The following is a 112,313-nucleotide window of genomic DNA, read 5'->3' as shown; positions in this document are numbered from 1 at the left end:
TCTGCACTGCTTCACTGGAAGCGCCTGGGCGCAGCAGGTGCTGGAACAGAGCGCAGAGCTGCGCCGGCAGGGGTTCTCCCACGTCGTCGCCATCGGCATGGTAAACACCCGCCTGAGCTATGACGAGGTTCGGACCCTGATCCCCGGCTGGGTCGAGAACCGGGGCAACCCCCAGTACCACGAGTTGGACGAGCTCTTGGAGCACGCCCGCCGCTCCGAGGGCTTCATCATCCCGCTGGTCGACACCCGTTACCTTTGGGGTGACGTCGCCAGCACCCTGAGCGGCTACCTGGAGCAGGGGGTGCGCGGCATCAAAGGGATCTGGCTCACCGACAACAACGATATCGGGGTGAAAGGGGTCCCGGAGACCTTCGGCATCACTTCCGAGGAATACCGGCGGCGGGAGTGGGAGATTTTCTCCTACGCGCAGGAAAACGACCTGCCTCTTCTCTACCACATGGACGCCCGGGAGCATGCCGACACCATGGCCGCCATGATGCAGGACTTCCCCCGGGTGCGGGTGAACTTCCCGCACTTCGGCATCGGGCGCAAGCCGTTCAGCAAGATCCTCGACGACCACCCCGGGGTCTACACCGACATGGCGAACCTCATCTCCCACCTGAGAAAGAACCCGGAGAGCTACCGGGATTTCATCATCCACTACCAGGATCAAGTCTGCCTGGGAAGCGACGCCTTCCTGTACGACATGGGCTCCATCGTCCAGTACCTGGAGGCCCTGCGCGGGCTCGGGCTCCCCGAAGAGGTGCTGCACAAGGTCTGCAGCGTCAACCCCAGGGCCTTTCTCGGCAAAGCGCTGCCATAAAACCATCGCACCCCACGGATTTAACGGAAAAAGCGGATAAGGCAGATTAATCAGAAAAGCGGGTGTAGAGATGTGAGGTTCTACACCCTTTTTTGTTATCCGCGTCCATCGTTTTCAATCCGCGTCATCCGCGTGCAACGCCTCTTGGTGATGCTTTTCGGGTTAATAGAAAACCGTTTTTTTTCTGTTGACAGCAAAATGGTATTGTAGTACTTATTTACCAAAAGGTGGAGGGCGCGCCTGATCAGACCCGGCCCAAGCGGCTGGATGAAGAGGAGAACGAAATGTCAGATGTCTATGTCATCGAATCACTGCGTACCCCGTTGGGCTCCTTCGGCGGAGCGTTCAGCGATGTAGAGGCGCCGCGTCTTGCCGCCACCGTCATCACCGGCATCCTGGAGCGCACCGGGCTTTCCGCTGACGCCATAGACGAGGTGATCGTCGGCCAGGTCCTCTCCGGCGGCTCCGGCCAGGCTCCCGCGCGTCAGGCCATGCGCTACGCAGGGCTCCCCGACTCGGTCCCCGCCCTCACCATCAACAAGGTCTGCGGCTCCGGGCTCAAAGCGATCATGCTCGGCGCCGGTTCCATCAAGCTTGGCGACGCCCACGTGGTGCTGGCCGGCGGCATGGAGAACATGTCGCTTGCCCCCTACGCGCTCAGCAAGGGTCGCTACGGCTACCGCATGGGCAACGGGGAGATGCTCGACCTGCTGGTCCACGACGGCCTGACCGACCCCTACAGCGGCAAGCACATGGGGTCGATCGCCGAGCAGAGCGTCGAATCCAACAAGCTGGACCGCACCCTCCAGGACAACTTCGCGCTCTCCTCCTACCAGAAGGCGCAGGCGGCGCTCAGGGACGGCGTCTTCAACGACGAGATCGTCCCGGTGGTGAAGAAGACGCGCCAGGGTGAGGTGGTCGTCCGCGAGGACGAGGAGCCCAACAAGGTCGACTTCAAGAAACTCCCTGAGCTGCGTCCGGCCTTCCAGAAAGACGGCACCATCACCGCGGCGAACGCCTCGACCATCAACGACGGCGCAGCCATAGCGCTGTTGGCCAGCGGCGAGGCCGTTGCGAAATACGGGCTGAAGCCGAAAGTGCGCCTCGTGGCCTACGCCACCAACAGCGTCCATCCCGACCAGTTCGCCGAAGCCCCGGTGGGCGCCATCTCCAAGGTCTGCGCCAAGGCGGGGATCAGCATCGAAGACATCGATCTCTTCGAGATCAACGAGGCCTTCGCCGCCGTTCCTCTCATCGCCTGCCAGCGGCTGCGCATCGATCCTGAGCGCGTCAACGTCAACGGCGGCGCGGTGGCGCTCGGCCACCCGCTGGGCGCAAGCGGCGCGCGCATCACCGCCACCTTGGTGCGGGAACTTCATCAACGCAAACTGCGCTACGGACTCGCCACGCTCTGCATCGGCGGCGGCGAGGCGGTGGCGGTAATCCTGGAACGGGTTTAGGAGGGGTCATGATCAAGAAGGTCGGAGTACTCGGCGCGGGGCAGATGGGAAGCGGTATCGCACAGGTGCTGGCCCAGCGCGAAACTGAGGTTTTCCTTTACGACATAGCCGACGCCCAGCTCGCCAAGGCCCAGGCCGGGATCGCCAAGAACCTGGAGCGCCAGGTGCAGAAGGGGCAGTTGGACGCCGCCGCAGTAAGCCAGGTGATGGGGCTGATCCGCACCACCCGCTCGCTGAACGACCTCGCCGGTTGCGACCTGGCCATCGAGGCGGTCACCGAAAAGGAGGCGCTCAAGCTGGAGATCTTCAAAAAGCTCGACGAGACCCTGAAGCCCGAAGCGATCCTCGCTTCCAACACCTCGTCCATCCCCATCACCCGCATAGCGGCCGTGACCGGTAGACCGGACCGCGTCATCGGCATGCACTTCATGAACCCGGTGCCGGTCATGAAGCTGGTCGAGGTGATCCGCGGCCTCGCCACCAGCGAGGAAACCTTCCAGGCGATCTCGCAGTTGGTGACGCGGCTCGACAAGGAGATGGCGGTCTCCGCCGACTACCCCGGCTTCATCGTGAACCGTATCCTGATCCCGATGATCAACGAGGCGGCCTTTGCCCTCTTCGAGGGGATCGCCACGGTGGAAGACATCGACAAGGCGATGAAGCTCGGTACCAACCAGCCCATGGGGCCGCTCACCCTGGCCGACTTCATCGGCCTCGATACCTGCCTTGCCATAATGGAGGTGCTTTACCAGGGGTTCAAGGATCCCAAGTACCGTCCCTGCCCGCTTCTGGCCAAGATGGTCGAGGCCGGCTACCTGGGGAAAAAGAGCGGCAGAGGTTTCTACAACTACGCATAAAAGAGGTGCGCCATGTATCAAGATCTGCTGCTGGAGAAAAACGACGGGGTCGCGCTGCTGAAGATCAACCGTCCCAAGGCGATGAACAGTCTGAACGACGCCGTGCTGGACCAGTTGCTGCACGCCTTCGAGGTGCTCGCCCTGGACCGCGAGGTGCGGGTGGTCGTCATTACCGGTGCTGGCGAGAAGGCCTTCGTCGCCGGGGCCGACATCGCCGAGATGAAGAACTACGACGTGCAGCAGGCGCTTGCCTTTTCCCGCAAGGGGCAGCAACTGATGACGCTGATCGGGAAGATAGCCAAGCCGGTGATCGCCGCCGTCAACGGCTTCGCGCTCGGAGGGGGGCTTGAGCTGATGATGGCCTGCGATTTCGCATACGCCTCCGAGAACACCAAGGTCGGCCTCCCCGAGGTCACCCTGGGGGTCATGCCCGGTTTCGGCGGCACCCAGAACCTGGCGCGACTGATCGGCCGCAGCCGTGCCAACGAGCTGATCTTCTCCGGCAGGCTGATCACCGCCGCCGAAGCGAAGAGCTGGGGGCTTTTGTGCGGCGTGTTCCCGGCCGAGAATCTCATGACCGAGGTCCTGGCGACCGCCGGCAAGATCGCCGGCAACTCCCGCCTGGGAGTCGCCCACGCCAAGGACGCCGTGAAAGCCGGCCTCGACATGAGCGTCGCCGAGGGGCTGGGGTACGAGGCGATACACTTCGCCTCGCTCTTCGCCACAAAGGACCAGAAGGAAGGGATGACGGCCTTCATCGAAAAGAGGAAACCGGCCTTCGTGGGTGCATAAAAAGTCCCCCTCCACCTGCGGGGGGGTAGGGGATATCAAGGAGTAGATCATGGAAGCTACGCGCGAACTTTATTGGAACATAGGCCACGGGGCGGCGGTGCTGGTCCCGATGTACCTGGTCACCTTCGCGGCCCTGGGGCTGCTCGCCTACTACGGCAGCCGGCGCCTCGCCATCTACCGCCAGGGCAAGCCGGTGGACAGGACCGACAACCGCGCCGAGCGCGTAAAGATGCTCTTGCAAAACGTCCTGCTGCAGTCAAAGGTGCTTAGGGTCAAGGCCCCCGGCTTCGCCCACGGCTTCTTCTTCTGGTCCTTTGCGCTCCTCTTCATCGGGACCGCCCTGGTGGCGCTGCAGGCCGACGGCACCGATCTCCTCTTCCATATCCGCTTCCTCACCGGCAGCTTCTACAAGCTCTTCTCGCTGGTCCTGGACCTGGCGGGCCTTGCCGCCACCTTGATGCTGGCCGGGTTCGCGGTGCGCCGCTATCTGGTGCGCCCCGCAGGCCTTGAGAGCAGCCGCGACGACGCCATCATGCACGGCCTTCTTTTCGCCATCCTTATCACCGGCTTTCTCATCGAGGGTGCGCGCATGGCGGCCACCGAGCTCGTCTACCAGCCCGAGCTCGCCTACTGGTCCCCGGTGGGACTCCTGGTGGCGAACCTGCTTCCGGGGCTTTCCGAGCAGGGGCTCCGTTCGCTGCATGTGGCGCTTTGGTGGCTGCACTTCGCCCTGGTCGCCGGCTTCATCTGCTCCATCCCCTTCACCAAGTTCCGCCACATCTTCACCACCTCGGCCAACTACTTCCTTGCGCCGCTGGGTCCCAAGGGGGCGCTGGTGACGCTGGACATGGAAGGGGACGCGGAGAGCTTCGGCGCCGCCAAGCTCGGCGATCTCACCTGGAAGGACATCTTCGACACCGACGCCTGCACCAAGTGCAAGCGCTGCCAGGACCGCTGCCCGGCCCACGGCACCGACAAGCCGCTTTCGCCGATGAAGGTCATCGACCAGGTAGGGGAGATCGCACGAGGGGAAGCCGAAGACAACCTGGTCGAGACGCTCGGAAAAGACGCCGTCTGGTCCTGCACAACCTGCCGCGCCTGCCAGGAGATCTGTCCCGCCGCGGTGGAGCATGTGAACAAGGTGGTCGACGTCCGGCGCAACCTGGTCCTCATGGAGGGGGAATTCCCCGGTGAGGAGGTAACCACCGCCATGGGCAACGTCGAGGTCAACGGCAATCCCTTGGGGCTCGCCTTCGCTTCCCGCGGCGATTGGGCGCAGGACCTGCCGGTCTCGCTTATGTCCGACTGTGCCGATGTCGACATACTCTACTTCGTCGGCTGCTACGCCTCCTTCGACAAAAGGAACATCAAGGTCGCCACCGCCTTCGTGAAGCTCTGCGCCGCCGCCGGCATCAAGGTCGGCATCCTGGGCAAGGAAGAGAAGTGCTGCGGCGAGCCGATGCGGAAGATGGGTAACGAGTACCTGTACCAGACCCTCGCCGCCGAGAACATCGCCATGATCAAGGAGTACGGGGTGAAGAAGGTGGTCACCGCCTGCCCGCACTGCTTCAACACGCTCAGTAAGGATTACCGGGACCTGGGCTTCGACGTCGAGACTGAGCACTACACCACCTTCCTGAACCGTCTCATCAAGGAGGGGCTGCTGAAGCTGACCCCGGGCACCTTCGAGTGCACCTACCATGATTCCTGCTACCTCGGGCGCTACAACGACACCTATGAGGCTCCCCGCGAGCTGGTTCAGGCGGCCGGAGGCACCATCCGCGAGATGGATCGGAGCCAGGCGGAAAGCTTCTGCTGCGGAGCTGGCGGCGGCCGCATCATGGCCGAAGAAAAGCTTGGGAGCCGCATCAGCGTCAAGCGTTCCCAGATGGCCTCCGCGACCGGCGCCGGCATGCTGGTCTCCAACTGTCCCTTCTGCCTCACCATGTTCGAGGACGGCATCAAGGGAGCCGAGCTGGACGGACTGCTGGTCCCAAGAGACATCGCGGAGATCCTGGTGGAAAAGGTGGTCTCGTCGGTTGGGCATCCAACGACTAAGAGCATTGCACACGGATGTAACGGATAACGCGGATAAAATCAGATTAAATCTAGGAAGGTGGGTTTGTTTGATCTGAAGTTATCGTTTTTAGATCCGCGTCATCCGCGTGCGATGCCTCTGCGCCGTTAAAGCGAATAAGTGGGAGGTTGGGCGGGGAAAGGAGGGATGGTACCGATGACACTGCGTATCAGGAGAAACAACCATCTGCTTAATCCTCCATGAAAAACGGAGCGCCTTTTTTGTCGGCTCATAATGGTAAAAAAGTACTTTAATGCACATCAAGAGGAGGCCGGTCCATCCCGCCGGTTGACAGCTCCCGAAGGAAGGGAGCACACCGCAGGATCACCTGGCCTTGGAGGATACCGATGAACATTCACGAGTATCAGGCAAAAGCGATATTGAGAAAATTCGGCGTGCCGGTCCCGGACGGGCATGTCTGCTATAACGGCGCCAGCGCCCGTGAGTGGGCCAAGCGGCTCGGCGAGGGGCCCTGGGTGGTGAAGGCCCAGATCCACGCCGGCGGCCGCGGCAAGGGGGGCGGCGTGAAGCTCGCCAAGAGCGCCAGCGAAGTGCAGCTGATCGCCCGCGACATGCTGGGCATGACCCTGCGGACCCACCAGACCGGCCCGGAAGGGAAGGTGGTGCACCGGGTCCTGGTCGAGAACGGCTGCAACATCGCCCGCGAGCTCTACATAAGCCTCGTCGTCGACCGCAACAGCTCCAAGGTAGCGGTCATGGCATCCACCGAAGGGGGGATGGACATCGAGGAAGTGGCGGCCAAGACCCCGGATAAGATCTTCACCGAGACCATTGACCCGCTGGTGGGGCTGACCCAGTTCCAATGCCGCAAGATCGCCTTCAATCTCGGACTTGAAGGGAAACAGGTGACAAAAGCGGTCAAGATGTTCGAGAACCTCTACACCACCTTCGTCGCCTGCGACTGCGCCATGCTGGAAGTGAACCCGCTGGTGGTAACAGGCGAAGGGGAGCTCCTGGCGCTCGACGCCAAGTTCGGCTTCGACGACAACGCGCTCTTCCGCCACCTGCAGATCGGCGACATGCGCGACTTCGACGAGGAAGACCCCAACGAGATCGAGGCTTCGCAGCACGACCTCTCCTACATCTCGCTCACTGGCAACATCGGCTGCCTGGTGAACGGCGCCGGTCTCGCCATGGCCACCATGGACATCATCAAGCATTACGGCGGCGATCCGGCCAACTTCCTGGACGTCGGGGGCGGGGCGACCATCGAGCGCGTCACCGAGGCGTTCAAGATCATCCTCTCCGACAAGAACGTGGAAGGGATCCTGGTCAACATCTTCGGCGGCATCATGAAGTGCGACGTCATCGCCACCGGCGTCATCCAGGCCGCGCGCCAGGTTGCCCTCAAGGTTCCCCTGGTGGTCCGGCTGGAAGGGACCAACGTGGAGAAGGGGAAGGAGCTTCTGGCACAAAGCGGGCTGAACATAGTCGCCGCGGACGGGATGGCCGACGCCGCCCAGAAAATAGTGATGGCCGTTTCCGCCAAAGGGGGGAGAGCATGAGCATCTTAGTCGACAAGAACACCAAGGTCATCACCCAGGGCATCACCGGGGCCACCGGCCTCTTCCACGCGCAGGGCGCCCGTGAGTACGGCACCCAGATGGTAGGGGGCGTTACCCCCGGCAAGGGAGGGACCAGCGTCGACGGCTTCCCCGTCTTCAACACGGTCGCCGAAGCGGTAGAGAAGACCGGCGCCACCGCGAGCGTCATCTACGTGCCGCCGCCGTTTGCCGCCGACTCCATCATGGAAGCAATCGACGCCGGCCTCGATCTTGTCTGCTGCATCACCGAGGGGATCCCGGTCCTCGACATGGTCAAGGTGAAGCAATACATGCAGGGTAAGAAGACCCGCCTGATCGGTCCCAACTGCCCCGGCGTCATCACCCCGGGCCAGTGCAAGATCGGCATCATGCCGGGGTACATCCACCGGCCGGGCAAGGTCGGCGTCGTCTCCCGCAGCGGCACCCTCACCTACGAGGCGGTCTGGCAGCTGACCGGCTACGGCCTGGGGCAGTCCACCTGCGTCGGCATAGGCGGCGACCCGGTCAACGGCACGAGCCATCTCGACTGTCTCAGGATGTTCGAGGAAGATCCCAACACCGAGGCCGTGATCATGATCGGCGAGATTGGCGGCAGCGCCGAGGAAGAAGCCGCCTACTTCGTCAAAGAGCACATGACCAAGCCGGTGGCAGGGTACATCGCGGGTCGCACCGCCCCCCCGGGAAAAAGGATGGGGCACGCCGGCGCCATCATCTCCGGCGGCAAGGGGACCGCAGCCGAGAAGGTGGCCATCCTTGAGTCCTGCGGCATCAGCGTGGCGGCCACCCCCGCCGAGATGGCGCAGGCGTTGATGAAGGTTTACCGCCCGGATTCCAAGGCGACACATCACTACGTAAATGCACCTGCTGCAGCCGCGGCATCGTAGGAGATAGCGGGAAGGGGGACTGGCTCCGCCTGGTGCCTGTCCCCCTAGCCCCAACTGAAGCAACTGCATCAACTGCAAATCCCCCTAAATCCCCCTTCGCAAAGGGGGGAACAGGGGGGATTTTCTCCTCTAAGATAAAGATCGAAGTCCAACCGAAGGAGAAGGTCATGCTTGTGATCTCCTGCATCAAACAGGTGCCAGATACCACCCAGGTGAAGATCGACCCGGTCACCAACACCCTAGTCAGGGAGGGGATCCCCTTCATCGTCAACCCCTACGACACCCATGCCCTCGAAGAGGGGCTGGCGCTCAAGGACCGCTACGGCCTCAAGGCCATCGCCATCTCCATGGGCCCCCCCAACACCGAGGCGACCCTCAAGAAGGCGTGCGCGCTGGGCGTGGATCAGGCGATTCTTCTCTCCGACCGGGCCTTTGGCGGCGCCGACACGCTGGCCACGAGCCAGGTGCTGGCCTCGGCCATAGAGCGCCTGGGGCAGGAGGAAGAGGTCGGCATCGTTTTTTGCGGCAAGCAGACCATCGACGGCGACACCGCGCAGGTAGGCCCCGGCATCGCCACACGGCTTGGCTTCACCCAACTCACCCTGGTGGACCGCATCGAGTGGCTCGACGTCCCCAACAAGAGGATCCGGGTCAGGAGGAGGCTGGAAGGAAGGCACGAGATCGTGGAAGCGCCCTTGCCGGTGGTGATAACCGCGGTGCGCGAGCTGAACCGGCCCCGCTACCCGACAGTCCCGATGCGCCTTGCCGCCCAGGAAACGCCGGTCGCGCTCTGGGACAACCAGGTGCTGCAGCTCGACGTGGAAACGGTGGGGCTCAAGGGTTCGGCCACCTGGGTCAGCAAGATCTTCTCTCCCGAGCGGGACCAGGGGGAGATCATCGGGGACGGCGTGAACGATCCGGAAGGAACCGCGCATCTGCTGCTTGACAAGATGCTGGCCAAGGACCTGTTAGCTTTCTAGTTCGCCAAGGAGTTCGTGATGCAAAACGACAAGAAGATCAAGAAACCACGCGGCATCGCACGGCTGGTGGCCGGCAAGTGCATCGCCTGCGGAGCCCGGTGCGAGAGTTCCTGCCCGGTAAGCGGCATCCTGATGAGCGAGGCAGGCGAGCCCTCCATCCACGTCGAGAAGTGCATCGGCTGCGCCAAGTGCGTGAAAGTCTGTGCCGCGGGCGCGCTGGAGATGTTCTACACCCCCGAGGAGTTGGAGCTGCTGAAACAGTGGGAGGCCCAGCACGGCGCCGTCGAGGAGGAGCTCGACCCGGCGGAGAAGGAGCTTCGCGCCAAGCTGGCGCAGTACCGTGGCGTTTGGGTCTTCATCGAACAGTACCAGGGCGAGGCCGCCAAGGTCTCCTGGGAGCTCCTCGGCGCCGGGAAGGAACTGGCAGCCAAGCTCAGAGTGAAGCTTTCCGCCCTCATCATCGGGCACGATGTCGCCCACCTCTGCGACGAGTCCTTCGCCTACGGCGCTGACCAGGCCATCGTCCTCGACGAGAGCGTCTTCAAGGACTACCGGACCAAGCCCTTCACCGATGCCGTCTGCCACCTGGTCGAAAAGCACAAGCCCGAGGTGATCCTCATGGGGGCCACCGGCCAGGGGCGCGACCTGGCGGGTGCCGTGGCCACCGTGGTAAAGACCGGTCTCACCGCCGACTGCACCGGCCTCGGCATCGACGACAAGCGTAACCTGATGCAGACCCGCCCCGCCTTTGGCGGCAACATCATGGCCACCATCATGTGCGACCGCTTCCGTCCCCAGATGGCGACGGTCAGGCCCCACGTCATGGCCATGCCGGAGCGTAAGGACGGCAGCAAGGGCGTCGTGATCCTGGAGCAGTTCTACCTGCGGGAGCAGGACGTGCTTGCCAAGGTAATCGAGACCATAAGCGACAAGGGGGGCAAGGACATCGACATCGCCGGCGCCGAGATCATCGTCTCCGGCGGCCGCGGGCTGATGAACAAGGACAACTTCGCCCTCCTGCACGAGCTGGCAGTGGAGCTGGGCGGCGTCGTCGGCGCCTCAAGAAGCGCGGTCGACGCGGGGTGGATGCCGCACAGCCGCCAGGTTGGGCAGACCGGCAAGACCGTGCGTCCCAAGATCTACATAGCCTGCGGCATCTCCGGGGCTATCCAGCACCTTGTGGGGATGCAGGATTCCGACGTCGTCATAGCCATCAACAGGGACCCCGAAGCCCCCATATTCCAGGTGGCTACCTACGGGATAGTGGGAGACCTGTTCCAGGTGATCCCGGCGTTGACGCGCAGGGTCCGCCAAATGAAAGGGGAGCGCGGCGGGTCAGTCCCCGACCGGATCGCGGTGTGATCTTTTCCTCTCCCCTTTGCGAAGGGAGACACAGCACTCTCCCCCCTTTGTAAAAGGGGGGCTGGGGGGATTTAAACCCAGTTGAACCATGAGATTTTCGAGGTAGTCATGCCAAACAATCAACTGTATTTTCTGCCGCTTTTCGTCATCGCCGTCGTGGCCTTTTGCTTCAGCTGCTACCAGCGCCTGCAACTGGTCGCCGTCGGCGCCTCAGAGGATCGCTTCGACAGGCCCGGCGAGCGGCTGGCCGGCATGTTCCGGTACGCCTTCGGCCAGGAGAGGGTCTTGGCAAGACCCTACGGCCTGAACCACTTCGCTCTCTTCTGGGCCTTCATGCTGCTCCTGGTCGCAAACGCATCATTCCTTGCGGAGGGACTTTTTCCCAGCTTCACGCTCTCGGCGCTACCGGCCCCTTTGTACCACGCCCTTGCGCTTGCCTTCGACGTGGTTTCCCTCATCGCGCTGGTCTCTGTCGCGGTGGCGCTCGTGCGCCGGCTCTTCTTCGCGCCGTCGTACCTTGGTAACGATTACACCAAGGCCTGCAGCGGCGAGGCGCTCCTGATCCTAGCCCTTATCGCCACCTTGATGGTCGCCTTCTTCCTGCTGAACGCCGCCCAGATCGCCCTGGGCGCGGACCAGGCGTTGAGGCCGGTCTCGGGTGCTGTAGCCTCCCTGTTGCAGGGGATGCCGCAAGACTCGCTCGAAGGTATTGCCTCCGGCTCCTGGTGGGTGCACGCCGTGGTGCTCCTTCTTTTCATGAACCTTTTGCCCCGCAGCAAGCACATGCACATACTCACCGCCATTCCCAACTGCTACTTCCGCAGCCTGGAGAAGCCCAACGTGCAGCCGCGCGAGAGCTTCGAGGCCGGCAAGCGCTTCGGGGTGAGCGAGGTGACGCAGTTCTCCTGGAAGGATCTCCTCGATTCCCTCTCCTGCACCGAGTGCGGGCGCTGCCAGGACCTCTGTCCGGCCCACAACACCGGGAAGCCTTTGAACCCGCGCCGGATCATCCACGACATCAAGGTGAACCTCTTGGAGAACGGCGTCGCCAACTCCGGAGAGAAGCAGCTCCCGCTCATCGGGGAGAAGGCCGAGGGTACCAGCTGCGAGGACGCACTTTGGTCCTGCACCACCTGCGGCGCCTGCCTTTCGGTCTGTCCGGTTCTCATCGAGCACATGCCCAAGATCGTCAAGATGCGCCGCCACCTGGTCCAGGAAAAGGCACGGTTCCCGGAAGAACTTTTGAACCTCTTCGAGAACATGGAGCAGCGCTCCAACCCCTGGGGGATCGCCCCCACCGAGCGGGGCAAGTGGGCGAACCTCCTGGGGGATAGGGAGTTTGTAGCCGGCAGGACCGAATACCTCTTCTTCGTAGGGTGCGCCGGTTCCTTCGACAGCCGCGCCAAGCAGACCACCGTGGCCCTCGCCACCGTCCTCGACAAGGCAGGCGTCACCTGGGGCATCCTCGGCAGGGAGGAACTCTGCTGCGGGGACAGCGTGAGGCGCCTGGGGAACGAGTTCGTCTTCGACCGGATGGCCCGCGAGAACGTGGCAAAGTTCAAGGAGAAAGGGGTGATGAAGATCGTCACCCAGTGCCCGCACTGCTTCAGCACGCTCAAGAACGACTACCGGCAGTACGGCCTGGAACTGGAGGTGCTGCACCACAGCGAGCTGATCACGAGGCTGGTGCAGGAGGGGAAACTGAACTCGGCCAAAAGGGTGAATCTGGGCAAGACCCTCTTCCACGACTCCTGTTACCTGGGGCGCCACAACGACACCTATACAGCACCCCGCCTGGTGATCGAGGCCGCGACCGGCGCCGCTCCAGCGGAGTTCGAACGCCGTGAGGAGAACGGTTTCTGCTGCGGGGCCGGCGGCGGGCGCATGTGGATGGAGGAGCAGACCGGCACGAGGATCAACCACGACCGCGTCAACGAGGCGCTGAAGCAGCAGCCCGACACCATCTGCGTCAGCTGTCCCTACTGCATGACCATGATCGAGGACGGCCTGAAGGACCAGGGCGCGGAAAAGGTGCGGGTGAAAGACATAGCAGAGGTAATGGCCGAGGCAATCAACTAGATAGGAGGCAAAAATGAAAGTTCTAGTCTGCATCAAACAGGTACCGGATATGGAATCCCGTTTCAAGGTCAACGGGAGCGGCGATTGGTACGACGAAGCCGATCTCGCCTACCGGATGAACGAGTACGACGAATATGCGGTGGAACAGGCGGTACAGCTCAAGGAGCAACTGGGCGACGCCCCCGACGTCACCGTCCTCTCCATCGGGCCGGACCGGGTGGGGGACGCGCTCAAGAAGGCGCTGGCCATGGGGTGCGACCGCGCCGTCCACGTCCAGGACCCGGACAGCTGCCGCAAGGATCCCTGGCAGATCGCCGACATCATCGCCTCCTTCGCCAAAGGGAAAGATTTCGACGTCATCTTCACCGGGATGCAGTCCCAGGACCGGGGCTCGGCCCAGGTAGGGGTGACCGTCGCTGAAAGGCTCGGGCACAACTGCACCACCACCCTGGTCGGCTTCGGCTATGCCGACGGCGTGGTCACCGCCAAGAGGGAGCTCGAAGGCGGGGTGAAGAGCGTGGTCAAGCTCCCGCTTCCGGCCCTGGTCACCTGCCAGCTCGGCCTGAACGTGCCGCGCTACCCGACCCTTCCCAACATCATGAAGGCGAAGAAGAAGGAATTCCTGACTGTCCCGGCTGCGGATCTCTTGAGCGAACAGCCGGCGGTTGCCACCGAAAAGCTGTACCCGCCGGTCAAGACCGGCTCCGCCGTCGTGCTGGAAGGGGATCTGGCGCAGATCGCCGATCGCCTGCTGGGGATTCTCAAGGAAAAGACTACGGTCGTGAAATAGGAGGTGAGCCATGAAAGCACTGCTTGTCTGTGAACAAAGGGAAGGGAAGATCCTCGACACCAGTTATGAGCTGGTGGCCTTTGCCGATCGGCTTGGCGCCGAGAAGGTCCTGGTCCTCGTCGGTAAAGATGCGCCCAAGGTCGACGCCAAGGTGTACCTTGCGGACGTCGACAAGTTCGGCGAGTACAACCCGGACCTGCACAAGCAGGTCGTACTGGAGGCGATCCAGAAGGAGAATCCCGACTACGTCGTGTTCGTGCATTCCTCCTACGGCTGGGATTTGGCTCCCAGGGTAGCGGCCTCGCTCAAGGTGGGGCAGGTCTCCGAGATCGTCAACATCGTCGACGGCAAGTTCGAGCTGGCGCTTTGCAACGCCAAGCTGCGCCGCACCGTATCCCCCAAGGGGGCGCGCGCCGTACTCACCATCCAGGCAGGCGCCTTCAACGCGGTCGAGGCGTCGGGAAGCGCGCAGGTCGAGGCAATTGACGCCGCCGGTAGCACAAAGCTGCAGTTCGTAGGCTACGAGCCCGCGGAGAAAAAGGACGTCGATCTGGGCCGGGCCGAGATCATCGTCAGCGCCGGTCGCGGTGTCGGCAAGAAGGAGAACGTCTCCATCATCGCCGAGCTGGCCAAGGCGTTCGGCGGCGAACTGGGGGCGAGCCGTCCGGTGGTCGACGCCGGGTGGGTCGCGCACAGCCACCAGGTCGGCACCACCGGTCAGACCGTGTCGCCCAAGCTGTACGTCGCCTGCGGCATTTCCGGCGCCATCCAGCACCTGGCCGGCATGAAGAAATCCGACTTCATCGTCGCCATCAACAAGGACAAGGACGCCCCCATCAGCGAGGCCGCAGACGTAATGGTAGTAGCCGACGTACTGCAACTCGCCCCGGTGCTGATGGAGAAGCTGCGCGCCGCGTAGCCGGAAGAAGGAATCCGAAGTGGGGCGAAAGCCCCAGCGAAATTGGCTCGGGACACTGCCTGGGACCAGCGCCGTGCGGCGGAGCAAGCTCTCCGCCGCACGGCCGAACTTCTAAGGGCGTCGCACACGGATTTAGCGGATAACACGGATACAAATCTGATTGATCATGAAGAACACGGGGATTTTAACAAAGGGGGTAAGAGCCATGTCAGTCGCCAGCATAGCCGAGGCAATCGAGGACATCCGGGCCGGGAAGATGGTCATCCTGGTCGATGACGAGGATCGCGAGAACGAGGGCGATCTCACCATCGCCGCCCAGTGCGTGACCCCCGAGGTGATCAACTTCATGGCCATGCACGGGCGGGGGCTGATCTGTCTCACCATGACCGGAGAGCGCTGCGACAGGCTGGCGCTCCCCTCCATGGTGCGGGACAACACCTCCTCCTTCGGCACCGCCTTCACCGTCTCCATCGAGGCGAGCCGCGGCGTCACCACCGGCATCTCCGCCGCCGACCGCGCCCACACCATTCTCACCGCCGTGGCCCCCGACGCCTGCGCCGCCGACCTGGCGCGGCCGGGACACGTATTCCCGCTGCGCGCAAGGGAAGGGGGCGTCCTGGTCCGCTCCGGGCAGACCGAGGGTTCCGTCGACCTGGCGCGTCTGGCCGGGCTCGAGCCCGCCGGCGTAATCTGCGAGATCATGAACGAAGACGGCACCATGTCCCGGATGCCCGACCTGAAGAAGTTCGCCCTGCGCCACAGAATCAAGATCTGCACCATCGCCGACCTCGTCGCCTACCGGATGCAGCACGAGTCTTTGGTCCGCCGCTGCGTCGAGGTCAGTCTCCCCACACAGTTCGGCGAATTCCGCGCCGTCGGCTTTGAAAACGACGTGGACGGCCTGGAGCACATTGCCCTGGTCAAGGGTGACATAGGGGGGGACGAACCGGTCCTGGTGCGGGTCCACTCCGAGTGCCTGACCGGCGACGTCTTCGGCAGTGTCAGGTGCGACTGTGCCGACCAACTGCACCTGGCCATGCAGCACGTGCAGGCCGAGGGGAGGGGGGTGATCCTCTACATGCGGCAGGAGGGGCGCGGCATCGGACTGACCAACAAGTTGAAGGCCTATGCGCTGCAGGACCAGGGCAAGGACACGGTCGAGGCAAACGTTGCCCTGGGGTTCAAGGCCGACATGCGGGATTACGGCATAGGCGCCCAGATCCTCTCAAACCTAGGCATAAAGAAGATCCGGCTCATGACCAACAACCCGAAGAAGCTGGTAGGGCTTGCAGGATACGGGATCGGCATCGAAGAACGGGTGCCGCTGGAGCTGCCCCCCGGAAGTGAAAACGCGAGGTATCTCAAGACCAAGCGGGAGAAGATGGGGCATTTGTTGCATTTCATCTGACGGGACGGAAGAACGTGCCAGTAGGAGAGCAGATGGACTACATGGAAAGCAATGATGGCCGCCAGCGGCGGCACATAATTTCGGTCCGGGTAAGCGACGAGGAGCTGGAGTATCTTACCCGTCTGCTAGAGCTTCACAACACCACCATGTCCGAGCTGATGAGGGATGCCCTCGGCTCGCCTGCCCTGCTGCGCCGCCGCAGGGGCACGAGAAGCCGCTCCTCTCTACGTTCGCCCTGATTCCGCTGCAATTCCGCATAGCTCACGCAACACCCCCAGCGTTACTACACCCATACACACCAACTCCGTCCACACTCCCTCTCCCTCTGGGAGAGGGTTGGGATGAGGGCGCACAGGTTGACCATCTCCCTTTTTGTCTCCACTTACTTGCATAGCTACCGCTGCGTTGTATGCTCAACGGGAATTGCAGATTGAAATTTTCTAATCATCCAGGATCCTGCGCTTAACTCAGGCGGAGGAAGGGAGGTACGAGATGGGGCAGCAACTACTGCGGAATTATCGGCAAATCGGGCCAACGGCGTTTCATGCCTTCAACCAGAGGGTAGCAACTTCTCTGGCTGACAAAACCAGGATTCCAGAGTCTATTTGGGCGGGGAGTCCTGGGGTGCTCCAATCGTACCTTGCGGCATCTGCGAAGCACGATGCGGTGTATCACGAGTCGATGTTGGGGAGCAAACTGGTGATTGCCGAACGCGAGGTACTCCAGGCACAACTCGTCATTCAACTGGACGAGATCGCGCTCCTCCTGGAAATGGCCGCTGTTCGCAATTCCGAGATCCTTGTCGCCTCCGGGTTCGATTGCGCCAAAGAGAGAAGGGGACACGCGAGGTCCAAGACAGTTCCCGCAGCCCCTGGCGCACCTACGGCCGAACAGGAACAAGGTGGGAGCGGTACCTGAGCTCGAAAAAAGGTTGAACTGGGGGGGGCGTCAGGCACCCCCCTCAACGTATCTTCCCTCTCACTTACTTCCCTTTGCAGCCAGATATCTCTGAAGCCGTCGCCCGCGCGTAAACTCCTATTTCCCCTGCCTTCTAGTTCACCCCGCTGCTGTATGCGTGTTACCCCTTGCGATATAAGTGTTACCCATCGTGATGCATGACTTACATACCGCGATGCATGACTTACCTATCGCGGTATACGAGTTACACATCTCGATACATGAGATACACATCGAGATGTGTGAGTTACATATCGTGGTGCATGAGATACATAACACGATGTGCAAGTTACATGCTCTGAGGCATGAGATACCTGCTAGCAATGTGCTGGTTACCCACAGCTATGTGTAGCTTACATAACGCGATGTTCAAGTTTCTTGCTGTGATATGTGAATTACAGGCCACCGTGTATGAGTTTCAGACCGCACTGTACGAGTTGCATAAAGTGGTGTGCAAATCACATATCGTGGTGCATGAGTTACAGCTAGCAATGCACGAGTTACATATCGCGGTATATGAGATGTAGATCGCAATGCACAACTTAACACCCGCGACAGGGGCCAACTACTTGAGCGGCAGGTAGATGTCGGTGACCAGCTCGTGTTCGGCCACGTCGGGCATCAGGTTCAGGTAGTGGAAGAAGAGCGGGAAGTCCCGCAGCTCCTCTCCGCTTTTGGGGAACCAGTCGCGATAGAGCGGATAAATGCTGTCGCCGATTCGGTCGTGAGAGCCGAGGTGCCGCGCCACCGCGCACCTGCCGCCGGGGATTACGCTGTTGAACACCCCCTGCGGGTTCTCCGGCACCTCCTGCGACACTTCGCCGCAGATGTCGAAGCGGAACTCTTCCGGTTCGACAACCGCGGGATCGTCGTAGACAAGGCCGAAGGTCCGGCACTGCTTCACCGGCGAAAACCCGCTTTGCTTGCGCCATTCGATGAACTTAAGCGCCGAGTCGTCCACCTTTTCCGGCGCACCCCGGTGCGCCAGCACTGCGATCCGCGTCTCGGGGAACTCCACAATATTTACGTCCATGTCTCCTCTCCTTTCGATGGTCGGCAGCCGGAAGCGCTCCCGCCAGGGCTGCCATTTGGGTGATTTTCTGAACTGAGAGGGGGAGTGTCCGAACATCTGCTTGAAGGCGCGGGCAAACGCTTCCGGGCTGTCGAATCCGGCGTCGAGCGCGATGTCGATGATGCGCTCCTCCCTGCGGTAGGCAAGCCGGTAGGAAGCGTGCTTAAGCCGCAGCAGCCGTGTATAGGCGAAGACTCCGATGCCGGTGTAGAGCGAGAATTGCCTGTGGAAGTGGAACTTCGAGAAATGCGCCACCCGGCTCAACCGTTCAACCGTCAACGGCTCGTCCAGGTGCCGCTCGATGTAGCGCAACACCCTGTCGAACCTTTCTGCGTATGCCTTTGCCTTGTCCATCTCATCTCCCCTCTCGATTCGTTGCTCATCCTACACCAACTTCAAGAGAGAATCCTGACCGTAATTGCTCAAATGCTTCCGCGCCGCAAACCTGACCGACAACGTCCCCCTGGACTCCCCAATCCGACCTCCCTAAACGTCTTTACTCTTCTTTTCTGCTGGCGCGAGTATTACAATATTCTTAGCACCGTAACGTGACGAGAAGAGATGACGCGGGGACAGCAGGATATGGAGAGAGAGGTGCCCCAGGAAGCGCGAAAGGCGCGGGAGGTAAACAATGGGAATTTTAACTTGGATCATATTAGGTCTGGTGGTTGGAGCACTAGCGAAGTTGTTGATGCCCGGCGATGATCCCGGCGGGATCTTCATGACGATCCTGCTTGGTATCGCAGGGGCATTCCTGGGCGGTATGATAGGTTCCATGCTCGGGATAGGATCGATTACCGGGTTCAACATGTTGAGCATTGTGTTGGCCATCGTGGGCGCGATTATTCTCCTGGTCCTCTATCGAGTCATCAGGAACCCGCACCGCGGCTAAACTCTGGCTTCATATGCAGGCTACTTTTCCAGCTGTTTTCCCGGCTGGCAAAGTAGCCTGTAATTGCGCAACTTAATCACGTCCCGTCCCACCATTTCCTCACCGTCATAAGTTAAATAAGTTACCTACGTCCCCTCCTGCTCCCAGGGGGAAGCGACACAATGTGTCGCTAAGGATGGGAGACGCCGTAACTCAACCAACAGACCAGTCTCCCTCTCGTCTGGAGCGGTCTGGGGGGTAGAGGAAAGGTGGGACATAGTCGATTTGCTACTCGAAGTGGGCATGGTTGTAGTGCAGCGTTGCAATAATAACTCAACTGAGGCGCGACTGTCCTGATGTCTAGCCTACCACCGTTAGTCCAAATGTCCTCTCATATCTCATCTAGCATTTCATACTTGTTTGACTCATGCTTGATGTACTCAATATGCGCATGCATTTCGGATCTAAGGGATGAAATTACATCAGAAATGACTGAATAAATTTGATCTTTTGCAACTTTATTGGCATACAAAGTATCAAAATGCAAATAAAAATTATTCTTATCTCCAGATGCATGCTCGTTTTCTACTTCGTAAGTATGGTCATCATACTCAATAATGAACTTATTGTCTCGTGAATGATATACCTTAAACTTCCTAATTAATTTGAAGAGTGAGGCAACATGTTTATTGTAATTTGGTATAGTACAGTCTGAAAAATTCTTATCCATACCTAATCCGTTTGAAACCGAATTTCTGAAAGATGTTATTAGTAAGCCAAGCGATTTCAAGATATTAACAGCAACTGCCTCGTGGGTAAAAAGACCGGACTCGAAATCATGAAAAGAGCTCCCAAAGATATTTTCTATCTGCGGGATTCTAAAATGTTTTATGTATCTGTACTTGTCGATTTCGCTTAAAAAACGCAATTCTTGGGACCATTTATGAAAAGACGAGAGGCGGTTAGTATAAAATTTTAGAGCAAAAGGTTCTTCATTTGATTGGACAAACGCAGCAGTAAAATATTCTCTAATGCTTTTGTGGACAAATTGATATTCATCGCCTTCTTTGAGGACCAAGCAGGTAATTTCTACTATATCCTCTATGAAACACTCTGGGTTTATGGATACTTTTTGCAATTCGCTTGCCTTCGTCACCCATTTGTATAAATCTTTGTAGGGAAAGATAACATCATCCTTAGCCTTGGAAACAAAACACAAGGCTTCGAAAATCTGTCTTATTTCAAAATCGTTGATATTGCATTTCTTTTTACGTGATACGCCCGGTTTGACGCCGTCATGACGCTGAAGCAAGGTGCCAAATAGTGACTCGTAAAACTCGGAAAGGTTGTCGGGTAGAATGCTGTTGGACTTGTATGTTATCACGAGGAGAGTTATTAGAAGAGGTGTGCAAAGTAATTTTTTGATTTCTCCTTTGTGAGCTTCAATTTTATCTATAAGCTGTGTGCCCATTTCTGTATTATCACTCAGCTTCATTATATATGCTTTGTATTCATCGTTGATTAGCTGGTCTAATTTTATTACCTCGAATAAAGTTGAGTTTTCAAGCCCACTATTTGGACGAGATGTAATTACCACTTTCATTGTTTTTATTGTGCGTAATATTTCTTCTATTTCTAGAATAGTTCCAGCCTTTTTGTCGTGTGCGATCTCATCGAAACCATCTAATACGAAATACCATCTGTCGTTATTACAAAGTTCAGACAAAATATCTAAGTCAACCTTTCCTATGCCAAGCGCATTTGTCACAGAGGATATCACTGACAACAAATTATTATTTTCCCTAATGTTTTTTAACTCAATGAAAATTGGTATGTATCTACCTTTATTGATTTCGTTCACGGACAAGTATTTCAAGAGAGTAGATTTGCCTTGTCCAGCAATTCCTTCGATAAGAATGCAGCGATTGCTCGGTAGGTCGCTAATTCTACGTACTATATTTCTGCAAGTACCATGTTTTATGAATTGGTCGCAGTAAAAATCGGTAATATTAACTGTTTTGTTGGTTTGCCAAATGGTTTTTACCTCTTTTATTTCAGAGATATTTTTGTATATATTGTCTGATATTTCTTCAATTTTGGCTTGGTTGTACTTTTTTGACCCTGCAGAGATGATGCTCTTAAAGCCATCCTTTACCACTTGCGTCAGCGCAGTTTTTGCTAGTGCAGTTGCAGTTTCAGCAATCATTACTCTCCTCCAGTTCTGATTCGATAAGTTGGCCCTTGTTAACATGAGCCTGGGGGCAAATCTTTATTCTTGCTCATGTCCATTTCGACGGGGCTAGGGGGACGGAGGGGCAGAGCGTGAATAGCAGTTTTACCATTTGAAGCCCAGCACCCATGCACTCTCCACCTGCTTGTCGGCCGGGTCTACCTGTTGTTGATGTAAGCAATTAGTCCAAAGACAAGGAGTATAAAAACTGTGGCCAATCCTTCGTTTCTTCCCTGATTTCGTTCAGACAATAACTCCACTGCAAATGACTTCCTACGTCCGGTCAGCAGCCAGAAGGAAAAGGTAACTATAACGGTAAGAAGAGAAAAAATAACTACTATCACAAACCTAGATGTCATGTGGTTCGTTAACGTGGTCAAGAGAAGCAACCCAATTATTGCCGCTATTAGAATCGCTTTCTTCAACTTGCTTCCTTATTCTTCTGCGTCACCTCAGGCTTCTTCCCAACCCGGTTCTCAAAGCCTCTCTGCAAAGATTTCATGACAGTTCACGCGGTTTGGGCTGACGACGATCTCTTTGCTGCCGGAGTACTGTCCTGACTCAATTTCCACCACGTACGAGTCGTTGTACAAGATCCCTGTGAGGGAGAACCTGCCGACATTATCCGTCTGAGTCCTTGATACAACACCCGGTTCGCTCTTCCTTCTAAGGCGTACCGGTACGTTTCTCAGGGGAGTAAGGTGATCTTCCTGCATCACCATGCCGCTCACGGCGGTCAGGCCACCATCTGCGACACCGACAAGGCCCTGGAAATGCAGCTGCGCCTTGTAATCGGAATCTCCAATTTTCTTGAAGATGCCCTCGCCTCTGTAAAGACATCCGTAGAGAAGAAAAATTTGTACTATAAGCAGCAGCCTAAAGCTGAATCTTACGATCATGTTCCGTTCCTTTAGGCTCACGTAGTCAGCCGGAATTTGAGACTAAAGAAGTTGTTGCTAGGCAGCGGTCGGATAGCCTGCCGGTTCAGCAGCAATCGCCAGTATCCTGATGCTGTGTCAATTTATGCGGGCGGAGGGTCAGAGCTTGAATTTGCCCTGTTGGCGTACAGCTCTGTCCCCAGGATTGTCCTTGGTGTATGGGCGGCGAGGAGAAACTTCGAGAACTTTACGGCTCCTACTCAAAAGCCAGACCGGAACTCCTTCTATTTCTAGCCGCTGTTCGAAAAGGCTCTGGGAAATTATAGGAGATACATGTGCAGTAAATGCTTTTTGCCAATCAGCATCGTCTGCGAAGGGGCGACCCGCGTCAGCGATGCCTTCATCGCCAGTGAAGCCTAGATAAACTAGGACAACAGGCAATCCAAGGGTGGCAAGCTTCCACGTGAAAGCAAGCCTATTAGCCAACTGGTAGTGCGAGTCTAGGGTCATCGAAAGGCGGGGATCGAGCGACCGCCAACCTTTGCAGGCCTCATCGATGGCTAATCCGATTCGATCATGATTCTCTTGGCTCTTGACGGACGCATCCCGCCGCCGAGGCTTTCCAACTGTTTTCAGCTCTGGCCAATTTGCCTTTGCCTCAACAAGAACAAGTCCAGCACGTCCTTCAATCTCACACGTTGCAGCAATATCCCAGTTGGGAGTATTGGCACCCGCCTTATGGACGAGCCACCAATTCTGAATCTTATGCCACACATCTGATTCCGGTAGCCACGACGGCCCGAAGGACTCCAGTCGTGCCTCGTCAGCAAGGGCTTTGCCACGCGGCATATATTGACGATGTCGTGTAAATTTGACAGGGGCAGGTGACACTAGATCTGCCAGTTCATCAAGAAAAGAGGCTTTCTCGGTCCAGTCCAGCACATGTTTTCTACTTCCTCTATACATAAGGCCCTCCTCGCATGAATTAGTCTCAGCTGCTGGGAAGCAGCTGTCATTGCCGCCTCATGCCTTCGGTGAAGAAGCTGAAGGGACGTTGGTTACTTATGTAACTTATCCTCAATTTCATGATCGCCATTTCTGCGGCCTCATCTTCACATGGTGACTTCACCTAAACGCAGGCTATCAATAGCCATAATCGAGACTGAGAACTTTGCTCACGCGATCTCCACTAAAACACACGCCCTGCATGAACTCGTTAGCGCCAAAGTTGTATAGCCAGATCTCATCACAGTCCCGTCTATTGGAATACTGATGCGACGCAGGCTGGGCACACTTCTCTAACACCTCTTCCCTTGAGTCGCCTTTCGTGGCTATACCGTTACTGCACCGGCACGATTCAAATACGTTCATCCTGGTATTGCCATTTGCTGCATTCATAGCAACTAAGGCGAGATTTATCGGTGGGGCGGCCTTTGTGGGGGTAACGGTTGCCGGAATGACCTGCTGAGAGGGCAACGGTGATCGTTGAGGCAAAACTTGCTGAGGTGCTGCTTGAATAGGTGCCGGTTCAGCACGTGGGGCTTCATATCGGGCCGGAACAACTACTACCTCATTCCCATTATTATCGGTGTAGCGTTGGTAACCCGATGGATCTGTTTGCGTCTCGGCCTGCGAAGCGGGTGTTGATGCTTTCTGTGAAGGCATAGATGCGATCTGTTGAGAGGACGGGGCCGATTCTTTCCCGGCGCCAAAAATAAAGGTCGTCAGATCTACTTCCATTATCTGTGCAGCGGCAACCACTATAACCACTGACATCAAGATTCCGATGGCGTGATCGATTGCCTCGGATCTTCTTTTCTGTCTCATAGACGATTCTCCGGTTCAACAAGACTGACGGGAGCCTGGGAGGTTGGCGGACAAGGTGCCGCCATTTCTGGCCTGGTTGGCATCCTGCAGTTCAAGGATCCCCTCAACCTCGCTCTCATCCGTCCGCACGATCTTCACTTCTACATCTGTCATAGATATTCCCTTTGTGTCTCAACTCAGCAGCGGCGTATCTGTTTCTGCGTGCGTTGCCTGTGGCAATCTAAATTAAAGGGATCTTTGGATCAAGCTAATTCTGTTGGAATTGTGGCTATCGTTAGGCTGGGGATGTGCTGGTTTGTTGCAGCAGTTGGGGGAATTGAAGATGGCGGTGGGTGTCAGGTTGACACGAAAACTAAAATGGGTAGGCTCTAACTTTCCTAAAGGTGTCCGGCGGGGGGTGCCGCCAGCGGCCATCGACTATGGAGCGCTCGCGGCATCGGCTGCTCAACCTACTGAAATACTTCCTTCCTTTTTTCTCCAATCCATATTAAAACACTACAGAACCGAGGTTCGATGCCGATAACACTTGGTGAGGTGTTGCACGAGTCACCGCCGCATTTCCCGACCATCCCCGCTAAGGAGTTCCGACCCGATGGGCGTATCAATCAGAGCCAAGTTCAAGATTGGTGTATTCGCAGTATGTCTGCTGGTCCTCTCACTGGGAGCGGTGTCCCTGACGACCCAGAGCCGCCTGAACTACCAGCTCCAGTTCCTCACCCAGGAAGCCACCAAACTCCACCTTGTCTCCACTCTCGAGCTCGCGGCGTATAAGGCCGTAATGCCGGGCAATGACTATATCATCACCGGCAGCCCCACCTACAAGAACGCCTTCGCGGAGCAGGACAGGACCGTCGAGGCGCTTTTCACCCAGATCCAGGCGTCGCCCCTTTTTACACCGGCGGAACGCACCGTCATCGCACAGGTCCATCAGCTGTACGGTAAGACGCGCCAGACGACGCTGAATATCATGGCGCTGCAGCACGGCGACCCGCGACTGCCGAAGATGATGGAGGAGATGGACTACCAGTACGCCGAGCCGCTTCTCTCCCAGTTGAAGACGATGGGGGACCGGATAACGGGGTCCTACAAAAAGAACGAAGCGGAGGCGGCTTCCCTGAAACGGCTCTCGCAGGACGTGCTGCTCGCGGTCGTCGTGGTTGTCTGCCTGCTGCTCGCCCTGGGGGGAAGGTTCCTTTTCCGAAGCATCATGCGGCCGCTGCGCTCGGTGGGCGAGATGCTGGGTGACATCGCCTCGGGGCGGGGCGACCTGACCAAGCGCCTCCCGGTTCAGACCGACGACGAGGTGGGGACCTTCTGTCTTGCCTTCAACCGTTTCGCCGAGAACCTCCAGGGGACCATCACCGAGATTTCTGTCGTGTCGGGCCATCTCGACACCACCGCGGGGTCGCTCGAGGGATCGTCGCAGCAGATCCGCAGCACCGCCGAGCATCAGGTCGTCGCCGTTGAAGAGACAGTGACCGCCAACGAGAAGCTCGACGCCGCCATCCGCAGCATCACCAGGGATACCGAGGAGGTGGTGGCCTCCATGGTCAACATCTCTTCCTCGGCAGGGGAGATCTCGGCGACCATGCAGGACATCGCCGGCAAGACCCACCACCTGGACGCCAAGGCCGATCAGACCACGGAGGCGATGCTGAAAAACCTCACCTCCTTCCAGGCGGTGGCGGACAACGTGGCGTCGGTCACCCGCAGGGCCGAAGAGGTTGCCGCCTCGGCGCTCCAGGTAAGCGCCGTCGCCAAGGAGATCAACGGCCGGTCCGAGGACCAGGCGGAGCTGGCTCGTGCGGTCAAGGAGGAGGCGGTGGTGGTTGGGCTTGCCGCCATCAGCAAGACCAAGGACGGGATGGGGCGGATCCGCACCGAGGTGAGCGCGACCATCAAGGCGATGGACGAACTGGTGCCGGTCTCCGATGAAGTGGGGCGCGTGGTGAAGATCATCAACGACATCAGCGACCGCACCAAGCTTCTGGCGCTCAACGCCAGCATCCTTGCGGCCCAGGCTGGCGAGCACGGCCGCGGCTTCGCCGTGGTGGCCGAAGAGGTCCGGCTTTTGGCCCAGCAGGTCACCGGTTCCACCAACGAGATCGCCGACATGGTGCAGGCCATCCAGCGGCTCACAACTTCGGCGGTCAGCGCTACCCGGCGCAGCGCGGCCGAGGTCGACGCGGGGGTCACGGACGCCCAAGAGGCGGAGGCGGCGCTCAAAGGGATCATCCTGCGCACGGAGCAGTCGCTCGACAACGCGCTGGTCATCGCCCGCTCCGCGAATGAGCAGACCACCGGCATCGGCATGGTCTCCGACGCGATGCAGCACGTAAGTGCCATGGCCAACGAGATCAACCAGAACACCGAGCAGCAGCGCGAGATCTCGGAAGGGATCATCACCGCCACCGGCGAGATGCGCGAGCTGATCACGTCGATGAAGGAGATGGTCTCGGTGCAGGCCCAGGAGTCGGACAAGATCTCCCAGTCGATCATGGAGACGCTGGTGAGCCTGAAAACGGTGGCCGGTGCCACCTCCGAGCAGGAGAGCGCCTCCGACCGGATCATCGAGATCATCGAGGAGGTAAGACGCCAGGCGATAGCCAACATGACCGTGGCGAAAAGCCTCGACGAAAGGGTCTCCGAACTGAACGACCACTCCCACAGCCTGAGCGAGAAGGTGAGCGTCTTCACCGTCTGATTCGCCCCACATCCCCCACCCTGTCCCTCCCCCGCTGGGGGAGGGGCCCCAGATGTTTCCCGGAATTCCCTGAAGAAACTTCATGCCGGCCGAACTTCGGGACCTATTCCGGTCCGACTTGGAGCCGTGGCGTAAACTTCCTTGAAATGTCTTCCTTTTCTGCAAGACTCTTTGGATTGTAAAAAACTAATCCAAGGAGGATTTGTCATGGCACAGGCGATGTTCTGCCGCCAATGCGAACAGGCGGCCCGGGGTGTGGGATGCGACGTGATGGGTAACTGCGGCAAGGACCCGCAGGTATCGGCCCTGCTCGACCTGATGGTCCACGGGCTCAAGGGGACGGCGGTCTACGCGCACCTGGCGCGCGAGTTGGGGGAGAAGGACCAGGAAGTGGACCGCTTCATGCTGGACGGGCTTTTCACCAGGGTCACCAACGTCAACTTCGACCCCGACGACATCGCCCGGCGGCTGCAGAAATGCTTCCAGATGAAGGAGCGGGCGAAGTCGCTGTACCAGGACGCCCACCAGAGGCAAAAGGGCTCCCCCGCCCCCGAGATCACCGAGGGGCCCGCCACCTGGACCCCCGCGGGCGACACAAAGGCGCTCATCGACCAGGGGCGTCAGTACGGCATCTTCACCTGGCACCAGGACCCGAACATCCTATCCACCATCGAGATCCTGATCTACGGCCTGCTGGGGATGGGGGCGTTCGCCTGGCACGCGACCGAGATGGGGAAGGAGGACGAGGAGATCTACGCCTTCATCCACCGCTCGCTTGCGGCCACCACCGACCCCCAGGCGACGCTTCAGGATTTCGTCGCCCTCTCGCTTGAGTGCGGCAAGATGAACCTGCGCACCATGGAGCTTTTGTACCAGGGGCACGAGGAGCGCCTGCAGGCACCGGAACCGATGTCGGTGAATCTCGGCACCCGCGGCGGCAAGGGGATCGTGGTCTCAGGCCACGACCTCCCGATGCTGGAGGAGCTCCTGAAGCAAAGCGAGGGGAAGGGGATCTTCGTCTACACCCACGGCGAGATGCTTCCCGCCAACGGCTACCCGGGCTTGAGGAAGTACTCCCATTTCGCCGGCCACTTCGGCACCGCCTGGCAGAACCAGACCCGCGAGCTCCCCGGCTTCAACGGGGCCATCATCTTCAACACCAACTGCATCCAAAAGCCCGATGCAAACTACACCGACCGGCTCTTCACCTGGGGAGAGGTCGCCTGGCCGGGCATCCCGCACCTCGAGGGGTGGGACTTCACGCCGGTGATCGACAAGGCGCTCTCGCTTCCCGACCTCCCGGAGAACCCGGGGCAGGAGATCCTGGTCGGCTTCGGGCACGAGGCGGTGTTCAAGGTGGCCGGGGCCGTGGTTGACGCGGTGAAAAACGGCGCCATCCGCCGCTTCTTCCTGATCGGCGGCTGCGACGGCGCCAAAAGCGGGCGCAATTACTTCACCGAGCTCGCCGAAAAGGTCCCGAAGGACTGCGTCATTCTGACGCTTGCCTGCGGCAAGAACCGCTTCAACCGCCTCGAGTTCGGCGACATAGGGGGGATCCCCCGGCTCCTTGACGTGGGGCAGTGCAACGACGCCTATTCCGCCATCAGGATCGCGCTGGCGCTCGCCGACGCCTTCCAGTGCCAGGTGAACGACCTGCCGCTCTCCATGATCCTCTCCTGGTACGAGCAGAAGGCGCACGTCATCCTGCTCACCCTGCTGCACCTGGGAATCAAGGGGATCCGCCTCGGCCCCTCGCTTCCCGCCTACGTCTCGCCGGCGGTGCTCGACTTCCTGGTGCAGAACTACGACCTGGGGCCGATCACGACCGCTGAACAGGACCTGCAGCACGCGCTCGGGGCCTAGCAGCGATTGCGGCCGTTGCCAAAAGAAAAGGGTCAGCCGCGCGGCTGGCCCTTTTCGTCTCTCCAATGCAGTCCCCCGCATGGCCCAAACCTCTCCTCATTTCTTTACGAAATCTTTATCCCGGCGGCCCGCTTTTTGATGCATAATTTACGCTTCATGCTCTACCCTGATACTAGACGAGGCCCGTGCGACAGCGGAGATGTTCTAGAGCGAGGTGAGCGCAATGAGAGTCTTTTATTTCAGCCCCGAAAGCGGTGTCTATCAAGGCGAAGGTTTTCTGGATGAGCGGGACCTGGAAACGGTTGACGCACTGACTCCGATAGCCCCTCCACGTTACCGCAAGGGTGAGGTTCCTGTCTTCAGCGTGACGTCACAGCGCTGGATGATTTTGAAAGTGGCGCAAAATACAAACCTGTCACAGTAAGGGCGCTCACCGATTCACAGGCGGCAATTCTTAGTCAGCTCAGTCCACTGGAAAACCAGCGGCAAACTGGTACGCTCTTCAGGATTTTCCTGAACACTTCAGAAGGAACCGGGGAAAAATTCGTGAGCGTTCTGGTTGCGATACGGGGTTACCTGATCAGCCTGCTCCTCGTCGCAGGCGCCACGGTCATCTGCGAGCAGGTCCGGCCGCACCTGGTCCCGACCAACATGGTGATGGTCTACCTTCTGGCCGTCGTGGCGGCCGCAGCCAAGCTCGGCCGTCGCCCCGCCATAGCGACCGCCTTTTTCAGCGTCCTCGCCTTCGACTTCTTCTTCGTCCCCCCCAGGCTTACCTTCAGCGTCGCCGAAAAGGAGTACCTGGTCACCTTCCTCGGCTTCTTCGTGGTCGGGGTGATGATAAGCTCGCTGGTGGCCAAGGTCCGGGAGCAGTCCCTGGAGCGGGAGCGGCTCTCGCAGGAGGCGGAAAAGGCGAGGATCCTTCAAGCCCGCGAGAACCTGGAGCGGGCGCTTTTGAACTCCATATCGCACGATTTGAGGACACCGCTGGTCTCCATCAAGGGGGCGCTCTCGGCGTTGAAGGAGCAGGGGGAGCGCCTGACCCCCGAGGCGAGACGGGATCTCCTGGAGACGGCAAACGACGAGGCGGAGCGGCTGAACCGTTTCGTGGGGAACCTCCTGGACCTGAGCCGCCTGGAGGCGGGAGCGTTGCGCCCGAGGATCGAGCCGTGCGACCTGCAGGAGCTGGTAGGCTGCGCGATGTCGGCCATGGAGGTCCGGCTCGGCGACCGCAAGGTGACGCTCCAGCTGCCGCAGGGGCTCACCCTGGTTTCGCTGGATCTGGTGCTGATGACCCAGGTCCTGGTGAACCTGCTGGACAACGCCAACAAGTACGCCCCCGCGCAAGGGAGCATCGAGGTGACGGCGCGCATCTGCGGCGCCTGGCTCTCCTTGACCGTAGCCGACCGGGGGGCGGGGGTCCCGGAGGCGGAGCTCTTCCACATCTTCGAGAAGTTCCACCGGGTGCAGGTCCCCGAGAAGACCGGGGGGACCGGCCTTGGGCTTTCCATCTGCAAGGGGATCGTCGAGGCGCACGGCGGCAGCATCGCCGCCCGCAACCGCCCGGAGGGGGGGCTCGCCGTCGAGATCCTGCTGCCGCTTGACCAAGGAGTAGAGGAACCATGAAAGAGACCCGAGAGGCGACCGGGCAGCGGATACTGGTCATAGACGACGAGGCGGCCATCCGCCGCTTCCTGCACTCCGCGCTTTCCTCGGAGGAGTTCACCCTGCACGAGGCCGACTCGGGGCACAGCGGGCTTTCCGCCGCCGCGGCCTTCAGGCCCGACCTGATCCTCCTGGACCTGGGGCTTCCCGACCTGGAGGGGATCGAGGTGATCCGCCGCATCCGCGAGTGGTCCCAGGTCCCCATCATCGTCCTCTCGGTGCGCGAGCGCGAGGACGACAAGGTGGCGGCTTTGGACGCCGGCGCCGACGACTACCTGACCAAGCCATTCGGGGTGGGGGAACTGCTCGCCCGCATGAGGGCTTCCCTGCGCCGCTCGGCAGTGCAGCCCCCCGAGCCGGTCTTTTCCAGCGGCGACCTGAAGGTGGACCTCAACCTGCGCCGGGTGACGGTCGGTGGCGCCGAGGTCCAGCTGACCCCTAACGAGTACGACCTCCTGCGCCTGCTCATAGCCCACGCCGACAAGGTGATGACCCACGGCCAGATCCTGAAGCAGATCTGGGGGGTGGCGTACCAGGAGCAGCCCCAGGTGCTCAGGGTCACCATCAGCAACCTGAGGAAGAAGGTCGAGCGCGACCCCTCGCGCCCCAGGCACATCACCACGGAGCCGGGGGTGGGGTACCGGTTGAAGCAGGTCCAATCATGAAAAACGGAGCGCCCGATTCCTACTGGAGCGGCATCGTCAAGGCGATGGGGCTCGTCTTCGGGGACATCGGCACCAGCCCGATCTACACCCTCACCGTCATCTTCGCCCTCACCCCCGCGACGCTCCAAAACGTTTTCGGGATACTCTCGCTCGTCTTTTGGACCCTGACCCTGCTGGTGAGCGCCGAGTACGCCTGGCTCGCCATGAGCTTGAGCCGCAAGGGGGAGGGGGGGACCATCGTCCTCAAGGAGATCCTGGTCCGGATGCTGAAGCCCGGGCGGCAGCTAGCCTTCGTGGTCTTCCTCTCCTACCTGGGGGCCTGCCTGCTCTTGGGCGACGGGGTGATAACCCCGGCCATCTCCATCCTCTCCGCGGTGGAGGGGCTCGAGCTGATACCGGGGCTGGAGCATACCGGCCAGGGGGAGCTGATCCTGATCGCCGCGGTGATCGCGGTGGGGCTTTTCCTGGCCCAGTCGAAGGGAACCGACAAGGTGGCCGGCGCCTTCGGCCCGATCATGGTGCTCTGGTTTTCCGCGCTCGCCTTATCGGGCCTTGCCTCCATCAGCGCCATGCCCTCCATTTTGAGCGCCATCAACCCCTACTACGCGCTCCAGTTCATGCTGCATCACGGGCTGGGAGGCTTCTTCGTCCTCTCCGAGGTGATCCTCTGCGCCACCGGGGGGGAGGCGCTCTACGCCGACATGGGGCATCTGGGGCGCAGGCCGATCCTGCGCGCCTGGTATTTCGCCTTCGCCGCCCTCGTGATCAACTACTTCGGCCAGGGGGTGTACCTGCTCGACCACCCGGAGGCGAAGAACTACCTCTTCGGCATGGTGCAGCACCAGGCACCGCTTTTCTACATACCCTTCCTGATCCTCACCGTGCTCGCAACGGTCATCGCCTCGCAGGCTATGATCAGCGGCGTCTTCTCCGTGGTCTACCAGGGGATCACCACGCGGATCCTCCCCCTGTTGCGGGTGGAGTTCACCTCGACCCATCTGAAGTCGCAGATCTACCTCTCCTCGGTGAACTGGACCCTGATGCTGGCCGTCCTCGTGGTGATGCTCTTCTTCAAAAGGAGCGAGCACCTGGCCGCGGCCTACGGGCTCGCGGTCACCGGGACCATGACCATCACCGGGATCATGATGGTGATGATCTTCTCCCGCACCACCAAGAAGTGGAAGGTCCCGCTAGCCGTCGCGGTGACCGTCGTGGACCTCGTTTTCTTCCTCTCCTGCCTCAACAAGATCCCCCACGGCGGCTACTGGTCCATCGTGCTCGGCTCCATCCCCTTTTGCACCATCATGGTCTGGACCCGGGGACAGCGCGCCCTGTACCGGGCGCTCAAGCCGCTCGACTTCGACACCTTCGACCTCGCCTACCGCCAGATCTACGCCAAAGGGAAGAACATCCCCGGCACCGCGCTTTTCTTCGTCAAGGAGTGGAGCGTGATCCCCCCTTACCTCGTGCACTGCATCATCCGCAGCAACATCATCTACGAGCGCAACGTCCTGATCTCGATCATGCGCACCGACGAGCCGTACGGCCTGAAGGTGGAGCTGAAGCGCGCCCTCTCGGCCGGGCTCGACGCCATCGAGATCCGCGCAGGCTACCTGGAGATCCTGAACATAGAGGGGGTCTTGAAGGAAAACGGGATTCAGGAGAAGGTGATCTTCTACGGGGTCGAGGACATAGTCACCGACAACCCGGTCTGGAAGCTCTTCGCCACCATCAAGCGGCAGACTCCCAACTTCGTGCAGTTCCACAACCTCCCCCCCGCGAAGCTCCAGGGGGTCGTGACCCGGGTGGAAATGTGAATGAAAGGGGGCCGGCTGCATCTGCAGCTGCACCTTTAGCCACCCTTCCTTCCTCAGGTCGAAGGCCTGGTACGCCTCGATGACGTTCGAGAATGGGGAGGCGCACTATGGCGTCAGTAGGCTCTTCAATCCGGGAGAGGGGGGCCTGGCAACGAAGGGGAGGCGTCGGGCGGAGGAGGCGCGATGCCTCCTCATGCGGTACAATCCCTCTAACCGAGGAGCTAATTAACCTGGTCGGTGAAGGGAGCTAACATGATCGTAGGGGTCTTGAAGGAGATCAAGGTCGAGGAGAACCGGGTGAGCATGACCCCGGCGGGCGTGGAGGTGATGGTGCGCCACGGCCATACGGTGCTGGTGGAAAAGTCGGCGGGGGTGGGGAGCGGCTTTGGCGACGACGCCTACCTGAAGGCGGGGGCGGAGGTCGTGGAGACGGCAGCGGAGCTCTACGCCCGCGCACAGCTGGTCATGCACGTGAAGGAGCCGCAGCCCTCGGAGTACGAGCTGATCCGCGAGGGGCAGGTCCTTTTCACCTACTTCCACTTCGCGGCGAGCGAATCGCTCACCCGCGCCATGATGAAGAGCAAGGCGGTCGCCATCGCCTACGAGACCATCACCGGCCCGGGGGACACGCTGCCGCTTCTGACCCCGATGAGCGAGGTGGCGGGGCGCATGGCGGCCCAGCAGGCCGCCAAGTATTCGGAGCGGGCCCAGGGGGGGCGCGGCATCCTCCTGGGCGGGGTCCCCGGCGTCCAACCGGCGACGGTCCTGGTTTTGGGAGGGGGCGTGGTGGGAACCCATGCGGCGCAGATGGCCTGCGGCCTGGGGGCGAAGGTCTACCTCCTGGACCTGAGCCTGGAGCGCCTGCGCCACCTCTGCGAGACCATGCCCAGAAACTGCTTCCCGCTGATGAGTTCCCCGGCTGCCATCCGGGAGCTCCTGCCGCAGGCGGACGCGGTGATCGGCGCGGTGCTGGTGCACGGCGCCAGGGCGCCCAAGCTGGTGACCCGCGAGATGCTCAGGAGCATGAAGCCGGGCGCGGTGCTGGTGGACGTGGCCATCGACCAGGGAGGGTGCTTCGAGACCTCGCGCCCGACCACGCACACCGACCCCGTCTACCTCCTGGACGGCGTGCTCCATTACTGCGTCGCCAACATGCCGGGGGCGGTCCCGCTCACCTCGACCGTGGCGCTCACCAACGCCACGCTCCCCTTCGCCGTGGCGCTCGCCGACCACGGGTGGCAGGAGGCGTCGCGCCGAAACCCCGGCATCAAGGAGGGGATCAACATCGCCGTTGGGCTCGTCACCTACCGCGCCGTGGCCGAGGCCTTCGGGCTTGCCCATACCCCGGTCCACGCCGTTTTGACCTGACCCGCCCGCTTCAGGCGCAAAAAAAGAGGCTGGCCGCTAAGCGCGCCAGCCTCTTTGCCGTTTGAGGGGTGAGGAAAGAAGGGGGGTCACGGCACCCTGAGGTGCAGCTTGCGCAAGACGCTCTCGTTTATTTTCAGCTGCGCCTTGCGCGGGTCCAGGACGGGGACGTGCTGGCTCCCCCCCTTGAGCAGCGAACAGGCGAGCTCGCCCGCCTGGGTCCCGATGTCGAACGGGTCGATGTCGAGCGCGGCCGCCGCGCCGTTTTTAAGGTAGTGGCTGGCGAAGCTTACCGCCGGGACGTTCTCGGTCATCGAGAAAAGGAGCAGGGCCTCCATGTTCACCGTGGTCACCACGGTGGCGTCGGGGAGCATCCAGAGCGCGTCGATCTCCCCCTTCATCCTGGCCAGTTTCCCCTGCAGGTCGCGCGGGTTGCGCAGCGGTTCGGCCACCAGCGACACCCCTTCCTGCCGGGCCTCCTGCTGCGCCCTTTTCAGGTATTGCCCGCTCTTCTGCGGGTCGTAGAAGACGCCTACCCGCTTCACCCCGAGCTCGTGGAACAGCTTCAGGTACTCCCTCGGGGGGACGGTCATGGCTACCCCGCCGACGCTGTCGGGGGCATGCCGGTTCAGGCTGAGCGACAAAAGCGCCACCACCGGCACCTCGCGGACCTTGCGGGAGGCGGCAAGTGCCCGGTCCCCGACCGCGACCACCACCCTGGGGCGCTCCTCCTTCACCAGGCGCTGCACGTCGACTTCGGCGTAGTCGGAGAGGTGGACCGTCTCCTCCGAGCTCCTGCATTCGGAGCGGAAGCCGCGCAGCGCATCGCTGTAGATCTGGCTCCGGCTCGATTCCAGGATCAGCAGGTCCGCCCCCTGCGCGCAGGGGAGAGGGGGGAGGCAAAATGCCAGTAGCAGGAAGAGGGCAAAGGCGCGCATCAGAAAAACCACCTCGCTCCCGCCTCGAACCAGCGCGGCGCGTTGGCCCGGAAGTCGTAGATGTACCGGTCGCTGTTGAAGATGTTGTGCCAGGACAGGAACAGCTCTGGGGACGATTCGGAGCCGGGAGCGAGCTTCTGTGCGAGATGGAAGTCCCACAACTCACCCTTCGCCTTCCCCAGGGGGCCCAGGTCGTGCAGCTTCGCCCAGTCGCCCAGAAGGGTTGCCGAACTCCCGGTCCGCTCGTTGTCGTACCTTACCCCGACTTTCAGCGCCTGGCGCGGGCCCGCGTCTATGGAGGAAAGCTTCTCGCCGGTCTTGTGGTCCCGGGCGTCGGTGAAGTTGTAGGCGCCTGTCAAGGTGAACCCGTAAAAGGGGGAGCTTTTCAGTTCCAGCTCGGCCCCCTGCTTCACCTGCTGGTCGAGCTTGGGCGTGGGGCGGTCGAAGTTCTGGATGTTCCAGACCTCGGCGTAAAAGAAGGTCGCTTTCACCCAGACGAAGGGGAGGTCGGCGCTCTCAACCCCCGCCTGCACGGTCCGCACGTGCTGCAGGTCCCGCTGCACCTGCCCGTTCACCATCCCCATGTTGCTGATGATCGGCATGCTGTAGCCGTACGCCGCGTAGCCGCGCAAAAGCGTGTTGTCGGTAAGCCTCACCGTGGCGCCCAGGGTGAAGCTTACCGGGTCCTCCATGAGGCTGAGCCGGTCCAGGCGCGCTCCCGGCAGGATGGAGAGCCTTCCCGCCGTGTAAATGCCGTTTAGATAGGCCGATTCCCGCCTGAGTCCAAGATCGTAGTTCTGCTGCGGCAGCCGCCGCACCGACTCGTGGAGACCAACCTCGGTTTCCTCGTAGGAGACCCCCGCCTTCAGGGCGTGGCTTGCGTCTCCCCAGTTGAGCGCGGCGTCGGCTCCCCGGAAGGCCTCCTCCCCTCGGGCGTTGTACAAGGGGGTGCCGGTGGTGAGGCGGGCAGCGTGGCTGAGAGCTTCCCGCCTCCCCGCATGCGCGTTCGCCTCCAGCTCGAGGCGCTGGGCCAGGGGGTATTTGAGCACGAGGTTGCCGGTTGTGTGCGTGGCGGCGCCGGTGTCGCGCATGTCGAGCAGCCGCGACTCCTCGAGACCGACCATGCTGTGCCGTGCGTCTATGCTGAGTGCCAGCTCCCCGCCGTTGACAAAGCCGTAGTTCAGCTTGCCGAAGCCGTGGTTCATGTCGGTGTCGTTGCCGGCAACGAGGCCGTCGGAACGGAGCTTGCCGGCGGTCAGGTAGTAGCCGAAGCGCTCCCCGCTGCCGCTTGCCTCGGCGCGCAGGTCCCGGGTGGCGCTCTTGCCGCTGGAGGCCGAAACCATGCCGGCGGCGACCCGGTCCGCGGCGGGGCTTTTGGTGACGATGTTGATCACCCCCCCCAGCGCCGACCCCCAGGCGGCCGAGGCCGCCCCCTTCACCACCTCGATCCTTTCGACCATCTGCACAGGGATCAGCCCCACCTGGGCCACGTTCTCGGAGCCGATGAAGTTCTGGGCCACGCCGTCGATCTGCACCAGTACGTGCCGCCCCGACGCGCCCAGCATCTCGAAGAAGGTGACGCTCCCGGGGGTCTGCAGCTGGTCTATCTGGATGCCGGGAAGGGTCTGCAGCACCTCCGCGACGGTATGTGCGTTGATGCGGGCGATCTCCTCGGAGGTGATAACGGTGACGTTTTCGGCGATGCGGGAAGCAGGGCGGGGGAAGCGCGCGAGAGGCGGTGGGGAATCGTAGAGGCCCAAGGAGCTGCTGAGCTCGTCCGCCCCATGGCACAGCGAGGGAGCGGCGGCGAGAACGCTGCAGAGGAAGGCGCAACGAAACAGCAATTTCTTCATCGGGTTAGGTCTCAAACGAGGAGCCTGTCGCAAAAGATTGGTTGACAGCAGCGAAAATTTCTGAAAAAAACAAAATTACGGCGCCGACATTCGTATCAGTTTGGCATTATTCTGTCAAAGAAATTTGAATTAACTGTATTTAGTATTTCCCCTTTCTGGTATAGTTAGAGGAACTGCTTAAACTCTCTGCGCCGGTATGTGATGTCGAACGCTTTCTGAGTGTTCGTGTAAGTCATTTCCTATGCGCCCTTACGGGCTTTGACTGTACCTGGCCTAGCCGAGCGCGCCGGCCAGGTTTTACCTGAAGACGGCGTCTAGCGCCGGCCGGCACGCCCCCCCGGGGCCACGAGAGATTCCAACGGAGACGGGCATGGCACTCCCTCAAAGACTCTCGACCTTCCGCTCCAGCTTCCAGTTCAAGCTCCTGCTCCGCTTCACGCTCTTCGCCGCGGTCATCACCGCCGTCTGCGTCACCCTCTTCGTCATCTACCAGATCAAGGAAGACAAGCGGCACGTGTCCGAACAGCTCCGGCTCGAGGCCCGCAGCCTGGCAAACTCCGTCCGCCTTCCCCTCTACGCGGAGAACCTGGAGCTCCTCGACTGGTACGCGCGGGAAACCCTGCGTCTTCCGAAAATCCGCTGCGTCGAGATAGTTGGGGGCAACGGCAAGGTGCAGGTGAGGGTCCCACCGCTTCCCACCGCCCCGCGCGGAGAGCTGATCGTGGCAGCGGCGCAGGTGCGGACCCTGCCGCCCCACTTCTCGCAGGAGCCGTCGCTTCAGGGGGAGGGGGACCTGGTCGGGGAGGTGCGGCTTTACCGCAGCACCGAGGACCTCTGGCAGGCCGGGCGCAGGCTCGCCTGGTTCTCCTGCGTCCTGGCCGTTGCCTGCTGGCTCCTGGTCTCCTTTTCCTGTTACCTGCTCCTTAGAAGGGTCACCGCCTCGTTCAACTCGCTGATGCGCGGGCTGCAGAACGTGCACGGCGGCGATTACGTCTCTCGCATCGCCGTAACCTCGGACGACGAGCCGGGGAGGGCGTCGGCCTCGGTGAACGAGCTGGCCGAGTCGCTCAGGCAGCGCGAAGAGGAGAACCGCCGCCTGCACAGGGAACTCATGGCCTCGATGGATTTCGAGATCGCCTCGAAGCGGCAGCTGGTATCCATCAACACCGACCTGGAGAAGGAGATATCGGAGAGGACCCGCGCACAGCAGGAGCTGAAGAACCTGGTGGAGCAGCTCCCTTTGGGGATCATCTGGTCCGACGACGAGGGGGTCATCGAGTACCTGAACGCCTTCATCGCGGAGAGGATCGGCTACAGCGACACCCGCCGCGTCGACGAGTGGCTCTGCCGGGTCTGCCCCGATGCGGGCTACCGCGAAAGGGTCCTCCTCCAGCGCCGCGCCGCCATCGAGGGGTGGGAGCGGGAGCAGCTGGTCACCTTCTACGAGGTGAAGGCCCTTTGCAGCGACGGCTCCCAGCGCCATCTCAGCTGCAGCAACCAGCGCTCCGGCTCTCGCACCGTCGACATCATCATCGACCTGACCGACCGGGAGCTCCTGCAGCAGCAGATCGTCCGGAACCAGAAGCTGGAATCGATCGGGGTTCTGGCCGGGGGAATCGCACACAACTTCAACAACGCCCTGACCGGGGTCCTTGGCTACATCTCCTTCGCCAAAAAGTACCTGGACCAGTCCCACCGCGCGCACTCGCTCCTTTTGCACGCCGAGAGGGCGACCCTGCGTGCCGCGGGCTTCGCCAACCAGCTTCTGAGCTTCGCCAAGGGGGGGACGCCGATCAGGAAGGCGGTGCCGGTGGCAAGGCTCGTGGAGGATTCGGTGCAGCTCGCCACAAGCGGCTCCAACGTGACCGCGGTGATCGAGCTTCCACCCGACCTCCCGCCGGTGTACGTGGACGACGGGCAGATGCGCCAGGCCTTCAACTGCATCTGCATCAACGCGGTACAGGCGATGCCCGAAGGAGGGGTGCTCACCGTGAGCGGTAAAAGCGTCGGCTCTGCGCAGGAGGGGCTCCCGGCGCCTCTTTGCGGCAGCTACGTCGAGCTCAGCTTCCGGGACCAGGGGTGCGGCATCCGCGAGGAGGACAAGTCCAACATCTTCACCCCCTACTTCACCACCAAGGCGGAGCTGGGGACGGGGCTCGGGCTCGCCACGGTGCACTCCATCATCACCAGGCACGACGGCGCGATCACCTTCGACACCACCCTGGGGGATGGAACCACCTTCACCCTCTACCTCCCGGTCTTCAGGAGCAAGGGGCAATCCGCCCCTTCAGGAGCAACCCCGCTCCCCGCGGCAACCGTCGCGGGAAGGGAGATCCTGGTCATGGACGACGAGGAAATGATCCGCAACCTAGCCGTCCAGGTGCTCTCCTCGCAGGGGTACCGGGTCACCGTCTGCGGCAGCGGAGAAGAGGCGGCCCTCCTCTACGGCGAGGCCTACCGCCTGGGCACCCCGTACCTCGCCGCGATCCTGGACCTCACGGTCGCCAACGGCAGCGGCGGCAAGGAAGCGGCCCGCCGGATCCTTGCCCTCGACCCCGAGGCCCGGCTCATCGTCTCCAGCGGCTACAGCGACGACGAGGTGATGCAGCGCTACCGGGATTATGGCTTCTGCGCCGCCTCGCCCAAGCCCTACGACGCCGACAAGCTCCTGCGCCTTTTGCAGGAGCTGGAGCAGCGGCGTGAAGGGGAGGGTGATTTGACGCTGGGTGATTTGACCCAGTAAGCGGCAAAGGCGGCTTTCCCCGGGGCCCCGGACCAAGCCCCCACTCGGTCGAGCTGCTGCTCAAGTAAAAGAGGGTCCCGGTACGGCAGGGGGCGGACCGCCTGGCGGTGCCGCCCCTTTTATTATCGCTGGGACACGTTTTCCCAGGCACCTTACCTGTCTTTGCGGTGGCAGTTGGGAAGGGCGCCGCCGCTGCAGGTTTGCTCCCTTTGCTCCTTTGCCACCGGGGCTGCGGAAGAGAGCAGGGCACCTTGCCGGGCCACCGGGCGCTCCTCCTGGTCCAGCAGGCCGCGCAGGTCCGGGCTCTTGGGTGAAGTGGCTATCGCCGCGGCCAGGCAGGCGATGGCGAGCAGCAGGATGACGATGCACTTAGCGCTCATGACCTCCCTCCCGCCGGGCCGGCGCAAGGTAAGGCTGCCCGTCGGCTGGACTCCTCAGTAACTCTGTCATGCTCCGCATGGGGCAATCTGCTCCCCCTCCAACTCCTCGCCATCAAACCGCCCCTCCTCTTTGCCGTTTTCCCCCAGGCCGAACTTCTTCATCCGGTAGCGCAAGGTGTCCCTGCTGGTCTTCAGGTACTTGGCCGCCTTGGTCTGGTTGCCGCCCGATTTCTTCAGGGCCAGCTGTATGATCAGTTTTTCCAGCTCCTCCAGGGATATCCCCTCCGGGAGGAGCTGGATGTGCTCTCCGGCGAACTCGTTGTTGTTGCTGGCCCGCATCAGCTGGTCCCTGGTCTGCTTCTCTGGGTGATCTCCGGGCTCAGGTGCTCGCTTCCCAGCATCATGAGCCGCTTGCCGAAGTAGTCCTCCGCCCCCGTCGTCAACTACCAAAATGCGGTCTTGTTGGTCATGTAATCCCTTCATTGCACAATCGTCTATGAGGATATCCATATATACATTATTTATCAAACAATGGGAAAATATTTTTCAATTGCTGCGCCATTTGGCCCGGTTTCTGTGGGTGATATGGTGCAGCCTCCCACGAGCTCAAACCTCTCCAAGATCTTCGATCCTTTCTTCACGACCAAGCCCGCCGGGCGCGGGCCGGGGTTGGGTCTTACGGTGAGATACGGCATCGTCAAGCGCCACGGCGGCGACATCGACGTGCGCAGCACGGTGGGGAAGGGGACCGAGGTGACCGTGACCGTGCCGCTGCGCCAGCCGAGGGCGGAGGCTTCAAGCGATCCGTATGCTTAATTTTGTTTGACTTTTCCCGCGGCTTCTGGTTAAAGGTCTAGTCGGCGGGCAGGCGGGCGGCTCCTGCCGGGGCGCAGCTGCGCGAAAAGACGATACACGATAATACTAAACCACCCGCGAGGGTGGGGCGGAAAGCCTACAGGGTCTCCAAGAGACAGCCGGGTTGCCGAAATATCTCTGACCAGATACCCGGCAACCCGTTTTTTTTGCCCGAAAGCGATGAGCTTCAGCCGCAAAGAGACTGCCTTCACACAGGCACCCAGAGAAAAGGAGAACACACCCATGTCCAGAAAAAGCATTGCGCTGGCGCTGCTGCTGCAGGTCGCGGCGCTGCCGGTTTTGTCGGCTCAGGAGCTTTACGCCTCCAACGTCGGGGTTGACGTCAACATCCATCTCGGCAACCAGCCGCGCCCGGTGGTGGTGGCCCCCCCTCCCGCGGTTGTGGTGGCCCCCCCTCCTGCCGTGGTGACCCAGACCCCTTACTACGACGACGTCGAGGAGGAGGTCGAGTTCGTCTATCCGGAACCGCTCGGTTTCTACGTGGCCGTGGGGGTCCCTTACGACCTCTTCTTCTACAACAACAGCTACTTCATGTTCCGGGACGGCCGCTGGCTCAGGTCCTACAGCAGCCGTGGCCGCTGGGTCCCGGTGAGCTACCGCCAACTCCCCCCCCCGATGCGCAGGCACCGGATCGACCGGATCAGGGAGTACCGGACCAGGGAGTACGCGATCTACCAGCGTGACCGCGACCACTACCGCGGCCGGCACCGTTCCGACAGGGGTTACTGGAAGGCCGCTCAACACGAGGACAAGCGCTACGAAAAGGAGCGCCGCCGCGAAGAGAAGCGTTACGACAAGGAGCAGCGTCGTGAGGACAAGCGCTATGACAAGGAGCAGCGCCGCGAGGACAAGCGTTACGACAAGGAGCAGCGCCGCGACGACAGGCGCGAAGGGGAGCGTCGCGGCCGCGACTAATGATGCAATTGGCAATGGACAATTGGCAACGCTTTGTTGCCTTTGTCCATTGTCACTTTCATGCGGTCTGCGCCAGTTCGAACCGGTTCGAGGGGGAGGCCTTGTCAGTTGAAGGACTCGCCTGCGCTTTTCACCGTCAATTGTCAATTGTCCATTGTCAATTGACGTTCAGGGAGCCCCATGCAGACAACTTCCGTGAACCGCTGTGCCTGGGCCGGCAGCGACCCTCTCTACTGCGCCTATCACGATCTCGAATGGGGAGTGCCGGTGCACGACGACCGCCTCCTCTTCGAGTTCCTTACCTTGGAGGGTGCCCAGGCGGGGCTCTCCTGGATCACCATCCTGCGCAAACGCGAGGGATACCGCCGCGCCTTCGCGGCTTTCGACCCCGAGGCGGTGGCGCGCTTCACCGACGCCGACCTGGTGCGTCTTGCCGGCGACGAGGCGATCGTAAGAAACCGGCTGAAGATCGCCTCAACCCGCGACAACGCCCGGGCCTTTCTGACGCTGCGCGAGGAGTTCGGCTCCTTCGACGCCTACCTCTGGCGCTTCGTCGACGGAATCCCCCTGCAACCCGCACGGCGCACCCTGGCCGAGGTTCCCGCCTCGACCGCCGTTTCCGACCAGCTGAGCCGCGACCTCAAGAAGCGCGGCTTTCGCTTTGTGGGGAGCACCATCTGTTACGCCTTCATGCAGGCCGTGGGGATGGTGAACGACCATACGGTGAAGTGCTTCCGCTGGGCGGAGCTTTGCGGGAACATTGGAGAAAAGCGGTAACAGCAATTGCGCGGGAGACGGATTTCGGGTAATTTGTACAGGCGCCGGCACGCGCGATGGCTCTTGAAGCCCTTGGTGCCGTGCCGGCCGCTCATCCCCGTCTACCAGGAGATCCCATGTTCCGTCACACCAAGATCGTTGCCACTGTCGGACCGGCCAGCGAATCAGAGGAGATGCTCGGCGCCCTGATCAAGGCCGGCGTCGACGTTTTCCGCCTCAACTTCTCCCACGGCGACCACGCCGCCAAATCCGCCGTCATCAGCAGCATCCGCAAGCTCTCCGACCACCATGAACATTCCGTCGCCATTTTGGGGGACCTGCAGGGGCCAAAGATCCGCACCGGCCTGATGAAGGGCGGCGGGATGCAGCTCACCGCCGGGGCCGAGGTGATCGTCACCACCCGGGAGCTTTTAGGGGAGGGAAACCTGATCCCGACCATCTACCAGGGGCTCCCCGGGGACGTGAGGCCCGACGACCGGATCCTTTTGGATGACGGCCTGATGGAGCTGAAGGTGCTGGCAGTCGAAGGGGACGACGTGCGCTGCCTGGTGGTGACTGGAGGGCTCCTCAAGGACCGCAAGGGAATCAACCTCCCCGGCGCCAAGGTTTCCGCCCCGGCCATGACGGACAAGGACCGCGACGACCTCGGGTTCTGCATTGAGCAGCAACTGGACTACGTCGCCCTCTCCTTCGTGCGTGAGGCCTCCGACGTGCAGGAGTTGAGAGGCATCATCGACAGCCGCGGCTCCAAGCTCCGCATCATCTCCAAGATCGAGAAGCCGGAGGCCGTGATCAACTTCGGCGCCATCCTGCGGGTCTCGGACGGGGTCATGGTGGCGCGCGGCGACCTGGGGGTGGAGCTGAACCCCGAGAAGGTCCCGCTGATCCAGAAGCGGATCATCCGCAGTTGCAACGACGCCGGTAAGCCCGTCATCACCGCAACGCAGATGCTGGAGAGCATGGTGAACAACCCGCGCCCGACCCGCGCCGAGACCTCCGACGTCGCCAACGCCATACTGGACGGCACAGATGCCATCATGCTTTCCGCCGAGACCGCTTCCGGCAAGTACCCGGTGGAGGCAGTCTCCATGATGGTGCAGGTGGCGCTCGACGTGGAGGCTGACCCGCAGCTCATGGCGCAAAGCTGCCACATCGTCCAGACCGAGGCGGAGCCGAACCTATCCGAGGTGATCGGGCTTGCCGCCTGCCGGGCGGCGGAGAGCGTGAAGGCTGCGGCCATCCTCGCCTTCACCCAGACCGGGGGGACCGCGGCGCTGGTTTCCAAGTGCCGCCCGGCGCAGCCCATCATCGCGGTGACGCCGTCCGAAGAGGTGCGGCGCCTGCTCGCCCTCTACGCAGGGGTCCATTCGCTGCGCGTCGACATCGAGGGTGATACCGAGTCCCAGATCATCTCGGTGGAAAAGGCGGTACTCGATACCGGGTGGCTCAAGAAGGGGGACGTGGTGGTGATCACCATGGGAAGCCCGCTTTCGTCGGCGGGGACCACCAACCTGATGAAGGTGCACTGGTTGGGGGAGCCGGAGGTGACCCGGCGCCTGTGACCCTATGAGGGACCAGTCGTGAAGAAGAGGGGACGGCGCGCGGCAGTCCCCTCATTTTTTTTGCCAGGTCGGGAATCTCTTGACCAGCGGCGCCGATTGCGGGATATATGGAAACCTGGATGATTTCAGCGACAAAGGTGGAACCATGAAGACGCGTCAGTTCAAGAAGATCACGGTGCTGCAGCCAAAGCCCGCGTCCGGATGCGCCCCCGGTGCAGCGCAGGACCCGGACGCCCCCCCCTGCTGAGGGCCGCGTACCTCCGCCGGCGGCGGAGAGGTAAGTGAGAAGGTCCCGGGGTTTCTCGGCTGGTATCCGGCGGGGCAGGGGCGGGTGCCGCAGCTTTCCACCAGCCTCACCCTGGCCGACCGCCTGGGAGCCTGCAAGGCGCGCTGGGGGATCAACCGGATGAGTTACCTGGTCCCCGCCGGCCTCTACGCCGTCGGGACCCCGGATGCGCAAGCGCCGGTCGTCGTCACGGCCAACTACAAGATGAGCTTCGACCTGGTGCGCCAGGCGCTTGCCGGGAGCAACGTCTGGCTCCTCGTGCTGGAGACCTTCGGCATCAACGTCTGGTGCGCGGCGGGTAAGGGGACGTTTGGGACCGGCGAGCTGGTCCGGCGGGTCGGGGCGACAGCTCTCTCGGAGGTGGTTTCGCACCGCAGGCTCATCCTCCCGATCCTGGGCGCGCCCGGGGTGTCGGCGCACCAGGTTAAGCGGCGCTGCGGCTTCGAAGTGGCCTACGCCGCCATCAGGGCAAAGGACCTTCCCGAGTACCTCGACAACGGCGGCAGGACCACCCAGGCCATGCGCGAGCTGAGCTTCAACTGGTACGAGCGCTTGGTGCTGGTCCCGGTGGAACTGGTCCTGGTGCTGAAACCGTCTCTTCCGGTAGCCGTCTTCCTCTATCTTGCCGCCTGGCTCGTGGCAGGTTCCGGCGCGGCCGCCACTTTGGTCGCCGGGTATCTCGGTGCCGTCTTTACCGGGGTGGCCGCGGCGCCGGTGCTGCTTCCCCTGCTCCCCTCCAGGAGCTTTGCCGTCAAGGGAGGGGTCGCCGGCCTGGTCTACACGTTCATTTTCCGGATGGCGGCTGGAGGCGAGAGCTGGAGCCTGCCGGTGACGCTGGCGGCCTTCCTGGCCTTTGCCGCCGTCACCTCCTTTTACACCCTGAATTTCACCGGCTGCACCACCTACACCTCGAAGTCCGGGGTGAAAAAGGAGATGCGCCTGGGCCTTCCGGTCATGGGGGGGGCGCTTCTCGCCGCCCTGTTCCTCGTGACGGCGGCAAGGATACTGTGATTATGGAGAGAACCGCATGAAGGGATTCAGGTACCTGGAAGGGGTGGTTACGCTGGAGTTAAACCGGGAGCTTTGCGTCGGCTGCGGCAGATGCATCGAGGTCTGCCCGCACCAGGTGTTCCGCCTGGAAGAAAAGCGGGCCCTGCTGGCGGACCGCGACGCCTGCATGGAGTGCGGCGCCTGTGCACTCAACTGCCCGGCGGCGGCGCTGAAGGTCGATGCCGGCGTAGGCTGCGCCAGCGGGCTCATCAACGAGTGGCTCAGGGAGAAGAGGATCCCCGGTTTCGGCGGCAGCGGCTGCTGCGGCTAACGGCACTGCCGCTTTGCCGCCTTTTCACTCCTTAACTCATCGATATGTAACGGTTTTTTCATTCCTCCCTCCGGTGCCCCACGCCGGCCTTTGCGACTCTTGACTATCCCTTCAAAACTGTTAAACATTCCTAGTGCGCGGAAGGGGGCGGCGAAAAAGGAGAGGAAATAATGGATAAGCCCATGGTCAAGATCGCATCCTGCAACGTAACGGATTGCTCATACAACAAACATAATTCCTGCCACACTATGGCCATCACGGTCGGCGGCCCCGGCGATCTCTGCCCCCAATGCGACACCTACCTGCACAGCAACCAAAAGGGAGGCGTTATGGACGTCCAAGGTGGCGTCGGCGCCTGCAAGGTGGAGAATTGCAGCTACAACCAGTCTCTCGAATGCACCGCGCAAACCGTCGATGTCGGCATGCATGAGTCGCATCCGGACTGCTTCACCTACAAGCCGAAGTAACCGTCCGCAGTTACGCCGCGACCCACCCAAACGAGTTCGCCCCCTTCCCGCATCCCTTCCGCAGGCTGCAGGTCACCGACCGCAATCGACTTTCGCGCGTAGTCGGGTATCCTTTCATCTTCGTGCCGCAGGCAATTCAAAATTGGGAAGGGAGGGTGGAGATGGCAGCGGAAGTGTACGTCGACCAAAAGGTATGTATCGGGTGCGGGCTCTGCATGAGCATCGTGCCGGAGGTGTTCCGATTGAACGATGCAGGTGTATCGGAGGTGCATGCCCAAAACGGTGCGGCAGAGGCGAAGATCCAGGAGGCGATAGACAGCTGCCCCGTGAACTGCATACACTGGCGCTAGTTCCGGGCCCGGAGGAATGGCTATGACTACCGAATTGAGGGAAGAGCGGTTGCAGGAACTGGGAGAGAGCAATTACCTCATGCTGAAGGATACCTATTGCTCGATCCAGCAGTTGAAGGGGTTGGTGGACCGGATGCACGCGAGCTACTTGCAGCATGGCATCAGCTTCGAAATGGATACCCTGATGGCGGTGAAACTGACCACGGACCGCCTCTTCGACGAACTGGAGCGCTATCTGAGGCCGGAATGCGACCCCGACAGCGCCTACGACGACGCCTTGGCCGAAGAGCCCTGAACACCTTTCCGGTATTGCCGAGTTCGAAAAAAAAGCCCGCTTGTTGCGGGCTTTTTCAGTTGCAGCGGTCTCTGACCCTAAAGAGGTCTCAGGTTGCTGAATTCACCGCTTTCCAGGTAGGTCCTGGGTGTTTCCACGAAGGCGTAGATCTCCTCCATCCGTTCCAGGTGCCGGCGCTCCTCGTCAGCCAGCATCAGCAGGCTCTTGCGGGTCTGTTCGTTTGCCGCCCTTTCTGCCAGTTCCCGATAAAAGGTTATGTCCTGCTCCTCCTTCTTCACGGTGAACAGGTACAGGTCCGGGTCGTTGCCCTTGTCCTCGAGCAGTTCGCTCTGGGTAAGGAAGGGGCGGTAGCTGCAGACGGAAACGTCGAGGTCTTCCAGCACGCTCATTTTGCCGTCCATCCGCCTTTTGAGTTTCAGCAGTCTCTTTTTATGTTCATCCTCGCAGTCGGCCAGCATGGAGAAAAGGATCTTCAACTCTGGATCTGTAGCCTTTTCCACTAGCCCCATGAAGTAGCTCCTGCTGTCCTCTTCTCTTTTGATAGCGCAATCGAATACGTTCATCTCGTGTCCTCCTTTTGCCACAGAAAAGAGCCTATGGTTATGTCACCACTTGCCAACCATTATAACAGAAGAAGGGACTTTAAGTGCTGTCGTAATAAGGAAAATTGAAGAATTGTTAGGGTTTGCTAATTATGTGGGGCTCGGCACGCTTCTTTTGCATCTCCTGAGCCTGGAGTTTGCCGAGAGTTAAGGTATCTTCTTGTGGTTGCTACGATCGGAACCGCTTTCAGGAGGAACTATGTCAAAGGCGATCTGCTTCAAAGAGTTCGGCGGACCGGAAGTGCTCGGCTTATGCGATGTCGAGGTGAGATCTCCCGGGCCTGGAGAGGCGCTGATCCGCCACGAGGCCGTCGGGGTCAATTTCGTCGACGTCTACCAGCGTAACGGTCTCTACAAAGTGGCGCTTCCCGCTGTTGCCGGCAACGAAGGTGCCGGCGTCGTCGAGGCGGTCGGGGAGGGGGTGACGCTGTTCAAGGTCGGCGACCGTGTCGCCTATGCCGGCGCGCTCGGCTCCTACTGCGACAAGAGAACGGTTGCCGCGGACCGCTTGGTCCTCATTCCCGACTTGGTCTCCTTCGAACAGGCGGCGGCGATGATGCTCAAGGGGCTCACCGTCCAGTACCTCATCAGGAGGACCTACCGGGTTCAGAAGGGGGATACTGTGCTCTTTCACGCCGCAGCCGGGGGCGTCGGGCTCATCGCCTGCCAGTGGCTGAAACATCTGGGGGCGAGGGTGATCGCCACCGCCGGTTCCGAAGAGAAGTGCGAGCTGGCGCGGCAGCACGGTGCGGATGCCTGCCTCAATTACAGTACCGACAACATCGTCGAAAGGGTGAGGGAGCTGACCGGCGGCGAAGGGGTCCCCGTGGTCTACGACGGCGTCGGCAAGGATACCTTCGAGACCTCGCTTCGCTGCCTGCGTCCTTTCGGGTTGCTGGTCAGCTTCGGCAACGCCTCCGGCCCAGTGCCGCCGGTAGACCTTTCCATCCTCTCCCAGCTCGGATCGCTCTACCTGACCCGCCCGACGCTCAATACCTACGCCGCCAGGCGTGCGGACCTGGAACAGATGGCAGCCGAGCTCTTCGAGGTGATAGCCTCCGGCGCCGTCAAGGTGGAAATCAACCAGCGCTATGCCTTGCAAGATGCCGCGCAGGCACATCGAGACCTCGAGGGGCGCAAAACGACCGGGTGCACGATACTGCTTCCCTGAGCGTCTCCAAACCATCACCCCTGTAAGGACTGGGAGGAGCTATGATCTATCGCACTTTGGGTAGCACAAAGGAGAAGGTTTCTGCCATCGGGGTAGGCGGCTGGCACCTGGGGCTTCCCCGGGTCTCCGAGAAAGACAGCATCCGCATCGTCCGCAGCGCCATCGACCGGGGCATCAACTTCATGGACAACTGCTGGGACTACGGCGAGGGGATCAGCGAGACCCGCATGGGGCAGGCACTCAAGGACGGCTACCGCGGCAAGGTCTTCCTGATGACCAAGATAGACGGACGGTCGAAAAAGGAAGCGGCCCGGCAACTGGACGAGTCCCTGAAGAGGCTCCAGGTGGAGATGATCGACCTGGTCCAGCACCACGAGGTGCTCCGCTTCGAGGACCCCCACCGCATCTTCGACGAGGAGGGGGCGAATCAGGCCCTGTTGGAGGCGCGGGCCGCCGGGAAGATCCGCTACATAGGTTTCACCGGGCACAAGGACCCCCAGATCCACCTGCACATGCTCAAGGTCGCGGCACAGCACGATTTCAGATTCGACACGGTCCAGATGCCTCTCAACGTCATGGACGCACATTTCCGCAGTTTCGAGAACCTTGTGCTCCCCGAACTGGTCAGGGAGAAGATCGGGGTGCTCGGCATGAAGTCCATGGCCAACGGCATCCTCCTTAAATCCGGCACAGTCACCGCCATCGAGTGCCTGCATTACGCGCTCACCCTACCCACCTCGGTGGTGATAACGGGGATCGACAGCATGGAGGTTCTGGACCAGGCGATCCAGGCCGTGGAGTCCTTCCGGCCGCTGACCGGGGCGGAGGTGGGAGAGTTGCTGGCGCGCACTGCCGAAGCCGCCATGACAGGGTACTACGAACCTTTCAAGACCACTTCACTTTTCGACGGGACCGCAAGCAACCCGCAATGGCTGGGGGAGGAACCAAAGCGGCTGCAGGATCTTTTTTCCAGGTAGCGCGGCAGCTTCTGATTTGCTGCACAGTCCAATTGTGGTAAAAACATCTGTCCTGCTTTCCTGGACGGGCGCCTATGACATGAATTCATGTGAGGAGGGAGTATCTATTGCAATACCTAAAACATCTCGTCGCCATCTTGCTGTTAGTGGGGGTCATGGAAGGCCCCGGCTATGCCGATCCCCTGGTTATCGACCCTTTCTACACCTTCAATCAGTCTCCTCTGGTCCAGATTTACGGGCTTCCTGCCGCTGAAAGCGCCACCGTTCAGCCTGTCGGGAAGGCTTTGGGACTGCTGGCCCTCGATATCGTGAACAATTCCTATGACTGGGACACGGCACAGGAAAAACTGACCCTCGACGGTGAGAGCGAGCGGATGACGCTGGCTCTGCGCTATGGCGTTGCCAGGGGGGTGGAGGTGGGGGTTGATGTCCCGGTGGTTGCCTACAGCGGGGGCATCTTCGACGGGTTCATCGAGGAGTGGCACAGGGTTTTCGGCCTGCCCCAGGGAAACCGGACCGAGACGAAGGAGGACCATCTCCTCTTCCAGTACGACAAGAACGGCCAGGAACGGTTAAGGATGGACAACTCCACCGTCCGCATCGGGGATGTCAGGGTATCCGGCGGCTGGCAGTTGTACCAGGACGCAAGCGTCAATTCGAAGGCTCTGGCGCTGCGGGCGAGCCTCAAGCTTCCCACCGGCAGCAGCTCCCGGTTGACCGGTAGCGGCAGCACGGACCTGGCCCTTTGGTTGAGCGGAAGCAGCGATTACCCCCTCTCCTGGGGGCATGCCACCGTGTTCGGGGCCTTGGGGGGCATGGCGATGACCGACGGAGATGTGCTGAAAGATCAGCGGGAGAACCTGGTGGGGTTCGGCAGCCTGGGTGCTGGGTGGTCGCCGATGGAGAAGTTCGCCCTGAAGGTCGAATTCTCTTCCCACACCGCCTTCTATAAGGACAGCGACATGAAGCCTCTGAGTTCCCCGGCCGTGGTCTTGCTCTTCGGCGGCACCTATGCCTTTTCGCCGGCTACCGCCCTTGATATCGCCCTCGCCGAGGATCTGAACGTCAATGCCTCCCCGGATGTGGCGCTGCACCTGGGACTAAGCCACCGCTTCTAAAAGGAGTGGTGCGGTTGTTGCCAAACGGGGAGGCCGAAAGGACCTCCCCATTTTTGTTTTAACGAGGCGAGGGGGCCAGCGGCAGGGAATAGATGGGGAATTCCATATCCTCTATCCCCCCCTTTTGCGGGACCTGATGGATCCTCGAGGCCGTGAAGATGAGGGAGTTGTCCGGACCGATGGTGAAGGTGTCGGCCCAGCGAATGCGCGGGTCCTGGACCAGCGTCAGGATCTCGCCTGCCTGAGTGCGGTAGACGACGGCATCGTGCTCCAGATCGCCCAGGTAGAGGTTCCCCTCCGCGTCGAACATCATCCCGTCGGGGGCGGGAGTCTTCCCCAGGTCTTCAACCTTCGCCTCAAGGGCTGGTTCCTGCTTCGGATCGAAGAACGCCGCCACGAGCGCACTGGTGGGAACCCGGTAGAGGTGATAGCCGGTGAGTGCGTGGTAGTACAGGTATCCCCGCTTCTCATCGAGCTCGATCCCGTCGGAGTGGATGCGCGGAGCCCTGCCGTTACGCAGGAACTCCTTGCCGTCTATCCGGAGCGTGATCTCCTCGGCCTTCGTCGAGGGATGCTGGGCCAGAAGCCGGCGGGTGTTGCCTGTCACCATGTCGACAACGACGATGGCCCCAAGGCCGGAGTCGGTGATATAGATCTTGCCGGCGGCATCGTCGACGCGCAGGTCGTTGAGGTAGGACTTTTGCGGCGCGACCCCGTTGTCGAACTCGTATCTGCGCTTCAACTGGTTCGTTTTCAGGTCGAAGACGAAAAGCTTTGCCGACCCGATCACCCCGGCGAACTCAGGGTTGCTGGGATCGAGCACGTAGAGAGAGTCTCCGTGCGCCACTACCGATTGCACGCAGGTGAAACGGTTTACCCGCGGGTTTCCATCCCACCGGTTCCACTCCGCGTCCGGGTAGGGGGCAAAAGAGCCGTCAGGCGACACTTCCACCACAGAGAAAGGGACACCTTCGCGCCAGCGGGGGAAATTGGCGAAAAGCCGCCCGGTACCGGTCGAGGTAACCCCGGTGACCTGTGCCCCCTTGAAGGTGATGACCGTCTTCAGCTGGCTGTCGGGCACACTCTGCGGCGCCCGCGTCGTTTCCACTGTTTCCTTATGGGCACAACCGAGGCAGGTCGAGATAGCTAGTAACAACAGGCAAACCGCAGACCTTGCCATTGAGCTTTTCAGCTTCGTCCCAGACGGTACTCTGCACGGCCTCTGCAAACCTTCTTTTGCCATCGATGCGCTCCTTTTGCTGCTCTGGTTTGGCTTTCGAAACTGAAGCAACAGGATAACACAAGCTGCTTCGTTGCCTACCTGCCGGCGGCTGTAGCTGTCCCGATTCTTCCTTTAAAAGAGGGAGAAATGGATAAAAAAGAGCCGGCGAATATATCGTCAGCTCTTTTGCCTGTTTCCTATTTAATTTTTCAGCTTCTCACCGTGCTCTTCCGGCCTTTGCTCCAGGCGCCGGCGCCGCTAAGGCCGGCCCCTCGGCGGGATCGCGGTCGAAAGTGTCCTGCGCCCATCTTTCATGGACTGGCGACGAAAACCCGATGTCAGGGCCTTCAGCGGGATCCCTGCCCGGGGTGAGGTCGGCTCCGGCGAAAAATTGTTGTTGCTGTTGCTGCAGCTGGGCTTTTGCTTCTATCGGGACTGAGACGTGACGTTGATGCCCGTGATGTATCGTTTTGCTCATGACTAGTTCCCCCTCTTGATGGCTTTCTTGCTGCCATTGCCACCTCTCCCTATATTACTCCTGATCGGCGAGAAGCTGCAGGGGGGAATGGAGCTGTTATTTCAGGCTGACGCTGGACTCTCCTTGCGCGACCACCTGAAGCGACAAGCGGTCGTTCAATACGACGGGCTCGCCCAACCCCAGGGACTTGACGGCTCCGGTCAGCTTGACGTGCCCGGCGATCTGCACCGACCCCAATGCAGAAGACGCTTTTACGCGGGCCTTCTCCAACTGTTCGACGATCGAGCTGTCGAGTTTCTCCTTGATGGTCTTTTTTATGGTGCTGCTGAAGAGCCAGCTGCCGGTGCTGATGAGCACCCCCGCCCCCCTGGTGTCGAAATCGACCTCTTCGAAGGAGAGAGAATTATTCTGCGGATTGTACACTGGCTTTGCCAGAACCGTTAACTCGCCATCGAAGTCTCCGGTCGCGGTCAGTACCACAACCAGCCGGCCATCCTCACCCTTGAGGTTGAAACGCTTCACGGTGATCTTCTTGTCTTCGCCGAAGGTCTTCTCCAGCAGCACCGGCTTCAGGGCCTCGACCAGGTCGGCGAAAAAGACGTCGGTGCCGAGCTGGATGCGGAAGGTCTTGTCGAAAGACTGGAGCTGCTGTACCTGGGGCAGCGCCTTCACCGGAGCCGGGGCGGGTTTCGGTCCGACGATTATCTCGGCGCCGGTAACGATGCCGATGCTGAGCCGGACCTGGTTGTTCATAGCCGAAAGCGGAGTGACGACGATCCTTTCCGGGGCGAGCTTCAGCCAGGCGCTGAATTCCTTGCTGACCAGGGTAGGGGAAAAGGCATTCTGCCAGAGTCGGGCAACCTTTGGCCTTAGTTGAACGGCATCGTTGACCTTCGTGTCTATGATCGGCGCGAGAAGCCTTTGTACCGGCTGGCTGATGCCGTCGACCATGCTTTTGGGCTTGAGCGACAGCGGCCCCAGCTTGAAGGTATCGGCCAGGTTGTCTGAGAGCCCTGCATAGTAAACTTCGGTCTTGAGACGCCAATCCGGGGTGACGTCTGCCTTCACCTTGAATCTGAGCCCAGCCTTGAGCGGGTAGCTCTCATACAGGGCGTACTTGAAGGTGAGCTGGACCGGCAAGGTCAGGTAGAGGTAATTGTCGGTTGCGCTAACCGCCATCGGCCCGGTGCGAAGGACGGAGACGGAGGTCCCGAGTCCTCCCTGTCCTTTGTACAGTTCCTTGGGAAGAGACTGGTTGATTATGGTAGCGAGATCTGCGGCGGAGGTTTCCACGCTGACGTTGATCGAGGACGGCGGTGCCGCAGCAAAAGCACACATCGAAGTCAGCAGTAAAAATAACAATGACAGTGTCAGTCGATGAAAAATAGCAGTATCCCCCTTTGCATCCTTTTCGAAGCTCTTGATTCTCCTGCCCTGATACCACTCTTAAGGCCACGGGGCAGCGCCGCCAATGTAGTATCTCGATATTACGTTGTCAACGACTTCTGTTTTTACCAACAGAGGTGACGACCTTAACATTGCCGCTTCCTTTAGCCGCCCCATACCCTTGTTGCCAGCGTCCATGTCTCTTCAGCTCCCCTCTCCGCCATGAATGAAAAAGTTAACAATATCGGGCAATTATTTTGCAGCTGTACTAAAATGGTAGCTAGTCCACGAACGACCCCCGAAAGTCAGCGCCATGCTGTGGCGTTGAACGGGCAAGGCGTGGGCGACATTAGGAGGAATGGGATATGAGAATACAAAAAGTAGGCATCGTCGGATCTGGGAACATTGGCGGCAACCTGGGGGTTCTGCTTGCCAAGGCTGGATATGAGGTTTTCTTCAGTTCGAGGCATCCGGAAAATATACAGGGCCTGGTAGAAGCCGCGGGGCCAACCGCAAGAGCCGGGAAGGTGGACGAAGCGATCGCTTTTGGCGACGTTGTCATCCTGTCCGTGCCGCTGAAGGCGTATAGGGAATTGGATGACGAAACCAGGCAGGCGCTGAAAGGAAAGATCGTCATCGACACCTCCAACCCCTACCCGGAAAGGGACGGAGTGATGGCAGTTGAGGCGAGACAGGATCCCGGTGGCATGGGGGGTGTCGTGGCGCGTCTTCTCCCAGGAGCGAGGATCGTGCGGGCCTTCAACTCAGTTTATTTCGAGGACCTGAAGAAGACCGTCAACAAGAACGGCGAGAAGATCGGCATCCCGATCGCAAGTGACGATCAGGAAGGGTTGGACGCCGCAGTCGAGTTGGCACAGAAAGCGGGTCTGGAGCCTGTAATCATTGGAGGTCTGCGCAGCTCGAAGCTTTTCGACGTTGGAACTTCCGTATATGCAACCAGTGCCTCTGCCCGGGAAATTAAACAGAAGCTGAGAATAGAGTAGGGGAGGTTCAGGTCAGATTAGGGGGCTCCGGACGAATTACCCGAATCCCTAATCTGACCAAGTCCACTTTCTCCCCCACGTCCGTATCCATCGGGTGGTGGAAATGTCATTTCCGGAGCAACTTTGGTATTTCCGAAGCGGAAGATGTCATTTCCGGAGCAGTTTTTGTACTTTTCGAACCGGAAGATGTCATTCCCCGAGCAACTTTTGTACTTTTCGAAGCGGAAGATGCCATTTCCGGAGCAACTTTTGTACTTTTCGAACCGGAAGATGTCATTTTCGGACCAACTTTTGTACTTTCCGAAGCGGAAGATGTCATTCCCGGAGCAACTTTGGTATTTCCGAAGCGGAAGATGTCATTCCCGGAGTAACTTTGGTATTTCCCGAAGCGGAAGATGTCATTCCCGGAACAACTTTGGTATTTCCCGGAGCGGAATTGCCATTCTCGGAGTAACTTTTGTGTTTCCCGCGCCGAGAAATGCATTCCCCTGAGCAACTTCTTTACCCCTGCGGAAATATAGGGTTTTCGATAGATGCCGTGTCTTGTGCCTTGGCCCCGATGCATCTTTTGCCTCGGAACTTTCGAGATATGGGAGCAAGGCTGCACTGCGGGTTGCGCAAAAGTGAGGAGCGCGATGAGAGGTTGATTTCGCGGCAGGGGCAGAGCGCTTTATCCGCCTACACAAACTGATAACATCGAGATCGATCCGCCGTCTATGCCTTCGACTGGGAAGGTGATGCTTTCTCCCGGTTGCCGGGTGGCAAGCACGTAGAGTAGCGGTAGGTAGTGATCCGGCGTAGGAATGGAAAGCTTTGCCTCCGGTCCCAGCCTTTCATAGCGGACGAGCGGCTCGAAATCCCCGGCAAGCATCATCTGTCTTGCCTCCGACTCAAACTTAACCGCCCAATCATATGGCTCAGGCAGGTGCCGTCCCCAGGCGTAGGTGTGGAGATTGTGGACGAGGTTTCCGCTACCGACGACCAGGACGCCCTCGTTCCGCAGCGGCGCGAGTTTTTTGCCGAGTTCGAAATGGAAGGAGGCGGGCTCGGTTTCGTTGATGCTCAGTTGCACGACAGGAATTTCCGCTTTCGGATATACATGCACGAGCACCGACCAGGTTCCGTGGTCGAGCCCCCAGGAGTCGTCGAGATTGACGGGCAAGGGCGCGAGCAGTTGCTGGACGCGGCGGGCAAGCTGTGGGTCTCCGGGCGCGGGATACTGCACCCGGTACAATTCAGGCGGGAAGCCGCCGAAGTCGTGGATGGTCTTCGGCATGCTGCTGATCGTGACGCTGGTTTCCGGCACATACCAGTGCGCCGAGATCGCGAGGATGGCTTTTGGCTTCGTTATCTGTGCTCCGATGCGCCGCCAGCTTTCGGTGTAGCTGTTGGTCGATATTGCGTTCATCGGATTTCCATGTCCCAAGAAGATCGCGGGCATCAGTTCCGGCATGTCGGGCTACCTCCATACTTTTCCAGGATTTCAGTCCATCAGAGCTTATCCCGCGTCTGCCGTTTGTAAGAGGCGATGCGGGGCGCCTGCGCAACAGCTGTCCGTGCATCCTTCAAGGATGCTCATGCGATACAGGATATTGTCAGTGGCATTGATCACCAACGATGACGCCCTGACTCTCTTGCCAGCAACGTAAAAAGGGGACCGCACCAGCATGTGGCGCTTCAGCATTTCTGCCGAAGCGACCGCATGGCCTGTGGGGTCCCCTTCATTTTCTACTTATCCTATTCTTGCTCAGCCTGTCTTTCTAAGACCCCTCGCAATAGTGAGTTTCAACTACCTCCCTACGCACACTCGGAGTAGCCGCAGACGCGGCAGACGGCGCAGCCCCCTTCGTGCTCCACCACGCCGCCGCACTCGGGGCAGGCGCCCCTGTCGAAGGCGGGGGCCTCGATGACGTCGGCTACGCCGGTCAGGGAAAGGTGCGACTGGATCGCCTTGGCTACCGCATCGGCGCAGGACAGCACTTTGTTGTCGCCGAAGCCGCTCGGTGCGTGGCAGGAGATGCCCAAAAGCTGCTTCACTACCTGGCGCCCCTGGATGCCGCTTCTCCAGGCGAGCGATACCATGCGGCCAATCGCCTCGCACTGGGAGGCGGCGCAACCGCCGGCTTTGCCCATGGTGGTGAAGACTTCGAAGAGGCCGGTGTTGTCCTCGTTGATGGTGATGTAGAGCGGGCCGCAGCCGGTCTGCATCTGGTAGGTCCACCCTTTGAGCGCCTTGGGACGCTCACGCTTGGCGGTGCGCTTTTCTTCCGCATGCACCGGCGCTGCGGCCTTGACTTCTTCCTTCTTGCCGACGGAGAGGACCTGCTCGTCGCGGGAGCCATCACGGTAGATGGTGACCCCTTTGCAGTTGCTCTCGTAGGCCAGGCGGTAGACCTTCTCGACGTCCTCGATGGTGGCTTCACGCGGGAAGTTCACGGTCTTGGAGACGGCGTTGTCGGTGTGGCGCTGGAAGGCGGCCTGCATGGTGATGTGCTCTTCCGGGGTGATGTCGTGCGCGGTGACGAAAACCTCGCGGACAGCATCGGGGATGGCGCTGATGTCCTGGACGGTGCCGTGCTCGGCGATCCGCTGCATCAGGTCGTCGGTGTAGAAACCGTCGGTCTTGGCGATCTTCTCGAAAAGCGGGTTCACTTCCACCAGGATGTTCTTGTCCATCACCTGGCGCACGTAGGAGACCGCGAAGAGCGGCTCGACGCCTGAGGAGGCGTTGGCGATGATGGAGATGGTGCCGGTCGGTGCGATGGTGGTGACGGTCGCGTTGCGGATCGGATCTGCGCCGGGCTTGTCGTAGATGGAGCCCTTGAAGTTGGGGAATGCGCCACGGGTCTTGGCGAGCTGGCGCGACGCCGCGTGCCCTTCGTCGTTGATGAACTGCATCACTTTCTCGCCCAGCTCCACCGACTCCTGGGAGCCGTAGGGGATGCCGAGCATGATCAGCATGTCGGCCCAACCCATGACCCCCAGGCCGATCTTGCGGTTGGAGCGGGTCATCTCGTCGATCTGCTGCAGCGGGTAGTTGTTCACCTCGATTACGTTGTCCAGGAAGTGGACGGAGGTGCGCACGACATCCTTAAGCTTGTCCCAGTCGACCTTGCCGTGGATGACCATCTTCCCCAGGTTGATGGAGCCCAGGTTGCAGGACTCGTAAGGGAGCAGCGGCTGCTCGCCGCAGGGGTTCGTGGACTCGATCTCCCCTATGTGCGGGGTCGGGTTGTCCTTGTTCAGGCGGTCCAGGAAGATGATCCCCGGCTCGCCGTTTTCCCAGGCCTGCTTTACGATGCGGTTGAACACCTTGCGGGCGTTATGCTTACCGGCCGGCTGCTTGTCGCGCGGGTTGTAGAGGGTGTACTCCTCGTCCGCGTCGACGGCCTTCATGAACGCCTCGGTGATGCCGACCGAGATGTTGAAGTTGTTCAGCTGGCGCTGGTCCGCCTTGCACATGATGAAGTCCATGATGTCCGGATGGTCGACGCGCAGTATCGCCATGTTGGCGCCGCGGCGGGTGCCCCCCTGCTTGATGGTCTCGGTGGCGACGTCGAAAACCCTCATGAAGGAGAGGGGGCCGCTGGAGATGCCGGTGGTCGACATGACCACGTCGTTGGCAGGGCGCAGGCGGGAAAAGGAGAAGCCGGTGCCGCCGCCGGACTTGTGGATCAGCGCGGTGTACTTGACCGATTCGAAGATTTCCTCCATGCTGTCGCCCACCGGGAGCACGAAGCAGGCGGAGAGCTGGCCCAGTTCGCGACCGGCGTTCATCAGGGTCGGGGAGTTGGGCAGGAACTCGAAGTTGGTCATCATGGTGTAGAACTTGTCGGAGAGGGCGCCGATGTCGGCCTTCTTGTCGAAAACGGCGTCGGCCTGCGCGATGGCGGTCGCCACGCGGCGGAACATGTCTGAGGCAGTCTCAAGGGTCTTGCCGGTCTGATCTCTCTTCAGGTAGCGCTTCTCTAGTACGGTCAATGCATTCTTGGTCAGGCCCGGTATTACTCCCTTCTCGACTGTTTTCTTCATAACGTTTCGTTCTCCTTGGATAAATATCATGTCACCATGCTGGTTGCGCCGACACCACATTTAGTGGCCGGGCAGAAATAAACCACAAGATGTATGACGAAGTCAAGATTTAAAAGATTAAAACGCGGCGGCCGGGAAAAAGTCCCGCCCGGCAGAGGACAACTGCCTACGCCATTTACAACATGGCCGGCGCTGTGGTATTTATATCCGGTTCTAAACTTCTCCACGGAGCTCACATGCCAGAGTGTGGTTGCGGTACCCAAAAAGAATCGCTCGAATCACAGGTTAAGGCGCTCAAGGACCTGATAGAGGTCGCCAAGGCGGTCGTCTCGACGCTCGATCTGGACACGGTGCTGCAGGCCATCCTCAACAGCGCCATGGGACTTGCGGAGACCCCCGCCGGGAGCATCGCCCTTTACTACGATGCCAAACGGGAGCTGAGCCTGCATGCCCACTCGGGGCTCACGGCGGATTTCGTCAAGAAGGAGCGCTGGGAGGTGGCCCCGGGGGGACTTACAGAACAGGTGCTGGCTGCCGGTGAGATCTTCTTGATCGAGGACACCGAGAAGACCCCGTTTTTCAAGAACCCGATCGCGCTGAACGAGGGGATCCGCTCCCTGGTCTGCGTGCCGCTCATATTCCAGTCCCGCATAGTGGGGATACTCTACCTGGACGACTTCAAGCCGAGAGAGTTCGACCGGGAAAAGATGAACCTCCTCTCGATCCTCGCCTCGTTCGCAGCCATGGCGATACACAACGCCACGCTGCACAAGCGGACCAAGATCCTGGCGATCACGGACTCGCTTACCGGGCTGCACAACCACCGCTATTTCAAGCAGTACTTCAGGCAGGAGATGGGGCGCGCCAAGCGCTACCACAAGCCGTTTTCCATCATCATGATGGACGTGGACGACTTCAAGTCGTACAACGACAGCTTCGGCCACGCCACCGGCGACAGGCTGCTGGCCCTCATGGGGGAGATCATCCTGCAGACCATACGCGGGGTGGACGTCGCCTTCCGCTACGGAGGGGAGGAGTTCATCGTGCTGCTGCCGGAAACCAAGCTGGACAAGGCAATCCTCGCGGCCGAGCGCCTGCGCGAGAGCGTGCAGGTGGGCACAGCGAAGCGGCCGGTCGACGGGGCTGGACGCGGCGTCACCGTCAGCATCGGCGTGGCGAGCTACCCCGAAAACGCGGACAAGATGGACGAGCTGTTCAATATCGTCGATTCGCTCCTTTACCTTGCCAAGCGCTGCGGCAAGAACAAGGTATATCACCAGGAAAGCCTACAGATCCCCGCGCCATGAACCTATACCGGATACATTTTATGCCGGGCTTCCTGCTGGTGGGGGCCCTTTGCTTTGGCGCGCCCGCTTCCGCCGGGACGCCCCCTGCAACCGCTGCGCCGGGAGCCGTCGAGGCGACACAGCCAAGGCCCGAGGCGCAGTTCACCCCATCGCTTCGCTACGGGGACCGCCTGCTCACCGAGGACACCGTCTGGAAGGGGGCGGTGCTGGTGGAAGGGGCCGTGACCGTGGCGCCTCAGGCGACCCTGACCATCGAGCCGGGGACCGTCGTTCGCTTCGGGGGGAAAGACCCCTCCGGTGCAGTGCTGGTGGTACAGGGGAGGATCGCCGCTGAAGGGACCAAGGAATCCCCCATCGTCTTCACCTCCGGCTTCGCTGTTCCCGCTGCAGGGGACTGGCAGGGGGTGATGCTCCTGGGAAGCGAGAAGAGGAACGTCTTTGAGAACTGCCGCATCGACGGCGCACAGACCGGGTTGGAAGTCATCTTCTCCAAGCTGACGTTGAAGAACGTGCGGGCCGAGCGGAGCAAGACCGGTATGAGGTTCCAGGATGCACTCGTCGTGATGGAGGGGGGCGGCAGCAGCGACTGCGATACCGGCCTTAGTTTCTCCGAGAGCGAGTCGACGCTGCGCGACCTGCACGTGATCGGGAACCGCAAGGGGGTCGACGCCCAGCGCAGTTCCGTGTATTTGCAGGAGGGAAGCCTTTCCATGAACGGCTCCGCCTTCTCGTGCGACGACTGCCGCGTCAAACTGCAGGGGGGGGCTGTGTCGGACAACGGCAGGGGGATCACCCTGTACGAGAGCGAAGGGGCGGTGACTGGCGTGCAGGTGGCGCGCAACAGCGACTACGGCATTTCGCTCACCTCCTCCAGGATTAGGGTCACGGCGAACCATGTGACCGGCAACGGCAACAGCGGGCTTTTGGTGTTCGACGGCTCCTCCGTTGCCTGGGACAACGCCATCTACGACAACGGCTACGACCTCTACAACGCCGGCAAAGAGGAGTTCCGGGCCCCGGGCAACTGGTGGGGGGCGGCCGGACCCAAGATCTACGACAACGGGGGCGCGGGGAAAGTCCTCTCCGCCCCGCGGTTGGCAGCACCGCCTGAAGCAGGTTCCAAGTAAAAACAGTAAAAGATCACCACGTTTTTTTACCCAGAGAGGATGGAGATACATGATACGCAGAGAAGGCCGCGCGGCCGACGCCTTGAGAGAAGTCAAGATCACCCGCAACTACCTGAAGCACGCCGAGGGTTCTGTCCTCGTTGAGTTCGGGGACACCAAAGTCATCTGCAACGCAACGGTCGAGGCGAAGGTCCCTTCCTTTCTGAAAGGGAAGGGGAGCGGTTGGGTCACGGCCGAGTACTGCATGCTGCCGCGCGCCACCCACACCAGGAACCAGCGGGAATCGGCCAAGGGGAAACTCTCCGGCCGCACCCACGAGATCCAGAGGCTGATCGGGAGGTCGCTGCGCGCGGTGGTCGATCTGGAGCTTTTGGGCGAGCGCTCCATCGTCATCGACTGCGACGTGATCCAGGCCGACGGCGGCACCCGCACCGCCTCCATCACCGGCTCCTACGTGGCCCTGGCGGACGCTCTGCAGAGCCTGGTCGATGGCGGCGAGCTCCCGAAGAACCCGCTCAGGGAGGCGGTCGCCGCCGTGAGCGTCGGGATCGTCGACGGCGTTCCCTTCCTCGACCTGGACTACCCCGAGGACTCCAGCGCCGAGGTGGACATGAACTTCGTGATGACCTCGTCGATGCGCTTTGTAGAGGTGCAGGGGACCGCCGAGGCGGAGCCTTTCACCCTCGACCAGATGGACGCCATGCGCAGCCACGCGATGCTCGGCCTCTCCCGCCTCTTCGAGATCCAGCAGGAGGCTCTGCAGGCATGAAGGAGCTCCTGGTAGCATCGGGGAACAAGGGGAAGCTGCGGGAATTCGAGAAGCTTCTGGAGGGGGTGGTGGAGACCATCCTCTCGCCCGCCGGTTTCCCGGGGCTTCCCGAGGTGGAGGAGGACGGCGATACCTTCGAGTCGAACGCGCTGAAAAAGGCGCGCTCGGCGGCGCTTTTCACCGGTAAGCCGGTTCTGGCCGACGACTCCGGGCTCTGCGTCGACTACCTTGGGGGGCGCCCCGGCGTCTACTCCGCGCGCTTTGCCGGGGAAGGGGCGGGAGATGCCGCCAACAACGCGCTCCTCTTGCAGGAGATGGCAGGCGTGCCGCAAGCAGAGCGAACCGGCGCCTTCCACTGCGTCATCGCCCTTTGCCTGCCGGACGGAAGCTGCCAGACCTTCGACGGCATGCTGAAGGGGGAGATATTGGAGGCGCCGCGCGGAGAGGGGGGATTCGGCTACGATCCGCTCTTTCTCGTTCCCGAGTACGGGCAGACCTTCTCGGAACTCCCGATGGAGATCAAGAACGCCATCAGCCACCGTGGCCGCGCCATGCAGATGCTGAAAGAGGCGCTGCAAAAGAGGGAGAGTTTCTTACGCTAAGAGGCTAAGACGCAAAGAAAAACCCGTCCAACAGGGATGAAGGGGATGCAGGGGATAAGACATGAGCTTTGTTCTTCATCGTGATCCCTTTCATACATCTGACGACTCATAGTTTTTCTATTGTGCGAGCCAAATAGTTTTGCCGTTTACGGGAAAAATCTGCTTGCACAGCCGGAAATGCTGTGCTATAAACGTGCTTCTTGAATCGGGGTGTAGCGCAGCCTGGCTAGCGCACCTGCCTTGGGAGCAGGGGGCCGGAGGTTCGAATCCTCTCACCCCGACCACTCAAGTCAGCTTTTCTCTGCGCCTGTAGCTCAGCTGGATAGAGCAACGGCCTTCTAAGCCGTAGGTCAGAGGTTCGAACCCTCTCAGGCGTGCCAAAATTTAATATGGTGGGTATGGTGAAGCGGTTAACACAAACGACTGTGACTCGTTCATACGTGGGTTCGAATCCCACTACCCACCCCAATAATTAATGACCCCGTCTAAAAGCGGGGTTTGTTGTTTCAGCACTCAAAGTTCGCGAGAGTGGCGGAATTGGCAGACGCACCAGACTTAGGATCTGGCACCGCAAGGTATAGGGGTTCAAGTCCCCTCTCTCGCACCACTTACGATTTCAAAGGGTTATCCGCTAACGGGTAGCCCTTTTGTTTTTTGCGCCCAGCCTTTGCATCCTTTCTTGCCACCTTCCTGCGTTACCCGCAGATGGTCGTCTCTTTGGTGCTGCACCGTTTGCAAGTAAGGTTCTTCCTACCGCAGAACGGGATGGGTGAAGGGGCAGCGATCACTGCCATTCGGGAAAAATCCGGTATTATTAGCCCTGAGTGGCGAGTCTACACACAACCATTCAGGGGAGGTCACGATGAGATCAGTAATCTTGCTCGTGCTTTTACTTGTTGCCAACCCTTCCTTCGCGGTCGAGTCCGACAAGGTGTCGCATTTTGCGGGGAGTGCCGCCTTGGGGGGGGTCGCAGACAGCGTTGTCTATCACACCGCGACCCAGATGGGACCGGGGGAGAGGGTTGCTGCCTCCACGGGCGCAGCCCTGGTGCCGGGATTCATCATCGAGTGCGTGGACGAGTTCTCAGGCTACCACTTCAGCTGGCCAGATCTTCTTGCGGGCGCCCTGGGAGCCGGCACCGGTTCCGTTTTGGGAGAGCTTGTGAACGGCCAGTTCTGGATTTCCGCTTCCGGGCGCCAGGTGCGTTTGATCGGTCACTGGTGATAAATCCGGTGCGCAGGACCTCGTCCTAATTACCAAAAACGACCACAAAAAACAAAACTCCCCGCCGGGGCTGCCGGCGGGGAGTTTATGTTTTGAAAAGAGGCTGTCTTAGTTATTTCGCCTTTATCATCTCTATTTCAAGGGTGATGTCGACGTCCTCGCCTACTGCGACGCCGCCGGTCTCAAGGGCCGCGTTGTACACGAGGCCGAAATCCTTACGGTTGATCTTGGTGCTGCCGACAACGCCGCTTCTCAGGTTGCCCCAGGGGTCTTTGCTCTCCTTGGCCGGTCCTTCAACGTTCAGCACCACTTCCCTGGTCACGCCGTGCAGGGTCAGGTCGCCGGTCACCTTGAGCTTGCCTTTGCCGGCCTTGGCCACCTTCTTGGAGGTGAAGGTCATCGTCGGGTACTTGGCGGCGTCGAAGAAGTCGGCGCTCCTCAGGTGCTCGTCGCGCTTGGCGACATTGGTGTTGACCGATGCTGTGTCGATGGTGACGGAAACCTTGGACTTGGTGATGTCCTTGTCGTTGAGTTCCAGGACGCCGCGGTGTTTTTCGAAACTCCCCTTGACGTTGGAGACCATCAGGTGGCGCACTTTAAAGCCGATGTTGGAATGGTCCGGGTCGATGTTCCAGGTGGAGGCGGAGGCGATGACGGGAAGTGCCAGTGCTGCTATGGCTGCGATGGATGCAAATATCTTTTTCATGGTGTACTCCTTTTTAGGTTTTTGTTTAATGGTTTTAGGTTATGTGTTTTGATGTCGAATTATTTGCTGAAAAAAAAGGCTTTGCTGTTATCCCTGTCCCTCCCGTATTCCAAGTTTCTTGCACAACTCTCCCAGCGTTTCCTGTTCCTGTTCGGTCAGGATGCTCATCTCCGACACGATGGCTGCCTCGACCCCTGCGAAAACGACCTCTATCAGCGCCCGTCCCTTGTCGGTGAGAACGACGGTGTAATAACGCCGGTCTTCCAGGCTGCGCTCCCGCCTGACCAGCTCCTGCTTTTCCAAGTTGTCTATGACGAGCGTGATGTTCCCGGTGCTCTTGAGGATCTTCGCGGCCACGTCGCGCTGGCACATGGCCCCCTTGTGGAACAGCGCCTCGAGGACCCCGAACTGGCTGATGGTGAGTCCCGCTTCGGACATCTTCCGACCCACCCTGCTGGTTACCGACTCGGAAGCCCGCATCAGCTTGGTGTAGGTGTTCAGTGCGCGATATGAATTTTTTTTCTCTGCCACGGTAACCTCTCCTGAAACATTCGATGTTTTATCGATTGATGTTAAGCTAATACTGTATCGATTGAATGTCAAACTATTTTTTTAAGCCCTCGGTATGAAATTTTTAAGTGGCTGTAAATACGGAAATAAGGGGTATGAAAAAACCGCTTCCGTAGTTACGGAAGCGGTCGTATAGGGCGGGCTTTCACCCCGCCTGATCCTGATGGGACAGTCTATTTCTTCTGGCGCAGTTCCTTCACCGGGTGCTGCCCCGCCAGCTCCAGGCGGTAGTCCTGCCCGTTCTTGCGCTGGTTCATATTGATCACTTCCTCGCTTGGCGCCCCCTGCGCGTTGAGCAGGTCCTGGCACTCGACGTAGCGCCTGTTTTCCGGGAGCTGGTCCGGCGGCCCGATCTCGGTCTCGAAGACGTTGTAGTCGATCTGGGTGGCCAGGATCTCCCTGACGTAATTCACCTGGGACTTGAACTGCAGCGGCGCCGGCAAGCTCTGTGGCAGGACCTGATCCAGGTCGACCCCCATCTTGCCGGCGATCTTGCCGAGGTTCTGGAGGTGGGTGAGCTCCATGCCCAGGTGCAGTTCCCAGATCGGCTTCACGTGCCGGTCGGTCTCTTCCTGCAGGAAGGACCAGTAGAGCCAGCACTCGTTGTACTCGTGCAGGAGCGCGTTTTCGATCCAGGGGGTCTGCGGGTCGAGCAGCGATTCGTACTGGGTGACGTGCTGTTCCTCGATCATGGCGATCTCCTGGTACAATCCCCGCCCGACCTGATCCTGCAGCGTGTTGCCGATGTTCATGTAGAAGTTCATGGTCTGCTGCTCGCCCGCCACGAGCGTCAGCGTGTAGAGCTTGGTGAGCGGGTCCGCCGCCATCCGGTTCATCGGCTTTCTCACGTCATCGAAGGGGTGGCGGTGCTCCTTGATGGTCGGGCGCCCCGGGGTGATCTCGGTCAGCTTCCCGACCAGTTTCTCGGCCTTCACCCCTTGGGTCATCTCCAGCAGGTTGGCGTAACGGTACAGGTGGTCGAAGTCCTCCAGAAGGCCGAAGTCGAAGACCTGCTTCACGTACGGGTCGGGAACGTTGGCGGCGAGGAAGGCGGTCAGATCGACCGCGACCTGCTCGTAGCCGATGGTGGTCTCAAGCGGCGATTCGTCGCCCGGCGAGAGCCAGTTGATGGTCTTTTGCTGCTGCTGCTCGACCCTGCGGGTGAGGGCCAGCTGCTTTTTCAGTTCAGGGTCGTTGCAGTTGCGGGCGAACTGGTGCGAGAAGATGGCCCCCTCTACCTCCACGCCGTTCATCAGGATGATGCGCGCCTTGGTGTAGGGATGCGCCTCGTTCTTGTCGTAGGGCTTGACGTTCAACTCCTGCCAGTTCCTCAGCTGCTTGTCGACGGCGATGCCGCGTTCCTTGAAGGGATTAAAGCTCACGTTGAACCTCCTTTGGTTAGAATTCGCCAATTATACAAAGAGGGGAAGGGCAGTCAAACTGACCGGTCCGCTTGACAGGGCTACTTCGTTCTCTATAATTGGCTGGATTAAAAAACATCAATAAGTACCCGGCGATGGCGAAACTTATTAAAATATGGTGCCTGGCGCTGCTCGTTGGGGCTGCATTGTGCGGCTGCTACGAGTTGCGCCCCACCTCGGGCGGCGGAAAGCTGACCGTGCTGCCGCAGGACGGGGTGCGGGCGCTGAAGCCCGAAGACGGCGTCTTGTGGCGCATAGCGCGGGAAGAACAAAAGTAGGGGGAGAAATGCGTACTGTTATCGTAGCCGCTCTTATGCTGGCGCTTTGCGCCGGGTGCTCCGCCCGGCGGGGGGAGCCTGTCTCGGAGCCGTTGAAGATCGACAACGCCAAGCTGGCCCGGGGGGAGCGTGGGTTCATGGCCCATTGCAACAAGTGCCATCCCGGAGGGGAGAAGGGGCTCGCGTTTGCCCTGAACAACAAGCCGTTGCCCGGGTTCATGATCAAGGCGCAGGTGCGGGCCGGAGCGGGCGCCATGCCCGCTTTCTCGAGGGAGCTCATAACCGGAGAGGAACTCGACGAGATGCTGGAGTACGTGACCCTCCTTAGGAGTTCGCCACCCCCGCCCGGGGAGAACCGATAAGCCGGTAGTATCTCACCCTGCCGCCAGAGGTGGGGAGAGTGCTTTTCTTTGCTTAGATCTTGCAAAAACCCCTCTTTAATGGAACAATACCGCGAGCTTTTGGCGGTTATTCTCTGAAGAGGGGCCTGAGACTATGGGTGGACCAGACAGCAAGCTGATCAAGGCACTGCATCTCGGTCTGGAGATATCGCAGATAAAGGATATCGACCTGCTTCTGGAGAAGATACTGACAGAGGCGCGCAGCTTCACCAATTGCGACGCAGGTTCCATCTATGTGAAGGAAGGGGACCTGCTCAGGTTCAGCCATGCCCAGAACGACACCATGCAACGCCGGCTGCCGGTCGGGCGCAAGCTTCCCTACGCGACCTTCACCGTTCCCATCAGCACTAGCTCGATTGCCGGCTACGTCTCGTTGAACGGCTCCATCCTCAACATCCCCGATGTCTCCTGCATCGACCCGGTCTATCCCTTCTCCTTCAACAGCCACTACGACGAGATGACCGGCTACCGTACCCGCTCCATGCTCACCGTCCCTCTCAAGAACCACCGGGACGACGTGATAGGCGTATTGCAGTTGATCAACGCCATGGACCGCGACGGGAGCGTGATCCCCTTTTCCGGCAACAACGACGACATCATCACCTATTTCGCCAACTCCGCGGCCAACGCCGTGGAAAGGGCCAAGATGACCCGCGAGATCATCCTGAGGATGAACCGCATGGCCGAGATGCGCGACCCGAAGGAGACCGGCCCGCACGTGAACCGGGTAGCCTCTTACGCCGTCGCGCTCTACGAGGCCTGGGCCACGAGAAAACGACTGCCGCAGCAGGAGATCGACAAGAACCGCGACGTGCTGCGCATGGCGGCCATGCTGCACGATGTGGGTAAGGTCGCGATCTCGGACACCATCCTGAAGAAGCCCGGGCGCTTCACCCCGGAGGAATTCGACGCCATGAAGCTGCACACCGTCTACGGCGCCGACCTTTTCAGCGACATCTACTCGGATTTCGACGAGTCGGCCGCGGTGGTGATCATGAACCACCACGAGAGGTGGGACGGTAAGGGGTATCCCGGGCACATCGACCCGCGCACGCGCCAGCCGCTGCCGGGGTTCGAGACGGGGCAGGGGGGGGCTCGCGGCAAGCGGGGGGCGGAGATCCCCCTCTTCGGCAGGGTCGTCGCCATAGCCGACGTCTACGACGCGCTCTCCTGCAGCAGGTGCTACAAGGAGGCCTGGGACCATGAAAAGGTCCTGGACACCATAAGGGAAGAGGCGGGCAAGCAGTTCGACCCGGAGCTGGTTGAGGTGCTGTTCGAGTGCTGCCTGGATTCCTTCCAACAGATCGCCAAGCTTTACCCGGATCAGCAGCCGTCTACGCTGTCGGCTCAGCCCTGATACTCAAGGCCAGAGCCGCCAGCCACGGAGCGCGCCATGACCATCGTCCCCAGTCCCGGGTGGGAGGAACTCCTGAAGCGGCTGGCCTCGCTCAAGGGGAGCGCGTTCTTCCTGGGGCGAAGCGATTCCGGCAAGACCACGTTGATCCGGTACCTGCTGACGCAACTCTGCCAAGCCGGCCACCCGGTGGCGCTCGTCGACGCCGACGTCGGGCAGTCCTCTCTTGGGCTCCCCGGCGCGGTGAGCCGGCGCAGCTTCCGCGCCGCTCCCGAAGAGGGCCCGCTTCGCTGGGAGCATCTCTCCTTTCTCGGCTCCGTCACCCCCGCTCCCATCCTTTCGCTGCTTGCCGCCGAGACCGGCAGGATGGTGCTCGACTCGCGCCAGGAAGCCCCACTTACCCTCGTTGACAGCACCGGACTGGTGGACGGTCCGCTGGGAGTGGCGCTGAAGCTCGCCAAGATCCGCGCCGTCGCCCCTGAACTCGTGGTTGCCGTTACCGGCGGCTCCGAGCTCGATCCCATCCTGCGTGCGGTGCCAGACAGGGTCGAGATCGTCCGGCTCCCTCCCTCTGACCACGTGCTGCGCCGCAGCCCGGTGCAGCGCATACGGCGCCGGCAGGCGAGGCTGGCGGCGCACCTTGAAGGCGCGCGGGAAACGATGATCGCCACGCGCAGGCTCGTCTTTTTGCACCGTGGCGCACCGGTGCACCCCGTTTTCACCCCGCCCGAGGCGGGTACCGTCATCGGCCTCAACCATCTCGCCGAGACCCGGGCGCTGGCGGTGGTGACCGAGGCGGATGCCGATTCGCTCACCGTTTCAACCGCTCTCTCCTCCCTGCGCGGCATCGACCGCGTGATCCTGGGGGATTTCAGCTACGATCCCAAGGCGCCGCTTTTAGGCGATGATGACCCGCTCCCCGAGGGTGAGAGGGTAGCGCGTGGAGGTCCGTGATGAGACATCTACTCCTGTTGTTGCTGGTTCTGGGGCTGGTGCTGCCGATGCGGCTTTTCGGGGATGAGCCCCGGGTGGCGGTGATCTCGGTGCGCGGCCCGATCAACCCGGTCACCTCCGGGTTCCTGAAGCAGAGCCTGGAGGCGGCGGGAAGACGCGGTGACCAGCTCCTTCTGGTCGAGATGGACACCCCTGGGGGGCTCGACACGGCGATGCGCGACGCGGTGCAGGCCATCTTCGCGAGCCCGGTTCCGGTCGCGGTCTACGTCACCCCTTCAGGAGCCCGGGCCGCTTCGGCCGGGGCGGTGATAGGGCTGTCGGCGGACATCCTGGCCATGGCCCCGGGCACCAACATCGGCGCCGCGCACCCGGTGGGGCTCGGTGGCGGCAAGCCGGACCAGGTGATGGAGTCGAAGGTGGTCAATGACGCCGAGGCGTATGTCGACAGCATCGCGAAAAAGCGCGGCCGCAACGTGGAGCTCGCCCGGCGCATGGTGCGCGAGAGCATCTCGCTCACCTCTGAGGCGGCACTGCAGCAGGGGGTGATCGACCTGGTTGCCGGGAACCGGCAGGAACTTTTGGAGAAGCTGGAAGGGCGCAAGGTGCTCCGGGGGGGGAAGGAGGCGGTGCTGCACCTTTCCGGGGCGCGGGTGAAAAGCTACGAGATGGGGACCCGGGACAAGATCCTCGACGCCATCAGTAACCCGGATGTCGCCTATATGCTGATGCTACTCGGGATCGCCGGGCTTTTTTTCGAGCTCTCCAACCCTGGGGTGATCCTGCCGGGGGTGATCGGGGGGATCTCCTTGCTCCTCTCGTTCTTCGCCCTGCAGACCCTGCCGGTAAACTACGCCGGCATCGCCCTGATCCTGCTCGCCATCGTCCTCTTCATCGCCGAGATCAAGGTGGTTTCCTATGGGATGCTCGCGGTCGGGGGGATTGTTTCCATGGTGCTCGGCTCGCTCATGCTCTTCCCCTCGCCGGAGCCGTACCTGCGCCTTTCCTGGAGCGTCCTCATCTCGACCGTGCTCCTCACCGCAGGGTTCTTCATCGTTGTCGTAGCCAAGGTGGTGCAGGCGCACCGGGAAAAGCCGATCACCGGCGCGGAGGGGATGCTCGGTGAGGAGGGGGTGGCGGACAGCGACATAGACCCCGAGGGGAGGGTGCTGGTGCGCGGCGAGTACTGGAACGCGGTGAGCGGCGAAACTATCCGGGCGGGGGAGAGGGTGCGGGTGGTGGAGGTAAAGGGGCTGCATCTGACAGTCGAAACCGCTGGCAAGGAGAAAATCTGAGGAAACCTCCCCCCGCTGGGGGGAGGAGCCAATTAGTAGTGGTGCGGGACTGGGAGGCACCCCTCTTCGTTCAGTGCATTTAGATAGGCGCCGCGCAGATCGAGAAAGGCCTGCGACAGCCTGTCGATCAACAGCGTGTGGCTGCAGCCGATCAGCTCCAGGAGCCCGTTCTGCTTGTTGGCGATCAGCCGCTCGATATGGGCGGACCTGCGGTTGATCTCGACGTGGGTGTGCCCCTGGGCATGGCTCACCAGGCTCAGGGTCGCATCGGTGACAAAGACGTCGATGGAGTAGATCGCCGCAACCTGCGGATGCTCCTTCAGCTGGAATACCACCCGCATCTCAGGATGCGGAAATTCTATCCCCGGAAGGTGGTCCGGCCCCACGTAGTGCGACGCCGCTACCGGCAACACCTCGATGAAGCAGTTCAAAAGGGTCGACTCAATGTCTATGGGAGTGCGTACCGGCAGTTTCAGGGCGGCCCGAGAAAACTGCTCTCCATGTTCCAGGTAAAGTGAAAGGCGCATATGCTCACCTGTGCTTTTGTGGGTGGATTGACAAGATAAAAATAAAGCCGACCTGCGTGAAAAATCAAGCCTGTCACCTTAATTATCTTTCCCTCATCTCTTTCCGGCGCAGCTCGAACAGCCGCGCTCCACGCTGCTTCACCGGCTCCGGCGCCGACATCTTCCCCGCGGCGTCCTTCGCGCTGTGGCATTGCCACGTTGTCAACGCGCGCTTCTCCCTATATGCTTTCCCCCGGGCTCTTTTCCGGGAGCGGTCAATCCCTCCCTCTGGGAGAGTGGATGGGGTGAGGGATAAGGAGGTAGTTTCAGATGAAGGCTGAAGTGGTTTCGGTGCGCTACCGGATTCCCCTCACCGAGGGGCAGGCGCAAAAGCTCAGGCGGACCTGGCCCAACGGCGACCCGTTTTACTCTTACGAGAAGATGGAGCGCTACCTGGAGCCGCTCCTGGTCGAAGATCTCAACTGGCACCACTACTCGGGGAACTACCTTTACTTCACCGTCTATGGGGACGACATCGAGGCGACCTTGGCCGACGCCATGAAGGTGTTTGAAGCGAGGCTGGCGATGCTTGAGGGGAGGAAGGCATGAAAACGGTACTGGCGGTCTGGATCGTGCTCTTGCTGTCGGTGACGTCCGCGCAGGCGTCGCGCGGGGAGATGGCACGCGAGCTCTTGCTGGAGACCAACGTCGCCCGCTCCGACCCCGCCCGCTATGTCGGCTACCTCAAGGAAATGAGGGGGTACTTCATCGGAAAGGGGTACCGGGTTCCCGGTTCTTTCAACCTGGTCATGACCAAAGAAGGTGTGGCCGCCGTCGACGAGGCGATCGCCTTTCTCTCCCGGCAGCGCCCCATTTCCGCCCTTTCCTGGTCGCCGGGGCTGGCTCGGGCGGCAGCCGAACTGGTCCGGGAGCAGGCCGGTTCGGGGGCGACCGGCCACGAGGGGACGAGCGGCGACCTGAAGCAGCGCATCGAGCGCTTCGGCGCCTGGCAGGGGAGCATCGCCGAAAACATCGGCTACGGTCCCGACACGGCGCGCCGCATGGTGCTGGAGCTTATCGTTGACGACGGCGTATCCGATCGCGGGCATCGAAAAAACATCTTCGAGCCCTCCTTCGGCACGGCGGGCGTCGCCTGCGGTCCGCACCCGATGTACCGGAACATGTGCGTCATGGATTTCGCAGTTGGATACAAGAGCAAGTAGAGCGGGCCGCACCCGGAATGAGCGCCCCTTCATCTCTCACCAGTAATTGCTTGACACTCCCGCCCCAAATACCTATAGACTAATGGCTCGTTTCTCCACCCGAATCCGTCTCCCCCCCTCACCGGGGCCAATGGGGATATATGTACTGGGAATCTTTCGGCTTCAAAGAGGCGCCTTTCGCGCTTACCCCTAATCCCTCGTTCCTGTTCCTAAGTTCACCGCATCAGGAGGCGTTCGCGCACCTGCTCTTCGCCATCGAGAGCCGCGCCGGCTTCATCGAGCTTTCGGGCGAGGTGGGGACCGGCAAGACGACCATGGTGCGCACGCTCTTAAACCAGCTCGACCCGGAGACCTACCGCACCGCTCTCATCTTCAACCCGACGCTTTCGCCCCTGGGGCTTTTGCAGGAGGTCAACTCCGAGTTCGGGCTTAACTGCGACAGCTGCGACATGCGCGAGCTGCACACCACCCTGAACGCCTACCTCCTGGAGGAGAACCGCGCCGGCCGCACCGTGGTGCTGGTGATCGACGAGGCACAGAACCTCTCGGTCGAGGTGCTGGAGCAGGTCCGGCTCATCTCCAACCTGGAGACCGACAGCGACAAGCTGATCCAGATCGTGCTGGTGGGGCAGCCGGAGCTGAACGCGCTCCTGTCGCGGGAGGAGCTGAGGCAGCTGGACCAGCGCATCACGGTGCGCTACCACCTGAGGCCCATGGGCTTCGACGACACCTGCGCCTACGTGAGGCACCGCATCCGGTTCGCCGCAAACGGGCAGGAACCGCTCACCTTCTCGCTTGGCGCGCTCAGACGCATCTTCAAGTTTTCCGGGGGGTTGCCGCGCCTCATCAACGGAGTCTGCGACCGGGCCCTGCTGCTTGCCTACACCAAGGAACGCAAGGAGGTTTCCACCGAAATGGCGGCTCTTGCCATAGCCGACCTGCGCAAGTCCCTTCCCCGAAGGCGCCGCGCCGTACCGATGAAGGCGCTCTCGGCGGGGGTGGCCCTTTGCATCCTCGCCGTCGCCGGCTTCTCCGTGCTCTCCGGATCGCTGCTGCCGACGGAGCCTGCCACTCTTGAGACCACTCCCGCGCTGTCGCGCGAAGCGGCGCTTGCAGGGCTTGCGGCTGCCCCGGAGCAGCAGAACCTCCTTGCCTCAATGAACGCTGTGCTCGCCGCCTGGCAGGCCCCCGCGGCGCAAGCCACCCCCGGACAGCCGGCGACTTTGCGCGGCCTCGCCCGCCAGCGTGGGATGACGGCGACCAAGGTGTCGGGAAACCTGGACGCGCTGGCGCGCCTGGACGCCCCGGCGCTGCTTCACGTAGCGGTGCCGGGGGGAGGGGAGCGGCTTGTCGCCCTGCTCAGCATCGACCGTGACTCGGTGGGCGTGGCGCCGGCCATAGCCGGGAAGAACAGGCTCACCCGCGCAGAACTGGCGCAGATCTGGAGCGGCGGGGCGACCGTGCTCTGGAAGGACTTCCACGGCATCTCCTCCCGCGGCAAAGCTGCCGACAAGGCGGCCGGGGTGAAGCTGCTGCAGGAGCTTTTGAAACAGGTGGGTTGCTACGACGGCGCGGTGAACGGGGTGTTCAGCGTACAGACCCAGGGGGGCGTGGCCGAATTCCAGCGCCGGGAGCAGTTGACCGCGGACGGGAAACTCGGTGGGCAGACGCTGATGATGCTATACCGGCGCGCCGGAGGATTTTTCCCGCCGGGGCTGCAAACCTTGACCCACAACCAGGGGCGAATCTAGATGAGTCTGATCCTCGACGCGTTGAGAAAGATGGAACAGGAGCGCAGGAGCCGGCGCGGAGCGGCTAACGATCTGCGCCCGGAGGTGCTCCGCTACCGCATGGCGACCCAGGCGAAGGAGCCGGCCCGGTATCCAGTGGTGCTGATCGGCGTGGCGCTTTTATGCGTCGGCGTCGGCGCGGGGGTGCTCTTCAAGGGAAACCGGAGCGAGGCGCCCAGGGAGGAGACGGTCGCGGCCGCTCCGGCTCCCCAGCCGCTCCCCGCAGCTCCCCCCGCCGTCCCACTGCCTGCCGCTCCAGCCGTAGCACCTTCCCTGCAACCGGCCGCGGTCACGGCTCCACCCCCCTCCTCCCAGGGGGAGAGCGCTTCCTTGCCGGCAGCCGCCGCGCCTGCCAGACCCAAACCGGCGCCGGCCTCCTCTCGCCCGGCCGCTGCAGAAGGGGAGGTGGGGGGGCTGCGGGAACCCGCCGGGGTGCAGTCCGGGGCGCAGGACATCTCCATCTCGGGCATCGCCTACCAGGACGAGAGGCGCATGCGACGGGCGGTCCTTAACGGAGTCCTGGTGGGAGAGGGAGCCGAGATCGCCGGCGCCCGGGTGGTGGAGATCAAGGAGACCAAGGTCCGGGTGATGCGCGGCGGACAGATCTTCGACCTTCCTTTTTCTTCGGGGCATTAATACCGCTGAAAGGTTCCCCTAAAAACTGATGCGATGTCAGCAGGCTTGCCTGTGGCTTTCCCACTGCCGACCCGAACGGACCTGCCATGAAAGAGGCACCCCCAACAGAAAACGTGGAGCGGCTCGCCGGCTCGCTGGAGCGGGTCACCTTCCACAGCGAGGAGACCGGGTTCTGCGTGCTGCGGGTGAAGGTGGCCGGGCAGCGCGACCTGGTGACGGTGACCGGCGCCGCCGCCTCGGTGACGCCGGGAGAGTACCTTGAGTGCACCGGCTCCTGGCACAACGACCGGACCCACGGCATGCAGTTCAAGGCCGGGCACATCCAGGTGGTCCCCCCAACCACGCTGGAGGGGATCGAGAAGTACCTTGGAAGCGGCATGGTGCACGGCATCGGGCATCACTTCGCCAAGGTGCTGGTGAAATCCTTCGGCGAGGCGGTCTTCGACGTCATCGAGAAACACCCGGAGAGGCTTCTTGAGCTCCCGGGGATCGGCCGCAAGCGGATGGAGTCCGTCGCCGCCACCTGGGTGGAGCAGAAGGCGATCCGCGAGATCATGGTGTTCCTGCAGTCCCATGGCCTTGGGACCGCCCGCGCGGTGCGGATCTACAAGAGCTACGGCAACGAAGCGATCTTCAAGGTGACGGAGAACCCGTATCGGCTGGCCCTGGAGATCCACGGCATCGGCTTCAAGACCGCCGACGCCTTGGCTGCGAAGCTCGGGATCCCCCCCGATTCCATGATCCGCGCCCAGGCCGGGGTGCGTCACGTGCTGCAGGAGATGTCGGCCGGCGGCCATTGCGCCGCGCTGCGCGAAGAGCTGGCCGAGAGCGCAGCCAGGCTGCTGGAGATCCCGCAACCGGTGATCGAATCCGCCATCGAGGCGGAACTCGCCGAGGAGAACCTGGTCGCGGACCAGATCTCCGGCTCCCCCTGCCTCTTCCTCGCGCCGCTCTACAAGGCCGAGGTCGGCGTCGCCTCAGGGATTTCCCGCCTTAGCGCCGGCACCCCTCCCTGGGGCGGCATCGTCGCGGAAGAGGCGATCCCCTGGGTGGAGAGCCAGAAGGGGATCACACTCTCCGCCTCGCAGAGGGACGCCATCCGCCTCGCCCTCAAGAGCAAGGTTGTCGTGGTGACCGGCGGGCCGGGGGTGGGGAAGACCACGCTGGTCAACAGCATCCTGGGCGTCATCGGCAGAAAGCCGCTCCGGGTCACCCTCTGTGCGCCGACGGGCCGCGCCGCGAAGCGCCTCACCGAGTCGACCGGCATGGAGGCGAAGACCATCCACCGGCTGCTGGAATTCGACCCGCAGAGCTTCGGCTTCAAGCGCGGCAGGGAGAATCCGCTGCACACCGACCTCCTGGTTATTGACGAGGCGTCCATGGTCGACGTCGTGCTGATGAACAAACTCCTCCCTGCCATCCCGGACCATGCGGGTCTCATCATCGTCGGGGACGTGGACCAGCTCCCGTCGGTGGGGCCTGGGTGCGTCCTCTCCGACATCATCGAGTCCGGCGCGGTCCCGACCGTGCGGCTCACCGAGATCTTCCGGCAGGCCGCGGGCTCCAGGATCATCGTCAACGCCCACCGGATCAACCGGGGCGAGCTGCCCTTGAAGAACGAGGGGAAGGAACTCGCCGACTTCTACTTCATCCCGGCGGCGACTCCCGAGGACATCCACGACAAGCTCCTGCAGGTTGTCAGGGAGCGCATCCCCAAGCGCTTCGGCTTGGATCCGGTGCGCGAGGTCCAGGTGCTCACGCCGATGAACCGGGGCGGGCTGGGGACCAGGTCGCTGAACGCCGAGTTGCAGGGGGTGCTTAACGGCGGGGCTGCGCCCAAGGTGGAGCGCTTCGGCACCAGCTTCGCTCCCGGCGACAAGGTGATCCAGACGGTGAACAACTACGAGAAGGAGGTCTTCAACGGGGACATCGGCCGCATCGTCGAGATCCGGCCGGAAGAAGGCGCCCTCACCGTGGACTTCGAGGACCGGCTGGTAGAATATCAATTTGCCGAACTGGACGAGGTGAGCCTCGCTTACGCCACCAGCATCCACAAAAGCCAGGGGTCGGAATACGCGGCAGTGGTGATCCCGCTTGCCATGCAGCACTACACCATGCTGGAGCGAAACCTCCTTTACACCGCCGTCACCCGCGGAAAGAAGCTCGTGGTCGTGATCGGCGAGGCGAAGGCGCTCGCCATGGCGGTGCAGAACCACAGATCCCACCGTCGCCTGACCAAGCTGGCGGGAAGGATAGCACTTACGTAGCGCAGGGGGCGACCCGATTAGCCGGAAGAACTGATACAAAATCCAAGAAAGGGGACGGGATAACCTATGAAAACCATCGGCATGATTGGCGGCCTGGGCCCGGAAGCTACGCTTGATTACTACAAGCGCATCATCGAGGCGTCGAGAGGGGCCGGAACCCTCGATACCCCGGAGATCATCATCTACAGCGTGAGCCTGCAGGAGGTTTTGGACCTCGCGGCCCGGCGCGAGTGGAACCACCTCGTCTACCTGTTGACGGCGAAGGTGAAGGCGCTGCAGAAAGCCGGTGCCGATTTCGCCTTCATCTCGGCCAACACGCCGCACGTCGTCTTCGACGAGGTCCAGGCGAAATCCACCATCCCTCTTATCAGCATCGTCACCGCTACGCTGGAAAAGGCGAAGGGGCTGGGAGTGAAGAAAGTGGGGCTCCTGGGGACGAAGTTCACCATGGAGGAGAACTTTTTCGCGCCGCCGTTTTCTGCCGCCGGCATCTCCGTGGTGGTACCGCCTGCTGCCGACCGGGAGTACATCCAGGAAAAGCTGATGACCGAAATCGAGCTGGGCATCTTCAGGGAAGAGACGAGGGAAGGGCTTCTGGCCGTGATCGGCCGGATGAAGGAGCAGGAGAGAATCGACGCCGTCATCCTCGGCTGCACTGAGCTGCCGCTGATACTTTTAAAGGACGAATTCGGGATACCATTCCTGAACACGACGGCGATTCACGTGGAAAGCGTGGTGGAGTACGCCAGGAAGGAGCAGAGATGGTGACAGCAGCGAGCTTCAGAAAGGGGATCCTGGTCATGTTGGCGATGCTGTTACCCTCCGGAGCCGATGCCCTGGCACCGGCACCCACAGGCAACGGCGCCCTCTTCGAGACCCTCGAAAGGTTCCACGGCCACGCCTGCGCCGGTTCCCTCATCGGGGCGAGGCTCGGCCTGGCGGCGAAGACCGCGCTGAAGGCCGCCGGGGGAGAAGGGAAGCTGAAGGCAAAATGCTTCGCCAACAACTGCTCCATCGACGGCGTCCAGGTAGCGGCGGGGACCACTTCCGGCAACAAGGCAATCGAGGTGGTCGACGACAAAGAGACCCGCCTGCTCCTTTCCGCGGACAAGAACGGCCGCCAGGTCGAGGCGCGCCTGACCAGGGTCGCGGAAGAGAAGGGAAAGAAGTTTCGGGAGCTAAGGGGTAAAGGGAATGCGCTACCGGTCGGCTCTCCTGAGCGTCAGCAGGTGGATCGGGCTGCGGACGACATCCTCGGCTGGTTTCGCAACGCACCCGACGTCGCCGTGGTACAGGTAAGGGTGGTCAAGTAGCTGAAAACGGCGCCTGAAAAGCGCCGCGCGGTACTCCTCATCATGAAGCGGCTGGACGGAGGGGACCATGGACATCTCCAAAATGAAAACCCTGCTGCGGGCCTTGCGCTCAAGGAACTACAGGCTCTTCGTCGCGGGGCAAAGCGTGTCGCTGGTGGGGACCTGGATGCAGCAGGTCGCCATGAGCTGGCTCGTCTACCGCCTGACCGGCTCCGCCGTTCTCCTTGGCGTCGTCGGCTTCACCAGCCAGATCCCGACCTTCCTGCTCTCGCCGGTGGCGGGTGTGCTCGCCGACCGCTGGAACCGCAGGCGGATCCTGATGCTCACCCAGGCTCTCGCCATGGTGCAGGCGGCGGTTCTGGCCGCGGCCGTGCTCATGGGGGTGGTCCAGGTCTGGCACATAGTAGCGCTGAGCCTCGTGCTCGGCGTGGTGAACGCCTTCGACATCCCGGTCAGGCAATCCTTCGTAGTCGAGATGGTGGCGCACCGAGACGACCTCGGTAACGCCATCGCCCTCAACTCCTCGATGGTCAACGGTGCTAGGCTGATCGGCCCGACGGTGGCCGGCCTCCTGGTGGCATCGGTGGGAGAGGGGATCTGCTTCCTTTTGAACAGTGCGAGCTACCTGGCTGTGTTGCTGGCACTCGCGGCCATGCGCATAGAGCCCCGCGCAGCGAGTGCGAAACCCGGGCGGCACGTCCTGCACGAACTGAAGGAAGGTTTCGTCTATTCCTTCGGCTTCGCGCCGATAAGGAGCATCCTGCTGCTCGTGGCCCTGATGAGCCTGACCGGCATGCCTTACACCATCCTGGTCCCGGTCTTCGCCAAAGACATCCTGCACGGCGGCGCCCACACCTTCGGCTTCCTGATGACGGCGGCCGGTTGCGGCGCCCTCGCCGGAACCGTCTATCTTGCCTCCCGCGGCACGGTGCTGGGACTGGGGAGGCTGATCGTGACCTCGACGGTCTTTTTTGCCGTGGGGGTAGCCGGCTTCGCGCTCTCCGAGACCCTGTGGCTGTCGCTTTTGTCCCTGGTGGTGGCAGGGTACGGGGCCATGACGCTCGTCGCCTCCTGCAACACCATCCTGCAGACCATCCTGGAGGAGGATAAAAGGGGGCGGGTGATGAGCTTTTTCACCGTGGCCTTCATGGGGATGGCCCCCTTCGGGAGCCTGGGAGCCGGCGCCATGACCAGGATGATCGGCCCCAGGGACACCCTTCTTTTGGGCGCTATCTGCTGTCTCGCGGGAGCCGTGCTCTTCGCCCGGCACCTGCCGCGCATAAGGCAACTGGTGCGCCCGATCTATGTCCGTATGGGGATCATCAAGGAAGTAGCAGAAGGAATGGAAACCGCAGCGGAACAGCCTCCCATGCCGAAGCAGGAGCGCTGAGCCGCGGGGAAAGGTGCCTCTCAAGATGTTCGATTTTATCACCGCAGGGCTCGTACTCGGGCTCTCCGCCGGGTTCTCGCCCGGGCCGCTGCTCATGCTGGTCATCTCCGAGACGCTGCACCATGGAACCAGGTCCGGGGTGCGGGTAGCGCTCTCGCCCGTTATCACCGATCTTCCCATCGTGCTCGCCACCCTGCTCTTGCTGGTCAAGGTCTCCGGCTACCACGGGGTGCTCGGCGGGATTTCTCTCGCCGGTGGTCTCTTCGTCCTTGCCACCGGGTGGGAGTCGCTGCGCACCCGCCCGGTCCAGCTCGATCTCCCGAAAGAGCCCCCCAAGTCACTGAGAAAAGGGGTGCTGACCAATTTTCTCAGTCCTCACCCCTACCTGTTCTGGATCACCGTCGGCGCGCCGCTTTTGACCAAGTCGCTCAACATCGGCTGGATCGCTTTCTTCGCCTTCGTGGGGAGCTTCTACCTCTCTCTCGTGGGGGCCAAGATCGTCCTCGCCGTGGCGGTCGGACGGTCGAAGGCTTTTCTCTCCGGCAGGCTCTACCTCTGGATCATGCGTATTCTCGGGGGGCTCCTCGTCCTCTTCGCGCTGCTCCTCTTCAAGGAGGGGGTGGAGCTTTTGGGGCTGTTTCGGGGCTAAAACTCAGTCGAACCTGGAAAAGCGGGTAACCTCGACGTCGGCCATCAGGCGTTCCAGGTAGCGCGACTTGAGCTGCCGGCTTGCCGTGAGCCGTTTCACCGGGGGAAGCCTCAGTATCGCGCCGAGTATCGCGGCCATGGCGCGGTGGCTCAGGTAGGCCTGGTTGTCGAAGATCAGGTTCTGCAGCTTTCCCCGCTCAAGGGCCATCTGCACCAGCCGGTGCGCGGTGTTGACCGGGGTAAGGATCCGTTTCTCCCTGGCTTCGAGCCGCACCGCGGTCGTGTGGCAGTTGCGCGCGCAGACCCCGCATCCCAGGCAGAGCTCGGAGTTTAGCCGCGCCTTGCCAGGCATGCCGCTTCCTTCCGGGGCGCGCGTGAGCGAGATGGCGTCCACCGGACAGACCGCGACACACCTGCCGCAGCCGTCGCAACGGGCGGGGTCGGTAGCCTGGATGAAGTTGGTGGTGTACATGGCGTTGGGGATCGCCAGCCGGCGCGCGGCGATCATCGCCTCGCAGCAGCAGCCGCAGCAGTGGCAGAGGAAGTTGATCTGCCGCTGCACGTTGTCCGCGCACTGGATGAGGTTCAGGTCCCGCGCCTTTTGCAGCAGGTCCAGCCCTTCCACCCTGTCCACGCTGCGGGCGGCCCCGTGCCGGATCAGGGACTGGGCGGCGAGGTTCAGCGTCATGCAGATGTCCAGGGGAGCCCGGCACCCCTTTCCCACCTGCAGCATCTTATGCCGGCAGTAGCAAAGGCCGACCGCTATGTGGGTCGCGCTTTTTATCACCTCGCTGGCGCGCTCGTAATCCAGCACCTGGCATACCTTCTCCTCCGGTATCGCCTCCTCGTTCACCAGCACCCTCCCAAGCGGCGTCTCCCCCCCGGCGAAAAGGTCGCGGATGAAATCCTCCTCCACGTTGATGTAGCGGAAAAAAAGCCCGGCCAGCTCTTTCTGGTCCAGCTCCGGGCGCAGCCTCATCAGCGAGAACTCGAAGAACCCGGCCATGGGAGGGGGGAGGACGTACACCATCTTGCCCTCCCGCTCGATGTCCAGAAGGAGCGACCGGGACGCCATCTGCTCCAGCCTGCCGCGGGCCGCCTCCCTGTCCATGCGCCACACCCGCGCCGCCTTGAGCGCGGAAAACGGGCGCAGCGGCAGCAGGCTCAAAAGCCTCGCCTCCTCCTCGCTGCACAAAAGGGAGTAGATCTTCAGCAAGAGCTCCGACGGAGGCGCCCCCTGGGGGAACTTGTTCACGCGCTGCATCAGCCGGTGGTAGCCGTTTTCCTGCCGGTGCTCAGCCATGGCGCTCCCCCTTTCTGCGAATTAATGATGATCAATGCGAGATTATAGCAGCCGGCGGCAGGCGGACAAGCGGGAGAGGGCTGTCGGTCCCCCTCTGCCACCGGGCCTTTCGCCAACAGTAGGCTCCGGTCCGCAGGTGGGAGAGGGAATGGACCGAGGATAGATGGGAGAGTGATTTATTAATTAAGGAAATGGGAGCAGGGGCCGAAAAGAAGCAGAACCGACGCCTGCTGCTCTGGCGCCACCGAAAGGAAGCTGGGCAGAGATGAAAAGCTTGAGTCTCACCACCAAGATGAGCGCCATGGTTTCGCTGATGGTGACTTTGATCCTCTCTTTGCTGACCCTTGGGGCCTGCTGGTACCTCGAACGACAGTTCCGGATTACGGTCTTCAACCAGCAGTTCAGCATGGTGTCGTCCATGGCCGGGGAGATCGACGCCAGGATCCACGGCACCCGCAAGCAATTGGAGGCGCTCGCCGGCACCATCGATCCGGATGTGCTGGCCGGGCCGCAAAGCGCCCAGGAGTTTCTGCAGCTGCACCCGGAGGCCCTCTCGGTCTTCGACAACGGCATCATGCTCTTCTCCCCGGAAGGGGTCATGCTGGCGATAAACCCCCTGGAGCGTGAGATGGTCGGCAGGGACTACTCCTTCCGGGAGTATTACCAGAAGGCTCTGCGCACCAGAAAGACCGTCATCTCCGAACCCTTCATCACCACCCAGCATCACGGCCACCCAACAGTAGCCTTCGTAGTTCCCCTAATCGACAAAAGCGGCAGGCTCTATGGCCTGATCGGCGGCATGATCGATCTCCTCTCGGACAATTACCTGGGAAAACTGGGAGGGGTGCGGATCGGCAAGCAAGGGCACCTTTATCTCTTCAACAGCCAGCGCACCATGATCGTCCACCCGGACCGCGGCAGGATCATGAAGCAGGACGTGCCGCCCGGGGCGAACCTGCTCCTGGACCAGGCCCTGCTCGGCTTCGAGGGGGCGGGGGAGACGGTCACTTCCCGCGGGGTCCCCGCGCTCAGTTCCTTCAAGGCCCTGAGTTCCACCGGATGGATCCTCGGGGCGGACTACCCCCAGCAGGAGGCGTACGCGCCGCTCAGGGAAGCCAAGACGCTGCTGGTCCTGGCCCTTTTCGCCTCCCTTTGCGGCGCCGTCTTCTTCACCCACCTCTTCGTGCGCCGGCTCACCGCCCCCTTGCTCGCCTTCATCGGGCACGTGCAGGGGATGGGGGACCAGGAGCGGGAACTGGAACCTGTGGCGATCAGCACCGGCGACGAGATCGGCACCCTGGCCCGTGCCTTCAACCGGATGGTGCAGGAGATCCAGAGGCAGAGCATGGCCGCGCGCGAGCTGCGGCTGGCCATAGACCAGGCGCCGGTTACGGTGATGATCACCGACTCCGAGATGGGGATCGAGTACGTGAACCCAAACTTCACCAGGGTGACGGGGTACCAGGCGGAAGAGGCACTGGGAAAAGACCCCAGGGAGGTGCTCGGCTCGGGGGCCCATCCGGAAGCGTTCTACCAGGAGCTCTGGGACACGCTCCGCTCCGGCAAGGAATGGCGCGGGGAAATCCGCAACAAGAGGAAAAGCGGCGAGCTTTACTGGGAGAGCGTCTCCATATCGCCGGTGAAATCCCCAGGTGGGGAGATCAAAAACTTCGTGGGGGTCATGGAGGACATCACCCAGAGGAAGCGGGCCGAGGAAGCGCTGATCAGGAGCGATGAGCAGATACGGCTCCTTCTGGAGTCGACCGCCGAGGCCATCTTCGGGATCGACCTTTTCGGCAACTGCACCTTCGCCAACCCCTCCTGCGCCAGGCTTTTGGGGTACGCGGCCCCGGAGGAGCTGCTGGGGAAGAACATGCATCTGCTCACGCACCATACCTCCGCAGACGGTAAGCCCAACCCGGTACAGGAGTGCGCCGTCTACCGGGTGCTCAGGGGGGGCGAGGGGGAGCACAAGGACGACGAGGTCTTCTGGCGCCAGGACGGCTCCTGTTTCGAGGTCGAGTACTGGTCCTACCCGCAGTTGCACGACGGCGAACTGGTCGGTGGGGTGGTGACCTTCTTCGACATCAGCGAAAGAAAGCGCGCGCAGGCGGAACTTGTTCGGGCCACGGAGGCCGCCGAGGCCGCGACCCGCGCGAAAAGCGAGTTTTTGGCCAACATGAGCCACGAGATCAGGACGCCGATGAACGCGGCGCTCGGCATGCTCTACCTTTTGCAGCAGACGGAACTCTCCGAACTGCAGAAGGGGTACCTGGAGAAGGCCCAGACTGCGTCCGGGGTGCTGCTTGGGGTTATCAACGACATCCTCGACTTCTCCAAGGTGGAGGCGGGGAGGATGCTGCTGGAAAGTACCTCCTTCAGCCTTGCGGCGGTACTCTCCGACCTGCTGACGGTATCGCAGGCGACGCTCAGGGAGAAGCCTATCGAGTTCAGTACCAGGTGCGGCGCAGACATCCCGGAGCAGCTTGTAGGGGACCCGCTGCGGCTGGGACAGGTGCTTTTGAACCTCGCAAGCAACGCCATAAAGTTCACCGAGAAGGGTAAGGTCGAAGTGGAGGTGGCGCTCCTGGCGCAGGAGCAGGGGGAGGTGACGCTCCGTTTCTCCGTCGCCGACACCGGGATCGGGATGAGCCGTGAACAGCAGGAGTCTATCTTCACCCCCTTCACCCAGGCGGACAGCTCCACCACCCGCAAGTACGGCGGAACCGGGCTCGGGCTAGCCATCAGCCGGGAGCTGGTGCAACTGATGGGGGGGAGGATGTGGGTGGTGAGCGAACCGGACTGCGGGAGCACCTTCAGCTTCATCGCCCACTTCCTGCTGGCCGGGACAGCTGTGGGGCTGGCCGCTTCGGGGGGGGAGGGGACCGAAGCGGCGGTGGCGCCGGCCCTTACCGGGGTGCGGGTCCTGGTCGTGGAGGACAACCAGATCAACCAGGAGGTGGCCAGGCTGATCCTGGAGAAAGAGGGGATCACGGTGGACGTGGCGCGCAACGGGGCCGAGGCGCTCTCGCTGGTGCACCTGCCGCAGGCCTCCTACCACGCCGTGCTCATGGACGTGCACATGCCCGTCATGGACGGGCTGGAGGCGACCCGGCGCATACGGCTCGATCCAGACCTGGCAAGGCTTCCCATCATCGCCATGACCGCGAGCGTCTTCAGCGAGGAGCGGCGGCTCTGCCTTGAGGCGGGGATGAACGACCAGGTGAGCAAGCCCATCGACGTCCCCCAGCTTTTCGCCACGCTCAGGCGCTGGGTCGGAACCATGCCTGTTGCCGCCGAGCCCGATGCGGCGCAGGCGGAGCCGCAGCCAAGCGGCTTTCTCGATGAGGCGCCGGGGCTGGATCTGAAGCGGGCGCTGCGGGCGCTGGAGGGGCCCAAGCAACTGATGCGGCTTTTGACCCGGTTCCGCGAGGAGAACGAGTCGCTCATGGAGCAGCTCGGGGAAGCCGCTGCGGCGGGGAACCTGCAACTGGCCAGGCGATTGATCCACACGGTGAAGGGCTCCGGTGGCAACCTGGGCGCGACCAGGCTTTGCAGCGCCGCTGCCTCGCTGGAGACGGCGATGAGCGGCGACGACGCCCCGCTTTTGCACCAGACGCTGGAGAATTTCAACGAAAAGCTCCAGGAGGCCCTCGACTCCATACGCCTGCTGGAGCAGAGCTATGGGGTCGCCGAGGCGGCGTCGGGCGGTGAGAAGCTCAAGGTCTCGTCGGAGGAGCTCGAGCACGTGGCCGCCCTGGCGCGGACGCTGAAGCGGCTTTTGGAGGACCAGAACATGAACGCGCTCGGCCTGTGGGAGGAGATGAGGCCTCTTGTAAGCGGGGAACTTGCGGACCGGCTCGAAGTGACGCTGCAGGCGCTCGACTTCGGCGACGCCGGCACCATCCTGGGGGACATCATGCACAACCTGGAGCTATCGTGATGAACAACGGAAATGAAATCCCGCGCCAGAAGATCCTGATCGTCGACGACACGCCGGCCAACATCGAGATCCTTTACAAGATCCTCAAGGGGGAGTACGACGTCCTCTTCGCCAAGAACGGGGCGGACGGGATCCGGATCGTGCAGCAGCAGCTGCCGGACCTGATCCTTTTGGACATCATGATGCCGGGGATGGACGGCTACCAGGTCTGCCAGGCGCTCAAGGGGGACCCGCTGACCGCGAGGATCCCGATCGTCTTCGTCACCGCCATGAGCAACGAGGAGGACGAGACGAAGGGGCTGCAGCTGGGGGCGATCGATTACCTCACCAAGCCGATCAGCCCCCCCATCGTCCTGGCGCGGGTGAGAAACCACCTGCTGCTCAAGCGGAGCTCGGACCTTTTGGAGCAGCTCACCGCCCAGCTGGAGGAGAAGAACCGCGCGCTGGAGGTGCTGGCCCGGGTGGACGGGCTGACCGGCGTCGCCAACCGCAGGCATTTGGACGAGATGCTGCAGTTGGAGTTGCAGCGCGCCATGCGCAACGGGCGCTACCTTTCCCTGATCCTTTGCGACATCGATTTCTTCAAGAGGTACAACGACCATTACGGGCACGTGGCCGGCGACAGGTGTCTGCAGGCCTTGGGGGATCTGCTCAAGGGAAGCTTCAAGAGGGCGGGCGAGGTGCCGGCGCGCTACGGCGGCGAGGAGTTCGTCGTGGTGCTCCCTGACACCGCGCCGGAAACTGCAGAGGTGCTCGGAGAGCGGCTGCGCCGGATGCTGCAGGAAAAAGCGCTGCCGCACGAGGAGTCGGAGCTTGGGGTGGTGACCATCAGCGTCGGGGTTTCCGGGGGACTCGTGGCGCGCGGCCAGGAACCGGAATGGTTCATAAAGGAGGCGGACCGGGCGCTGTACCACGCCAAAGCCAGCGGGCGCAACCGCGTCGCACTATCTTCCCACTGCCCGCCAGAGCCCGGCGAGCCCCATCAGTGCTACGGCGACGCCGGCCAGCCGGAGCATGACCCGGTGCAGCTTCCCGGATATGGCGCTTGACGCGGTACCAAGGCCCAGCATCACCGGAACGGTTCCTGCCCCCAGGGCCGCCATGGTGGCGGCGCCGGTGAAGGCGCTGCCGGTTCCCGCTGCGGCCACGAGCGGCGCGTAGACCATGCCGCAGGGAAGGAGCCCCAGGATAAGTCCCAGGGGGAGTGAAGCCAGGGGCGTGCTGGTTGAGAGAGCGCGTTTCAGCGGGCCGGAGAGAAAGCGTGCCGCGCCCCGCTCGAACGTTGAGAGATTCAGCGCCTCCAGGCCGAGCGCGGAGCTGAGCCCGAGCATGACGACCAGGAGGTTCGCGCCGGCCAGAAACCAGAAAGAGGCGGACTTGAGGGCCACAAGGTCCAGTGAAGAGCCGGCGAGCCCGGCGACCGCTCCGAGCAGGGTGTAGGTGGCGACCCGCCCCAGGTTGTAGCAGAGCTGGGAGCAGATGCGCGCCGCGAGCGGAGCGCCGCTGTCCCTTAGAGAAAGCGCCGCCACGACACCGCCGCACATCCCAATGCAGTGGAAGCTTCCCGTGATCCCCGCCAAAAAAGCCAGCCATACTACCAGCATCGAACCTCCAACTTTTTCCTGCTTCTTTCCTAAGCTCCTCCCCCCAGTGGAGGGTGAGAATTGGGGTGGGGGAGAACCGCCGCCTGTTTACTTCTTTGGAGTTTCCCGCTCGTCTTCCTCGAGCATCCGGTGCTTGGGGCGCTCCATGTCGTGGAATTCCCCGCGCTGCACCGCCCAGAGAAAGAAGAGCCAGCATCCGCAACCGAGAAAGAGCGACAGTCCCATCAACGCGATAAGCGAGCTAACCATTTCTCCTCCTCATCAGCCTGAGCGAATTGCCGACCACGCAGATCGAACTGAGCGCCATGGCTGCGGCGGCGTATACCGGCGTCAAGCGCCCGGTCATGGCGAGCGGTACGCCGACCACGTTGTAGAGAAAGGCCCAGGCCAGGTTCTGCCGCACCACCGCCATGGTGCGCCGCGCCATCCGGTGCGCCTGGGCCAGCCGCTCCAGGTCGGGCTTGGCCAGCACCAGGTCGGAGGTTTCCATGGCGATGTCGGTCCCCCCCGCGACGGCGCAGCCTACGTCCGCAGCCGATAGGGCGGGGGCGTCGTTGATGCCGTCGCCCACCATGAGCACCGTGCTTCCATCCTCGCGCAGCCTCTCGACCTTCGCCGCCTTCTCCGCCGGGGAAAGCTCCCCCCAGGCCCGGTCCATGCCGGCCGCGGCCGCCGCCTTTTCGCTGCACTCCTGCCGGTCGCCGCTGAAAAGAAGCGTCCCGATCCCCTCCCTTTTGAAGTAGGAGACGAGCCCGGGAGCGTCCTCCCTGATCCGGTCCTTCAACACCAGGCAACCGCAGTAGCGACCCCTGTGCGCGACCCCTACCACGATCCCCCCCTCCGGCGACTCGACCCGGTCCGGCACGCCGCCGGCGCCGGTCCGCCTCAGAAAGCAGACGCTGCCGACGGCGACCGCTTCCCCGGCGACCCGGCCGGTGACCCCGCCGCCGGCGAGAGTTACCAGTTCCTCTCCCACCGGGTAGGCGATGCCGTTCGCCTGAGCGTAGTCGCGCACCGCTTTGGCGATGGGGTGCAGCGACCCGCGCTCCACCGCCGCTGCCCAGGAAAGCACCTCCCGGCGGGAGAACCCGTAAGCCGGCTGGACGTCGACCAGCATGGGAGCCCCGCAGGTGAGGGTGCCGGTCTTGTCGAAGACGGCGACGGTGACCCGGCTCAGCCGCTCCAGGATATCCCCCCCCTTGAAGATCACCCCTGCCGAGGCGGCCGCGCCGGTCCCGGCGAGGATTGCCGTGGGAGTCGCAAGCCCCAGGGCGCAGGGGCAGGCGATGACGACGACGGCCAAGGAGGTCATGAGGCTCAAGCCGAATTCCCCGCCGCGCGAGTAGTGCCAGCAGAAGGTGGCGATGGCCAGGGTGAAGACCGCGGGGACAAAATAGGCGCTGACGCGGTCGGCCAGGCGCTGGATCGGCGCGCGGCGGCTCTGCGCCTGCTCCACCAGGCGCGCCACCCGCGCGATGAAACTCTCCTCCGCCTCCCTTTCGCAGCGCACCCGGACCGCCCCGGTCAGGTTGCAGCTCCCGGCTATCACCTGGTCCCCCACTTTCTTGAAAAGGGGGAGCGGCTCGCCGGTCGCGGCGGATTCGTCGACGTCCGTGGCCCCCTCGGCTATGGCGCCGTCGACCGGGAAGCGCTCCCCTGGCGCAACCAGGATCAGGTCACCCCGACGCAAAAGCGACGGGTCCACCGGCTCCAGTTCCTCCCCCTTGAAGCGCTGCGCCTCCCCGGAGCAAAGCTCCATCAGCCTCTCGATCCCCCCCGAGGCCCTCCGCTTGGCCGCATTTTCCAAGAGCCTCCCCACGAGGATCAGGGTGACGATCATGGCCGCGGTCTCGAAGTACACCTCGCCGCCTGCGAAGGTCGCGTAGACGCTGTAGCCGTAGGAGGAAAGGGCGCCTGTGGCGACGAGGAGCTCCATGTTGGGGGAGCCGTTGACGATGCCGCGCCAGGCGCCGCGGAGAAAGGGCCAGCCGCAGTAAAAGACGACCGGCGTGGTCACAAGCAGCGAGAAGAGCTGCAGGTAATTCTTCATCTGCTGGTCGATCCCCTGGAAGAATCCCGCGTAAAGGGCGAAGGCGTAGGCCATGAGCTGCATGGAGAGAAATACCGCGGTGCCGAAGCGAAAGAGGAGGTCCTTCTGCTCCTTTAGCGCCACCTCTTTCGCGGCGTTGCGGGTGTAGGGGCGGGGGAGGTAGCCCAGCTCGTCTATCCTGGAGAAGATCTGCGCCGGCGAGGTGCGCGAGCCGTCGAAGATGACCCGCGCCCTGCCGGTCGCATAGTTGACGCGGGCTTCCAGCACGCCGGCGATCCTGCCGATTATCTTTTCGTTGAGCCAGACGCAGGAGGCGCAGCGGATGCCGTCGATGATGATGTCGATGGCGCTTCCCGCACCCGCCGTGTAGACGAAGCGGGCAAGGTAGCTGTCCTGGTACTTCCCCTGGAAGGCCTTGGGGGATAGCCCCGTTTCCCGCCACTCCCGGCGCCGGTAGAAGTCGTCGAGCCCCGCCCCGCTGATAACGAGGTAGGCTCCATGGCAGCCGTGGCAGCAAAAGTTCAGGGTGGCGCCGCCGGCGCGCTCCTCGACCAGCACCCCGGCGGGGATCTCCGCTCCGCAGTGAAAGCATGGGAAGTGGGGAGTCGTCAATTGAAGAACACCACCCTCTGGCTTGCGCTGGCCTCGCCTCTGGTGAAGCGCAAAACCCCCTGAAGCTCGCTTTCAGCGGTTGCCGGCCACGGCGCCCGGAATACCCCCGGCGCGCTCTCGAGAAGCTGCAGCGGGGAGGCTGCCCTTTTTTCCCTTGTTGGGTGCAGGGAAAGCTTGCCGCCGGCAACCGGCGCCCCCTTTTCGTCGCAGACCCGGACCAGCAGGTCGCGCCCGGAAAGCGTCGCCGTCAGGGTCCAGTCGAGCCCGGGGTTCCTGGCGCCGCTTTCGGTGCGGTCGTAGTTGAGCCCGTTCTGGTAGTAGTCGGGGTCGGTGACGCGGCTACCCAGGTGGCCGGAAGCGAAGAACGTCGCGGCCATCCCCGCGATGAAGACGCCGAAGAGCGTCAGCAGGACGACACGGTAGCAACAGGTGGTTTTCGCGGTGCGCTTGGTCATGAGATTCGTCCTTTATCGCTACTCTACTGCCACAGGGAGCGGCGTCGCCGCCAGCACCTTTCCTTCCGACACGAGCCTCAGCTCGCCAGTGAGCGCGCCCGCGGGCGCCGGGTTCACCTTGAGAGCCAGGTCGACCTTCCGGTTCGCGTTTCCCGGTATCCGCAACCCCTGAACCGGACCGATCAGCTCCACCCGGCGCCCCGGCAGCGGCGCCGCTTCCAGCGAGAAGGCTCCGCCGCGGGTGGCGCGGTTCTCCAGGTAGACGGTGTAGAAGTTGACCAGTGAGCCATCGGGGAGGAGCTTCACCTGGGCGCCGGCCGCACGCTGCAGTTTCAGCGTCGCCTCCTTCCTCCCCGCGATACCAAAAGCAAGAAGCGTCGCCAGCAAAAGGAGCAGCGCCCCCAGGATGATCGCCTTCCGGTTCAGCCTGACCGGCTCTCCAGGCGCGTTGCCGAAGCTGTAGCGGATGAGACCCTTGCCGCCTCGTTTGCCCATCACCTCGCGGCAGGCGTCGAGGCAGCGTCCGCAGTTGATGCACTCGACCTGCAGGCCGTCGCGGATGTCGATCCCCATGGGGCAGGCCCTGACGCAGGAGCCGCAGCGAAGGCAGGCATCCTTGCGGGCCGGGTTGAACTCAAGCGTCAGGGTGCCGCGCTCCATGGTCATGAGCTGGATCCTGCCATAGGGGCAGACGCTCTTGCAGAAGCTGCGCCGCACGAAAGCGAGGTCCAGGTACACGAGCAGCAACACGGAGGTGAGGGTGATCCCGGCGACAGCGCCGATATCCCCGCTTGTAAGCCGCTGGAAAAACTGCGGCGGTGCTATGAAGTACCAGACCATGTTGGAGGCGACCAGCGCGGAGAGGGCGAGGTAGGAAATATGTCGCGCCAGCCGCTGCCAGGGTGCGGGGGGGAGCCCGCCGAGCCTCGCGTCGGCCCAGTCGGCCAGGTCGCACAGGGTGGTCTGGGGGCAGAGCCAGCCGCACCAGACCCGGCCAAAGAGCATGGTGACGAACAGGAAGCCAAAGACCAGGATCAGCACCACGATGAGGAAGAGGTAGAACTCCTCGATGCGCAGGCTCGCGCCGAAGAAGAGGAGGGTCCTGCTGCCGGCGTCCAGGCGCAGCAGCGATTGCCCCCCGGCCTGGAGAAAAGGAATCGTCAGCAAGAGGAGCGAGACCAGCCACTGTACGCCCTCGCGCCAGGGGGCCAGGCGCCCCTGCGGCTTCACCCCTTGCTTCAAAGCGACAGCACGAACTGCACTAGCCCCTGCACCTTGTCGCCGGACAGGTCGTTCTTGAAGCTCGGCATTCCACCTGGGCGGCCGTCGACGATGCTAGTGGTCACTTCGGGGGCGCTCCTGCCGTACTTGTAATTTTTGCTGGTCAGGTCGGGGCCGATGCCCCCCTTGCCGTCCGCTCCGTGGCAGGCGGCGCAGCGCTCGCCGAACTCTTTCTTCCCCTCGGCGATCAGGTCGGTGCTCCGGATCTCCTCGTTGGCGCTGCGGGGTGAAGCCTCCTCGTGCTTCTCTTTCTGGACCGCCAGCCGGGCCTCCTTTGCCTTCTTGATCTGGTCGAACTCGGCGTACGAGCTCCAGCCGCTGAAGAGGTAATACCCCATGAAGGGGATGGCCCAAAGGATCAGCCCGTAGAACAGGATCCTGAAAACCAGGGGGGATTTCTTTTCCGGTCGGTACCTGATGCCGTCGTATTCCTTATTTTCGTCGGACATCTCGTCCTCCTTTGTCTGTCTCTTTGGGGTGGTCGTCGTCCATCATCCGGTACTTGGGCTCCTCGCCGCGGGCCTTGTGCTTCTTGCTGTAGGTCCGTGCCACGATGGCGGCGAAGATCAGGAAGAGCGCGATAGTGACCCCGAGGTAGTAGATGCTCGCCAGATCCATGTTAGCGCCTGTGCACGGATTTGATGTAGGTGACCACCTTCCAGGTCCTCTCTTTGCCGAGGGAGTCTCCGAAGCCGGGCATCCCGGCCTGGGTGCCGCTGTAGATGATGCCGAAGACCGCCGCGTCCGGCTTGTCCATGTCGCGCAGGTCCGGTCCCACCTCGCCCTTCAGATCCTCCCCATGGCACTGGGCGCAGTGCTCTCGGTAGAGCGCCTTTGCTTCCGGGAGCACTGCCTTGTTGTCCTGGAAGGGGTTCTTGAGTTCTCCCATGACCTCGGCGCGGCCGGTCTTTCTCCAGGGTATGTCGTTACCCACCTTCTGCAGGTAGGCGACCATGGCGTCCAACTCCGTCTTACCCTTGAGCGCATCCAGGTCCGCCTGGGTGTAGGGGAAGCCGAGCGCCTTCATCTTCCGCTCGGTGAGGCTCGTGTCGAGCGGCTGCTGCATGAAGGCGTAGGCGGGCATGTTGGAGCGCGGCACCATCGAGCGGGGATCCTTCATGTGCTTCACGTGCCAGGCGTCCGGGTACTTGCCGCCGATCCGGGCGAGGTCCGGGCCGTTTCTGCGGGAGCCCCAGAGGAAGGGCTGGTCGTAGACGAACTCGCCGCTTTTGGAGTACTCGCCGTAGCGCTCCACGTCGGAGAGAAGCGGCCGCACCGTCTGGGTGTGGCAGTTGTTGCACCCCTCGCGGATGTAGATGTCGCGCCCCTCGAGCTGGAGCGGCGTGTACGGTTTCACCGAGGCGATGGCGAGTTTCGGGTCGTTGATCCACCGGAAGGGGAGCACCATGGTGATGACGGTGCCGACCAGGATGGTGAGGGTGGCCAGGAGCAGGAAAACGATCGGTTTATTCTCTATCATGGCGTCTCCTCCCTAGGCCGTCTGCGCCGCGGCATGCGTCTTCGAGCCGGCGACGGTCTTCCAGATGTTGTAGAGGAACACGCTGAGCCCGGCGAGATAGACCACCCCTCCCATGGCCCTTATGTGCCAGTAGGGGTAGATCTCGATCATGGTCTCCATGAAGCTGTAGTGGAGGCTTCCGTCGGGGTTCGTCGCGTTCAGCATCGCCGCCTGCTGCACCCCGGCGATCCACATGCTGATGGAGAACATCAGCTGCCCGGCGAGCACCAGCCAGAAATGGATATTGGCCAGCCGTACGCTGTAGATCTCGGTACCGTAGATGCGCGGGACGGTGTAGTAGATCGCGGCGAACAGCACCAGCGAGACCCATCCCAGCGTCCCCATGTGCACGTGCCCCGGGACCCAGTCGGTGAAATGGATGAAGGCGGAGAAGGTCCTGATGGCCTGGGAGGGGCCCTGCAGCGTCTGCATCCCGTAGAAGGTGATGCCGAAGATCAGGAACTTGACCAGGTAGTTCTCCCGCATCTGGTGCCACTGGCCGTTCATGGAGAAGTAGCCGTTGAAGACCGCGGCCCAGGAGGGGGCGATCAGCATCACCGAGAACCCCATGGCGAGAGTCTGCACCCAGTCGGGCACCGGCGCCCAGAGCAGGTGGTGCGCCCCGGTCCAAAGGTACATGAAGATGAGGCTCCAGAAGGCGATCACGCCCATGCGGTGGCTGTAGATGGGGACCCCGGTCGCCTTGGGGAGGAAGTAGTAGAAGATCGCCAGGGGGGGAGTGGTGAGCACCATGGCGACGGCGTTGTGGCCGTACCACCACTGGACGTTGGCGTCGTTGGCCCCGGCGTAGGCGGAGTAGGACTTGGTGAGCGAGACGGGAATAGAGGCGTTGTTTACCAGGTAGAGCACCGCGACGCCTGCCAGCGTGGCCAGGATGTACCAAAGCGAGATGTACATCTGCTCCTCGCGGCGCTTGACGATGGTCATGACGATGTTAACCGCGAAGATGACCCAGACCACCACGACGAGGCTCGCTACCGGCCACTCCAGCTCGGCGTACTCCTTGGAGCGGTTCATCCCGAGGGCGAGCGTCACAGCGGCGAGTGCAATGGCGAGGTTGAAGAGCCAGAGCTGGATCCGAGCGAGGCCCGGGCTCCAGATCCCGGTACGGGTGAGGCGCTGGGTGATGTAGTAGAAAAAGGCCATGAAGCTGCCGATCCCCCAGCCGAAGATGCCGGCGTTGGTGTGCACCGGGCGCAGCCGGCCGTAGGTCAGGTAGGGGGGGAGGTTCAACTGCGGGAAAGCGATCTGGAACGAGATCAGCACCCCGACCAGGACCGCCACGAGTCCCCAGACCATGCTCCAGGTGATGAACCCCTTGACGACGTCGTCCGCATAACCTTCCTGTTGATTCATGCCAGCCTCCTGGAGATGGATGGGAAATTGCTCTCTCAGACGTTGCTGCGCTTGCTGCAGCTTCTGTATTGTCAGTCATAACGTACTGGATGTTCCAGCTTTTGCAGTATCTCTAATCTCTGTGGCAGATAATATGAGAGTACCAAGCCGGCAACAACTTGTTAGTTTATGGTGCAAACCGAGTTTAGCAAGCGACAAAGCGGTATACGTTGTGCCTGGTAAAAGAACCGCTCCCTCTATGTCGGTTTCTTTCCACCTTTTTTCTCGTCCAGCGGTTCCGGTTTGCAGAGCAGCGCCTCACTGTGCGCCGCGCGTGCGCACTTGCGGCAGATGAAGCGCGGTTCCGCCACTAGTTTCTTCAATTCCTTCAGATTCTCCTTTATTTCGTCCTTGTCCCACTTGCATAGAGGCTTATTTTCTTTCGACATCGCAGGATCTCCTTTGATAGTGGTTCGACCAACTCTCTTTGAACTGGCGGTGAAAGTTCTCATTTTCTCTCATAGCCCGACTAATGCCATTATATTAAATAAATTTAATCGCAATCTGGCTGCGGAGACGGTTGAAATGGATTCCTTAGTCGTTATAGTAGTTGAACTTTCAAAAAACTTTACTACTTCAATGTTAAAGGGGGATACAGTATGTCCATGTTTTGCCGTCAGTGTGAGCAGGCCGCCAAGGGAACCGGATGCGATGTCATGGGTGTCTGCGGGAAGAGTCCCGAAGTGGCGGCGCTTTTGGACCTTTTGCTCCACGGTCTCAAGGGGCTTGCCATCTATGCCGACAAGGCGCGTGCACTGGATGCCCGCAACACCGTCGCCGACATGTTCCTCATCGAAGGGCTCTTCACCACGGTGACCAACGTCGATTTCGATCCGGTGCAGCTGGCCGGCAAGCTCAGAAGGTGCTACGACCTGAAGGAACAGGTCAAGGCACTGTACGAGGGGGCCTGGCGCGAGAAGCAGGGGGGGACGCCTGCGGCCATCACGGACGGCCCCGCCGCCTGGGTTATCGCTGATACCCTGGAAGGGCTCGTGGCCCAGGGTGAAACCTGCGGCGTCAAGAGCCTGCACAGCGACCCCGACATCCTCTCCTCCATCGAGATCATCATCTACGGCTTGAAGGGTATGGCGGCCTACGCGAACCACGCCTGCATCCTCGGGAAGACCGACGAGGAGGTCTTCGCCTTCTTCCACAGCGCGCTTGCCGCCACCACCGACCCGAACAAGGGGCTGATGGACTTCGTCGGCATCGCCATGGAGTGCGGCAAGCTCAACATCAAGGTGATGGGGATGTTGAACGAGGGGCACGTCGAGCGCTACGGCCACCCGGTCCCGACCAAGGTCCAGCTTGGCACCCGCAAGAACAAGGGGATCCTGGTCTCCGGCCACGACCTCAGGATGCTGGAGGAGATCCTCAAGCAGACCGAAGGGAAGGGGATCGACATCTACACCCACGGCGAGATGATCCCGGCCCACGGCTACCCGGCGCTCAAGAAGTACCCGCACCTCTACGCCAACTTCGGCGGCGCCTGGCAGGACCAGCACAAGGAGTTCCAGTCCTTCCCCGGCGCCATCATCTTCAACACCAACTGCATCCAGCGCCCCGCCGACAGCTACAAAGACCGCCTCTTCACCTGGGGCGAGGTGGGGTGGCCCGGCGTCAAGCACATCGCCGGCTGGCACTTCGACGAAGTGATCAACAAGGCGCTCGAGTGCCCGGACCTCCCCGACGCTCCGGGCAAGGAGATCCTGACCGGCTTCGGGCACAACGCCGTCCTCGGCGTGGCCGACAAGGTCATCGAGGCGGTGAAGGGTGGAGCGGTCAAGCACTTCTTCCTGATCGGCGGCTGCGACGGCGCTAAGAGCGGCAGGAACTACTACACCGAGTTCGCGGAGAAGGTCCCCAAGGACTGCATCATCCTGACCCTTGCCTGCGGCAAGTACCGCTTCAACAAGCTCGAGTTCGGGGACATCGGGGGCATCCCGCGCCTTCTGGACGTGGGGCAGTGCAACGACGCCTACTCCGCGGTCCAGATCGCCCTGGCCCTGGCCGGAGCCTTCAACTGCGGCGTCAACGATCTGCCGCTTTCCTTCATCCTTTCCTGGTACGAACAGAAGGCGCACGTCATCCTGCTTTCGCTTCTGCACCTGGGGATCAAGGACATCAAGCTCGGTCCCATGCTTCCCGCCTATCTCTCGCCGAACGTGCTGCAGTTCTTGGTCAGCAACTTCAACATCAGCCAGATCGGCACCGTCGACGCCGACCTCAAGGCTAGCCTCGGGCAATAGAAGAAAAGGGAGGGAACGGGCAGCACAGGAACCGTCCTCCTGGCAGCAGCACGCAGCACCAGAGCAGATGTAGCTCCTTTAGCGCCAGGTCCGAAAAGACCTGGCGCATTTTTTATGCGCGTATGCGTGCAGGTCGCATGCGATCAATAAAAAAAAACCCCCTTTTGCAAGGGGGCAAGGAGACAACTGCTTAGTAGTAATTGAAGCTCGAAGCATCTAGAAGTAGCAGCTTCAGCTCCTTCAGCGCCAGGCCCGAAAGCCTGGCGCTTTGTTTGACGCTAGATATTGGCCGCGGGGGGGACGACTACCTCCTCGGGCGCGAGCTTGTCCGAAGGCTTCAGCGTGAACAGGTGCCAGATGGTGGTGAGGACGCCCCCCAGGAACACCAGCCCGACGCCGAAGGCGACCCTGAACCAGAACATCATGGTCTGCTGCGCGGTGCTGTAGCCTATGTCGAGGAAACGCTCCAGGTAGGTCTGCAATATCCCGGCGATCCCGAAGACGAGACCTAGCATGAACATCGCGATGGTGGTGATCCAGAACCCCCAGCGCCCTGCGGTGTCGTGGTACTTGGTGATTCCCTTAAGTCGCGGCATGGCGAAGTAGAAGATGGTCAGGTTCAAAAGGGCATAGGCGCCGAAAAAGGCGAGATGCCCGTGGGAGACGGTGATCTGGCTCCCATGGGTGTAACGGTTGATGGGTGGGAGCGTGTGCATGAACCCCCAGAGCCCGGCGCCGACCAGGTGGTATATGGCGAGCCCCACGATGTAATACCAGGTGAGCGGATTGACGATGGGATTCTTGCGCTCCCGCACGTGCATCCAGGTGTCGACCACCATGAGCACGATGGGAAGCGGCTCCAGCGCGCTGAAGATGCCGCCCCACCAAAGCCAGTAGTCCGGCGCCCCGATCCAGTAGTAGTGATGGCCGGTCCCCACGATGCCGGTGAACAGGAACAACCCCGTCTCGACGTAAAGCCATTTCTCCACCACCTTGCGCTCGACCCCGGTCACCCTCATGATGATGTACGCCATGATGGATGCGGTGACTATTTCCCAGGCCCCCTCCACCCAGAGATGGATCACCCACCACCAGTAGTAATAGTCCGTGTTTAGGTTGCGGTAAAAAGGCATGCCGAAAAGGTACATGAGCGCCAGGAAGGTGACCCCCCCCAAGAGCATCCACTGCAGCGCGGTCTTCACCTTGGCCTTGATGATGGTCATGGCGACGTTGGCTATGAACAGGAGCGCGGCCACCACGATGAGGGCGTTCAGCGGGAAGGGGATCTCCAGAAGCGGCTTGCCGCGGGTCCAGCCGAACAGAAAGCCGATCACGGCGGTCACCGCCGCCGCCACGAAGATGATCAGCTGCAGGTAGGCGATCTTCGTGCTGTAGAGCTCGCGGTCGCACTCGGGAGGGAGTATGTAGTAGGTCCCCCCCATGAAGCCGAGGAGCATCCAGGCGACGAGGGTGTTGGTGTGGATCTCGCGGGCGGTGCTGAAGGGAAATACGTTGACCAGTTCCTGCGGCAGCGTGAAGGCGTAGTTGATGGAGAGCCAGAGCCCCATGATGACCTGCAGGATGAACAGCACCAAGGCCAGCCGAAAGTACCAAAGCGAGACGCGCTGGCTCTCGAATTCGATGGTCTTCATTGCTTCACCTCCTTGGTGCTCCTGAGGCTGAGCACGAAATCGGCGATGACGCCGGCAGTCTGCAGGCTCACATCCTGCGGCGGCATGGTGACGCCCGGCCGCACCGATTGCGGGTTGATGATGTAGTTGATCAGGGTCTGCCGGTCGTAGGTGATGCGGTTGGCGATGGCGGTGAGGTCGCCGCCGACGTTGCGCCCCTGGTGCTCGAAGGTGTGACAGCCGCCGCACGCCTGCAGCACCAGGTGCACCTTGTCCAGCTTCTGCGGCTGGGATTCCCTGAGCTTGTACGCCTCGACGAACTTCTCGTCCTGCGGCGGCCACTTCCGGTTCTCTATCTCGCTGGTCCAGCGCAAGAAGGCGATAAGCTGCCTGGTCTCGGGCTCGGTTATCCCCAGTTGAGGCATCTTCCTGAAGGAGTTTTTGTACATAACCTCAGGGTGCTGAACGATGGAGGCGATGTTGTTGTCGCCCAGCCGGTAGATGGCCTTGGTCATGTCCGGGGCGTAGTAGCCGCCGAAGCCCAGGATGGTGTGGCAGTCGTTGCAGTTGTACTTGTGCCAGACCTTTTTCCCGGCCACTACTTCTTCGGTCAGCTTGTCGGTGTGCGTGTACTTCGGGGTCTGCAGGTGGAAATCGTAGGTCATCCAGAGGAAGATGGCGGCTGAGACGAGGGTTCCCAGCCAGAAGATGAGACGAGCCGCTTTTCCTGTCATGCGCCCTCCCTGTCTGTCATCTATAATTTTCAACTTCTAATGATTTGACCAACAGAAGGATACACATGGGGAAGGGGATGTCAACCTCAGCCGGCGTCAACTCATCGAAAGCATGGGGCTCGGGAAGGGAAGGGTGGGAACTGGAAGCGGGACTGACGGCCCGAAACGGCTAATGTGAGGGATTATTCCCGGTCGCGGGAACGGAGGCGGCACTTGAGCGGGCAAAGAGCGACTGCGACCAGAACGAACCAGAGCAAGGCGACGCCAGCAACTACGAAAACCATGGTTTCTCCTTCTTTCCGGGGGGGGAAGGCCCCCCCGGCAATGATGTAATCGTTTACTACTTTGCAGCCTTGGGGAAGAGGATGTTGTTCTCCAAGTGAACGTGCTTGTGCAGGTCGTCCTCGAAATCCTTCAGCTTCTGGTAGGTGACCATGAAGGTGTTGCAGACATCCCCGGGGACGGTGTAGTTGTTGGCCAGCCGCCTTATCTCGTGCACCGCAGCCCCCACATCGTCATGCTCGTGGCTCAGGTCGGCCAGTATCTCTTTCAACTTGGCGATTTCCTGTGCCTCGGAGCCGGCTCCCTGTTTTCGCAGCTCCGCCAGCCTTTTTACCGCCGGGAAGAGCTCTTCCTCTTCCTTTTGCAGGTGCAGCATCAGTTCGCCCCCAACTTTCCGGAAAATGGCGGCTATCTCGATCACTTCGGGATGGTTGGCGCCATGCACCTCGGCGATCTTCTGAGAGTAGGCGGTGATGGTCGGGATGCTTTCCCTCAGATAGGCGTGGTGCGTGTTGACGATGTAGTCCGCCAGGAAAGGGAGTTCCCAGGCGTCGTAATTCTGGCTGCGATCCAGGGGGCGCTCTGCCGCCTGCTCCAGTTCACGCCGCACCGCCTGCGGATCGACCCCCTTCTCGCGGCAGGCCGCTTCCAGAGGGACATTCCCTCCGCAGCAGAAGTCTATGCCGTACTTTTCCAACACCTCAGCTGCGCGGTAGTCCCTGGCAACCACGGCGCCTACGGTTTCTGAATCGGTAGTTTCGACGGAATTCTTTACTGTTTTATCCATGGTCGGTCTCCTTGCTACTGCCGGCTTCGAGCGGTGCCCCGCCGATCCGGAAAAGAGATGTGATCTACCTTACAGCTTCAGATGGTAGCACCGACGGGAAAAAAAGGCATGATGCAGATCAAGAAATTGATGAAGGCATGGCCGCTGAAGGTTCAACGTTCCCAGGTTGAGACGCCGAAGTTGGAGGTGAAAAGGGGAAAGTGCGGGGGGGGAAGTAGCCAGCGGTAGGGATCGGGAGATGGCGGGAGGAAGATGCCGGCTTTGCCTTTACCGCCAGCCGTGCGGCGGCGCAGGCTCTGCCGAGAGTTACACCCTGCCGGCGTTTTTGTTCACGAAAGTGCCGATGGCGCGGTCCTCGGTGGAGATGTGCTGTACCAGCCACGAGGTGATGAAGTTGGTCATGGTGGTCACCAAAGCCTGGCTCAGACCTTCCACCTTCAAGCGCTCTTTAAGCTGGTTGACATTTTCGATGAAAGCCCCGTGCTTCTGACGGTGGGCGTGGAATGCAGGGAAGGCCAGTTGCTGCATCAGTTTTTCCTCTTCCTTGAAGTGGGTGACGGCATAGGCTTCGAGGAACCAGAACATGCGCAGGGTGCCCTCGGTATTTCCGTCGGACTGGTACGCGTCGAGAAAACTGTTGAACTTGTCAAAGAGAAGCTTGTGCTGGATGTCTATCTCCAAGACGCCGATGCTGAGATTGTCCTGCCACTCTATCGCCACAATTTGCCTCCCGGTAATGATCCAGCGAACAGTCCTACTCTTATAGCGCATGACGCAGTTGCTTATCAAGATCTAATCTTCGGCCTATGATCTGTGGCCGTTGGGCGAAAGTCAACGCATCAGGGATCAAATGAATTGCAATTCCGGGGAGTATCATGATATTTCCGTGATCGTACAGTCTTTTAGAACAAGTGCGGAGGTAGGTCTTGGCAAAAAAGGGCAGGGCGGTAAACAGACGTAAACCTTCACCGGGGGGGCGCAGGCCGTGGGTCGCGCTGCTGGCGGTCGCCATACTGATCGCTCTGGCCCTGTTCTTTCTGGAGAAGAGCCGCAAGGAGCCGGCGCCGACTGCGCCGGCAAAGGTCGCAGCACCGGCGGTTTCCACTCCGCATCTCCCGCTTCCCGAGCATGAAAAGCCGGTGCAGCAAACCCTCTCGACTGCCCGGGTCCCGGTTCCCAAGCACCATGCCGCATCCCTTCCCAAAGCGCATGGGCCGGGGCGCGTAGCCGTCATCATCGACGACATGGGGAGCAGCCTTCAGGAACTGCAGACGCTGCAATCCATCGGGCTCCCCATCACCTATTCCATCATCCCGAGCCTCCCCCGCGCGCGGCAGGTGGCCGATTCCGCGCATGCGGCCGGCGCGGAGGTGATGGTGCACATGCCGATGGAGCCCGAGGGGTATCCGAAGCAGAAGATGGAAAGCATAGGGCTGCTCGTCGCCATGGACGACGCCGAGATAGCGAAGCGGGTGAGCGATTATTTCAGCCGCGTACCGCACGCCGTCGGTGCCAACAACCACATGGGGTCGCGCTTCACCCAGCATGCGGACAAGATGGAGGCGGCGCTCGGGGTCTTGAAGGAGAAGGGGGTTTTCTTCATCGACAGCAGGACTTCTCCCGCCTCGGTGGGGTACCAGACCGCCCGCGCGCTGGGGATAAAGGCGGGGACCAGGCAGGTGTTCCTGGACAACGTGCAGGACGAGGGGGCCATAGGGAAGCAGCTTTTCGAGGCCGCCACCATCGCCAGGAAAAGGGGCGGGGCTATCGCCATCTGCCACCCGCACCCCGCGACCCTGCGCGCCCTGAAGGCGTACCTGCCGGAGTTGGCTAAAACCGGCATCACCTTCGTCTACGCTTCCGCTTTAACCAGCTAACCTGCTGACCTACAAAAAAAGGCGCAAAGGACATCCGGAGTATCTAGCCGGTTTCCTTTGCGCCTTTGCTTCTTTGCGTGAGCAGCTTTCGGTATTAAAGCTGTTCCGCGATCCTCTTTTTCAGCTTCGCCATTTCGCGGTAGTTCTCGTCCACCAAGATGGAGGCGGGGTTGTCGCCGTTTACCGGGTGCACCATCAGGAAGGCGTCGCGCAACTCCCCCTGGTACCCTGCCAGGGTGCCGTCCAGGATCCCCGAGAAGCCGTCGCGCTGCGGCCCGCGCGCCAGCGGGTACTTCTTCTTTAGGAGCTCGCTCCCGGTAAGATCGAAGCGGTGGAAGTCGATGCTCCCAGGCTCGTTGCCGTCGCCCGGGTTCAAGACGAACACCGACTCCAGCGCGGTCTGGTGGATCATCATCCGGGTCGGGTCGTCGGCGGGAAGCTCCCGCTCTATCTTGAAGATGGTCGAGATGAGGAAGCCGGTGAAGCAGTCGGCTTCCATGAAGCCGCTCGCGGCGCCGTCCGAGCTCTCGCAGTAGTAGGAAACCTGCGACTCCTGCTTCAGTTCCTTTCCGCAGACCAGGCACTGGCTCTTGAGCCCCGAAAGCCTCCCGAAGTACTCTTCCTTCTTGCGCTTGTTCTCCTCGTTTTGCCACTTGTCGTACAAGAGCGCCCTCGGCTCCTCGGTATGGTAATACTCCTCAAGGCAGGTCTGCCCCAGTGCCGTGAACTGGCCGTAGACGTCGGTGCCGCGGCCATGGGTGAGGATCGGGTAGATCTTCCCCTCGGGATTCGTGTTGAGGCTTTCCACCTTGGGGCTCTTGGAGATGAAGATGTCGAGGCAGCGGAAGCCGCGGTTGATGGCGAAGGCCTTGAGAAGGGTCTTCTGGTCCTTGAAGAGCCCCTCGAACTTGATGCGCTCGTCGATCAGGCAGGGGATGAGCGACAGGCTCTTTCTGTCCAGTCCCCTCTTGTCGAAGAGCTCGAAGATGTTCCTGCAGTTGTCCATGCTCGCCATGTCCTTGATCGGGACCAGGACCCGGTCAGCGGCGTAGAGCGCGTTCTGGGTCATGACGTCCAGGTCCGGACGGGTGTCGACGATGAGGATGCCGGGGATCTCCGACATCGCCAGAAGCCGCGCCAGCACCATCGGCCCCCTGAGCGAAGCCTTCAGGTTCGGAAGCGAAGTGGAGGAGGGGATGTAGTTCACCCCGTACTGGCCGGTGTGCAGCAGGTCCGCCCCCTTGGTCTCCAGGAGCAGGTCGGCTACCGAGCCGCGCAGCTGCTGCCCCTTGATGGAGAACATCTTGTCGACGGTGAAGTGGTTGTCGAAGGACAAGATGGAGACGGGAAGATTCTCGTCCAGCCCCTTCAGGAAGATCGCCAGGTTGGTCGCCAGCGTGGTCTTGCCCACGCCCCCCTTTTCAGAGGAAACGGTTATTACATAAGGGTAATTTTTCATGGCGCGCATACTAACATCGACACCGCGCGACGGTCAACCGGTTTGACAGTGTCAGACCGGCATGGTAGAACGGCGGACGTGACAGGCAGAAAGAAAGGGCTGTGACAGAGTTGATGACAAAGTGGGAGCTTCAACAGGCAGCTTTGTCAGGACGAGCGCCCCACACAATAGGGTATGCCTGAGGGTCCCTTTGCCAAAGGGGGCCTGGCGTTCTGCCCTTTGACAAAGGGGCAGGGGAATCCCATCTGCAGGAGGTTTCAGTGCAGCTTTTCAAGGAGCGGCGGGTACTCACAGTGAGCGCGCTCACGGCGCTGGTGCGCGGGCTTTTGGAGGAGAACTTCGAGCAGGTATGGGTCGAGGGTGAGATCTCCAACCTCGCCTGCCCGCAGTCCGGGCACTGCTACTTCACCTTGAAGGATGCCGGCGCCCAGATCCGCTGCGTCATGTTCCGCGGCGCCTTCCGCTCCCTCAAGTTCACCCCCAGAGACGGCATGCGCATCCTAACCCGCGGCAGGATCACCCTCTTCGAGCCGCGCGGCGAATACCAGCTCGTGGCCGACTACCTGGAGCCGCAGGGGATAGGCGGGCTGCAGATGGCCTTCATCCAGCTCAAGGAGAAGCTTGCCAAGGAGGGGCTTTTCTCCGAGCTGCACAAGAGGGAGATCCCGAAGCTGCCGCGCCGCATCGGTGTGGTCACCTCCCCCACCGGCGCCGCCATCAGGGACATCCTCACCGTTTTAAACCGCCGCTTCACCAACGTCGAGCTCCTCATCTCGCCGGTCCGGGTGCAGGGGGAGGGGGCGGCGCGCGAGATCGCCGGCGCCATCGACGACCTGAACCGGGTGGGGAATATCGACGTCATGATCGTCGGCCGCGGCGGGGGCTCGCTGGAGGACCTCTGGGCCTTCAACGAGGAGGTGGTCGCCCGCGCCATCCACCGCTCCAAGATCCCCGTGATCTCGGCGGTCGGGCACGAGACCGACTTCACCATCGCGGATTTCGTCGCCGACCTGAGGGCCGCCACGCCGTCGGCCGCGGCGGAGCTCGTGGTAGCCAGCAAGAAGGAGCTGACTGCGGAGGTGGAGGCACTGACCCACAGACTCCATGTCTCGCAGCAGCGCCGCCTGGAGCGCTCGCGCGCCCTGGTGACCGCGTTGAGCCGGGCCGTCACCGACCCGAGCCGTGTGCTCGGGCACCTGGCGCAGCGGGTCGACTCGCTCGACGCCCGGCTGGTGCGCGAGGCGGGGCTCATCCTTGACGACGCCTCCGAGAGGATAGTGACGCTCACCGCGAGGCTGTCGCGGCAAACCCCTGCGCTCACGCTGCAGAGAAGCTCCGAGCGGCTTTCCAATCTTTCGCTGCGCCTGGACCACGCCATCGCCCGGCGGCTTGCCTGCGCCGCGGAGAGCGTGGGGCTTGCCACCGGCACCCTGAACGCCGTTTCCCCCCTGGCCACCCTCTCCCGGGGGTACAGCATCACCAGGAAACTTCCCGCCCGCTCGGTAGTGACCAGCAGCCGCCAGCTGGCCCCCGGCGACCGGGTGGAATTGAGCTTTGCCGCGGGTTCCGCGCTTTGCACCGTGGAGCAGTCGCACGGGGAGAGTGAGTCCTTGACGGCACCCCCACGATCGGTATAATAGGCATCCACTTTTTAATAATTTCCGCCGCCTGCGGCTTTAATCTTCGCTGAAGGCAGGGCTAAAGGGACGAGAGGATACTCATGGCAGTGGAGAAGTTCGAGACCGCGTTGAAAAAGCTCGAGGACGTGGTGAAGAAGCTTGAAGGTGGCGAGCTTTCCCTGGAGGAGTCCCTGAAGGCGTTCGAGGAGGGGGTGAAGTTTTCCGCCTTCTGCAGCAAGAAGCTGAACGAGGCCGAGCGGCGGGTCGAGACGCTCATCAAGCAGCGCGACGGCAGCTTCGTCACCAAGCCGTTCGAGGAAGAGGAATAAGACCGTTCTTCCCCCCCCCGACCTCCCCCCTCCGGGGGAAGGAGAACTGGACATTGTCGATGCACCTGCACCACCTGCAATATGACCGCGCACCGGCCAATGTCACTCATCGAGAAGAGAGACCATGATATGGATCTGAAGCAATATCTGAAGCAGAAGTGCGAGTTGGTCGACCAGGCGCTGGAGCGCTTTCTCCCTAACGGGAAGGAGCTCCCGGCATCCTTGCACGGTTCCATGCGCTACTCGGTGTTCGCCGGAGGCAAAAGGGTGCGGCCGGTGCTTATGCTCGCCGCCTGCGAGGCGGTGGGAGGGGAGCTGAAACCGGCGCTGCCCGCTGCCTGCGCCATGGAGATGATCCACACCTACTCCCTCATCCACGACGACCTCCCCGCCATGGACAACGACGACTTCCGGCGCGGGAACCCGACGAACCACAAGGTGTACGGCGAGGCGACCGCCATCCTCGCCGGCGACGCGCTCTTAACCGAGGCCTTCATCCTCCTCTCCTGCAACGGCGAGGGGGTGGATCCGGCGGCGCGCCTTCGGGTGATCCACGAGATAGCGCACGCCTCCGGCTCCCGCGGGATGGTCGGCGGGCAGATGGTCGACATGGAGAGCGAGGGAAAACACGACATCGACATGGCGACCCTCTCCTATATACATACCCACAAGACCGGTGCCCTGATCCGGGCTTCGGTTCGCGCCGGCGCCATCCTCGGTGGTGCGAGCGAGGAGGCCTTCGACGCGCTCACCCGTTACGCCGACGCCATCGGCCTCGCCTTCCAGATAGCGGATGACGTGCTCGACGTGGAGGGGACCACCGAGGAGCTTGGGAAGGACGCGGGTAGCGACCAGGCACGCGGCAAGGCGACTTACCCGGCGCTGGTCGGGTTGGAGGCGTCCAAGCTGCGCGCCGAAGAACTGGTGCAGATCGCTCTTGCCGCGCTGGAGCCGTTCGACGAGCGGGCGGAGCCTTTGCGCGCCATAGCTTCGTACATAGTGAAAAGGAAATCGTAGATGCCGTCCATCCTGGAAGGGATTAAAGAGCCGGGGCAGCTGAAATCGCTCTCGCTGCGGGAGCTGGAAACGCTGGCAGAGGAACTCCGCGAGCGGATCGTCGAGACCTGCGCCGCCAACGGCGGTCACGTGGCTCCGAGCCTTGGCGTCATCGAGCTCACCATCGCCCTGCACCGTGTTTTCGACTCCCCCAAGGACAAGATCATCTGGGATGTCGGGCACCAGGCCTACGCCCACAAGCTTTTGACCGGCAGGAACGAGCGCTTCGGCACGCTGCGGAAGCTCGGGGGGATCAGCGGCTTCCCCAAGCGGGCCGAGTCGCCCCACGACTGCTTCGACGTAGGGCACTCCTCCACCTCCATCTCAGCCGGGGTGGGGTTTGCCGTTGCGCGCGACCTGAAGGGGGAGCGCAACAAGGTCTTGACCGTGATCGGGGACGGCTCCATGACCGGCGGCCTGGCGCTGGAGGGGCTGAACCACGCGGGCGAGCTGAACAAGGACCTGGTGGTGATCCTGAACGACAACGAGATGTCCATCTCGGAGAACGTCGGCGCCCTCTCCAATCTCCTCTCCCGCACCATAACCAGCGAGTACGTGCACCGGGCCAAGAAGGACCTGGAGGCTTTCCTCGAGGGGGTGCCGATGTTCGGCAAGTCGGTCCTGAAGGTAGCCAAGAGGGCCGAGGAGTCGCTGAAGACCCTCTTCACCCCCGGGATGCTCTTCGAGGCGTTCGGCTTCGAGTACATTGGCCCCATCGACGGGCATGACATAGGGAAGCTGGTGGAGACCCTGGAGAACGTGAAGCGTTTCGACGACGCGGTGCTGATCCACGTGCTCACCAAGAAAGGGAAGGGGTACCCCCCCGCGGAGGCGTACCCGTCTCTGTTCCACGGCGTGGGGCCGTTCGACGCCAAGACCGGCAGGGTGCACAAGGCCAAAGGCGGCCCAGCCTCCTACACCGGGGTCTTCGGCGAAACGCTCAAGAGGCTCGCGCACGACAACGAGAAGATCGTCGCCATCACCGCCGCCATGCCCGATGGCACCGGGCTCACCCCGTTCGCCAGGGAGTTCCCCGAGCGCTTCTTCGACGTGGGGATCGCCGAGCAGCACGCCGTCACCTTCGCGGCGGGGCTTGCCGCGGAAGGGTTCCGCCCGGTGGTGGCGCTTTATTCCTCCTTCCTGCAGCGCGGCTTTGACCAGCTCTGCCACGACGTCTGCCTGCAGGATCTCCCGGTCGTCTTCGCCATCGACCGTGCCGGCGTGGTCGGCAACGACGGCCCGACCCACCACGGCGTCTTCGACCTCTCCTACCTGCGTCAGCTTCCCGGGCTCACCGTGATGGCGCCCAAAGACGAGAACGAGCTGCAGCACATGCTCTTCACCGCACTCTCGCTCGACGGCCCCTCGGCGGTCCGTTACCCGCGCGGCAGCGGTCTTGGCGTCCCGATGGACCAGATCCTGGAGCCGCTTGCCTTAGGGAAGGGGGAACTGCTCAGGGAAGGAAAAGACGGCGCCATACTGGCCGTCGGTAACATGGTGCACCCCGCCCAGCAGGCAGCAGCGGCGCTCGCCCTCGAAGGGGTGGACCTCGCCGTGATGAACGTTCGTTTCGTCAAACCCTTGGACCGCGACCTGATCCTCTCCCTGGCGGCTACCGGCTTCCTGGTTACCGCCGAGGAAAACGTGCTTCAGGGGGGCTTCGGGACCTCGATCCTGGAACTCCTGGAGCAATGCGGCGTCACCGGCGTCCGCGTGCTCCGCCTGGGGTACCCCGACAGTTTCGTCGAGCAGGGGGAACAGGCCGAGCTCAAGGCTGCCTACGGCCTAGATGCCACCGGGATTGCCCGGAGCATCCGCAAGGCGAGGGGGCAGGCGCAGCAGGAGTCGGTTCTGGAACCGGCGGATGGAGCCGATGGCGTCGATCTGCCGTGCCAACCATGAAGAAGCTTTCTTTCCTCCTCTTCATCCTCATCCTGACGTTCGCAGCAACGGCGGTCGCCGGGGATCCCGTGAGCTACGCAGCGAAGGCCCGGCAGCTGATCGAACGCGGCGAGTACGAGCAGGCGCTCGACGAGCTGAAGAGGGCCTCCTCGCTCTTTCCCTACGAGCAGTCGCTCAAGACCAACCTGGCCCTGACCTACACCGAGATCGCCAAACGCGACATGAGCGCGGGGCGCTATGCCAAGGCGGCCCGCTACCTTGCCGAGGCGCGGGAGCTCTTGCCGGAGAACATGGAGCTGCGGCTTCTGCGGGGCGTCGCGCTCTACCTGGACAAGGATTACCAGACCGCGGCAGGCGAGTTCCTGGAGGCCGGTGACGGCGTCGAGCCGCTCGTCTACCTGGGGAAGATCAGCTATGACACCGGCGATCTGCAGGGGGCGCTTTCTTATTGGCGCCGCGCCCGCGAACTGGAGCCTGGAAACAGCATGCTGGCGGCCCTGATCGCGAAGGCGGAACGGGAGCTTCCGGTGGAGTCGCGCATGGACAAGGGGTTCAGCTCCATGTTCGACCTGAGCTTCGACGCGGAGCTCCCCCCGGGGCTCTCCGCCGAGGTGCTGGACGCCCTGGAGAGCGCCTACAACTCGGTGGGCGCCGACCTGGGGCTTTTTCCGACCGCGCGCATTCCGGTGCTTCTCTACACCAAGCGCGACTACAGCAGCGTCACCGCAGGCCCGGACTGGTCCGGAGGGCTCTACGACGGCAAGATCCGGCTCCCCATAGGGGGGATCACCAGAATGACCCCGCAACTGCGCGCCGTCATCTTCCACGAGTTCACCCACGTGCTGATCGCCGAGATCACCCACGGCAACATCCCCACCTGGCTCAACGAGGGGCTGGCCGAGATCGAGGGGCGCAAGGAGTTCGTCCACCCCGGCCGCAACCCGAACCTGGTCGACGCCTCGCACCAGCTGCCGCTGGTAACCCTCTCCGGCCCCTTCACCTCGATGGACGGGCAAGAGGCTCGGCTTGCCTACCAGCAGAGCCATTCCATGGCCCAGTTCATGGTGAATCGCTACGGCTGGTACGCCGTGCAGAACCTGCTCAAGAACCTTGGTGAGAGGGCGAGCATGGAGAAGGCGGTGGCGCGGGCCCTCTCGGACTGGTCGCTCGACCTGCCGGGGATCCTGCGAGAATGGCATGAATCGCTTCCCGCATCCGGCGCGAAGGCTGAGTGAGCGATGTTGTGAGTATCAGCGGGAGCGGTTATAGTATTTAAAGGTCTGCGGGTTCGCTTGACTCTGGCAGATCCCTTCGGAGACAGGAGCTTTTGTGATTTACGGCACTGGCGTTGACATAGTTGAGATCGCGAGGTTCGAGAAGTTCCTGCAACAGGGTAACGACGCCCTCTTTGACAGGATCTTCACCCCCTTCGAGATCCAGTACTGCTCGGGAAAGAAACAGAGCGCGCAGCATTACGCGCTCCGCTTCGCGGCGAAGGAGTCCTTCCTGAAAGCACTGGGGACCGGCCTGCGCGACGGCATCAGCTGGAAGGACATGGAAGTGGTCAACGACCAGCTGGGGAAACCCGAGCTCAAGCTTTACCGGCGGGCCGAGGAGTTGTTCCGGCAGGCAGGGCTGACTTCCTGTTTCCTGTCGCTGTCGCACGACGCCGGATGCGCCGTCGCCATGGTGGTACTGGAGCGCTAGATGAAGGTGGTCACGGGACAAGTGATGCAGTCGATGGACAAAAGGGCCATCGGGGAGTTCGGGGTCCCGGGGGTCGCGCTCATGGAGCGCGCGGGCTGCGCCTGCGCCGACGCCATCTCGCAGCGCTTCGGAGACGGGGCGGGGAGAAAGGCGGTCATCGTCGCCGGCAAGGGGAACAACGGCGGCGACGGCTTCGTCATCTCCAGGATCCTCTCGCAGAGGGGGTGGGAGGCTCTGGTGCTGCTTTTGGCCGCGCCGCAAGCCGTGACCGGGGACGCCGCCGTGAACCTGGAGCGCCTGGATTCAGGCGTCGTGACCTCGCTGCCGCAGGGGCTCGCCGGGCAGGAGGAACTTATCAAAAGCGCCACCGTCGTCGTCGACGCGCTCCTTGGAACCGGCATCAACAGCGAGGTCGGGGGGATCTACGGGGAGGCGATCGACGTCGTCAACGCCTGCGGGGTTCCGGTCGTCGCGGTGGACATACCCTCCGGGATCGATGCCGGCAGCGGCCGGGTGCTGGGGCGGGCGGTGCGCGCCGACCTCACGGTGAGCTTCGCCCTGGCGAAGCTTGGGAACGTGCTTTATCCGGGGGCGGAGCTGGGCGGGCGCCTGGTGGTGGCCGACATCGGCATGCCGCAGGCGGTAGTCGACGAGGCGCCCGGATGCGAGTTCATGGACCGCGAGAGCGCCCGGGCGATAATTCGGCCCCGCAGCGTAATCGCCCACAAGGGGAGCAACGGGCACTGCCTCGTCATCGCCGGTAGCGTCGGGAAGACGGGAGCCGCGGCCATGGCGGCCCAGAGCGCCTTGCGGGCCGGGGCGGGGCTGGTGAGCCTCGCGGTCCCGGCGGCGCTGAACCCTGTGCTGGAGTCGAAGACAACCGAGGCCATGACCATCCCCATCGGGCCCGAAGATAAGTGGCATTTCCTGGCGGGAGCGCTGGGCGAGCTCTTATCCGTCGCCAAGGGGAAGGACGCGGTGGCGCTGGGGCCTGGGCTTGGGACCGCCCCTTCCACGGTTTACCTGGTGCATTCACTCCTCACCGCGCTGGATGCGCCGCTGGTGATCGACGCCGACGGGCTCAACGCTGTGGCCGTAGCGCCGGAGCTTCTCTTGCGCAGAAGGGGGAGGGTGACGCTGCTGACGCCGCACCCGGGGGAGATGGCCAGGCTCATGGGTGTCTCCGTGCCGGAGGTCGAGGCGGACCGCATCGGCTGCGCCCGCGACTTCGCCACCCGGTTCCAGGTCTACCTGGTACTCAAGGGAGCCCGCAGCATCGTGGCGGGGCCAGACGGAACCATCGCCATCAACGGCAGCGGCAACCCCGGCATGGCGACCGGGGGGATGGGGGACGTCCTGACCGGCGTCATCGCCGCCCTTCTGGGGCAGGGGTACCACCCCTTTGCCGCCGCGAGGCTCGGGGTTTTCCTGCATGGGTACGCGGCGGACCTGATGGCGGAGGAAACAGGGACGCGCGGCATGGTCGCAACCGACGTCCAGGAGGCCCTCCCCAGGGCGCTGCAGCGGCTTACAGTCGCGGAGGGCGGCGCGGCCGGAACATCGATCAACTGAACTGCTTATAAAGGGAGAACCACCATGCTCAAAGCAAAAGACATAATGACCAAAGACGTCATCACCGTGCGCCGCGACACCACCGTAAGGGACCTGGCCCAGCTTTTCGCCCAGCACCGCATCTCTACGGTGCCGGTGGTTGACGAAGAAGGGCTCCTGGTAGGGATCGTCTCGGAGAGCGACCTGATCGAGCAGGACAAGAACCTGCACATCCCGACCGTGGTCTCCATCTTCGACTGGGTCATCTACCTGGAAAGCGACAAGCGCTTCGAGAAGGAGCTGCAGAAGATGACGGCCCAGACCGTCGGGGAGATCTATGCGGAAGAGGTCTTCAGCGTGGCGCCCGAGGCGCCGGTCTCGGAGGTCGCCGACATCATGACCAGCAAGCGGATCCAGGCGGTGCCTGTCGTGGAGGGACGTCGCGTGGTCGGCATCATCGGCCGCATCGACATGGTCAAGACCATGATCGGGTAGCCGATGCCGA

The 112,313-nt window shown here is 61.7% G+C and carries 105 protein-coding genes, 4 tRNA genes and 1 riboswitch (2 of these 110 cut by a window edge); of the genes, 73 read left to right on the top strand and 36 right to left on the bottom strand.

The window, feature by feature from the left end:
• The 15 genes from GEOBRER4_RS15040 to GEOBRER4_RS14970 form a co-directional block, all read left to right on the top strand.
• On the top strand, positions 1-823 hold the 3' portion of the coding sequence (locus GEOBRER4_RS15040; protein WP_185242997.1) for an amidohydrolase family protein. Its footprint begins 74 nt before the window's first position; only the last 823 of its 897 coding nucleotides appear in the window; its start codon lies beyond the left edge, outside the window; it ends in the stop codon at positions 821-823.
• 284 nt (positions 824-1,107) lie between these two features.
• Positions 1,108-2,283 (top strand): thiolase family protein, encoded by a 1,176-nt coding sequence (locus tag GEOBRER4_RS15035; RefSeq protein ID WP_185242996.1) that lies wholly within the window; start codon positions 1,108-1,110, stop codon positions 2,281-2,283.
• An 8-nt stretch (positions 2,284-2,291) separates the two neighbouring features.
• Positions 2,292-3,140: a 3-hydroxybutyryl-CoA dehydrogenase gene (locus GEOBRER4_RS15030; protein WP_085811857.1), complete on the top strand. Its 849-nt coding sequence runs from the start codon at positions 2,292-2,294 to the stop codon at positions 3,138-3,140.
• Positions 3,141-3,152: 12 nt separating this feature from the next.
• Entirely contained in the window at positions 3,153-3,932 is a 780-nt protein-coding gene (locus tag GEOBRER4_RS15025; protein WP_185242995.1) for an enoyl-CoA hydratase/isomerase family protein, read from the top strand.
• A gap of 49 nt (positions 3,933-3,981) precedes the next feature.
• Positions 3,982-6,018 (top strand): heterodisulfide reductase-related iron-sulfur binding cluster, encoded by a 2,037-nt coding sequence (locus GEOBRER4_RS15020; protein ID WP_185242994.1) that lies wholly within the window; start codon positions 3,982-3,984, stop codon positions 6,016-6,018.
• Between the two features lie 338 nt (positions 6,019-6,356).
• A complete protein-coding gene (sucC, locus tag GEOBRER4_RS15015; RefSeq protein WP_185242993.1) occupies positions 6,357-7,535 on the top strand; it encodes an ADP-forming succinate--CoA ligase subunit beta in 1,179 nt (392 codons plus the stop codon).
• On the top strand, positions 7,532-8,458 hold the full coding sequence (gene sucD, locus GEOBRER4_RS15010; RefSeq protein WP_185242992.1) for a succinate--CoA ligase subunit alpha: 927 nt from the start codon (positions 7,532-7,534) through the stop codon (positions 8,456-8,458). The genes sucC and sucD overlap by 4 nt, the downstream gene beginning before the upstream one ends.
• 167 nt (positions 8,459-8,625) lie before the next feature.
• Entirely contained in the window at positions 8,626-9,438 is an 813-nt protein-coding gene (locus GEOBRER4_RS15005) for an electron transfer flavoprotein subunit beta/FixA family protein (protein WP_185242991.1), read from the top strand.
• Positions 9,439-9,456: 18 nt separating this feature from the next.
• Positions 9,457-10,800: an FAD-binding protein gene (locus GEOBRER4_RS15000; RefSeq protein ID WP_185242990.1), complete on the top strand. Its 1,344-nt coding sequence runs from the start codon at positions 9,457-9,459 to the stop codon at positions 10,798-10,800.
• A 108-nt stretch (positions 10,801-10,908) separates the two neighbouring features.
• Positions 10,909-12,879, top strand: coding sequence for a heterodisulfide reductase-related iron-sulfur binding cluster (locus tag GEOBRER4_RS14995; RefSeq protein ID WP_185242989.1), 1,971 nt, complete (start codon positions 10,909-10,911; stop codon positions 12,877-12,879).
• Positions 12,880-12,892: 13 nt separating this feature from the next.
• Positions 12,893-13,669 (top strand): electron transfer flavoprotein subunit beta/FixA family protein, encoded by a 777-nt coding sequence (locus GEOBRER4_RS14990; RefSeq protein WP_085811865.1) that lies wholly within the window; start codon positions 12,893-12,895, stop codon positions 13,667-13,669.
• Between the two features lie 10 nt (positions 13,670-13,679).
• Entirely contained in the window at positions 13,680-14,588 is a 909-nt protein-coding gene (locus GEOBRER4_RS14985) for an electron transfer flavoprotein subunit alpha/FixB family protein (RefSeq protein WP_185242988.1), read from the top strand.
• A 205-nt stretch (positions 14,589-14,793) separates the two neighbouring features.
• On the top strand, positions 14,794-15,996 hold the full coding sequence (locus GEOBRER4_RS14980; protein WP_185242987.1) for a bifunctional 3,4-dihydroxy-2-butanone-4-phosphate synthase/GTP cyclohydrolase II: 1,203 nt from the start codon (positions 14,794-14,796) through the stop codon (positions 15,994-15,996).
• Between the two features lie 32 nt (positions 15,997-16,028).
• Entirely contained in the window at positions 16,029-16,235 is a 207-nt protein-coding gene (locus GEOBRER4_RS14975; protein WP_185242986.1) for a DUF6290 family protein, read from the top strand.
• Positions 16,236-16,620: 385 nt separating this feature from the next.
• A complete protein-coding gene (locus GEOBRER4_RS14970) occupies positions 16,621-16,914 on the top strand; it encodes a hypothetical protein (RefSeq protein ID WP_226377802.1) in 294 nt (97 codons plus the stop codon).
• A 604-nt stretch (positions 16,915-17,518) separates the two neighbouring features.
• On the opposite strand, the gene GEOBRER4_RS14965 is transcribed toward GEOBRER4_RS14970, so the two are convergent.
• Positions 17,519-18,379, bottom strand: a complete 861-nt coding sequence (locus GEOBRER4_RS14965; protein ID WP_185242984.1) for an AraC family transcriptional regulator — start codon at positions 18,377-18,379, stop codon at positions 17,519-17,521.
• A 277-nt stretch (positions 18,380-18,656) separates the two neighbouring features.
• Here GEOBRER4_RS14965 and GEOBRER4_RS14960 point away from each other — a divergent pair, with 277 nt between their 5' ends.
• A complete protein-coding gene (locus GEOBRER4_RS14960) occupies positions 18,657-18,917 on the top strand; it encodes a GlsB/YeaQ/YmgE family stress response membrane protein (RefSeq protein ID WP_185242983.1) in 261 nt (86 codons plus the stop codon).
• A 370-nt stretch (positions 18,918-19,287) separates the two neighbouring features.
• Here GEOBRER4_RS14960 and GEOBRER4_RS14955 read toward each other — a convergent pair whose 3' ends face one another.
• From GEOBRER4_RS14955 to GEOBRER4_RS14935, 5 genes are all read right to left on the bottom strand, one after another.
• Complete coding sequence (locus tag GEOBRER4_RS14955) at positions 19,288-21,102, bottom strand: NACHT domain-containing protein (RefSeq protein ID WP_185242982.1); 1,815 nt, start codon at positions 21,100-21,102, stop codon at positions 19,288-19,290.
• 500 nt (positions 21,103-21,602) lie between these two features.
• Positions 21,603-22,025, bottom strand: a complete 423-nt coding sequence (locus tag GEOBRER4_RS14950) for a hypothetical protein (protein ID WP_185242981.1) — start codon at positions 22,023-22,025, stop codon at positions 21,603-21,605.
• A 138-nt stretch (positions 22,026-22,163) separates the two neighbouring features.
• On the bottom strand, positions 22,164-22,970 hold the full coding sequence (locus tag GEOBRER4_RS14945; protein WP_185242980.1) for a hypothetical protein: 807 nt from the start codon (positions 22,968-22,970) through the stop codon (positions 22,164-22,166).
• 177 nt (positions 22,971-23,147) lie between these two features.
• Positions 23,148-23,831, bottom strand: coding sequence for a DUF2845 domain-containing protein (locus GEOBRER4_RS14940; protein ID WP_185242979.1), 684 nt, complete (start codon positions 23,829-23,831; stop codon positions 23,148-23,150).
• A gap of 15 nt (positions 23,832-23,846) precedes the next feature.
• The gene (locus GEOBRER4_RS14935; RefSeq protein ID WP_185242978.1) at positions 23,847-23,984 is read right to left on the bottom strand and encodes a hypothetical protein; all 138 of its coding nucleotides are present in this window, start codon (positions 23,982-23,984) and stop codon (positions 23,847-23,849) included.
• 439 nt (positions 23,985-24,423) lie between these two features.
• Between GEOBRER4_RS14935 and GEOBRER4_RS14930 the strand changes: the two genes are divergently transcribed.
• From GEOBRER4_RS14930 to ald, 7 genes are all read left to right on the top strand, one after another.
• Positions 24,424-26,535 (top strand): methyl-accepting chemotaxis protein, encoded by a 2,112-nt coding sequence (locus GEOBRER4_RS14930; protein ID WP_185242977.1) that lies wholly within the window; start codon positions 24,424-24,426, stop codon positions 26,533-26,535.
• A gap of 207 nt (positions 26,536-26,742) precedes the next feature.
• A complete protein-coding gene (hcp, locus tag GEOBRER4_RS14925; protein WP_185242976.1) occupies positions 26,743-28,398 on the top strand; it encodes a hydroxylamine reductase in 1,656 nt (551 codons plus the stop codon).
• A gap of 223 nt (positions 28,399-28,621) precedes the next feature.
• Positions 28,622-28,822 carry a hypothetical protein gene (locus tag GEOBRER4_RS14920; protein ID WP_185242975.1) on the top strand — a complete coding sequence of 67 codons (201 nt, stop codon included), beginning with the start codon at positions 28,622-28,624 and terminating at the stop codon, positions 28,820-28,822.
• A gap of 122 nt (positions 28,823-28,944) precedes the next feature.
• The gene (locus tag GEOBRER4_RS14915) at positions 28,945-30,024 is read left to right on the top strand and encodes a sensor histidine kinase (RefSeq protein WP_226377801.1); all 1,080 of its coding nucleotides are present in this window, start codon (positions 28,945-28,947) and stop codon (positions 30,022-30,024) included.
• A complete protein-coding gene (locus tag GEOBRER4_RS14910; RefSeq protein ID WP_185242974.1) occupies positions 30,021-30,728 on the top strand; it encodes a response regulator in 708 nt (235 codons plus the stop codon). Before GEOBRER4_RS14915 ends, GEOBRER4_RS14910 begins: the two co-directional genes overlap by 4 nt.
• Complete coding sequence (locus tag GEOBRER4_RS14905) at positions 30,725-32,545, top strand: KUP/HAK/KT family potassium transporter (RefSeq protein ID WP_185242973.1); 1,821 nt, start codon at positions 30,725-30,727, stop codon at positions 32,543-32,545. The genes GEOBRER4_RS14910 and GEOBRER4_RS14905 overlap by 4 nt, the downstream gene beginning before the upstream one ends.
• A 252-nt stretch (positions 32,546-32,797) precedes the next feature.
• Complete coding sequence (gene ald, locus GEOBRER4_RS14900; protein WP_185242972.1) at positions 32,798-33,913, top strand: alanine dehydrogenase; 1,116 nt, start codon at positions 32,798-32,800, stop codon at positions 33,911-33,913.
• A gap of 86 nt (positions 33,914-33,999) precedes the next feature.
• On the opposite strand, the gene GEOBRER4_RS14895 is transcribed toward ald, so the two are convergent.
• Both GEOBRER4_RS14895 and GEOBRER4_RS14890 read right to left on the bottom strand, forming a co-directional pair.
• A complete protein-coding gene (locus GEOBRER4_RS14895; RefSeq protein WP_185242971.1) occupies positions 34,000-34,848 on the bottom strand; it encodes an ABC transporter substrate-binding protein in 849 nt (282 codons plus the stop codon).
• Positions 34,848-36,701 carry a TonB-dependent receptor plug domain-containing protein gene (locus GEOBRER4_RS14890; RefSeq protein WP_226377800.1) on the bottom strand — a complete coding sequence of 618 codons (1,854 nt, stop codon included), beginning with the start codon at positions 36,699-36,701 and terminating at the stop codon, positions 34,848-34,850. The genes GEOBRER4_RS14895 and GEOBRER4_RS14890 overlap by 1 nt, the downstream gene beginning before the upstream one ends.
• 370 nt (positions 36,702-37,071) lie before the next feature.
• Here GEOBRER4_RS14890 and GEOBRER4_RS14885 point away from each other — a divergent pair, with 370 nt between their 5' ends.
• Entirely contained in the window at positions 37,072-39,444 is a 2,373-nt protein-coding gene (locus tag GEOBRER4_RS14885) for an ATP-binding protein (RefSeq protein ID WP_185242969.1), read from the top strand.
• 152 nt (positions 39,445-39,596) lie between these two features.
• On the opposite strand, the gene GEOBRER4_RS14880 is transcribed toward GEOBRER4_RS14885, so the two are convergent.
• Together GEOBRER4_RS14880 and GEOBRER4_RS14875 are read right to left on the bottom strand one after the other, a co-directional pair.
• Positions 39,597-39,824, bottom strand: coding sequence for a hypothetical protein (locus tag GEOBRER4_RS14880; protein ID WP_185242968.1), 228 nt, complete (start codon positions 39,822-39,824; stop codon positions 39,597-39,599).
• A gap of 66 nt (positions 39,825-39,890) precedes the next feature.
• Positions 39,891-40,163 (bottom strand): helix-turn-helix domain-containing protein, encoded by a 273-nt coding sequence (locus tag GEOBRER4_RS14875; RefSeq protein WP_226377799.1) that lies wholly within the window; start codon positions 40,161-40,163, stop codon positions 39,891-39,893.
• 246 nt (positions 40,164-40,409) lie between these two features.
• Between GEOBRER4_RS14875 and GEOBRER4_RS14870 the strand changes: the two genes are divergently transcribed.
• The 9 genes from GEOBRER4_RS14870 to GEOBRER4_RS14830 all read left to right on the top strand — a co-directional run bounded on the left by GEOBRER4_RS14870 (position 40,410) and on the right by GEOBRER4_RS14830 (position 46,673).
• Positions 40,410-40,640: an ATP-binding protein gene (locus tag GEOBRER4_RS14870; protein ID WP_318842560.1), complete on the top strand. Its 231-nt coding sequence runs from the start codon at positions 40,410-40,412 to the stop codon at positions 40,638-40,640.
• A gap of 94 nt (positions 40,641-40,734) precedes the next feature.
• Positions 40,735-40,811: riboswitch (cyclic di-GMP riboswitch) on the top strand.
• A 111-nt stretch (positions 40,812-40,922) separates the two neighbouring features.
• Positions 40,923-41,615, top strand: a complete 693-nt coding sequence (locus GEOBRER4_RS14865; protein ID WP_185242967.1) for a hypothetical protein — start codon at positions 40,923-40,925, stop codon at positions 41,613-41,615.
• Between the two features lie 180 nt (positions 41,616-41,795).
• Positions 41,796-42,392 (top strand): DNA-3-methyladenine glycosylase I, encoded by a 597-nt coding sequence (locus tag GEOBRER4_RS14860; RefSeq protein ID WP_185242966.1) that lies wholly within the window; start codon positions 41,796-41,798, stop codon positions 42,390-42,392.
• Between the two features lie 116 nt (positions 42,393-42,508).
• Positions 42,509-43,954: a pyruvate kinase gene (gene pyk / locus GEOBRER4_RS14855; RefSeq protein ID WP_185242965.1), complete on the top strand. Its 1,446-nt coding sequence runs from the start codon at positions 42,509-42,511 to the stop codon at positions 43,952-43,954.
• A 145-nt stretch (positions 43,955-44,099) separates the two neighbouring features.
• A complete protein-coding gene (gene hgcA, locus GEOBRER4_RS14850) occupies positions 44,100-45,251 on the top strand; it encodes a mercury methylation corrinoid protein HgcA (protein ID WP_264177088.1) in 1,152 nt (383 codons plus the stop codon).
• A gap of 16 nt (positions 45,252-45,267) precedes the next feature.
• Entirely contained in the window at positions 45,268-45,561 is a 294-nt protein-coding gene (hgcB, locus tag GEOBRER4_RS14845) for a mercury methylation ferredoxin HgcB (RefSeq protein WP_185242963.1), read from the top strand.
• A 170-nt stretch (positions 45,562-45,731) separates the two neighbouring features.
• A complete protein-coding gene (locus GEOBRER4_RS14840; RefSeq protein ID WP_085811912.1) occupies positions 45,732-46,028 on the top strand; it encodes a DUF1540 domain-containing protein in 297 nt (98 codons plus the stop codon).
• Positions 46,029-46,189: 161 nt separating this feature from the next.
• On the top strand, positions 46,190-46,378 hold the full coding sequence (locus GEOBRER4_RS14835; protein WP_085811913.1) for a ferredoxin: 189 nt from the start codon (positions 46,190-46,192) through the stop codon (positions 46,376-46,378).
• Positions 46,379-46,400: 22 nt separating this feature from the next.
• Entirely contained in the window at positions 46,401-46,673 is a 273-nt protein-coding gene (locus GEOBRER4_RS14830) for a hypothetical protein (protein ID WP_185242962.1), read from the top strand.
• A gap of 77 nt (positions 46,674-46,750) precedes the next feature.
• Here GEOBRER4_RS14830 and GEOBRER4_RS14825 read toward each other — a convergent pair whose 3' ends face one another.
• Positions 46,751-47,236 (bottom strand): ferritin-like domain-containing protein, encoded by a 486-nt coding sequence (locus GEOBRER4_RS14825; RefSeq protein WP_185242961.1) that lies wholly within the window; start codon positions 47,234-47,236, stop codon positions 46,751-46,753.
• Between the two features lie 238 nt (positions 47,237-47,474).
• Here GEOBRER4_RS14825 and GEOBRER4_RS14820 point away from each other — a divergent pair, with 238 nt between their 5' ends.
• The 3 genes from GEOBRER4_RS14820 (at position 47,475) to GEOBRER4_RS14810 (ending at position 50,541) form a co-directional block, all read left to right on the top strand.
• On the top strand, positions 47,475-48,446 hold the full coding sequence (locus GEOBRER4_RS14820; RefSeq protein WP_185242960.1) for a quinone oxidoreductase family protein: 972 nt from the start codon (positions 47,475-47,477) through the stop codon (positions 48,444-48,446).
• A gap of 41 nt (positions 48,447-48,487) precedes the next feature.
• The gene (locus GEOBRER4_RS14815; protein WP_185242959.1) at positions 48,488-49,423 is read left to right on the top strand and encodes an aldo/keto reductase; all 936 of its coding nucleotides are present in this window, start codon (positions 48,488-48,490) and stop codon (positions 49,421-49,423) included.
• Positions 49,424-49,530: 107 nt separating this feature from the next.
• A complete protein-coding gene (locus tag GEOBRER4_RS14810) occupies positions 49,531-50,541 on the top strand; it encodes a DUF3187 family protein (protein WP_226377798.1) in 1,011 nt (336 codons plus the stop codon).
• 58 nt (positions 50,542-50,599) lie between these two features.
• Here the strand turns inward: GEOBRER4_RS14810 and GEOBRER4_RS14805 are convergent, their stop codons facing one another.
• Together GEOBRER4_RS14805 and GEOBRER4_RS14800 are read right to left on the bottom strand one after the other, a co-directional pair.
• Positions 50,600-51,649 carry a major royal jelly family protein gene (locus tag GEOBRER4_RS14805; protein ID WP_226377797.1) on the bottom strand — a complete coding sequence of 350 codons (1,050 nt, stop codon included), beginning with the start codon at positions 51,647-51,649 and terminating at the stop codon, positions 50,600-50,602.
• A gap of 688 nt (positions 51,650-52,337) precedes the next feature.
• Entirely contained in the window at positions 52,338-53,579 is a 1,242-nt protein-coding gene (locus tag GEOBRER4_RS14800) for a DUF4403 family protein (protein ID WP_226377796.1), read from the bottom strand.
• Between the two features lie 413 nt (positions 53,580-53,992).
• On the opposite strand from GEOBRER4_RS14800, the gene GEOBRER4_RS14795 reads away from it, so the two are divergent.
• Positions 53,993-54,631, top strand: a complete 639-nt coding sequence (locus GEOBRER4_RS14795; RefSeq protein WP_185242957.1) for an NADPH-dependent F420 reductase — start codon at positions 53,993-53,995, stop codon at positions 54,629-54,631.
• Between the two features lie 670 nt (positions 54,632-55,301).
• On the opposite strand, the gene ygiD is transcribed toward GEOBRER4_RS14795, so the two are convergent.
• Positions 55,302-56,084, bottom strand: coding sequence for a 4,5-DOPA-extradiol-dioxygenase (ygiD, locus tag GEOBRER4_RS14790; RefSeq protein WP_185242956.1), 783 nt, complete (start codon positions 56,082-56,084; stop codon positions 55,302-55,304).
• A gap of 344 nt (positions 56,085-56,428) precedes the next feature.
• Complete coding sequence (locus GEOBRER4_RS14785) at positions 56,429-58,663, bottom strand: vitamin B12-dependent ribonucleotide reductase (RefSeq protein WP_185242955.1); 2,235 nt, start codon at positions 58,661-58,663, stop codon at positions 56,429-56,431.
• A gap of 236 nt (positions 58,664-58,899) precedes the next feature.
• Here GEOBRER4_RS14785 and GEOBRER4_RS14780 point away from each other — a divergent pair, with 236 nt between their 5' ends.
• From GEOBRER4_RS14780 to GEOBRER4_RS14740, 9 genes are all read left to right on the top strand, one after another.
• A complete protein-coding gene (locus GEOBRER4_RS14780; RefSeq protein WP_185242954.1) occupies positions 58,900-59,970 on the top strand; it encodes a sensor domain-containing diguanylate cyclase in 1,071 nt (356 codons plus the stop codon).
• Between the two features lie 20 nt (positions 59,971-59,990).
• Entirely contained in the window at positions 59,991-61,097 is a 1,107-nt protein-coding gene (locus tag GEOBRER4_RS14775) for a right-handed parallel beta-helix repeat-containing protein (protein ID WP_226377795.1), read from the top strand.
• A 52-nt stretch (positions 61,098-61,149) separates the two neighbouring features.
• Complete coding sequence (rph, locus tag GEOBRER4_RS14770; RefSeq protein WP_185245340.1) at positions 61,150-61,866, top strand: ribonuclease PH; 717 nt, start codon at positions 61,150-61,152, stop codon at positions 61,864-61,866.
• Complete coding sequence (locus GEOBRER4_RS14765) at positions 61,863-62,468, top strand: XTP/dITP diphosphatase (protein ID WP_185242952.1); 606 nt, start codon at positions 61,863-61,865, stop codon at positions 62,466-62,468. The genes rph and GEOBRER4_RS14765 overlap by 4 nt, the downstream gene beginning before the upstream one ends.
• 206 nt (positions 62,469-62,674) lie before the next feature.
• A tRNA-Pro gene (locus GEOBRER4_RS14760) sits at positions 62,675-62,752 on the top strand.
• 19 nt (positions 62,753-62,771) lie between these two features.
• Positions 62,772-62,848 (top strand) — tRNA-Arg (locus GEOBRER4_RS14755).
• A 12-nt stretch (positions 62,849-62,860) separates the two neighbouring features.
• Positions 62,861-62,936, top strand: a tRNA-His gene (locus tag GEOBRER4_RS14750).
• 54 nt (positions 62,937-62,990) lie between these two features.
• A tRNA-Leu gene (locus GEOBRER4_RS14745) sits at positions 62,991-63,075 on the top strand.
• A gap of 255 nt (positions 63,076-63,330) precedes the next feature.
• On the top strand, positions 63,331-63,693 hold the full coding sequence (locus tag GEOBRER4_RS14740; protein ID WP_185242951.1) for a hypothetical protein: 363 nt from the start codon (positions 63,331-63,333) through the stop codon (positions 63,691-63,693).
• Positions 63,694-63,805: 112 nt separating this feature from the next.
• On the opposite strand, the gene GEOBRER4_RS14735 is transcribed toward GEOBRER4_RS14740, so the two are convergent.
• The 3 genes from GEOBRER4_RS14735 to GEOBRER4_RS14725 all read right to left on the bottom strand — a co-directional run bounded on the left by GEOBRER4_RS14735 (position 63,806) and on the right by GEOBRER4_RS14725 (position 66,351).
• Positions 63,806-64,399 carry a YceI family protein gene (locus GEOBRER4_RS14735; RefSeq protein WP_185242950.1) on the bottom strand — a complete coding sequence of 198 codons (594 nt, stop codon included), beginning with the start codon at positions 64,397-64,399 and terminating at the stop codon, positions 63,806-63,808.
• A gap of 87 nt (positions 64,400-64,486) precedes the next feature.
• On the bottom strand, positions 64,487-64,930 hold the full coding sequence (locus GEOBRER4_RS14730) for a MarR family winged helix-turn-helix transcriptional regulator (protein WP_185242949.1): 444 nt from the start codon (positions 64,928-64,930) through the stop codon (positions 64,487-64,489).
• 212 nt (positions 64,931-65,142) lie between these two features.
• Positions 65,143-66,351: a hypothetical protein gene (locus tag GEOBRER4_RS14725; RefSeq protein WP_185242948.1), complete on the bottom strand. Its 1,209-nt coding sequence runs from the start codon at positions 66,349-66,351 to the stop codon at positions 65,143-65,145.
• A gap of 134 nt (positions 66,352-66,485) precedes the next feature.
• On the opposite strand from GEOBRER4_RS14725, the gene GEOBRER4_RS14720 reads away from it, so the two are divergent.
• The 5 genes from GEOBRER4_RS14720 (at position 66,486) to GEOBRER4_RS14700 (ending at position 70,669) form a co-directional block, all read left to right on the top strand.
• Positions 66,486-66,668, top strand: coding sequence for a hypothetical protein (locus GEOBRER4_RS14720; protein ID WP_185242947.1), 183 nt, complete (start codon positions 66,486-66,488; stop codon positions 66,666-66,668).
• Between the two features lie 8 nt (positions 66,669-66,676).
• Positions 66,677-67,030 (top strand): c-type cytochrome, encoded by a 354-nt coding sequence (locus GEOBRER4_RS14715; protein ID WP_185242946.1) that lies wholly within the window; start codon positions 66,677-66,679, stop codon positions 67,028-67,030.
• 133 nt (positions 67,031-67,163) lie between these two features.
• Complete coding sequence (locus GEOBRER4_RS14710) at positions 67,164-68,426, top strand: HD domain-containing phosphohydrolase (protein ID WP_185242945.1); 1,263 nt, start codon at positions 67,164-67,166, stop codon at positions 68,424-68,426.
• 36 nt (positions 68,427-68,462) lie between these two features.
• Entirely contained in the window at positions 68,463-69,377 is a 915-nt protein-coding gene (locus GEOBRER4_RS14705) for a Clp1/GlmU family protein (RefSeq protein WP_185242944.1), read from the top strand.
• A complete protein-coding gene (locus GEOBRER4_RS14700) occupies positions 69,377-70,669 on the top strand; it encodes an NfeD family protein (protein WP_185242943.1) in 1,293 nt (430 codons plus the stop codon). Before GEOBRER4_RS14705 ends, GEOBRER4_RS14700 begins: the two co-directional genes overlap by 1 nt.
• 32 nt (positions 70,670-70,701) lie before the next feature.
• On the opposite strand, the gene GEOBRER4_RS14695 is transcribed toward GEOBRER4_RS14700, so the two are convergent.
• A complete protein-coding gene (locus tag GEOBRER4_RS14695; RefSeq protein ID WP_085811938.1) occupies positions 70,702-71,196 on the bottom strand; it encodes a hypothetical protein in 495 nt (164 codons plus the stop codon).
• A gap of 82 nt (positions 71,197-71,278) precedes the next feature.
• Positions 71,279-71,401 carry a hypothetical protein gene (locus GEOBRER4_RS20240; RefSeq protein WP_264177087.1) on the bottom strand — a complete coding sequence of 41 codons (123 nt, stop codon included), beginning with the start codon at positions 71,399-71,401 and terminating at the stop codon, positions 71,279-71,281.
• Positions 71,402-71,505: 104 nt separating this feature from the next.
• On the opposite strand from GEOBRER4_RS20240, the gene GEOBRER4_RS14690 reads away from it, so the two are divergent.
• The 9 genes from GEOBRER4_RS14690 to GEOBRER4_RS14650 all read left to right on the top strand — a co-directional run bounded on the left by GEOBRER4_RS14690 (position 71,506) and on the right by GEOBRER4_RS14650 (position 80,443).
• A complete protein-coding gene (locus GEOBRER4_RS14690; RefSeq protein WP_185242942.1) occupies positions 71,506-71,784 on the top strand; it encodes a hypothetical protein in 279 nt (92 codons plus the stop codon).
• The gene (locus GEOBRER4_RS14685; protein WP_185242941.1) at positions 71,781-72,398 is read left to right on the top strand and encodes a CAP domain-containing protein; all 618 of its coding nucleotides are present in this window, start codon (positions 71,781-71,783) and stop codon (positions 72,396-72,398) included. Before GEOBRER4_RS14690 ends, GEOBRER4_RS14685 begins: the two co-directional genes overlap by 4 nt.
• Positions 72,399-72,538: 140 nt before the next feature.
• The gene (locus GEOBRER4_RS14680; RefSeq protein ID WP_185242940.1) at positions 72,539-74,149 is read left to right on the top strand and encodes an AAA family ATPase; all 1,611 of its coding nucleotides are present in this window, start codon (positions 72,539-72,541) and stop codon (positions 74,147-74,149) included.
• Positions 74,150-74,824 carry a hypothetical protein gene (locus GEOBRER4_RS14675; RefSeq protein WP_185242939.1) on the top strand — a complete coding sequence of 225 codons (675 nt, stop codon included), beginning with the start codon at positions 74,150-74,152 and terminating at the stop codon, positions 74,822-74,824.
• Between the two features lie 86 nt (positions 74,825-74,910).
• Positions 74,911-77,091 (top strand): SF1B family DNA helicase RecD2, encoded by a 2,181-nt coding sequence (gene recD2 / locus GEOBRER4_RS14670; RefSeq protein ID WP_185242938.1) that lies wholly within the window; start codon positions 74,911-74,913, stop codon positions 77,089-77,091.
• A gap of 66 nt (positions 77,092-77,157) precedes the next feature.
• Positions 77,158-77,859 (top strand): aspartate/glutamate racemase family protein, encoded by a 702-nt coding sequence (locus GEOBRER4_RS14665; RefSeq protein ID WP_185242937.1) that lies wholly within the window; start codon positions 77,158-77,160, stop codon positions 77,857-77,859.
• Positions 77,853-78,404 (top strand): formylmethanofuran dehydrogenase subunit E family protein, encoded by a 552-nt coding sequence (locus GEOBRER4_RS14660; RefSeq protein ID WP_185242936.1) that lies wholly within the window; start codon positions 77,853-77,855, stop codon positions 78,402-78,404. The genes GEOBRER4_RS14665 and GEOBRER4_RS14660 overlap by 7 nt, the downstream gene beginning before the upstream one ends.
• Before the next feature lie 67 nt (positions 78,405-78,471).
• Positions 78,472-79,794 (top strand): MFS transporter, encoded by a 1,323-nt coding sequence (locus tag GEOBRER4_RS14655; protein WP_185242935.1) that lies wholly within the window; start codon positions 78,472-78,474, stop codon positions 79,792-79,794.
• Positions 79,795-79,819: 25 nt separating this feature from the next.
• On the top strand, positions 79,820-80,443 hold the full coding sequence (locus tag GEOBRER4_RS14650) for a LysE family translocator (RefSeq protein WP_185242934.1): 624 nt from the start codon (positions 79,820-79,822) through the stop codon (positions 80,441-80,443).
• Between the two features lie 3 nt (positions 80,444-80,446).
• Here the strand turns inward: GEOBRER4_RS14650 and GEOBRER4_RS14645 are convergent, their stop codons facing one another.
• Complete coding sequence (locus GEOBRER4_RS14645) at positions 80,447-81,745, bottom strand: 4Fe-4S dicluster domain-containing protein (protein ID WP_185242933.1); 1,299 nt, start codon at positions 81,743-81,745, stop codon at positions 80,447-80,449.
• A 265-nt stretch (positions 81,746-82,010) separates the two neighbouring features.
• On the opposite strand from GEOBRER4_RS14645, the gene GEOBRER4_RS14640 reads away from it, so the two are divergent.
• Both GEOBRER4_RS14640 and GEOBRER4_RS14635 read left to right on the top strand, forming a co-directional pair.
• The gene (locus GEOBRER4_RS14640) at positions 82,011-85,688 is read left to right on the top strand and encodes a PAS domain S-box protein (protein WP_185242932.1); all 3,678 of its coding nucleotides are present in this window, start codon (positions 82,011-82,013) and stop codon (positions 85,686-85,688) included.
• Entirely contained in the window at positions 85,688-86,737 is a 1,050-nt protein-coding gene (locus GEOBRER4_RS14635) for a diguanylate cyclase (RefSeq protein WP_185242931.1), read from the top strand. The genes GEOBRER4_RS14640 and GEOBRER4_RS14635 overlap by 1 nt, the downstream gene beginning before the upstream one ends.
• Here GEOBRER4_RS14635 and GEOBRER4_RS14630 read toward each other — a convergent pair.
• From GEOBRER4_RS14630 to GEOBRER4_RS14585, 10 genes are all read right to left on the bottom strand, one after another.
• The gene (locus GEOBRER4_RS14630) at positions 86,633-87,292 is read right to left on the bottom strand and encodes a sulfite exporter TauE/SafE family protein (protein WP_185242930.1); all 660 of its coding nucleotides are present in this window, start codon (positions 87,290-87,292) and stop codon (positions 86,633-86,635) included. The genes GEOBRER4_RS14635 and GEOBRER4_RS14630 overlap by 105 nt on opposite strands.
• An 87-nt stretch (positions 87,293-87,379) precedes the next feature.
• On the bottom strand, positions 87,380-87,541 hold the full coding sequence (gene ccoS, locus GEOBRER4_RS14625; RefSeq protein WP_185242929.1) for a cbb3-type cytochrome oxidase assembly protein CcoS: 162 nt from the start codon (positions 87,539-87,541) through the stop codon (positions 87,380-87,382).
• Positions 87,534-89,954, bottom strand: coding sequence for a heavy metal translocating P-type ATPase (locus tag GEOBRER4_RS14620; protein ID WP_185242928.1), 2,421 nt, complete (start codon positions 89,952-89,954; stop codon positions 87,534-87,536). The genes ccoS and GEOBRER4_RS14620 overlap by 8 nt, the downstream gene beginning before the upstream one ends.
• Complete coding sequence (locus GEOBRER4_RS14615) at positions 89,951-90,409, bottom strand: FixH family protein (RefSeq protein ID WP_185242927.1); 459 nt, start codon at positions 90,407-90,409, stop codon at positions 89,951-89,953. The genes GEOBRER4_RS14620 and GEOBRER4_RS14615 overlap by 4 nt, the downstream gene beginning before the upstream one ends.
• A gap of 18 nt (positions 90,410-90,427) precedes the next feature.
• Positions 90,428-91,639, bottom strand: a complete 1,212-nt coding sequence (locus tag GEOBRER4_RS14610; protein WP_226377794.1) for a 4Fe-4S dicluster domain-containing protein — start codon at positions 91,637-91,639, stop codon at positions 90,428-90,430.
• An 8-nt stretch (positions 91,640-91,647) separates the two neighbouring features.
• Positions 91,648-92,139 (bottom strand): c-type cytochrome, encoded by a 492-nt coding sequence (locus tag GEOBRER4_RS14605; RefSeq protein WP_185242925.1) that lies wholly within the window; start codon positions 92,137-92,139, stop codon positions 91,648-91,650.
• On the bottom strand, positions 92,123-92,308 hold the full coding sequence (locus tag GEOBRER4_RS14600) for a cbb3-type cytochrome c oxidase subunit 3 (protein WP_185242924.1): 186 nt from the start codon (positions 92,306-92,308) through the stop codon (positions 92,123-92,125). Before GEOBRER4_RS14600 ends, GEOBRER4_RS14605 begins: the two co-directional genes overlap by 17 nt.
• 1 nt (position 92,309) lies before the next feature.
• Positions 92,310-93,170 carry a cbb3-type cytochrome c oxidase subunit II gene (locus GEOBRER4_RS14595; protein ID WP_185242923.1) on the bottom strand — a complete coding sequence of 287 codons (861 nt, stop codon included), beginning with the start codon at positions 93,168-93,170 and terminating at the stop codon, positions 92,310-92,312.
• A 12-nt stretch (positions 93,171-93,182) separates the two neighbouring features.
• A complete protein-coding gene (locus tag GEOBRER4_RS14590) occupies positions 93,183-94,586 on the bottom strand; it encodes a cbb3-type cytochrome c oxidase subunit I (protein WP_185242922.1) in 1,404 nt (467 codons plus the stop codon).
• Between the two features lie 236 nt (positions 94,587-94,822).
• The gene (locus GEOBRER4_RS14585; protein ID WP_185242921.1) at positions 94,823-95,014 is read right to left on the bottom strand and encodes a hypothetical protein; all 192 of its coding nucleotides are present in this window, start codon (positions 95,012-95,014) and stop codon (positions 94,823-94,825) included.
• Between the two features lie 210 nt (positions 95,015-95,224).
• On the opposite strand from GEOBRER4_RS14585, the gene hcp (GEOBRER4_RS14580) reads away from it, so the two are divergent.
• Entirely contained in the window at positions 95,225-96,874 is a 1,650-nt protein-coding gene (gene hcp / locus GEOBRER4_RS14580) for a hydroxylamine reductase (RefSeq protein ID WP_185242920.1), read from the top strand.
• A gap of 278 nt (positions 96,875-97,152) precedes the next feature.
• On the opposite strand, the gene GEOBRER4_RS14575 is transcribed toward hcp (GEOBRER4_RS14580), so the two are convergent.
• The 4 genes from GEOBRER4_RS14575 to GEOBRER4_RS14560 all read right to left on the bottom strand — a co-directional run bounded on the left by GEOBRER4_RS14575 (position 97,153) and on the right by GEOBRER4_RS14560 (position 101,028).
• The gene (locus tag GEOBRER4_RS14575) at positions 97,153-98,526 is read right to left on the bottom strand and encodes a cbb3-type cytochrome c oxidase subunit I (protein WP_185242919.1); all 1,374 of its coding nucleotides are present in this window, start codon (positions 98,524-98,526) and stop codon (positions 97,153-97,155) included.
• Entirely contained in the window at positions 98,523-99,239 is a 717-nt protein-coding gene (locus tag GEOBRER4_RS14570) for a c-type cytochrome (RefSeq protein WP_185242918.1), read from the bottom strand. Before GEOBRER4_RS14570 ends, GEOBRER4_RS14575 begins: the two co-directional genes overlap by 4 nt.
• A 340-nt stretch (positions 99,240-99,579) precedes the next feature.
• On the bottom strand, positions 99,580-100,308 hold the full coding sequence (gene ric / locus GEOBRER4_RS14565; protein ID WP_185242917.1) for an iron-sulfur cluster repair di-iron protein: 729 nt from the start codon (positions 100,306-100,308) through the stop codon (positions 99,580-99,582).
• A 306-nt stretch (positions 100,309-100,614) separates the two neighbouring features.
• A complete protein-coding gene (locus tag GEOBRER4_RS14560; protein WP_185242916.1) occupies positions 100,615-101,028 on the bottom strand; it encodes a bacteriohemerythrin in 414 nt (137 codons plus the stop codon).
• 206 nt (positions 101,029-101,234) lie between these two features.
• Here GEOBRER4_RS14560 and GEOBRER4_RS14555 point away from each other — a divergent pair, with 206 nt between their 5' ends.
• A complete protein-coding gene (locus tag GEOBRER4_RS14555; protein WP_185242915.1) occupies positions 101,235-102,185 on the top strand; it encodes a divergent polysaccharide deacetylase family protein in 951 nt (316 codons plus the stop codon).
• A 94-nt stretch (positions 102,186-102,279) separates the two neighbouring features.
• On the opposite strand, the gene GEOBRER4_RS14550 is transcribed toward GEOBRER4_RS14555, so the two are convergent.
• The gene (locus tag GEOBRER4_RS14550; RefSeq protein ID WP_185242914.1) at positions 102,280-103,653 is read right to left on the bottom strand and encodes a ParA family protein; all 1,374 of its coding nucleotides are present in this window, start codon (positions 103,651-103,653) and stop codon (positions 102,280-102,282) included.
• 251 nt (positions 103,654-103,904) lie between these two features.
• Here GEOBRER4_RS14550 and xseA point away from each other — a divergent pair, with 251 nt between their 5' ends.
• The 9 genes from xseA to tsaE form a co-directional block, all read left to right on the top strand.
• Positions 103,905-105,281, top strand: coding sequence for an exodeoxyribonuclease VII large subunit (gene xseA, locus GEOBRER4_RS14545; RefSeq protein ID WP_185242913.1), 1,377 nt, complete (start codon positions 103,905-103,907; stop codon positions 105,279-105,281).
• Between the two features lie 83 nt (positions 105,282-105,364).
• Entirely contained in the window at positions 105,365-105,592 is a 228-nt protein-coding gene (locus GEOBRER4_RS14540) for an exodeoxyribonuclease VII small subunit (RefSeq protein WP_085811980.1), read from the top strand.
• Between the two features lie 129 nt (positions 105,593-105,721).
• The gene (locus GEOBRER4_RS14535; protein ID WP_085811981.1) at positions 105,722-106,609 is read left to right on the top strand and encodes a polyprenyl synthetase family protein; all 888 of its coding nucleotides are present in this window, start codon (positions 105,722-105,724) and stop codon (positions 106,607-106,609) included.
• The gene (gene dxs, locus GEOBRER4_RS14530; protein WP_185242912.1) at positions 106,610-108,550 is read left to right on the top strand and encodes a 1-deoxy-D-xylulose-5-phosphate synthase; all 1,941 of its coding nucleotides are present in this window, start codon (positions 106,610-106,612) and stop codon (positions 108,548-108,550) included.
• The gene (locus GEOBRER4_RS14525; RefSeq protein ID WP_185242911.1) at positions 108,547-109,785 is read left to right on the top strand and encodes a peptidase MA family metallohydrolase; all 1,239 of its coding nucleotides are present in this window, start codon (positions 108,547-108,549) and stop codon (positions 109,783-109,785) included. The genes dxs and GEOBRER4_RS14525 overlap by 4 nt, the downstream gene beginning before the upstream one ends.
• A 94-nt stretch (positions 109,786-109,879) precedes the next feature.
• Positions 109,880-110,257, top strand: coding sequence for a holo-[acyl-carrier-protein] synthase (locus GEOBRER4_RS14520; RefSeq protein ID WP_185242910.1), 378 nt, complete (start codon positions 109,880-109,882; stop codon positions 110,255-110,257).
• Complete coding sequence (locus GEOBRER4_RS14515; protein ID WP_185242909.1) at positions 110,258-111,829, top strand: NAD(P)H-hydrate dehydratase; 1,572 nt, start codon at positions 110,258-110,260, stop codon at positions 111,827-111,829. It abuts the gene before it with no gap.
• A 24-nt stretch (positions 111,830-111,853) separates the two neighbouring features.
• A complete protein-coding gene (locus tag GEOBRER4_RS14510; RefSeq protein WP_185242908.1) occupies positions 111,854-112,303 on the top strand; it encodes a CBS domain-containing protein in 450 nt (149 codons plus the stop codon).
• Between the two features lie 3 nt (positions 112,304-112,306).
• Positions 112,307-112,313, top strand: the start of a protein-coding gene (gene tsaE / locus GEOBRER4_RS14505; RefSeq protein WP_185242907.1) for a tRNA (adenosine(37)-N6)-threonylcarbamoyltransferase complex ATPase subunit type 1 TsaE. The gene runs 455 nt beyond the window's last position; the window shows 7 of its 462 coding nt (coding positions 1-7); the start codon lies at positions 112,307-112,309; the stop codon falls past the right edge of the window.

This window comes from Citrifermentans bremense (assembly GCF_014218275.1).
GTDB lineage: Bacteria > Desulfobacterota > Desulfuromonadia > Geobacterales > Geobacteraceae > Geomonas > Geomonas pelophila.
This window is presented reverse-complemented; position numbering and strand designations above follow the sequence as displayed.

Coding starts and splice junctions, on each gene's coding strand:
- GEOBRER4_RS15035 (WP_185242996.1), top strand. CDS start 1,108: ATGTCAGATGTCTATGTCATCGAATCACTGCGTACCCCGTTGGGCTCC.
- GEOBRER4_RS15030 (WP_085811857.1), top strand. CDS start 2,292: ATGATCAAGAAGGTCGGAGTACTCGGCGCGGGGCAGATGGGAAGCGGT.
- GEOBRER4_RS15025 (WP_185242995.1), top strand. CDS start 3,153: ATGTATCAAGATCTGCTGCTGGAGAAAAACGACGGGGTCGCGCTGCTG.
- GEOBRER4_RS15020 (WP_185242994.1), top strand. CDS start 3,982: ATGGAAGCTACGCGCGAACTTTATTGGAACATAGGCCACGGGGCGGCG.
- sucC (WP_185242993.1), top strand. CDS start 6,357: ATGAACATTCACGAGTATCAGGCAAAAGCGATATTGAGAAAATTCGGC.
- sucD (WP_185242992.1), top strand. CDS start 7,532: ATGAGCATCTTAGTCGACAAGAACACCAAGGTCATCACCCAGGGCATC.
- GEOBRER4_RS15005 (WP_185242991.1), top strand. CDS start 8,626: ATGCTTGTGATCTCCTGCATCAAACAGGTGCCAGATACCACCCAGGTG.
- GEOBRER4_RS15000 (WP_185242990.1), top strand. CDS start 9,457: ATGCAAAACGACAAGAAGATCAAGAAACCACGCGGCATCGCACGGCTG.
- GEOBRER4_RS14995 (WP_185242989.1), top strand. CDS start 10,909: ATGCCAAACAATCAACTGTATTTTCTGCCGCTTTTCGTCATCGCCGTC.
- GEOBRER4_RS14990 (WP_085811865.1), top strand. CDS start 12,893: ATGAAAGTTCTAGTCTGCATCAAACAGGTACCGGATATGGAATCCCGT.
- GEOBRER4_RS14985 (WP_185242988.1), top strand. CDS start 13,680: ATGAAAGCACTGCTTGTCTGTGAACAAAGGGAAGGGAAGATCCTCGAC.
- GEOBRER4_RS14980 (WP_185242987.1), top strand. CDS start 14,794: ATGTCAGTCGCCAGCATAGCCGAGGCAATCGAGGACATCCGGGCCGGG.
- GEOBRER4_RS14975 (WP_185242986.1), top strand. CDS start 16,029: ATGGACTACATGGAAAGCAATGATGGCCGCCAGCGGCGGCACATAATT.
- GEOBRER4_RS14965 (WP_185242984.1), bottom strand. CDS start 18,379: ATGGACAAGGCAAAGGCATACGCAGAAAGGTTCGACAGGGTGTTGCGC.
- GEOBRER4_RS14960 (WP_185242983.1), top strand. CDS start 18,657: ATGGGAATTTTAACTTGGATCATATTAGGTCTGGTGGTTGGAGCACTA.
- GEOBRER4_RS14955 (WP_185242982.1), bottom strand. CDS start 21,102: ATGATTGCTGAAACTGCAACTGCACTAGCAAAAACTGCGCTGACGCAA.
- GEOBRER4_RS14950 (WP_185242981.1), bottom strand. CDS start 22,025: ATGATCGTAAGATTCAGCTTTAGGCTGCTGCTTATAGTACAAATTTTT.
- GEOBRER4_RS14945 (WP_185242980.1), bottom strand. CDS start 22,970: ATGTATAGAGGAAGTAGAAAACATGTGCTGGACTGGACCGAGAAAGCC.
- GEOBRER4_RS14940 (WP_185242979.1), bottom strand. CDS start 23,831: ATGAGACAGAAAAGAAGATCCGAGGCAATCGATCACGCCATCGGAATC.
- GEOBRER4_RS14935 (WP_185242978.1), bottom strand. CDS start 23,984: ATGACAGATGTAGAAGTGAAGATCGTGCGGACGGATGAGAGCGAGGTT.
- GEOBRER4_RS14930 (WP_185242977.1), top strand. CDS start 24,424: ATGGGCGTATCAATCAGAGCCAAGTTCAAGATTGGTGTATTCGCAGTA.
- hcp (WP_185242976.1), top strand. CDS start 26,743: ATGGCACAGGCGATGTTCTGCCGCCAATGCGAACAGGCGGCCCGGGGT.
- GEOBRER4_RS14920 (WP_185242975.1), top strand. CDS start 28,622: ATGAGAGTCTTTTATTTCAGCCCCGAAAGCGGTGTCTATCAAGGCGAA.
- GEOBRER4_RS14910 (WP_185242974.1), top strand. CDS start 30,021: ATGAAAGAGACCCGAGAGGCGACCGGGCAGCGGATACTGGTCATAGAC.
- GEOBRER4_RS14905 (WP_185242973.1), top strand. CDS start 30,725: ATGAAAAACGGAGCGCCCGATTCCTACTGGAGCGGCATCGTCAAGGCG.
- ald (WP_185242972.1), top strand. CDS start 32,798: ATGATCGTAGGGGTCTTGAAGGAGATCAAGGTCGAGGAGAACCGGGTG.
- GEOBRER4_RS14895 (WP_185242971.1), bottom strand. CDS start 34,848: ATGCGCGCCTTTGCCCTCTTCCTGCTACTGGCATTTTGCCTCCCCCCT.
- GEOBRER4_RS14890 (WP_226377800.1), bottom strand. CDS start 36,701: ATGAAGAAATTGCTGTTTCGTTGCGCCTTCCTCTGCAGCGTTCTCGCC.
- GEOBRER4_RS14885 (WP_185242969.1), top strand. CDS start 37,072: ATGGCACTCCCTCAAAGACTCTCGACCTTCCGCTCCAGCTTCCAGTTC.
- GEOBRER4_RS14880 (WP_185242968.1), bottom strand. CDS start 39,824: ATGAGCGCTAAGTGCATCGTCATCCTGCTGCTCGCCATCGCCTGCCTG.
- GEOBRER4_RS14875 (WP_226377799.1), bottom strand. CDS start 40,163: ATGCGGGCCAGCAACAACAACGAGTTCGCCGGAGAGCACATCCAGCTC.
- GEOBRER4_RS14870 (WP_318842560.1), top strand. CDS start 40,410: ATGGTGCAGCCTCCCACGAGCTCAAACCTCTCCAAGATCTTCGATCCT.
- GEOBRER4_RS14865 (WP_185242967.1), top strand. CDS start 40,923: ATGTCCAGAAAAAGCATTGCGCTGGCGCTGCTGCTGCAGGTCGCGGCG.
- GEOBRER4_RS14860 (WP_185242966.1), top strand. CDS start 41,796: ATGCAGACAACTTCCGTGAACCGCTGTGCCTGGGCCGGCAGCGACCCT.
- pyk (WP_185242965.1), top strand. CDS start 42,509: ATGTTCCGTCACACCAAGATCGTTGCCACTGTCGGACCGGCCAGCGAA.
- hgcB (WP_185242963.1), top strand. CDS start 45,268: ATGAAGGGATTCAGGTACCTGGAAGGGGTGGTTACGCTGGAGTTAAAC.
- GEOBRER4_RS14840 (WP_085811912.1), top strand. CDS start 45,732: ATGGATAAGCCCATGGTCAAGATCGCATCCTGCAACGTAACGGATTGC.
- GEOBRER4_RS14835 (WP_085811913.1), top strand. CDS start 46,190: ATGGCAGCGGAAGTGTACGTCGACCAAAAGGTATGTATCGGGTGCGGG.
- GEOBRER4_RS14830 (WP_185242962.1), top strand. CDS start 46,401: ATGACTACCGAATTGAGGGAAGAGCGGTTGCAGGAACTGGGAGAGAGC.
- GEOBRER4_RS14825 (WP_185242961.1), bottom strand. CDS start 47,236: ATGAACGTATTCGATTGCGCTATCAAAAGAGAAGAGGACAGCAGGAGC.
- GEOBRER4_RS14820 (WP_185242960.1), top strand. CDS start 47,475: ATGTCAAAGGCGATCTGCTTCAAAGAGTTCGGCGGACCGGAAGTGCTC.
- GEOBRER4_RS14815 (WP_185242959.1), top strand. CDS start 48,488: ATGATCTATCGCACTTTGGGTAGCACAAAGGAGAAGGTTTCTGCCATC.
- GEOBRER4_RS14800 (WP_226377796.1), bottom strand. CDS start 53,579: ATGTGTGCTTTTGCTGCGGCACCGCCGTCCTCGATCAACGTCAGCGTG.
- GEOBRER4_RS14795 (WP_185242957.1), top strand. CDS start 53,993: ATGAGAATACAAAAAGTAGGCATCGTCGGATCTGGGAACATTGGCGGC.
- ygiD (WP_185242956.1), bottom strand. CDS start 56,084: ATGCCGGAACTGATGCCCGCGATCTTCTTGGGACATGGAAATCCGATG.
- GEOBRER4_RS14785 (WP_185242955.1), bottom strand. CDS start 58,663: ATGAAGAAAACAGTCGAGAAGGGAGTAATACCGGGCCTGACCAAGAAT.
- GEOBRER4_RS14780 (WP_185242954.1), top strand. CDS start 58,900: ATGCCAGAGTGTGGTTGCGGTACCCAAAAAGAATCGCTCGAATCACAG.
- GEOBRER4_RS14775 (WP_226377795.1), top strand. CDS start 59,991: ATGCCGGGCTTCCTGCTGGTGGGGGCCCTTTGCTTTGGCGCGCCCGCT.
- GEOBRER4_RS14765 (WP_185242952.1), top strand. CDS start 61,863: ATGAAGGAGCTCCTGGTAGCATCGGGGAACAAGGGGAAGCTGCGGGAA.
- GEOBRER4_RS14740 (WP_185242951.1), top strand. CDS start 63,331: ATGAGATCAGTAATCTTGCTCGTGCTTTTACTTGTTGCCAACCCTTCC.
- GEOBRER4_RS14735 (WP_185242950.1), bottom strand. CDS start 64,399: ATGAAAAAGATATTTGCATCCATCGCAGCCATAGCAGCACTGGCACTT.
- GEOBRER4_RS14720 (WP_185242947.1), top strand. CDS start 66,486: ATGGCGAAACTTATTAAAATATGGTGCCTGGCGCTGCTCGTTGGGGCT.
- GEOBRER4_RS14715 (WP_185242946.1), top strand. CDS start 66,677: ATGCGTACTGTTATCGTAGCCGCTCTTATGCTGGCGCTTTGCGCCGGG.
- GEOBRER4_RS14710 (WP_185242945.1), top strand. CDS start 67,164: ATGGGTGGACCAGACAGCAAGCTGATCAAGGCACTGCATCTCGGTCTG.
- GEOBRER4_RS14705 (WP_185242944.1), top strand. CDS start 68,463: ATGACCATCGTCCCCAGTCCCGGGTGGGAGGAACTCCTGAAGCGGCTG.
- GEOBRER4_RS14700 (WP_185242943.1), top strand. CDS start 69,377: ATGAGACATCTACTCCTGTTGTTGCTGGTTCTGGGGCTGGTGCTGCCG.
- GEOBRER4_RS14695 (WP_085811938.1), bottom strand. CDS start 71,196: ATGCGCCTTTCACTTTACCTGGAACATGGAGAGCAGTTTTCTCGGGCC.
- GEOBRER4_RS14690 (WP_185242942.1), top strand. CDS start 71,506: ATGAAGGCTGAAGTGGTTTCGGTGCGCTACCGGATTCCCCTCACCGAG.
- GEOBRER4_RS14685 (WP_185242941.1), top strand. CDS start 71,781: ATGAAAACGGTACTGGCGGTCTGGATCGTGCTCTTGCTGTCGGTGACG.
- GEOBRER4_RS14680 (WP_185242940.1), top strand. CDS start 72,539: ATGTACTGGGAATCTTTCGGCTTCAAAGAGGCGCCTTTCGCGCTTACC.
- GEOBRER4_RS14675 (WP_185242939.1), top strand. CDS start 74,150: ATGAGTCTGATCCTCGACGCGTTGAGAAAGATGGAACAGGAGCGCAGG.
- recD2 (WP_185242938.1), top strand. CDS start 74,911: ATGAAAGAGGCACCCCCAACAGAAAACGTGGAGCGGCTCGCCGGCTCG.
- GEOBRER4_RS14665 (WP_185242937.1), top strand. CDS start 77,158: ATGAAAACCATCGGCATGATTGGCGGCCTGGGCCCGGAAGCTACGCTT.
- GEOBRER4_RS14660 (WP_185242936.1), top strand. CDS start 77,853: ATGGTGACAGCAGCGAGCTTCAGAAAGGGGATCCTGGTCATGTTGGCG.
- GEOBRER4_RS14655 (WP_185242935.1), top strand. CDS start 78,472: ATGGACATCTCCAAAATGAAAACCCTGCTGCGGGCCTTGCGCTCAAGG.
- GEOBRER4_RS14650 (WP_185242934.1), top strand. CDS start 79,820: ATGTTCGATTTTATCACCGCAGGGCTCGTACTCGGGCTCTCCGCCGGG.
- GEOBRER4_RS14645 (WP_185242933.1), bottom strand. CDS start 81,745: ATGGCTGAGCACCGGCAGGAAAACGGCTACCACCGGCTGATGCAGCGC.
- GEOBRER4_RS14640 (WP_185242932.1), top strand. CDS start 82,011: ATGAAAAGCTTGAGTCTCACCACCAAGATGAGCGCCATGGTTTCGCTG.
- GEOBRER4_RS14635 (WP_185242931.1), top strand. CDS start 85,688: ATGAACAACGGAAATGAAATCCCGCGCCAGAAGATCCTGATCGTCGAC.
- GEOBRER4_RS14630 (WP_185242930.1), bottom strand. CDS start 87,292: ATGCTGGTAGTATGGCTGGCTTTTTTGGCGGGGATCACGGGAAGCTTC.
- ccoS (WP_185242929.1), bottom strand. CDS start 87,541: ATGGTTAGCTCGCTTATCGCGTTGATGGGACTGTCGCTCTTTCTCGGT.
- GEOBRER4_RS14615 (WP_185242927.1), bottom strand. CDS start 90,409: ATGACCAAGCGCACCGCGAAAACCACCTGTTGCTACCGTGTCGTCCTG.
- GEOBRER4_RS14605 (WP_185242925.1), bottom strand. CDS start 92,139: ATGTCCGACGAAAATAAGGAATACGACGGCATCAGGTACCGACCGGAA.
- GEOBRER4_RS14600 (WP_185242924.1), bottom strand. CDS start 92,308: ATGGATCTGGCGAGCATCTACTACCTCGGGGTCACTATCGCGCTCTTC.
- GEOBRER4_RS14595 (WP_185242923.1), bottom strand. CDS start 93,170: ATGATAGAGAATAAACCGATCGTTTTCCTGCTCCTGGCCACCCTCACC.
- GEOBRER4_RS14590 (WP_185242922.1), bottom strand. CDS start 94,586: ATGAATCAACAGGAAGGTTATGCGGACGACGTCGTCAAGGGGTTCATC.
- GEOBRER4_RS14585 (WP_185242921.1), bottom strand. CDS start 95,014: ATGTCGAAAGAAAATAAGCCTCTATGCAAGTGGGACAAGGACGAAATA.
- hcp (WP_185242920.1), top strand. CDS start 95,225: ATGTCCATGTTTTGCCGTCAGTGTGAGCAGGCCGCCAAGGGAACCGGA.
- GEOBRER4_RS14575 (WP_185242919.1), bottom strand. CDS start 98,526: ATGAAGACCATCGAATTCGAGAGCCAGCGCGTCTCGCTTTGGTACTTT.
- GEOBRER4_RS14570 (WP_185242918.1), bottom strand. CDS start 99,239: ATGACAGGAAAAGCGGCTCGTCTCATCTTCTGGCTGGGAACCCTCGTC.
- ric (WP_185242917.1), bottom strand. CDS start 100,308: ATGGATAAAACAGTAAAGAATTCCGTCGAAACTACCGATTCAGAAACC.
- GEOBRER4_RS14550 (WP_185242914.1), bottom strand. CDS start 103,653: ATGCGCGCCATGAAAAATTACCCTTATGTAATAACCGTTTCCTCTGAA.
- GEOBRER4_RS14540 (WP_085811980.1), top strand. CDS start 105,365: ATGGCAGTGGAGAAGTTCGAGACCGCGTTGAAAAAGCTCGAGGACGTG.
- GEOBRER4_RS14535 (WP_085811981.1), top strand. CDS start 105,722: ATGGATCTGAAGCAATATCTGAAGCAGAAGTGCGAGTTGGTCGACCAG.
- dxs (WP_185242912.1), top strand. CDS start 106,610: ATGCCGTCCATCCTGGAAGGGATTAAAGAGCCGGGGCAGCTGAAATCG.
- GEOBRER4_RS14525 (WP_185242911.1), top strand. CDS start 108,547: ATGAAGAAGCTTTCTTTCCTCCTCTTCATCCTCATCCTGACGTTCGCA.
- GEOBRER4_RS14515 (WP_185242909.1), top strand. CDS start 110,258: ATGAAGGTGGTCACGGGACAAGTGATGCAGTCGATGGACAAAAGGGCC.
- GEOBRER4_RS14510 (WP_185242908.1), top strand. CDS start 111,854: ATGCTCAAAGCAAAAGACATAATGACCAAAGACGTCATCACCGTGCGC.